General features: G+C 68.2%; 104 protein-coding genes (1 of these 104 running past the window's edge). 53 read left to right on the plus strand and 51 right to left on the minus strand.

What is annotated here, in order from left to right; genetic code table 11:
* Positions 1-110 precede the first annotated feature (110 nt).
* Genes ABT304_RS15830 through ABT304_RS15840 form a run of 3 tightly spaced genes read right to left on the minus strand, consistent with a single transcriptional unit; the run spans position 111 to position 3464 of the window.
* A complete protein-coding gene (locus ABT304_RS15830) occupies positions 111-536 on the minus strand; it encodes a DUF3054 domain-containing protein (protein ID WP_350716457.1) in 426 nt (141 codons plus the stop codon).
* Positions 537-558: 22 nt separating this feature from the next.
* Complete coding sequence (locus ABT304_RS15835; protein WP_350716459.1) at positions 559-1689, minus strand: N-acetylglucosamine-6-phosphate deacetylase; 1131 nt, start codon at positions 1687-1689, stop codon at positions 559-561.
* Entirely contained in the window at positions 1680-3464 is a 1785-nt protein-coding gene (locus tag ABT304_RS15840; RefSeq protein WP_350716460.1) for a dolichyl-phosphate-mannose--protein mannosyltransferase, read from the minus strand. Before ABT304_RS15840 ends, ABT304_RS15835 begins: the two co-directional genes overlap by 10 nt.
* Positions 3465-3497: 33 nt before the next feature.
* On the opposite strand from ABT304_RS15840, the gene rsmI reads away from it, so the two are divergent.
* Complete coding sequence (gene rsmI, locus ABT304_RS15845; protein ID WP_350716462.1) at positions 3498-4346, plus strand: 16S rRNA (cytidine(1402)-2'-O)-methyltransferase; 849 nt, start codon at positions 3498-3500, stop codon at positions 4344-4346.
* 13 nt (positions 4347-4359) lie between these two features.
* Entirely contained in the window at positions 4360-5181 is an 822-nt protein-coding gene (locus tag ABT304_RS15850) for a TatD family hydrolase (RefSeq protein WP_350716464.1), read from the plus strand.
* Between the two features lie 68 nt (positions 5182-5249).
* On the opposite strand, the gene ABT304_RS15855 is transcribed toward ABT304_RS15850, so the two are convergent.
* Positions 5250-7580, minus strand: coding sequence for an immune inhibitor A domain-containing protein (locus ABT304_RS15855; protein WP_350716466.1), 2331 nt, complete (start codon positions 7578-7580; stop codon positions 5250-5252).
* Positions 7581-8060: 480 nt separating this feature from the next.
* On the opposite strand from ABT304_RS15855, the gene ABT304_RS15860 reads away from it, so the two are divergent.
* The 3 genes from ABT304_RS15860 to ABT304_RS15870 are packed head-to-tail and all read left to right on the plus strand — an operon-like array spanning position 8061 to position 11024.
* A complete protein-coding gene (locus ABT304_RS15860; RefSeq protein ID WP_350716468.1) occupies positions 8061-9221 on the plus strand; it encodes a resuscitation-promoting factor in 1161 nt (386 codons plus the stop codon).
* A 34-nt stretch (positions 9222-9255) separates the two neighbouring features.
* Complete coding sequence (gene rsmA, locus ABT304_RS15865; protein ID WP_350716470.1) at positions 9256-10125, plus strand: 16S rRNA (adenine(1518)-N(6)/adenine(1519)-N(6))-dimethyltransferase RsmA; 870 nt, start codon at positions 9256-9258, stop codon at positions 10123-10125.
* Positions 10122-11024 carry a 4-(cytidine 5'-diphospho)-2-C-methyl-D-erythritol kinase gene (locus tag ABT304_RS15870; protein ID WP_350716471.1) on the plus strand — a complete coding sequence of 301 codons (903 nt, stop codon included), beginning with the start codon at positions 10122-10124 and terminating at the stop codon, positions 11022-11024. Before rsmA ends, ABT304_RS15870 begins: the two co-directional genes overlap by 4 nt.
* A gap of 99 nt (positions 11025-11123) precedes the next feature.
* On the opposite strand, the gene ABT304_RS15875 is transcribed toward ABT304_RS15870, so the two are convergent.
* Together ABT304_RS15875 and ABT304_RS15880 are read right to left on the minus strand one after the other, a co-directional pair.
* On the minus strand, positions 11124-11936 hold the full coding sequence (locus ABT304_RS15875) for an IclR family transcriptional regulator (protein WP_160025447.1): 813 nt from the start codon (positions 11934-11936) through the stop codon (positions 11124-11126).
* Positions 11937-12155: 219 nt separating this feature from the next.
* Entirely contained in the window at positions 12156-13421 is a 1266-nt protein-coding gene (locus ABT304_RS15880) for a TetR/AcrR family transcriptional regulator (protein ID WP_350716473.1), read from the minus strand.
* Positions 13422-13528: 107 nt separating this feature from the next.
* Between ABT304_RS15880 and ABT304_RS15885 the strand changes: the two genes are divergently transcribed.
* Positions 13529-15322: an ATP-binding cassette domain-containing protein gene (locus ABT304_RS15885; protein ID WP_350716475.1), complete on the plus strand. Its 1794-nt coding sequence runs from the start codon at positions 13529-13531 to the stop codon at positions 15320-15322.
* Positions 15323-15424: 102 nt separating this feature from the next.
* On the opposite strand, the gene ABT304_RS15890 is transcribed toward ABT304_RS15885, so the two are convergent.
* The gene (locus ABT304_RS15890) at positions 15425-15913 is read right to left on the minus strand and encodes a MarR family winged helix-turn-helix transcriptional regulator (RefSeq protein WP_141791697.1); all 489 of its coding nucleotides are present in this window, start codon (positions 15911-15913) and stop codon (positions 15425-15427) included.
* Between the two features lie 108 nt (positions 15914-16021).
* Between ABT304_RS15890 and ABT304_RS15895 the strand changes: the two genes are divergently transcribed.
* From ABT304_RS15895 to ABT304_RS15910, 4 genes are all read left to right on the plus strand, one after another.
* On the plus strand, positions 16022-16819 hold the full coding sequence (locus ABT304_RS15895; RefSeq protein WP_350716477.1) for a methyltransferase domain-containing protein: 798 nt from the start codon (positions 16022-16024) through the stop codon (positions 16817-16819).
* Complete coding sequence (locus tag ABT304_RS15900; protein ID WP_350716479.1) at positions 16816-17196, plus strand: VOC family protein; 381 nt, start codon at positions 16816-16818, stop codon at positions 17194-17196. Before ABT304_RS15895 ends, ABT304_RS15900 begins: the two co-directional genes overlap by 4 nt.
* Before the next feature lie 150 nt (positions 17197-17346).
* The gene (locus ABT304_RS15905) at positions 17347-17613 is read left to right on the plus strand and encodes a metal-sensitive transcriptional regulator (protein ID WP_008362591.1); all 267 of its coding nucleotides are present in this window, start codon (positions 17347-17349) and stop codon (positions 17611-17613) included.
* Positions 17614-17662: 49 nt separating this feature from the next.
* The gene (locus tag ABT304_RS15910; RefSeq protein WP_160025442.1) at positions 17663-18130 is read left to right on the plus strand and encodes a hotdog fold domain-containing protein; all 468 of its coding nucleotides are present in this window, start codon (positions 17663-17665) and stop codon (positions 18128-18130) included.
* A gap of 79 nt (positions 18131-18209) precedes the next feature.
* Here ABT304_RS15910 and ABT304_RS15915 read toward each other — a convergent pair whose 3' ends face one another.
* From ABT304_RS15915 to ABT304_RS15930, 4 genes are all read right to left on the minus strand, one after another.
* Complete coding sequence (locus ABT304_RS15915; RefSeq protein ID WP_350716481.1) at positions 18210-19124, minus strand: amino acid ABC transporter permease; 915 nt, start codon at positions 19122-19124, stop codon at positions 18210-18212.
* Positions 19124-19813 (minus strand): amino acid ABC transporter permease, encoded by a 690-nt coding sequence (locus ABT304_RS15920; RefSeq protein WP_160025440.1) that lies wholly within the window; start codon positions 19811-19813, stop codon positions 19124-19126. The genes ABT304_RS15915 and ABT304_RS15920 overlap by 1 nt, the downstream gene beginning before the upstream one ends.
* Before the next feature lie 73 nt (positions 19814-19886).
* Complete coding sequence (locus ABT304_RS15925; protein WP_350716483.1) at positions 19887-20705, minus strand: glutamate ABC transporter substrate-binding protein; 819 nt, start codon at positions 20703-20705, stop codon at positions 19887-19889.
* Between the two features lie 82 nt (positions 20706-20787).
* The gene (locus ABT304_RS15930) at positions 20788-21564 is read right to left on the minus strand and encodes an amino acid ABC transporter ATP-binding protein (RefSeq protein WP_160025438.1); all 777 of its coding nucleotides are present in this window, start codon (positions 21562-21564) and stop codon (positions 20788-20790) included.
* A gap of 157 nt (positions 21565-21721) precedes the next feature.
* Here ABT304_RS15930 and miaB point away from each other — a divergent pair, with 157 nt between their 5' ends.
* Positions 21722-23227 carry a tRNA (N6-isopentenyl adenosine(37)-C2)-methylthiotransferase MiaB gene (gene miaB / locus ABT304_RS15935; protein ID WP_160025437.1) on the plus strand — a complete coding sequence of 502 codons (1506 nt, stop codon included), beginning with the start codon at positions 21722-21724 and terminating at the stop codon, positions 23225-23227.
* 107 nt (positions 23228-23334) lie between these two features.
* Positions 23335-24267, plus strand: coding sequence for a zinc metalloprotease (locus ABT304_RS15940; protein WP_350716484.1), 933 nt, complete (start codon positions 23335-23337; stop codon positions 24265-24267).
* 100 nt (positions 24268-24367) lie between these two features.
* Here the strand turns inward: ABT304_RS15940 and ABT304_RS15945 are convergent, their stop codons facing one another.
* Positions 24368-24814 (minus strand): hypothetical protein, encoded by a 447-nt coding sequence (locus ABT304_RS15945; RefSeq protein WP_350716485.1) that lies wholly within the window; start codon positions 24812-24814, stop codon positions 24368-24370.
* 257 nt (positions 24815-25071) lie between these two features.
* Entirely contained in the window at positions 25072-25266 is a 195-nt protein-coding gene (locus ABT304_RS15950; RefSeq protein WP_350716487.1) for an antitoxin, read from the minus strand.
* A gap of 152 nt (positions 25267-25418) precedes the next feature.
* On the opposite strand from ABT304_RS15950, the gene miaA reads away from it, so the two are divergent.
* From miaA to ABT304_RS15995, 9 genes are all read left to right on the plus strand, one after another.
* On the plus strand, positions 25419-26318 hold the full coding sequence (gene miaA / locus ABT304_RS15955; protein ID WP_350716489.1) for a tRNA (adenosine(37)-N6)-dimethylallyltransferase MiaA: 900 nt from the start codon (positions 25419-25421) through the stop codon (positions 26316-26318).
* A complete protein-coding gene (locus ABT304_RS15960) occupies positions 26315-27238 on the plus strand; it encodes a helix-turn-helix domain-containing protein (protein WP_350716491.1) in 924 nt (307 codons plus the stop codon). Before miaA ends, ABT304_RS15960 begins: the two co-directional genes overlap by 4 nt.
* Before the next feature lie 52 nt (positions 27239-27290).
* The gene (locus tag ABT304_RS15965; RefSeq protein ID WP_350716492.1) at positions 27291-27920 is read left to right on the plus strand and encodes a pyridoxamine 5'-phosphate oxidase family protein; all 630 of its coding nucleotides are present in this window, start codon (positions 27291-27293) and stop codon (positions 27918-27920) included.
* The gene (dapF, locus tag ABT304_RS15970; RefSeq protein ID WP_350716494.1) at positions 27920-28771 is read left to right on the plus strand and encodes a diaminopimelate epimerase; all 852 of its coding nucleotides are present in this window, start codon (positions 27920-27922) and stop codon (positions 28769-28771) included. Before ABT304_RS15965 ends, dapF begins: the two co-directional genes overlap by 1 nt.
* A 60-nt stretch (positions 28772-28831) precedes the next feature.
* Positions 28832-29608: an SDR family NAD(P)-dependent oxidoreductase gene (locus tag ABT304_RS15975; RefSeq protein WP_091051594.1), complete on the plus strand. Its 777-nt coding sequence runs from the start codon at positions 28832-28834 to the stop codon at positions 29606-29608.
* A gap of 101 nt (positions 29609-29709) precedes the next feature.
* On the plus strand, positions 29710-31341 hold the full coding sequence (locus tag ABT304_RS15980; protein WP_350716496.1) for a VWA domain-containing protein: 1632 nt from the start codon (positions 29710-29712) through the stop codon (positions 31339-31341).
* A gap of 60 nt (positions 31342-31401) precedes the next feature.
* A complete protein-coding gene (gene hflX / locus ABT304_RS15985) occupies positions 31402-32886 on the plus strand; it encodes a GTPase HflX (RefSeq protein WP_350716498.1) in 1485 nt (494 codons plus the stop codon).
* 100 nt (positions 32887-32986) lie between these two features.
* Positions 32987-33739 carry an SGNH/GDSL hydrolase family protein gene (locus tag ABT304_RS15990; RefSeq protein ID WP_160025428.1) on the plus strand — a complete coding sequence of 251 codons (753 nt, stop codon included), beginning with the start codon at positions 32987-32989 and terminating at the stop codon, positions 33737-33739.
* A 10-nt stretch (positions 33740-33749) separates the two neighbouring features.
* Positions 33750-35744, plus strand: a complete 1995-nt coding sequence (locus ABT304_RS15995; RefSeq protein WP_350716500.1) for an ATP-dependent DNA helicase — start codon at positions 33750-33752, stop codon at positions 35742-35744.
* A 57-nt stretch (positions 35745-35801) separates the two neighbouring features.
* On the opposite strand, the gene ABT304_RS16000 is transcribed toward ABT304_RS15995, so the two are convergent.
* From ABT304_RS16000 to lexA, 3 genes are all read right to left on the minus strand, one after another.
* The gene (locus tag ABT304_RS16000; protein ID WP_350716502.1) at positions 35802-37358 is read right to left on the minus strand and encodes an MXAN_6640 family putative metalloprotease; all 1557 of its coding nucleotides are present in this window, start codon (positions 37356-37358) and stop codon (positions 35802-35804) included.
* A 74-nt stretch (positions 37359-37432) separates the two neighbouring features.
* On the minus strand, positions 37433-39103 hold the full coding sequence (locus ABT304_RS16005; RefSeq protein ID WP_350716504.1) for an alkaline phosphatase D family protein: 1671 nt from the start codon (positions 39101-39103) through the stop codon (positions 37433-37435).
* Positions 39104-39350: 247 nt separating this feature from the next.
* Positions 39351-40118, minus strand: coding sequence for a transcriptional repressor LexA (gene lexA, locus ABT304_RS16010; protein WP_160025424.1), 768 nt, complete (start codon positions 40116-40118; stop codon positions 39351-39353).
* A gap of 182 nt (positions 40119-40300) precedes the next feature.
* Here lexA and ABT304_RS16015 point away from each other — a divergent pair, with 182 nt between their 5' ends.
* Positions 40301-40678, plus strand: coding sequence for a LysM peptidoglycan-binding domain-containing protein (locus ABT304_RS16015; protein ID WP_160025423.1), 378 nt, complete (start codon positions 40301-40303; stop codon positions 40676-40678).
* Between the two features lie 113 nt (positions 40679-40791).
* On the opposite strand, the gene ABT304_RS16020 is transcribed toward ABT304_RS16015, so the two are convergent.
* Positions 40792-41688 carry a hypothetical protein gene (locus ABT304_RS16020; RefSeq protein ID WP_350716506.1) on the minus strand — a complete coding sequence of 299 codons (897 nt, stop codon included), beginning with the start codon at positions 41686-41688 and terminating at the stop codon, positions 40792-40794.
* Between the two features lie 398 nt (positions 41689-42086).
* On the opposite strand from ABT304_RS16020, the gene nrdR reads away from it, so the two are divergent.
* The 3 genes from nrdR (at position 42087) to ABT304_RS16035 (ending at position 46167) form a co-directional block, all read left to right on the plus strand.
* Entirely contained in the window at positions 42087-42587 is a 501-nt protein-coding gene (gene nrdR, locus ABT304_RS16025; protein ID WP_160025421.1) for a transcriptional regulator NrdR, read from the plus strand.
* 164 nt (positions 42588-42751) lie between these two features.
* A complete protein-coding gene (locus tag ABT304_RS16030; protein ID WP_350716508.1) occupies positions 42752-45679 on the plus strand; it encodes a vitamin B12-dependent ribonucleotide reductase in 2928 nt (975 codons plus the stop codon).
* A gap of 137 nt (positions 45680-45816) precedes the next feature.
* Positions 45817-46167: an HIT domain-containing protein gene (locus tag ABT304_RS16035; RefSeq protein WP_350716510.1), complete on the plus strand. Its 351-nt coding sequence runs from the start codon at positions 45817-45819 to the stop codon at positions 46165-46167.
* A 51-nt stretch (positions 46168-46218) separates the two neighbouring features.
* Here ABT304_RS16035 and ABT304_RS16040 read toward each other — a convergent pair whose 3' ends face one another.
* From ABT304_RS16040 to ABT304_RS16050, 3 genes are all read right to left on the minus strand, one after another.
* A complete protein-coding gene (locus ABT304_RS16040; RefSeq protein ID WP_350716512.1) occupies positions 46219-47217 on the minus strand; it encodes a hypothetical protein in 999 nt (332 codons plus the stop codon).
* An 88-nt stretch (positions 47218-47305) separates the two neighbouring features.
* Complete coding sequence (locus ABT304_RS16045; protein WP_350716513.1) at positions 47306-47476, minus strand: DUF8730 family Cys-rich protein; 171 nt, start codon at positions 47474-47476, stop codon at positions 47306-47308.
* A 35-nt stretch (positions 47477-47511) separates the two neighbouring features.
* The gene (locus tag ABT304_RS16050; protein ID WP_350716515.1) at positions 47512-47901 is read right to left on the minus strand and encodes a carboxymuconolactone decarboxylase family protein; all 390 of its coding nucleotides are present in this window, start codon (positions 47899-47901) and stop codon (positions 47512-47514) included.
* Positions 47902-48029: 128 nt separating this feature from the next.
* Between ABT304_RS16050 and ABT304_RS16055 the strand changes: the two genes are divergently transcribed.
* From ABT304_RS16055 to ABT304_RS16110, 12 genes are all read left to right on the plus strand, one after another.
* Positions 48030-48452 carry a DUF302 domain-containing protein gene (locus tag ABT304_RS16055; RefSeq protein ID WP_350716516.1) on the plus strand — a complete coding sequence of 141 codons (423 nt, stop codon included), beginning with the start codon at positions 48030-48032 and terminating at the stop codon, positions 48450-48452.
* Positions 48436-48696: a metal-sensitive transcriptional regulator gene (locus tag ABT304_RS16060; RefSeq protein WP_091051628.1), complete on the plus strand. Its 261-nt coding sequence runs from the start codon at positions 48436-48438 to the stop codon at positions 48694-48696. The genes ABT304_RS16055 and ABT304_RS16060 overlap by 17 nt, the downstream gene beginning before the upstream one ends.
* A 214-nt stretch (positions 48697-48910) precedes the next feature.
* Complete coding sequence (locus tag ABT304_RS16065; RefSeq protein ID WP_350716518.1) at positions 48911-49960, plus strand: hypothetical protein; 1050 nt, start codon at positions 48911-48913, stop codon at positions 49958-49960.
* Between the two features lie 73 nt (positions 49961-50033).
* A complete protein-coding gene (locus ABT304_RS16070) occupies positions 50034-52046 on the plus strand; it encodes an MDR family MFS transporter (protein WP_350716520.1) in 2013 nt (670 codons plus the stop codon).
* 52 nt (positions 52047-52098) lie between these two features.
* Entirely contained in the window at positions 52099-52401 is a 303-nt protein-coding gene (locus tag ABT304_RS16075) for a hypothetical protein (protein WP_350716522.1), read from the plus strand.
* Positions 52401-53603: a WXG100 family type VII secretion target gene (locus tag ABT304_RS16080; protein WP_350716524.1), complete on the plus strand. Its 1203-nt coding sequence runs from the start codon at positions 52401-52403 to the stop codon at positions 53601-53603. The genes ABT304_RS16075 and ABT304_RS16080 overlap by 1 nt, the downstream gene beginning before the upstream one ends.
* Positions 53604-53610: 7 nt before the next feature.
* Entirely contained in the window at positions 53611-53970 is a 360-nt protein-coding gene (locus tag ABT304_RS16085; RefSeq protein WP_350716526.1) for a hypothetical protein, read from the plus strand.
* A 2-nt stretch (positions 53971-53972) separates the two neighbouring features.
* Positions 53973-54395 carry a hypothetical protein gene (locus ABT304_RS16090; protein WP_350716528.1) on the plus strand — a complete coding sequence of 141 codons (423 nt, stop codon included), beginning with the start codon at positions 53973-53975 and terminating at the stop codon, positions 54393-54395.
* Positions 54392-54838, plus strand: a complete 447-nt coding sequence (locus ABT304_RS16095) for a hypothetical protein (protein WP_350716530.1) — start codon at positions 54392-54394, stop codon at positions 54836-54838. The genes ABT304_RS16090 and ABT304_RS16095 overlap by 4 nt, the downstream gene beginning before the upstream one ends.
* 112 nt (positions 54839-54950) lie before the next feature.
* Positions 54951-55322: a hypothetical protein gene (locus tag ABT304_RS16100; RefSeq protein WP_350716532.1), complete on the plus strand. Its 372-nt coding sequence runs from the start codon at positions 54951-54953 to the stop codon at positions 55320-55322.
* On the plus strand, positions 55322-57088 hold the full coding sequence (locus tag ABT304_RS16105) for a M91 family zinc metallopeptidase (RefSeq protein ID WP_350716534.1): 1767 nt from the start codon (positions 55322-55324) through the stop codon (positions 57086-57088). The genes ABT304_RS16100 and ABT304_RS16105 overlap by 1 nt, the downstream gene beginning before the upstream one ends.
* A 4-nt stretch (positions 57089-57092) precedes the next feature.
* Entirely contained in the window at positions 57093-57770 is a 678-nt protein-coding gene (locus ABT304_RS16110; protein WP_350716536.1) for a hypothetical protein, read from the plus strand.
* On the opposite strand, the gene ABT304_RS16115 is transcribed toward ABT304_RS16110, so the two are convergent.
* A complete protein-coding gene (locus ABT304_RS16115; RefSeq protein ID WP_350716538.1) occupies positions 57748-58194 on the minus strand; it encodes a TY-Chap domain-containing protein in 447 nt (148 codons plus the stop codon). The genes ABT304_RS16110 and ABT304_RS16115 overlap by 23 nt on opposite strands.
* A 124-nt stretch (positions 58195-58318) precedes the next feature.
* Here ABT304_RS16115 and ABT304_RS16120 point away from each other — a divergent pair, with 124 nt between their 5' ends.
* Positions 58319-59095: an NPP1 family protein gene (locus ABT304_RS16120; protein WP_350716540.1), complete on the plus strand. Its 777-nt coding sequence runs from the start codon at positions 58319-58321 to the stop codon at positions 59093-59095.
* A 26-nt stretch (positions 59096-59121) separates the two neighbouring features.
* On the opposite strand, the gene ABT304_RS16125 is transcribed toward ABT304_RS16120, so the two are convergent.
* From ABT304_RS16125 to ABT304_RS16150, 6 genes are all read right to left on the minus strand, one after another.
* Positions 59122-59877 carry an anti-sigma factor gene (locus tag ABT304_RS16125; RefSeq protein ID WP_350716542.1) on the minus strand — a complete coding sequence of 252 codons (756 nt, stop codon included), beginning with the start codon at positions 59875-59877 and terminating at the stop codon, positions 59122-59124.
* Entirely contained in the window at positions 59874-60473 is a 600-nt protein-coding gene (gene sigK, locus ABT304_RS16130) for an ECF RNA polymerase sigma factor SigK (protein WP_350716543.1), read from the minus strand. Before sigK ends, ABT304_RS16125 begins: the two co-directional genes overlap by 4 nt.
* A gap of 37 nt (positions 60474-60510) precedes the next feature.
* Positions 60511-61149: a fasciclin domain-containing protein gene (locus tag ABT304_RS16135; RefSeq protein ID WP_350716545.1), complete on the minus strand. Its 639-nt coding sequence runs from the start codon at positions 61147-61149 to the stop codon at positions 60511-60513.
* Between the two features lie 81 nt (positions 61150-61230).
* Entirely contained in the window at positions 61231-62769 is a 1539-nt protein-coding gene (locus ABT304_RS16140) for a molybdopterin-dependent oxidoreductase (RefSeq protein ID WP_350716546.1), read from the minus strand.
* Positions 62770-62821: 52 nt separating this feature from the next.
* Positions 62822-64579: a DUF429 domain-containing protein gene (locus ABT304_RS16145; protein ID WP_350716548.1), complete on the minus strand. Its 1758-nt coding sequence runs from the start codon at positions 64577-64579 to the stop codon at positions 62822-62824.
* Between the two features lie 48 nt (positions 64580-64627).
* Positions 64628-65323 (minus strand): class I SAM-dependent methyltransferase, encoded by a 696-nt coding sequence (locus tag ABT304_RS16150; protein WP_350716550.1) that lies wholly within the window; start codon positions 65321-65323, stop codon positions 64628-64630.
* A 104-nt stretch (positions 65324-65427) separates the two neighbouring features.
* On the opposite strand from ABT304_RS16150, the gene ABT304_RS16155 reads away from it, so the two are divergent.
* Entirely contained in the window at positions 65428-66297 is an 870-nt protein-coding gene (locus ABT304_RS16155) for an AraC family transcriptional regulator (protein WP_350716552.1), read from the plus strand.
* Between the two features lie 48 nt (positions 66298-66345).
* On the opposite strand, the gene ABT304_RS16160 is transcribed toward ABT304_RS16155, so the two are convergent.
* The 8 genes from ABT304_RS16160 to ABT304_RS16195 form a co-directional block, all read right to left on the minus strand.
* Positions 66346-67260, minus strand: a complete 915-nt coding sequence (locus ABT304_RS16160; protein ID WP_350716554.1) for a hypothetical protein — start codon at positions 67258-67260, stop codon at positions 66346-66348.
* Positions 67261-67432: 172 nt separating this feature from the next.
* The gene (locus tag ABT304_RS16165; RefSeq protein WP_350716556.1) at positions 67433-68821 is read right to left on the minus strand and encodes a hypothetical protein; all 1389 of its coding nucleotides are present in this window, start codon (positions 68819-68821) and stop codon (positions 67433-67435) included.
* A 268-nt stretch (positions 68822-69089) separates the two neighbouring features.
* Positions 69090-69509 (minus strand): agglutinin cell wall attachment protein, encoded by a 420-nt coding sequence (locus ABT304_RS16170; RefSeq protein ID WP_350716558.1) that lies wholly within the window; start codon positions 69507-69509, stop codon positions 69090-69092.
* 29 nt (positions 69510-69538) lie between these two features.
* Positions 69539-69982 carry a hypothetical protein gene (locus tag ABT304_RS16175; RefSeq protein WP_350716560.1) on the minus strand — a complete coding sequence of 148 codons (444 nt, stop codon included), beginning with the start codon at positions 69980-69982 and terminating at the stop codon, positions 69539-69541.
* Between the two features lie 457 nt (positions 69983-70439).
* Complete coding sequence (locus ABT304_RS16180) at positions 70440-70916, minus strand: hypothetical protein (RefSeq protein ID WP_091051687.1); 477 nt, start codon at positions 70914-70916, stop codon at positions 70440-70442.
* Complete coding sequence (locus tag ABT304_RS16185) at positions 70858-72747, minus strand: DNA/RNA non-specific endonuclease (RefSeq protein WP_350716562.1); 1890 nt, start codon at positions 72745-72747, stop codon at positions 70858-70860. The genes ABT304_RS16180 and ABT304_RS16185 overlap by 59 nt, the downstream gene beginning before the upstream one ends.
* A 569-nt stretch (positions 72748-73316) precedes the next feature.
* Positions 73317-73814, minus strand: a complete 498-nt coding sequence (locus ABT304_RS16190; RefSeq protein WP_350716563.1) for a TrmO family methyltransferase domain-containing protein — start codon at positions 73812-73814, stop codon at positions 73317-73319.
* A gap of 26 nt (positions 73815-73840) precedes the next feature.
* Positions 73841-75259, minus strand: a complete 1419-nt coding sequence (locus ABT304_RS16195; RefSeq protein WP_350716565.1) for a helix-turn-helix domain-containing protein — start codon at positions 75257-75259, stop codon at positions 73841-73843.
* Positions 75260-75505: 246 nt separating this feature from the next.
* Here ABT304_RS16195 and ABT304_RS16200 point away from each other — a divergent pair, with 246 nt between their 5' ends.
* Positions 75506-76228 carry a TetR/AcrR family transcriptional regulator gene (locus tag ABT304_RS16200; protein ID WP_350716567.1) on the plus strand — a complete coding sequence of 241 codons (723 nt, stop codon included), beginning with the start codon at positions 75506-75508 and terminating at the stop codon, positions 76226-76228.
* Positions 76229-76347: 119 nt separating this feature from the next.
* On the opposite strand, the gene ABT304_RS16205 is transcribed toward ABT304_RS16200, so the two are convergent.
* From ABT304_RS16205 to ABT304_RS16235, 7 genes are all read right to left on the minus strand, one after another.
* Positions 76348-78336, minus strand: coding sequence for an ATP-binding protein (locus ABT304_RS16205; RefSeq protein WP_350716569.1), 1989 nt, complete (start codon positions 78334-78336; stop codon positions 76348-76350).
* Positions 78329-81061 carry a Z1 domain-containing protein gene (locus tag ABT304_RS16210; protein ID WP_350716570.1) on the minus strand — a complete coding sequence of 911 codons (2733 nt, stop codon included), beginning with the start codon at positions 81059-81061 and terminating at the stop codon, positions 78329-78331. The genes ABT304_RS16205 and ABT304_RS16210 overlap by 8 nt, the downstream gene beginning before the upstream one ends.
* Before the next feature lie 337 nt (positions 81062-81398).
* On the minus strand, positions 81399-82382 hold the full coding sequence (locus ABT304_RS16215) for a PD-(D/E)XK motif protein (RefSeq protein WP_350716572.1): 984 nt from the start codon (positions 82380-82382) through the stop codon (positions 81399-81401).
* Positions 82383-82391: 9 nt separating this feature from the next.
* Positions 82392-83906, minus strand: coding sequence for an ATP-binding protein (locus tag ABT304_RS16220; RefSeq protein WP_350716573.1), 1515 nt, complete (start codon positions 83904-83906; stop codon positions 82392-82394).
* Entirely contained in the window at positions 83906-87328 is a 3423-nt protein-coding gene (locus tag ABT304_RS16225; RefSeq protein WP_350716575.1) for a DUF499 family protein, read from the minus strand. The genes ABT304_RS16220 and ABT304_RS16225 overlap by 1 nt, the downstream gene beginning before the upstream one ends.
* Positions 87328-90162 carry a DUF1156 domain-containing protein gene (locus ABT304_RS16230; RefSeq protein WP_350716577.1) on the minus strand — a complete coding sequence of 945 codons (2835 nt, stop codon included), beginning with the start codon at positions 90160-90162 and terminating at the stop codon, positions 87328-87330. The genes ABT304_RS16225 and ABT304_RS16230 overlap by 1 nt, the downstream gene beginning before the upstream one ends.
* Positions 90163-90433: 271 nt before the next feature.
* Complete coding sequence (locus tag ABT304_RS16235) at positions 90434-90907, minus strand: very short patch repair endonuclease (RefSeq protein WP_350716579.1); 474 nt, start codon at positions 90905-90907, stop codon at positions 90434-90436.
* Positions 90908-90927: 20 nt separating this feature from the next.
* On the opposite strand from ABT304_RS16235, the gene ABT304_RS16240 reads away from it, so the two are divergent.
* Entirely contained in the window at positions 90928-92118 is a 1191-nt protein-coding gene (locus ABT304_RS16240) for a DNA cytosine methyltransferase (protein ID WP_350716581.1), read from the plus strand.
* Between the two features lie 71 nt (positions 92119-92189).
* Here the strand turns inward: ABT304_RS16240 and ABT304_RS16245 are convergent, their stop codons facing one another.
* Positions 92190-92696, minus strand: a complete 507-nt coding sequence (locus ABT304_RS16245) for a hypothetical protein (protein ID WP_350716583.1) — start codon at positions 92694-92696, stop codon at positions 92190-92192.
* A 116-nt stretch (positions 92697-92812) separates the two neighbouring features.
* Here ABT304_RS16245 and ABT304_RS16250 point away from each other — a divergent pair, with 116 nt between their 5' ends.
* The 3 genes from ABT304_RS16250 (at position 92813) to ABT304_RS16260 (ending at position 96255) form a co-directional block, all read left to right on the plus strand.
* Entirely contained in the window at positions 92813-93835 is a 1023-nt protein-coding gene (locus tag ABT304_RS16250) for a LacI family DNA-binding transcriptional regulator (protein WP_350716585.1), read from the plus strand.
* A 254-nt stretch (positions 93836-94089) separates the two neighbouring features.
* Positions 94090-95625: an arabinosylfuranosidase ArfA gene (arfA, locus tag ABT304_RS16255; RefSeq protein ID WP_350716587.1), complete on the plus strand. Its 1536-nt coding sequence runs from the start codon at positions 94090-94092 to the stop codon at positions 95623-95625.
* 15 nt (positions 95626-95640) lie between these two features.
* Positions 95641-96255: a nucleoside/nucleotide kinase family protein gene (locus ABT304_RS16260; RefSeq protein ID WP_350716589.1), complete on the plus strand. Its 615-nt coding sequence runs from the start codon at positions 95641-95643 to the stop codon at positions 96253-96255.
* Between the two features lie 3 nt (positions 96256-96258).
* Here the strand turns inward: ABT304_RS16260 and ABT304_RS16265 are convergent, their stop codons facing one another.
* Both ABT304_RS16265 and ABT304_RS16270 read right to left on the minus strand, forming a co-directional pair.
* Complete coding sequence (locus tag ABT304_RS16265) at positions 96259-97044, minus strand: Fic family protein (protein ID WP_350716590.1); 786 nt, start codon at positions 97042-97044, stop codon at positions 96259-96261.
* The gene (locus ABT304_RS16270; RefSeq protein WP_350716591.1) at positions 97038-97787 is read right to left on the minus strand and encodes a helix-turn-helix domain-containing protein; all 750 of its coding nucleotides are present in this window, start codon (positions 97785-97787) and stop codon (positions 97038-97040) included. The genes ABT304_RS16265 and ABT304_RS16270 overlap by 7 nt, the downstream gene beginning before the upstream one ends.
* A gap of 75 nt (positions 97788-97862) precedes the next feature.
* Between ABT304_RS16270 and ABT304_RS16275 the strand changes: the two genes are divergently transcribed.
* A complete protein-coding gene (locus ABT304_RS16275) occupies positions 97863-98402 on the plus strand; it encodes a TOPRIM nucleotidyl transferase/hydrolase domain-containing protein (protein WP_350716592.1) in 540 nt (179 codons plus the stop codon).
* A 1-nt stretch (position 98403) separates the two neighbouring features.
* Here ABT304_RS16275 and ABT304_RS16280 read toward each other — a convergent pair whose 3' ends face one another.
* Positions 98404-100233 (minus strand): hypothetical protein, encoded by a 1830-nt coding sequence (locus tag ABT304_RS16280; protein ID WP_350716593.1) that lies wholly within the window; start codon positions 100231-100233, stop codon positions 98404-98406.
* Positions 100234-100573: 340 nt separating this feature from the next.
* Here ABT304_RS16280 and ABT304_RS16285 point away from each other — a divergent pair, with 340 nt between their 5' ends.
* Both ABT304_RS16285 and ABT304_RS16290 read left to right on the plus strand, forming a co-directional pair.
* Positions 100574-104617, plus strand: a complete 4044-nt coding sequence (locus tag ABT304_RS16285) for a carboxypeptidase regulatory-like domain-containing protein (RefSeq protein ID WP_350716594.1) — start codon at positions 100574-100576, stop codon at positions 104615-104617.
* 150 nt (positions 104618-104767) lie between these two features.
* A complete protein-coding gene (locus ABT304_RS16290; protein ID WP_350716596.1) occupies positions 104768-105925 on the plus strand; it encodes a hypothetical protein in 1158 nt (385 codons plus the stop codon).
* A gap of 102 nt (positions 105926-106027) precedes the next feature.
* Here the strand turns inward: ABT304_RS16290 and ABT304_RS16295 are convergent, their stop codons facing one another.
* Positions 106028-106603, minus strand: coding sequence for a mismatch-specific DNA-glycosylase (locus tag ABT304_RS16295; protein ID WP_350716598.1), 576 nt, complete (start codon positions 106601-106603; stop codon positions 106028-106030).
* 77 nt (positions 106604-106680) lie between these two features.
* Between ABT304_RS16295 and ABT304_RS16300 the strand changes: the two genes are divergently transcribed.
* The 5 genes from ABT304_RS16300 (at position 106681) to ABT304_RS16320 (ending at position 111304) form a co-directional block, all read left to right on the plus strand.
* A complete protein-coding gene (locus ABT304_RS16300; RefSeq protein WP_350716599.1) occupies positions 106681-107217 on the plus strand; it encodes a hypothetical protein in 537 nt (178 codons plus the stop codon).
* Between the two features lie 10 nt (positions 107218-107227).
* A complete protein-coding gene (locus ABT304_RS16305; protein WP_350716601.1) occupies positions 107228-108469 on the plus strand; it encodes a site-specific DNA-methyltransferase in 1242 nt (413 codons plus the stop codon).
* Between the two features lie 18 nt (positions 108470-108487).
* Complete coding sequence (locus ABT304_RS16310) at positions 108488-109300, plus strand: MBL fold metallo-hydrolase (RefSeq protein ID WP_350716603.1); 813 nt, start codon at positions 108488-108490, stop codon at positions 109298-109300.
* Positions 109301-109409: 109 nt separating this feature from the next.
* Positions 109410-110060 carry an HNH endonuclease family protein gene (locus ABT304_RS16315; protein ID WP_350716605.1) on the plus strand — a complete coding sequence of 217 codons (651 nt, stop codon included), beginning with the start codon at positions 109410-109412 and terminating at the stop codon, positions 110058-110060.
* 128 nt (positions 110061-110188) lie between these two features.
* The gene (locus ABT304_RS16320) at positions 110189-111304 is read left to right on the plus strand and encodes an FUSC family protein (RefSeq protein WP_350716607.1); all 1116 of its coding nucleotides are present in this window, start codon (positions 110189-110191) and stop codon (positions 111302-111304) included.
* A gap of 3 nt (positions 111305-111307) precedes the next feature.
* Here the strand turns inward: ABT304_RS16320 and ABT304_RS16325 are convergent, their stop codons facing one another.
* Positions 111308-112435, minus strand: a complete 1128-nt coding sequence (locus ABT304_RS16325; protein ID WP_350716609.1) for a glutamate--cysteine ligase — start codon at positions 112433-112435, stop codon at positions 111308-111310.
* Positions 112436-112517: 82 nt separating this feature from the next.
* On the opposite strand from ABT304_RS16325, the gene ABT304_RS16330 reads away from it, so the two are divergent.
* On the plus strand, positions 112518-113858 hold the full coding sequence (locus ABT304_RS16330) for a threonine/serine exporter family protein (RefSeq protein WP_350716611.1): 1341 nt from the start codon (positions 112518-112520) through the stop codon (positions 113856-113858).
* Here the strand turns inward: ABT304_RS16330 and ABT304_RS16335 are convergent.
* The 3 genes in view from ABT304_RS16335 to ABT304_RS16345 are tightly spaced (at most 17 nt apart) and all read right to left on the minus strand, a layout consistent with a single transcriptional unit that may run on beyond the window.
* Positions 113853-114377: a DUF402 domain-containing protein gene (locus tag ABT304_RS16335; RefSeq protein WP_350716613.1), complete on the minus strand. Its 525-nt coding sequence runs from the start codon at positions 114375-114377 to the stop codon at positions 113853-113855. The two genes, ABT304_RS16330 and ABT304_RS16335, sit on opposite strands and share 6 nt — an antisense overlap.
* Positions 114378-114394: 17 nt before the next feature.
* Positions 114395-115231, minus strand: a complete 837-nt coding sequence (locus ABT304_RS16340; protein WP_350716615.1) for an SDR family NAD(P)-dependent oxidoreductase — start codon at positions 115229-115231, stop codon at positions 114395-114397.
* Positions 115228-115343: the end of a flavin-containing monooxygenase gene (locus ABT304_RS16345; RefSeq protein WP_350716617.1), read on the minus strand. Its footprint extends 1399 nt past the window's final position; 116 of the gene's 1515 nt are visible here — the last part of the coding sequence; its start codon lies beyond the right edge, outside the window; its stop codon occupies positions 115228-115230. Before ABT304_RS16345 ends, ABT304_RS16340 begins: the two co-directional genes overlap by 4 nt.

Here is a 115343-nt window from a genome sequence, read left to right on the forward strand (position 1 = left end):
TTTTGCGGGGCCCCGTTGGCCCCCGGGCCCCCCCCCCCCCCCCGACGGGGCTGACGCCTCGGCCGACGGGGCTGACGCCTCGGCCGACGGGGCTGACGCTTCGGCAGAGGTCAGTCGGCGATGCGGCGGGAGCGGTAGTGGAGCTTGGCGCTGACGTAGCCGCGCCAGCCGACCAGGGTGAGGCCGAGGAAGAGGAGCGAGACGACCAGGAAGGCCGGCGCGAGGCCCTCGCCGGAGAGGCCGCGCAGCACCATCCCGATGACGTACGTCCCGAGCCAGGCGACCACGCCCGCAGGCCATGCGCGAGCGGCGGGCCAGCGGCGCCAGATCAGCACGGCCCAGGACACGGCGAGCCCGATCAGGAAGGGCCAGGCGATACGGAGCACGACGAGCGCCGGGCCGGAGTCGTGCGACTGGCGCCCGGCGAAGGCGAAGAGGAGCACGAAGAAGACGTCGACGGCGAAGGCCGCGACCGCCCACTTGGGCACGAGCCCGGCGATGAGTGGGGAGGAGTCGTCGGGCTTCGTGGAGGACATGGGGCCAGAATACGAGCCCGATCTACGAGACCAGCCAGGCCCCGCCGCGCATCACCCGGGTCGGCTGCAGCGACTCGTCGGTGAGCACGAGGTCGGCGCGCGCGCCGGGCCCGAGGCGGCCCGCGTCGAGGCCCACCACCGATGCCGGCCGTAGGCTCGCGGCCTTCATCAGCATGGCCAGGTCGATCCCGGCGGCCGCATGGCGGCGTACCTGGTCGATGAGCCGCGAGGTGCCTCCGGCGATCGACCCGTTGCCGGTCCCGTCGGCCACGCGGGCGACCCCAGAGCGTACCTCCACGGACAGCGGTCCGAGCTGGTAGTCGCCGTCGGCCATCCCGGCCGCGGCCATCGCGTCGGTGACGAGTACGACCGAGCCGGGCACCATCGACATCACGGCCCGGACCGTCTCGTCGTCGAGGTGTACGCCGTCAGCGATCAGCTCCACACACGCATCGCCCACACCCGCGGCTCCCAGAGCGCCGAGCACCGGCCCAGGCGAGCGGTGGTGCGCGGGCGGCATCCCGTTGAAGAGGTGGGTGACCAGGCTCCCGGGCCCGGACAGGAAGGCACGAGCCCGCGAAGCCGACGCCGCGGTGTGTCCCAGCGCCACCACGACCCCGGCCTCGGTGAGCACCGAGGCGACCTCGTCAGCCCCGGGAAGCTCCGCGGCCAGCGTCATCACCCGCAGGTGACCCCGTCCGGCCTCGACGAACTCCCGGGCGAGACCGGCATCCGGCGCGATCAGCAGCGCGGGATCGTGCGCCCCGCGGCAGGAGTGCTCCAGGAACGGTCCCTCCATGTGGATCCCGGCGATCAGCCCGGCCTCCGCGGCCGTGGCCAGCGCCGAGACGACCGACAGCAACCGGGAAGGCGCGTCGGTGACAGTCGAGGCGAGCATGGTGGTCGTGCCGGCCGCGTGGTGCACCGCGGCGGCCGTGGCGATCTCGTCCGGCGACGTGGAGTGGAAGGACGCACCGCCACCGCCGTGGTTGTGGATGTCCACCAGCCCCGGGAGCAGGATCCCCGACGACGACGGGTCGCCGGGGACGGCAGCCCGCACCTCCGAGACGAGCCCCGCGGACACGGTCACGACGACGTCGTCGTAGCCGCCCGGCCGCGGCACTCGGCCGCGCACCACATGCTCTAGATCCATCGCTTGAACCAGATCCTCGTCAGCCATTCCTGCCGGGTGAGCAGCTCATCGGTGTAGATCGGCCAGAACCAGGCGAAGTTGCAGATCACCAGCACGACGAAGATGCCGCCGGCGACGGCACCCCCGACGCGACGCCGGGTGGCCGGGGTCCCCCCGCCCACAAGAGAAGGCGGCCGGTCGAGCAGCTTGCCCAGACACAGGCACAGACCGAGCACCAGGAACGGCAGCGCGATGATCATGTAGAAGGAGAAGATCGGACGCCCGGCGTACTGCAGCCAGGGCAGCCACGTCGACAGCACCCCGACGACGGCGACCCCGAACCTCCAGTCCCGCGCGGCGACCCACATGAAGGCCGAGACGATCAGCGCGACGAACGCTCCCCACCACAGCACCGGGGTGCCCAGGAGCAGCACCTGCCGCAGGCACGTCCCCGCCTCCTGCGGGCCGTCGCCGTCGGGATCGGTCGAGGGCGAGGCGTCGCACATCTCGCCGCGCGACTTCGCGCCCGACAGGATCCCGGTGTCGGCGGCGACCCCGACCGGCCGGTTCAGGACGAGCCAGCCGATCGGATGGGACCCGTAGGTGTGCTCGGCGCACTCCAGGAAGTGGGTGTGGAAGGTGAAGACGTCGCGGTGGTAGTACCACAGCGACCGCAGCGACTGGCTGACCTCGCCGAGGCCGGACGCGTCCGGCTCCGTGGCGGTCGGCCAGCGCTTGTCGTTGAGGTTCTCGGGGACGTACGACTTGTTCTCGCAGTGGCCCTCGCCGGTGTAGCGCGTGTACTGCGTCGCCGAGAGCGACTCCTCGTAGACGTCCGCGTGGGTCATCCACGGGATCCACGTCATCACGTAGACCGCCAGCGCGACGCCCACCAGGTGTACGAACGCCGTCGGCCCGTCGGCCACACAGGCACGAAGCCAGGACAGACGTACGCCGAAGGAGCGCCGCATCCCCGCGGACCAGGCCACATAGAGGAGACCGAAGGCGGCCAGCGGGTAGAGCGCCTCCCACTTGGAGCCGATCGCCAGGCCCCACGCGACGCCCGAGCAGAGCAGCCACGGACGGAACAGCATCTGGCGGACAGGACCCCAGGCACCCGGCGCGGCGAGCTGCGTGGGCGCGAGCGCGGAGAACCGCCGCCGGCACCAGTCGCGGTCCATCACCATCAGGTGCACCGCGAGCAGCAGGAAGAAGGCGACGAAGAGATCGAGCAGGGCCAGGCGCGAGAGCACGAACGCGAGCCCGTCGAAGGTGACCAGGATGCCGCCGACGAGACCGAGCAGCATGGAGCCGGAGACGCGGCGTACGAACCGGATGGTCAGCAGCACCAGCAGCGAGCCGACCACGACCGAGGCGATCCGCCAGCCGAACGGGTCCATCCCGAAGAGCTTGATGCCGAGGGCGATGATCCACTTGCCCACGTCGGGGTGGACGATCATCGACGGCCCGTCGGCGAACTGCCCGTCGAGCTGTCCGGCCAGGATGTTCTCGTCGGCGCCCTCGATGAAGTTGCGCGCGTAGCCGAACTCGAGCAGCGCCCAGGCGTCCTTGGCGTAGTAGGTCTCGTCGAAGGCGAAGACCTTCGGGGTGCCCAGGTGCCACAGCCGCAGCAGGAACGCCAGCGCGGTGATCCCGAGCGTCGCCGCCCAGCCGGCCCGCGGTGAGCCGTTGATGCGGCGCCGGGCGCGTTCCCAGGCGGTCGGCAGGAAGTGACCTGAGGGGGTGCTGGCCAGGCCCTCCATGGGCTCCGGCTCCTCGGTCACCGTCGTCGTCACGAGGGAACCTTATAAGCCTGCGACAATATCGGTGTGGTAGATCCAAACGATGGCGTGCTCGTACTCGCAGCAACCCCGATCGGACGCGTCGAGGATGCCCCACCCCGCTTGGCCTCCGAGCTCGCCACCGCGGATGTCATCGCCGCTGAGGACACCCGCCGCCTGCGGCGGCTGACGACCGATCTCGGGGTCGAGATCAAGGGCCGCATCGTCTCCTACTTCGAGGGCAACGAGAGCTCACGTACGCCCACGCTGCTCGCCGACCTCCTGGACGGCAACCGCGTGCTGCTGGTGACCGACGCCGGGATGCCCTCGGTCTCCGACCCCGGTTATCGCCTGGTCGCCGCCGCGGTCGAGAAGGACGTACGCGTCACCGCGGTGCCCGGCCCCTCGGCCGTCCTCACCGCTCTGGCCGTCAGCGGCCTCCCCGTCGACCGGTTCTGCTTCGAGGGCTTCCTGCCCCGCAAGGCCGGCGAACGTGCCCGTCGCCTCGCGAGCCTGGCCAAGGAGGAGCGCACCATGGTCTTCTTCGAGGCCCCCCACCGCACCGAGGCCGCCCTGGCGGCGATGCGCGACGCCTTCGGCGACGGCCGCGCCGCCGCGGTCTGCCGCGAGCTGACGAAGACCCACGAAGAAGTACGCCGCGGGGGACTGGCCGAGCTCGTCGACTGGGCCGCCGAGGGAGTGCGCGGCGAGGTCACCATCGTCGTCACCGGCGCCGACCCGTCCGCCGAGATCGGCAGCGACCCCGACAGCCTCCGCGCCGCCGTGGCCGACCTGGAAGGTGAGGGCCACACGAAGAAGGAGGCCATCGCCGAGGTGGCCAGACTGGCCGGCGTACCGAAACGCGAGGTCTACGACCTCGTCCACAAGAGCGTGTAGAAGACTGGTGAGCATGAGTTTCGCCCCGGCACCCGAGCCACTGCCCGCACCGGTCGTCGACAACCACACCCATCTCGACATCGTCCGAGGGGACGAGAGTCTCCCGGTCGAGGAGGCGCTCGCGCAGGCGGCGGCGGTGGGCGTGACCAGGGTGGTCCAGATCGGCTGCGATCTGCCCGGTGCGCGCTGGGCGGTCGAGGCGGCCCAGACGTACGACAACATGGTCGCCGGGGTGGCGCTCCACCCCAACGACGCTCCTCGCCAGCCCGACCTCGAGGCTGCGCTGGACGAGATCGAGAAGCTCGCCGGGGTGCACGACAAGGTCCGCGTGGTGGGGGAGACCGGGATGGACTTCTTCCGCACCGACGAGGAGGGTCGCGAGACCCAGGCCTACTCGTTCCGGCGCCACATCGACATCGCCAAGCGGCTCGACAAGACCCTGATGATCCACGACCGCGACGCGCACGAGGCGGTGCTCGAGGTGATCGACAGCGTCGGCCCGCCCGAGCGCTGGGTGATGCACTGCTTCTCCGGTGATCCCGAGTTCGCCCGCCAGTGCCTCGACCGCGGTGCCTACCTCTCCTTCGCGGGCACGGTGACGTTCAAGAACGCGCAGTACCTCCGCGACGCCCTCGCGATCACTCCCCAGGACCGCATCCTGGTCGAGACCGACGCCCCGTTCCTGACGCCCCACCCGCACCGCGGCGCGATCAACTCCAGCTACATGATTCCGGCCACGATGCGGGTGATGGCCGACGTACGCGGCGACGACCTCGAGGCGCTCTGCCACGCCGTCAACACCAACACCGAGACAGCCTTCGGCGGCACCTGGTGATGGACCGGCACTGACACGAGAGGGGCCCGAGGCGATCGCCTCGGGCCCCTCTCGTTGCTGTGATCAGGTCAGGAGACGCTGAGCGTCATCGTGCCCCTGCGCTCGTCCGAGTAGAGCACCTTGATCTTGACGCCGCTGCCGGCCGTCTTGGTGGAGTGCGCCGGGTTGGACGGGTCCCAGTAGGCCGTCTCGGAGCTGTCGTAGAAGGTCGGCACGCTCTTGCGCCGCGGCACGTCGAGGACGTTGTTCGGCGCACCGGCGATCTCGTTCTCCAGGTGGAGCGCGTCGGTGCGGTCCACGTCGAAGGTCGAGTCGAAGCCCTGGATCCGGTTACGCGACAGGGTGCCGTTCGACCACTTCTGGACGCCGACAGTGGAGTCGACGACCAGCGCCTGGCCACCACCGGGGTGCTCCGAGGTGTTGTTGTCGCCGTAGGCGCCGTTCTGGTACCAGACCAGCAGACCGTCCTGGTAGGCGTAGTGGTCGACCTTGTCAGGCGCGGTGACTCCGTAGCCGAAGTTGTACGGACCCTCGGCCAGCGTCTTGTCGTAGCCCTTGTACTGACGGTTCTCGGCGATGTAGAAGCGCGGGTACGTCGAGGTGTAGGTGCCGTCGGTGATGCCCATGTACTCCTTGTTGGTCCAGCCGTCGAAGGACGAGAAGTCCGTCGTGTAGGCCGAGCCGACCGAGAGGTCGTCGATGGCGAAGCCGTAGTAGGCGACGCCGCCGTCGTTCGCGGTGCGGAAGCGGAGCTTCACGTTCTGGCCCGCGTACGCCGAGAGGTCGGCGGTCAGGTCGACGTACTCCTGCGGGTCGTGGTCGGCGCAGTTGCCGTCACAGGTGCTGTCGGAGGTGCCGTGGATGCCGTTGTTGTACTCGGCAGACGACAGGTTCGTCGCCAGCGGGGTCGACCAGGTCGTGCCGCCGTCGGTGGAGGCCTCCAGGAAGGTGAAGTCGTACTCCGCCTCGAGGTCGTACTTCACCTTGGCCGAGAGCGTGCCGCCCGCGGGGACGGTGATCTCCGGGCTGACCGCGGTGGCGGTGCGGTCGTCGCCCTTGCCGGAGTAGAGGAACGTCTTGCCGGACGTACCGGAGCCGACGTCGTGGGTGGTCTCGCCGTCGGGCAGGTTGACCACGAGCGCCTGCGGGGTCTTGGAGCCGGTGTCGTGGAAGCTCGGACCCAGGGTCAGCTTCTTGGACGTACCGGCCTCGACGGTGTCGTAGTTGAGCCAGCCGAGGAAGAGCTTCTCCGGGGCGCCCATGTGGTTGGGGGTGGTGCCGATGGTGCCGTCACCGTGACCGAGCCAGGAGCCCGAGCTCATCAGGGTCCAGAAGCCGGTGCCGTTCTCGCCGCCCGCGGTGTCGTAGAAGTCCGGCAGACCGAGGTCGTGGCCGAACTCGTGCGCGAAGACGCCCAGGCCGCCGTTCTCGGGCTCGGTGGTGTAGTCGCGGATCCAGATGTCGGTGTTACCGATCTTGACGCCGCCGGCCTTCGGGTGGTTGGCCGGGCCGTCGGAGCCGGACGCGTTCGCGGCCCAGCGGTGCGACCAGATGGTCCACGGTGCGCCACCGGCCTCCTCGCCGACGCCGGAGTGGATCGCCTGGAAGTGGTCGATGTAGCCGTCGGCCTCGTTGAAGTTGCCGTCGCCGTCGAGGTCGTAGCGGTCCCAGATGTCGTAGTCCTGGAGGTACGCAGTGATCTCGGCGTCGGTCTTGCCGGCCGCCTTCTGCGCGTCGTACCAGGCGTTGGCGCTGTCCTGGACGAAGTTCTTCATCGCGGTGGCGGTCTCGTCGCCCTTGTCGTTCTGGTAGTAGGACTCCGCGTGCGGAAGCGTCACCCAGTCGCTCACGTCGCCCTGGAGGTCGAAGCGGCCGCTCGACATCTCCTTGTAGACGTTGTGGAAGGACTCGGCGCCCTTCTCCTGGTTGAAGAACATGTCCATGTAGTGCTCGCGGGAGAAGTCCTCCTCCCAATAGGTGGAGTTGTCGTTCTCGGCGGGCGGCGCGATCTCGTTGTGGAGCGGGCCCGAGGTGTTGTCCGGGAAGGCCGGGTTGCCGCCCTCGCCGAACTCGACCAGGAAGCTCAGCAGCTGGGACTTCTCGGTGGGCTCGTGCTCCACCCAGCGGGCGTTCTTGCCCGAGCCCATCTTCACGACCTCGCTGCCGTTCTTCGTGACCGTCTGCTTCTCGCCCGTGGCGACGGCAGTGGCGGCGTTGGTCTTGAGCTCGCGGCGCTTGGTGTTGAGCGCATCGGGCTTGTCATCGACCTTCTGCTTCACCGCAGCGGCGGCGGGGGTCCCCGAGTCCTCGACGGCGCTAGCCGACGAGTGGGTCAGGGCCACCGGCGTCACGCCGGCGACCGCAACCGCGGCGAGAACGCTGGTAAGGCGTCTGTTCATCGTTCCTCCGGAGTCTGGTGACATCGCGCACATCTGCCTTACCCGAGAACCGACCGGCGCGACGGGCCATCACGACAGAGATGGCTTCGGAGTACAACACCAAGCAACGGAGTTACCTGTAAAGGATTTGTCGCCTATTGGCCAGAGGGGACGAAATTTCGTGGCGGGATTACGACATGCGCTCTGATCAACCCGCTTGACCAGCGATTTCGACGTGGTGAATCGCACACCTGTCATTTGCTACGACAGGTATTGACAGCACTCCCTGACACTCATTTGATGCCGAGATTGCATGCTTGTAATTGCCTGCGGATCGGGCAGGAGACTTGCATTTAACCGACCGCATTTGTTCCGCTGTCCGGCGAGATAGCCGGGATCGGGACAGATCCGGACGGTGTTGGGGGTGGGCCTCAGCGCGTAGATCACCAGATCTCGCAACACCGTTCGCCCGTGCCCGGGGACACCGAACATCGGAGCATCGTGCCCCCCAGCAGCACCAACTCGTGGTTCCGCAACATCGCTTCAACCCGCCGCCGTAAGGCCGTTCTGGTCGGCGGACTCGCCGCCGCAGTGGTCGCCGCAGGCGGCGCAGCGTACGGCGTCAAGACCGCCCAGACCGATGTCATCGTCTCGGTGGACGGCAAGGCCAAGGACGTCAGCGTCAACGCCGACACCGTTGGCGAGGTCCTCGAGGCCGAGGGCATCGAGATCGGCGACCGGGACGCGGTTGCTCCCTCGCTCGATACCGAGGTCGAGGACGGCAGCGCGATCAGCGTCCGCTACGCCCGTCAGCTGAGCCTCGAGGTCGACGGCAAGGCCCAGGACCACTGGGTCACCGCGACCACCGTCGGCGGCGCTCTCGCCGAGCTCGGCCGTGACTACGACCGGGCAGAGCTCTCGACCAGCCGCGGTGCCTACATCGGCCGCGACGGGATGTCGCTCGACGTCATCACGCCGAAGACCGTCAAGGTAGAGCTGGCGGGGAAGAAGACCAAGAAGGTCAGCGTGACCGCGCTGACCGTCGCCGATGCGTTGAAGGACCTCGGTGTCGACCTCGAGCGCCGGGACAAGGTCTCCCCGGCCTCCGACAAGGCAGTGAAGACCGGTCAGAAGATCGTCTTCACCGACTTCTCCGCCAAGACCCAGAAGGTCGCCCGCGAGAAGATCGAGGCGCCGGTCGAGGAGCGTGAGGACTCCTCGATGTACGAGGGTGAGACCGAGGTCGTCGACGAGGGCTCCGACGGGGTCCGTTCGGTGACCTACCGCATCGTCCTCAAGAACGGCGAGGCCGTCTCCAAGAAGGTCCTCGAGCAGAACGTCCTCGACAAGGCCGAGCCGCGCATCGTCAAGGTCGGCACCAAGGAGAAGGAAGCGCCTGCGGCCAACTTCGCCGGCGGCAACACCGTCTGGGACCAGCTCGCGCAGTGCGAGTCCGGCGGCAACTGGGCGATCAACACCGGCAACGGCTACTACGGCGGGCTGCAGTTCAACCTGCAGACCTGGCAGGCCTACGGCGGCTCCGGTCTCCCGAGCGAGAACAGCCGCGAGACCCAGATCGCGATCGCGACCAAGGTCCGTGACGCCAACGGTGGCTACGGCTCCTGGCCGCACTGCTCGCAGCAGCTCGGTCTGCCGCAGTAAGGCTGTTTCGGCCCCCGGGCCATAGTCTGTACCCATGACCGACCGCACCCCGCCGCGCCTGTTGGGCCCGGCGGAGGTGCGGTCGCTCGCATCCGAGCTCGATCTCCGCCCCACCAAGCAGCGCGGGCAGAACTTCGTGATCGATGCCAACACCGTGCGCCGGATCGTGCGCGAGTCCGGCGTCACCGCCGACGACGTCGTCGTCGAGGTCGGCCCCGGCCTCGGGTCGCTCACCCTCGCCATCCTCGAGACCGGCGCGAAGGTGACCGCGATCGAGATCGACGAGGTCCTGGCGCAGCGGCTGCCGAGAACCATCCAGGAGTACGCCCCCGACCAGGCCCACGCGTTCAGCCTGCTCCGCGCGGACGCTCTCCGAGTCGACTCCGTCCCCGGCCCGCCGCCCACGGCGCTGGTCGCGAACCTCCCCTACAACGTCTCGGTCCCGGTCCTGCTGCACCTGATGTCGCTGCTGCCATCGCTGCGCCACGGCCTGGTGATGGTGCAGGCCGAGGTCGCCGACCGGCTGGCGGCCAAGCCCGGCTCCAAGGTCTACGGCGTCCCCTCGGTGAAGGCCGCGTGGTACGCCGAGGTACGCCGCGCCGGCGCGATCGGTCGCAACGTCTTCTGGCCGGCGCCCAACGTCGACTCCGGCCTCGTCTACTGGCGTCACCGTGAGCCGCCGTCGACCGCCGTCTCGCGCGAAGAGGTCTTCGCGGTCATCGACGCCGCCTTCGCGCAGCGCCGCAAGGCGCTGCGCGGCGTACTCAAGCCACTGGCCGGCTCTGCCGAGGCCGCCGAGAAAGCGCTCATCGAGGCCGGGATCGACCCGCTGGCGCGCGGCGAGGCGCTGACCATCGCCGACTTCGTACGCATCACCGAATCGCTCCAAAGGGTTCCCTCATGACGATCACCGTCCGCGCCGCCGCGAAGTTCAACCTCCACCTCGGCGTCGGGCCGGTCCGTGAGGACGGGTTCCATCCGCTGGCGACCGTCTACCAGGCGATCGGGCTCTACGACGACGTCACCGTGAGCGAGGCCGACGAGTGGCAGGTGACGCTCACCGCGGAGGACCACATCGCGCTGGGGGAGATCCCGACCGGCGATGACAACATCGTCGTGCGGGCCGGCAAGGCTCTCGCCGCTCACCACGGCATCGACAGGGCCGCGAACGTCGCGATCCACAAGGGCATCCCGGTCGCCGGGGGCCTCGCCGGTGGCTCGGCCGACGCGGCCGCGACGCTTGTCGCCCTCGACCGGCTGTGGTCGCTGGAGACCTCCGACGAGGATCTGCTGAGTCTGGCGGGGCAGCTGGGCTCCGACGTACCGTTCGCGCTCATCGGCGCCACCGCCATCGGCGGCGGCCGCGGCGAGATCGTCGAGCCGGTCGCCGACAACGGTGCCTGGTGGTGGGTCGCGGTCGGCAACGAGCAGGGACTCTCGACGCCCGCGGTCTACCGCGCCTTCGACGAGCACGCCGGGACCGGGGTCGGCGACCCCCAGGTCCCCGAGAGCCTGCTCATGGCGCTGGAGAAGGGCGACCCGGAGCTCCTCGCCGAGGCGCTCGCCAACGACCTGCAGGCGCCGGCACTGGCGCTACGCCCCGACCTCGCCCAGACCTTCGCCGACGGCGCGGAGGCAGGTGCCCTGGCCGTACAGCTCTCCGGATCGGGCCCGACCGTCCTGATGCTCTGCCGCGACGCGGCCCACGCCCGCGAGGTCGCCGGAGCGATGCAGGCCAAGGCGTACGACCGCGTCTGGGCCGCCCCGGGCCCCGTCGCCGGTGCTCACGTCGTCACCTACTGACAGCCGAGGCGTCAGCTACGTCGGCCGAGATGGCAGCACCGTGCCCTCTCGGCCGACGTGCGTGACGTGTCGGCCGACGTACCTGACGCCTCGGCGGGGTCAGGCGGCGCTGGAGACGACCTCGTCGGAGATCGCCGCGGCGGCGCGGCGCAGATGGCGGGTGATGCTGGCGGCGTTGAAGCCGGCGGCGCTGCCGGAGACGGAGACGGCGGCGATCGCGCGGCCCTCGATCATGATCGGGACCGCGGCGCAGACGATGCCGAGCTGGGCCTCCTCGCGGTCGAAGGCGATGCGCTCGCTGTTGGCGCGGCGGAGCTCGGCGAGGAACTTCGCCGGGTCGCCGTGGGAGTGGCGGGTGCGCCTCACCAGGCCAGACTCGAGCACCGGCGCGATGTGGTTGCGGTCGCTGAACGACAGGATCGCCTTGCCGAGCGCGGAGCAGGCGGCGGGCGCTCGCCCGCCGACGTACGTGTCCGGCTGGATGCCACCGCGACCGGTGATCTTCTCCAGGATGACGATGTCGGTGCCCTCGAGGATGGCGAGGTGCACGGTCTTTCCGGTCGCCACGTAGAGCTCGGCCAGGTGTGGCATCGCGGTCTCCCGGATGCCCTGCGGGCGGCAGATCTGCACCGCGTTGCCGAGCTCGAAGAGCCGCCGGCCGAGGACGTAGTGGCGGCCGGTGCGCTCGACGTACCCGCTCTGCTCGAGGTGGCGCAGAAGGCGGAAGGCGGTCGACTTGGGAAGGCCCGCGGTGCGAGCGATCTCGCTGACACCGAGCTTCGGGCCGGCTCCGAGAAATGCCTCCAGGATCTGGAGGGCCTTCGTCGCAGACGGGGTCGCCGAGGAGGTCGTCCTCGGGGCACCTTCATGGTCGTGCTGACTAGCCAGGGTGGGGATAGCAGTGACGCTCATGGGGGGATCTCCTTAACTGAGACGGAGGCACCACGAAGGGGGGATCTGGGGCCTCCAACTCTCTGTGACAGCAGTCACTGTAACGATCGTTCCGGAGGTTGTGGAGCAAATGTTGGATAAATCTCATTCCTGACCTGCGGAAATAGATGACACGGCATACAGTTCGATGCGTTTCCGCCCGTTAGCGCCGTAAACCGTCTGTGGACGTACGGTAGTAGGTCAGTGACTGATCTGTGTATGAAACGGCGTAGCCGTCACCAGTCGCGCCAGCAGGTCCGAGGTCGTGGCCGGTGGCATGTCGGCGCTGTCGAGCGCCTCGGCAAAGAGAAGTCCGTCTGCGATCACCAGCACCAGCGCGGCCATCTCGTCGGCGTGCACCGGCCCGTCGTCACCGAGAGCCCCGCGGAACCAGCCGGCGAAGTCGTCGCGCGACTGGCGGCGTACGGCAAGGAACCGGTCGCGGCCGGGAAGTGGCTCGGCCCGCTTCGGCAGCACCAGCATCAGGCCGATCCGCAGGAACGGGGGCAGTCGGCGCAGGCTGGCCACCAGGGGCCTCAGCATCAGGGGGAGCTCGGCGGCGCAGTCGCAGTCAGCGCTGGGCGGCTGCCAGGAGGACTGGGTGCTGATCCAGGCGCGGTAGGAGTCGTCCACCGCTGCCGAGAACAGGTCGTCCTTGTTCGCGAAGTGCCAGTAGACCGATGAGGCCGGCAGCTCCGCCGCAGCGCAGATCCGGCTGATCGAGGCGCCCTCGTAGCCGCTCTCCGCGGCGACCTCGAGCGCTGCCGCGACCAGCTTCTCCCGGCTGCTGCTCCTGCCCTGGTACGTCACCGGCGGCAGCTCCACGGGCTCGGGGACGGCCGCGGGGTCCTGCTTGCGGAGGTGGTCCGCGACCTCGGCCAGCCCGTCGGCGAGCCGCTGCCGGAGCGGGTCGAGCTCGGCGTACTCGTCGGTCTGGGCGTGGATGAAGAGGCCGTCGTGGGCGGCGAGCGTCAGCCGCGCGAGGGTCTCGATGTGCGGGTCCGGAAGGTCGACCGCCTCGTCCCACCACCGCTCGAACTCGGCGAGCGTCTGGGTGCGGATCTGGAGGAAGCGCTCGCGCGGACCGTCGCCGACGGTCGGTCCGGACTCGAGCGCCAGCATCAGGCCCATCCGCCACCAGTCGGCCTTGGCACCGTGGGTGTCCGACGTCGTACGCCGCAGGTTGGCCAGCAGCCCCTCGCGCAGGTCGTCGCCGGTCGGTGTCGGCTCCCACCGCGGGGCGATGTCGTTCCATCGGGTGTAGCCGTGCTCGAGCGCCTCGGCGAGGAGCTGGTCCTTGCTGGAGAAGTGCCAGTAGAGGGAGGACGGCGGGAGGCCGGTCGCGCGACGGACCAGCGCCATCGTCGTGCCGACATAGCCACGCTCGGCGGCCAGCCGGAGCGCTGCTTCGAGGATCATCTGACGCGAGCCGTGCGTCTGCTCGCGGAGCGTCGTCTTCTCGGCCATTGCACTGAGTCTAAGCAGGTCAGGGGCTCTTCGTCCGCCCGGTGTGCCACTGGGTGGCCGCCGCGATGCTGGCTGCCTCACCGCCCTCGGGGACAATGGGAGACGATATGGCGAACCTCCTCAACCTCGAGCACGTCTCCAAGGCGTACGGCATCCGGCCCCTCCTCGACGACGTCTCCCTCGGCATCAACGCCGGCGACCGCGTCGGCATCGTCGGCCGCAACGGCGACGGGAAGACGACGCTCCTGCAGGTGATGACCGGCCTGGAGGAGCCGGACTCCGGTCGCGTCTCGCGCCAGCGTGGCCTGCTGGTCGGGTTCCTGCACCAGGGTGACCAGCTCATCGACACCCACACCGTGCGCGAGGCGGTGCTCGGCGGGCGGTCCGACCACGAGTGGGCCGGCGTCCCCGTGCTCCGTGAGATCGTCGAACAGCTCCTGGCCGGGATCGACCTCGACCGTTCCGTCATGGGTCTCTCCGGTGGCGAGCGCCGCCGCTGTGCCCTGGCCGAGCTGCTCCTGGGCGACCACGACCTGATCGTGCTCGACGAGCCCACCAACCACCTCGACGTCGAGGCCGTGGCCTGGCTCGCTTCGCACCTGGCCGCGCGCGCGTCCGCGCTCGTCGTGGTCACCCACGACCGCTGGTTCCTCGACGCGGTGTGCCAGTTCACCTGGGAGGTCCACGACGGCCAGGTCGACGCCTACGAAGGTGGCTATGCCGCCTTCGTCCTCGCCAAGGCGGAAAGGTCCCGTCAGGCCGCCGCCACCGAAGTACGCCGCCAGAACCTGGTCCGCAAGGAGCTGGCCTGGCTGCGCCGCGGCGCCCCGGCGCGTACGTCGAAGCCGAAGTTCCGCATCGACGCCGCCAACCAGCTCATCGAGGACGTACCTCCGCCGCGCGACCGCTTCGAGCTGCAGAAGTTCGCCACCCAGCGGCTCGGCAAGGACGTCATCGACGTCGAGGACGTCGACCTCTTCCGCGGCGAGCGGCAGCTGCTGTCGCACGCCACCTGGCGCATCGGCCCGGGGGACCGGATCGGCATCGTCGGCGTCAACGGAGCCGGCAAGACCTCGGTGCTGTCGCTGCTCGACGGCACCCTCCCGCCTGCGGTGGGGAAGGTACGCCACGGCCGCACCATCGCTCTCCAGCACCTGACCCAGCAGCTCGACGACCTCGACCCGGAGGCGCGGGTCCTCCCGACCGTCGAGTCGATCAAGCGCGTCACCAAGACGACCGACGGCCAGGAGCTCTCGGCGACCTCGATGCTGGAGCGCTTCGGCTTCACCGGCGACAAGCTGGTCACCCGCATCGGCGACCTCTCCGGCGGCGAGCGCCGCCGCTTCCAGCTGCTGCGGCTGCTGCTCACCGAGCCCAACGTGCTGCTGCTCGACGAGCCGACCAACGACCTCGACATCGAGACGCTCAACGTCCTCGAGGACTTCCTCGACGCCTGGCCCGGCACGCTGATCGTCGTCTCCCACGACCGCTACTTCCTCGAGCGCGTCACCGACTCCATCTGGGCCCTTCTCGGCGACGGCCAGATCTCCATGCTCCCGCGTGGCGTCGACGAGTACCTCGAGCGTCGCCTCCCCATCCCCGCCGAGGCGTCTGCCCCGCAGGCCGAGGCGTCACGCGCGTCGGCCGAGACGGCAGCGGCTGGCCCGTCGAAGGCCAAGCCCGGCTCCGCCGACGAACGAGCGGCGAAGAAGGTCATCGCCAGGATCGACAAGCAGCTCGAGCGGATCGGCGAGCAGCAGCAGAAGCTCGAGCTCGCGATGGCCGAGTCGGTCAACGACTACACCCGGCTCGCCGAGCTCAGCGCCGAGCTCGATCAGCTCGCCGCGGAGAAGGACGACCTCGAGCTGGAGTGGCTAGAAGCCGCCGAGGTCCTGGAGTAGCGGCTTGCGGCTGCTGTAACACGTCGTTCGTAGCACTACTCGCCCTATGGGAACGACCGGATAGTGCTACGAACAGCGTGTTACACGCCGTATGCGCCGAAGTCAGGACGAGAAGGGGACCAGCAGCCGGCGCAGCAGATCGGTGAGCTGGCTCTGCTGGTCGTCGGAGAGGCCGTCGAGGAACTCCCGCTCGGCTGCGAGGAGCGCCTCGAAGGCGCTGTCGACGGTCGCCTTGCCGTCGGGGGTGAGCCGGACGAGGACACCCCGCCGGTCGGCCGGATCCGGCAGCCGCTCGACCAAGCCACGCGAGGCGAGCCGGTCGACGCGGTTGGTCATGGTCCCGCTGGTCACCAGGGTCTCGCGCAGCAGGCGGCCGGGGGAGAGCTCGTAGGGATCGCCCGCCCGGCGCAGCGCGGCGAGTACGTCGAACTCCCACGACTCGATCCCGGAGCCGGAGAACGCGTCGCGCCGAGCGAGGTCGAGGTGACGCGAGAGGCGGGAGAGACGCGAGAAGATCTCGACGGGACCCAGGTCCAGGTCGGGCCGCTCGTGTGCCCAGGCCTCGCTCAGGTCGTCGACTTCGTCGCGCATGGCGAGAGCGTAGCCCAAGTTCGCCTCATCGAGAATCTTGACATCGAGACAAGTCGGCGAGACGATCTGAATATCTTGACATCAAGAGAAATCGAGAGGACGTACGCCATGACCGCATGGGATCCCGAGCGCTACCTGACCTACTCCGACGAGCGAGGTCGGCCGTTCGTCGATCTCCTTCGCCGGGTCGACGCGGGTCGTCCGAAGACCGTGGTCGACCTCGGCTGCGGCCCCGGCAACCTGACCGCCCTGGCGGCGGGTCGCTGGTCGGAGGCCAGGGTCGTCGGCCTCGACTCCAGTGCGTCGATGATCGACAAGGCGCGCGCGACCATCGACGGCGTCGACTTCGCGGTGGCGGATCTCCGCGACTGGGCCGAGTCGGTGGTGCCGGGCTCCGTCGACGTACTCCTCTCCAACGCCACCCTCCAGTGGGTGCCCGGTCATCTGGAGCTGCTCCCCGCGCTCGCCGGTGCGGTCAGTGAGGGTGGCTGGTTCGCCTTCCAGGTCCCGGGCAACTTCGACGAGCCCAGCCATCGGCTGCGCGAGGAGCTCGCCGCCGAGGAGCCGTACGCCGAGCACACTCGTCATCTCGAGGCGCCCTGGTCGCACGACCCGGCCGACTACTTCGACGTGCTGGTGGGACAGGGCTTCGAGGTGGATGCCTGGGAGACGACCTACCTCCACGTGCTGACGGGGGAGGACCCGGTCTTCACGTGGATCGCGGGGACGAGCCTCCGTCCTACGGCCGCCGCGCTGGAGAAGGCCGGTCTCTTCGAGCTGTTCGCCGAAGAGCTCAAGAACCGTCTGGCACAGGCCTATCCCGTACGAAACGATTCGGTAGGAAACAGTTTCGTCCTGCTTCCGTTCCGCCGCGTCTTCGTGGTCGCCCGGAAACTGGGGGCATGATGCGCATCCATCACGTGCAGGTCGGCATGCCCGCCGGCCGCGAGGACGAGGCCCGGACCTTCTATGCCGACGGCCTCGGGCTGACCGAGGTGCCGAAGCCGGCCGAGCTGGCCAAGCGCGGTGGCGCCTGGTTCCGCTCGTCGGGCGGCGCGGAGATCCACCTCGGTGTCGAGGATCCGCACCGACCGCAGGCCAAGGCTCATCCGGCCCTGGCGGTCGAGACCGAGGCGGACCTGGAGGCGATGGGGGCGAGGTTGGTGAGCCTGGGCTTCGATGTCGACTGGAGCCAGCGCCACAACGCCGAGGGCTTCCAGCGCTTCCATGTCCGCGATCCGTTCGGCAACCGCGTCGAGATCGTGTGGCAGACGGGCGTCTAGCACGAACTTCTGTCCCATGTAGGCGAAAACCGGAATCATCCAAAAAAGAACCGTAACGCCCACTGGTCTGGACCGTTGTCCCCCGGGGGATACAACAACGAGCCAGGAATGATGCCAGAAACGATGGAAGGCAAGACTTTGACTGACGACGTGACCGTCCCCCAGCCTCGGGACGCGGAGACGACGAGCGTGGTCAATCGAGTCCGCCGGGCTCAGGGCCAGCTCGGTGGCGTGCTCCGCATGATCGAAGACGGCCGCGAGCTCGCCGATGTGGTCGGCCAGCTCAAGGCAGTGACCCGCGCCCTCGACAAGGCGGCTTTCGCGCTGCTCTCCAACGAGCTGCGCCGCGCGCACGCCGACGGAGATCGCCCGGAGCAGATCGAGGAGCTCGAGAAGGTCTTCCTCTCCCTCTCCTGATCTCGGGCCAGGAGAGGGGAGGAGGTTACCGTCGGGTAACCTGGCTGCCATGAGCCAGCTCTACGACCTCTGGAAGTCCTTCAACCGTGTCCCGGTTGTCGGCAAGCGAGCATTCTCGGTTGCGTTCGCGAAGAAGGCGCCCTACTTCGGGTCCATCCACCCGCTGGTCAACCAGCTGCGACCCAACTACGCCGAGGTCATCGTCCCCAACCGCAGGGGCAACCACAACCACATCGGCACCGTTCACGCCATCGCGCTGTGCAACGGTCTCGAGATGGCCATGGGTGCCCTTGCGGAGGTCACCATCCCGCGCGACAAGCGCTGGATCCCCAAGGGGATGACCGTCTCCTACACCGCCAAGGCCTCCACCGACATCACCTGCATCGCGGAGACCGACCAGGAGCAGTGGGACACCGCCGACGGTGACCTCGCGGTGCGCGTCAAGGGCATCCGTGAGGACGGCACCGTCGCCATCGAGGGCACGATCAACCTCTGGGTGACCCCGAAGAAGAAGTAAGAGCAGTCAGCTCGCGAAGCGAGCACGCAACGGCCCGCTGCCCCGAGGAGGGGCAGCGGGCCGTTGGTCGTCCGGAGTCTCAGGCGCCGGGCCCGGCGCCACCGACGTTGGCAGCGTTCGCCTTCTGAACGAGTTCGGCCTCGGCGGCGACTGGGTCGACAGCGCCGGCGTGACCGACCGGTGCCGCGGTGCGTGCCACACGCCGGGTACGTGCTTCGGCGTAGTTCGCCGCGAGGCCGAGGATCGTGTTGATTGCGATGTAGATCAGCGCCACGACGATCGCCGCAGGGATCAGGTTGTTGTAGTTGCCCTCGATCTTGTTGATCTGGTTGAGCAGTTCGTCGTAGGCGAGGATGTAGCCGAGCGCGGTGTCCTTGAGCAGGACCACGAGCTGGGCGATGATCGCCGGCAACATCGAGCGCACGGCCTGAGGCAGCAGGATCGCACGCATCACCTGCCCGGGCGAGAGCCCGATCGCGACGCCGGCCTCCGACTGCCCCTTCGGCAGAGCGCTGACACCCGCACGGATCACCTCGGCCAGCACGGAGCCGTTGTAGAGCATGAGTCCGAGGACGACCGCCCAGAAGACGCTGGTCTCGAGCCCGAGCGGCTGCTGCATGAAGTAGATGAACATCATCAGCAGCAGCATCGGGATCGCACGGAAGAACTCCACGATCACACCGCTGGGGACGCTGATGATCCGGCTCTGCGAGAGGCGGCCGACTGCGAGGACGAACCCGAATGTGAGCGCGAGCACCGCACCGACGGCGAAAGCGCTCAGCGTGCCGATGAGACCAGGGATGAGGAAGTTCTCCCAGACCGGCGCCTCGAGGAATGGCTTCCACTTCTCGGCGTCCCACTGTCCGGTTTCGTCGAACTTGGAGTAGACGAACCAGGCCGCCCAGGCCAGGACCACGAGGGCGATGGCCGAGTAGACCCAGTTGAGTGCCTTGCCGCGGGGTCCGGGGGCGTCGTACAGAACTGAGGCGCTCATTATCGGATCACCGCGAATCGCTTGGCGGCCCAGCCGGCGATGAAGCCGATGGGCAGGGTCAGGATCATGAAGCCCACCGCGAAGATGATGAAGATCAGCAGGATCTGGTCGGAGTTGCGCTCCATCAGCGACTTCATCTGCCCTGACGCCTCGTTGACCATGGTGGCGGTGGTGACACCGATGGTGACGGCGACCGTCGTGTTCTTGGTCATCGCGATCAGTACGCTGGCGAGCGGGTTGATCACCGACCTCAACGCTTGGGGAAGGACGATCAGGCGAAGGTTCTGGGTGAAGGTCAGTCCGATCGCGCGCGCCGCCTCGGCCTGTCCGAGCGGCACCGTGTTGATGCCCGAGCGCAGCACCTCACACACGAAGGTCGAGGTGTAGACGCTGAGCGCGAGAACCGCCAGCCAGAAGTTGTTGCGGTAGATCAGCTCCTCGTTGAAGTTGAGGCCGAGTTGATAGCTCAGTCCGAAGAGCGTGAAGAACATGACCAGGGTCAGTGGCGTGTTGCGGAACGTGTAGACGACGGCCGAGCCGATCCAGCGCAGCACGGGAACCGGTGAAACCCGGAACGTCGCGAGCACCACGCCGAGCAGCAGCGAGAAGATGCCGCTGAAGAAGGCGAGTCTCAAGGTCAGCCCGAACGAGGTCAGGATGGCTGACCCGCTCTCGGAGATGAGGTCCATTGGTCCTTCCAAATTTCTTGCGCTGGACGCGGCGACGGGGCAGGGGAGCAGACTCCCCTGCCCCGCGGGTGCCTCAGTAGCGGTCGACGGCCGGCGGCTCCGGCAGCTCGTAGCCGGACTCACCGAGGTTGTCGTTGAACGCCTCTTCCCACGAACCGTCCTCGAAGGACTTCTCGATCAGGTCGTTGATCTTGTCGCGGTCCTTGCTGCCCTTGGGCAGACCCACGCCGTAGTTCTCCTCGGAGAACGGCGCACCGACGATCTTGAACTTGCCCGGGTCCTGCTGGGCGTAGCCCGCCAGGATGATGTCGTCGGTGGTCATCGCGTCGAGCTGGCCGCCCTCGATCGCGGTGACGCACTTGCTGTAGGTGTCGAACTCCTGCAGCTGGACGCCCTTGGCGTACTCGTCCTTGACCTTCTGGGCCGAGGTCGAGCCGGTCACCGAGCAGAGCTTCTTGCCGTCGAGCGTGTCGGGGCCGGTGATGTCGGTGTTGTCGGCGGCGACCAGGAGGTCCTGGCCGGCGATGTAGTACGGGCCGGCGAAGTCGACCTCGGCCTTGCGCTCGTCGGTGATCGAGTACGTCGCCAGGATCATGTCGACGGTGCCGTCCTTGAGGAACGTCTCGCGGTTGGCGGAGACGGCCTCGACCCACTCGATCTGGTCGTCGTCGTAACCGAGACCCTCGGCGATGTACTCCGCCATGTCGACGTCGAAGCCGGAGTAGTCACCGTCGGCCTCCTTGAAGCCGAGGCCCGGCTGGTCGAACTTGATGCCGATCTTGATCTTGTCGCCGCCGGCGTCGGAGCCGGTGTCGTCGCTACCACCACAGGCAGCGAGCGAGCCCGTGAGCGCGAGAGCGCCCAGGGTCGCGGCGATCTTCGTGAACTTCATCGTTTCCACCTTCTGGAATTCTGGAATTGAGGGTTGGTGCGGTGCAGGGTTCGCGAGCTCGGGGCTCACCCGAGACGTACGTTCAGTGCTTGAGGATCTTGCCGAGGAAGTCCTTGGCGCGCTCGGACTGCGGGTTGTCGAAGAACTCGGCCGGGGTGTTGGACTCGACGATCTGGCCGTCGGCCATGAAGACGACCCGGTCGGCGGCGACGCGGGCGAAGCCCATCTCGTGGGTGACCACGATCATCGTCATGCCCTCCTTGGCGAGGCTGACCATGACGTCGAGCACCTCCTTGACCATCTCCGGGTCGAGCGCGGAGGTGGGCTCGTCGAAGAGCATCACCTGCGGCTTCATCGCCAGCGCCCGGGCGATGGCGACGCGCTGCTGCTGGCCACCGGAGAGCTGCGCAGGGTACTTGCTCGCCTGGACGCCCACGCCGACGCGGTCGAGCAGCTTCTTGGCCTCGGCCTCAGCCTCCGCCTTCTTCAGCTTGCGCACCTTCATCGGGCCCAGCGTGACGTTCTGCAGGATCGTCTTGTGCGCGAAGAGGTTGAAGCTCTGGAAGACCATCCCGACCTCGGCGCGCAGCTTGGCCAGGCCCTTGCCCTCCGCGGGCAGCTCCTTGCCGTCGAGCTTGATCGTGCCCGAGTCGATCGTCTCCAGGCGGTTGATCGCGCGGCAGAGAGTCGACTTCCCCGAGCCCGACGGCCCGATCACCACGACGACCTCGCCACGCTTGATCTCCAGGTTGATGTCCTGGAGAACGTGCAGGTCGCCGTAGTGCTTGTCGACATGGTCAAGAACCACCAAAGCGTCTCCCGAAGGTGCGCCGGCGGGTTCGGTGTCAAGCACGGTCATGCCGCAGACCTAACCACATCCTGCATTGCACATCTATGACTTGGCCCCCGGGATCGGTTACAACCAGATAACCAACAAGACTGGGTACGCCCGTTGGGTCGCCCATCCGCGCTGGATTCCTCGACGCGGCCCCTGCGGTCGTACGCTTGAAGGCGCTATGACTACGTCGATCGCCTCTGGCTCCGCTTCGGCGGTGCGCACCTACGAAGTCCGCACCTATGGGTGCCAGATGAACGTCCACGACTCCGAGCGCCTCTCCGGGCTGCTGGAGGATGCCGGCTATCTGAAGGCGACCGAGGGCACGCAGGCCGACGTGGTCGTCTTCAACACCTGCGCGGTCCGGGAGAACGCCGACAACAAGCTCTACGGCAATCTCTCCCACCTGGCCCCGATCAAGCAGGCCAACCCCGACCTCCAGATCGCCGTCGGCGGGTGCCTCGCGCAGAAGGACCGTGCGACGATCACCGAGAAGGCGCCGTACGTCGACGTGGTGTTCGGGACGCACAACATCGGCTCGCTCCCGGTGCTGCTCGAGCGGGCCCGGGTGCAGGAGGAGGCCCAGGTCGAGATCCTGGAGTCCCTCGAGGTCTTCCCGTCCACGCTGCCGACGAAGCGCGAGTCGGCGTATGCCGCCTGGGTGTCGGTGAGCGTTGGCTGCAACAACACCTGCACGTTCTGCATCGTCCCGAGCCTGCGCGGCAAGGAGAAGGACCGGCGGCCGGGCGAGATCCTCGCCGAGATCGAGGCGCTGGTCGCCGAAGGTGTCACCGAGGTGACCCTGCTGGGCCAGAACGTCAACGCCTACGGCGTCGAGTTCGGCGACCGGCAGGCCTTCTCGAAGCTGCTGCGCGCCTGCGGCGAGATCGAGGGACTGGAGCGGGTCCGGTTCACCAGCCCGCACCCGGCCGAGTTCACCGACGACGTCATCGAGGCGATGGCCGAGACGCCCAACGTGATGCCGTCGCTGCACATGCCGCTGCAGTCGGGCTCCGACCGCGTGCTCAAGGCGATGCGCCGCTCCTACCGGTCGACCAAGTTCCTCGGCATCATCGAGCGCGTCCGGGCGGCGATCCCGCACGCGGCGATCACCACCGACATCATCGTCGGCTTCCCGGGGGAGACCGAGGAGGACTTCCAGGCCACCCTCGACGTGGTCCGTGAGTCGCGCTTCGCCTCCGCCTTCACGTTCCAGTACTCCAAGCGTCCCGGCACCCCCGCCGCGGATCTCCCCGACCAGATCTCGCCGGAGGTCGTGAAGGACCGCTACGGCCGGCTCGTCGACCTCGTCAACGAGATCGCCTACGAGGAGAACAAGAAGAACGTCGGACGTACGCTCGAGCTGATGGTCGCCGAGGGCGAGGGTCGCAAGGACGCCGAGACCCACCGGCTCTCCGGTCGCGCTCCCGACAACCGACTCGTCCACTTCAACGCTGCCGGGGCCGAGGGCGTACGTCCTGGCGACATGGTGAAGGTCGAGATCACCTACGCGGCTCCGCACCACCTGGTCGCCGACAACCCCGTGCTCGAGGTACGCCGCACCCGTTCCGGCGACGCCTGGGAGGCGCGTCAGGGCCGCCCCGAGCCCGAAGCCGCGTCGGTCGGGCTGGGGATGCCGTCGGTCGGCGTACCCGCTCCGCTGCCGGCTGCGCCGGCGTGCGGCTGATCGTTCGGTCGGTTGTTACCTCAACAGCAAATTCTACGTAAGACCGTTCCCCCTGAGGGTATTCCTGCTCTAGCCTGAGGCAACTTGTCTCAGGAAGGGATACCCCCATGTCGATTCCCAAGCTGGTCAACAGAGCAGCGGCGATGGGCGCACTCGGTGTTCTCGTGGCCTCGGGCCTGGCCGCCGCGGCCCCCGCGGGCGCCATGCAGGCGTCCGCAGGAGGAGATGCCTGCTTCGACCCGCACGAGGTCGGCGCCGCCCGCGTCGCCGAAGGGGCCAAGCAGGTCCGCGACACGAACCATCTGACCGCGAAGCAGGCCGAGGCCAAAGAGAAGGCCCTCTCCAGCGCGCTGGCCGCGCAGGGGAAGAAGGGCGGCACCGCCAACCTCGCCGCGACGACCATCCCGACCTACATCCACGTCATCCAGGAGGACGCCACCACCGGCGTCGTTCCGCAGGCGAACATCGACGCCCAGATCGACGTGCTCAACGCGGCGTACGCCGGCACGCCGTTCTCCTTCGACGTGGTCGGCCAGGAGACCACGATCAACCCGGCCTGGTACCCGATCATCTCGGGCTCGGCCGGCGAGCGGGACATGAAGACGGCCCTGCGCCAGGGCGGCGACAACGCGCTCAACGTCTACATCGGCGAGATCGACGACGGCCTGCTCGGCTGGGCGACCTTCCCGACCAAGAACATCGGGTCGCAGGACGGCGTGGTCATCCTCGGCGAGTCGCTGCCGGGCGGCTCGGCGGCGCCGTACGACGAGGGCGACACGGCCACGCACGAGGTCGGCCACTGGCTGCACCTCTACCACACCTTCCAGGGTGGCTGCCGTGGCAAGGGTGACCAGGTCGCCGACACCCCGGCCGAGGCCGCGCCGGCCTTCGGCTGCCCGGAGGGCTCCGACACCTGCACGGCTCCGGGTCTCGACCCGATCCACAACTTCATGGACTACACCGAGGACGCGTGCATGGACGAGTTCACGCCGGGTCAGGTGCAGCGCATGATCGACGGATGGGTGGCGTACCGCGCCTGATCGTTGCTCACCGATCTCTCCATGAGATCTAGGTGAGATGCACCGAGCGCCGGGTCCCTTGCGGGCCCGGCGCTCGTTGCGTGTGATCAGCAGAGCTGGATCAGAACTGCGACTGGCTCTGCTCGCCGCCGAAGCCGCCCTCGTTCGAGCCCTCGTCGGAGCCGTACGACGAGCCCTCGGACTGCTCCTGGCCGCCGCCGAAGCCGCCCTCGCTCTGGCCACCCTCGGAGCCGTAGGAGGAGCCCTCGTTGGACTCCTGGCCGCCGAAGCCACCCTCGGACTGCTCGCCGCCACCGTAGGAGCTGCCCTGGTCGGACTGCTCGCCGTAGGAGGAACCGCCCTCGTTCGAGCCGTAGGAGGAGCCCTCGGACTGCTCCTGGCCGCCGCCGAAGCCGTCCTCGCTCTGGCCACCCTCCTGGCCGCCGAAGTCACCCTCGTTGGACGACTCGGAGCCGTAGGAGGAGCCCTCGCTGGACTCCTGGCCGCCGAAGCCGCCCTCCTGGCCGTAGTTCTGCTGCTCGTCGCTGTTGCCGTAGTTCTCAGACATATTGGTCCACACTTCCGAGTAGTTGTGATTGGACCGGAATCGAACGTGCACCGCACGCTCGCCCCCCGGCTGCCTCATTCGTGAGACGAGAATGAGACGGTCTCGACCGTTCCATGTGACGGCACAAGTCGCAACAGGTTCGTAACAGTGTTTTGAAAATCGACACGTAAAAAGTCAGTTGGGTGTAACGGGACAGAAACGCGAAGCGGGGAGCAACCCGGTCTGGGTCGCTCCCCGCCTCGAGGCGTGTGAATGGCTCAGTTGCCGCCGTCCAGCTTCTCTGCTTCGTTCTTCGCTGTCTCGACGCCCTGGTCGATCTGGTCGCTGAACTTGCCACCGGTCTTCTCGTCGGCGAACTCGCTGGCCTTGTCCAAGCCCTCGCCGACCTTGTCGGCGCCGATCTTGTCGATGCCCTGCTGGGCGAGGTCCTTTGCCTTGTCCAAGAAGCTCATGCTTCCCCCTCTTGATCGGTGGCTCCCCGTATGAGCCAACTTGCGGCCAGACTAACTGCATGGAGTACGACAGCAACAGGGGGACACGCGGCCCTGATGGGTCATCCGGGCTACGCGACTTGGGATCTATTGCCCTATCCGGCGCCCCGATCGTGGCCGTCGTCGGAGCTACCGCCGCAGGGAAGACGTCGCTCTCCCTCGACCTCGCCGAGACCCTCGACGGCGAGATCATCAACACCGACGCGATGCAGGTCTACCGCGGTATGGACATCGGGACGGCGAAGCTGCCGGTCGCGGAGCGGCGCGGGATCCCGCACCATCTGCTCGACCTCCTCGACATCGCCGAACCGGCCTCCGTCGCCGACTTCCAGGCGCTGGCGCGCGAGGAGATCGCGACGCTTCGCAAGGCTGGGAAGACACCCGTGCTGGTCGGCGGCAGCGCCCTCTACACGCGAGCGATCCTGGACCGGTTCGAGTTCCCCGGGACCTCGAACGAGGTGCGTGAGCGTCTGGAGAAGGAGCTCGAAACCGCAGGTGAGAAGGCACTTCACGACCGTCTGCGAGCCTTGGACCCGGTCGCGGCCGAGCGGATCGAGATCGACAACGGCCGCCGTGTCGTACGCGCGCTGGAGGTCATCGAGCTGACCGGCGAGCCGTTCAGCGCACGACTGCCCGAGCAGGTCTACCACGACCCGGCCTCCGTCCAGATCGGCGTCGACATCTCCCGGGAAGCCCTGGACGTACGCATCCGGCAGCGGGTCTCGGAGATGTTCGAGTCCGGCTTCGTCGACGAGGTCGCGCGGCTACTGGAGGCGGGTCTGGGGCGGTCGAGGACCGCGTCGAAGGCCATCGGCTACAAGGAGGTCGCCGCCTATCTCGCGGGGGAGACGACGCTGGAGGAGGCCATGGAGAGAACGGCCATCAAGACCAGGCAGTTCGCACGCCGGCAGGACGCCTGGTTCCGCAAGGATCCGCGGGTCGTGTGGGTCGCGTACGACGATCCGTCCCGCCTGGAGAAGGCCGTCGCGGCGGTGCGGGCGGTGGCGTCGTGAGTGAGCGGGACCGGCTGAGGGAGCTGCTGGACGCGGTGCTCGACGGGGCCGACGCCGGAGAGCCGCGCACGCTGGCGCAGATGGCCGGCGAGGCGTACACCTCGCCCTATCACTTCAACCGGCTGCTCTCCCGGGGTGCGGGCGAGCCGCCGGTGGCGATGCGGCGGCGGGTGATGCTGGAGCGCGCCGCGTGGCAGCTGCAGCACGGTGGCACGGTGACCGATGCCGCCTGGGCCGCCGGCTACGAGTCGGTGGAGGGCTTCTCGCGGGCCTATGCGAAGGCCTTCGGGCACCCGCCGAGCACCGCGGCGGTCAGCCACTGGCTGCCGGCGCCGAACGGGATCCACTTCCATCCGCCGGAGTCGTTGTGGGTCGACTCCCAGGAGCGGGTGCTCTCTCCGCTCACCGAGCAGCTCGTCATGCACGACCTCGACGACACCAGAGCATTGCTCGACCTCGCCAAGGGCCTGCCCGCGGAGGTGCTCACCCAGGTGCGGCTGGCCGGCCACGCGGTGCTGGAGTGGGACGGCCCGGAGGAGTCGCTCGCGCAGGTCCTGGAGGCGACGGTGTGGGCCAAGGAGTGCTGGGTGGCCTCGATCGAGGGCCTCGCGATGCCGGTCCGGAGCCGCACGGACTCGGTCGTCGCGCTGGTCGAGCGGCACGAGGCCGTGGCCGCGCGGTGGTTGGCGGTCGTACGCGACATCGAGCGGCGCGGGGCCTGGGAGGACCGGCTCATCGACGCCCTGTGCGAGCCGCCGGAGAGCTTCCAGATCGGGTCGGTGGTCGCCCACGTCCTGACGTACGCAGCCCATCGCCGTCTGCTGGTCCGGATGATGCTCCGGATGGCCGGTGTCGAGGTCGACCGGGGCGACCCGATCGAGTGGCTGCGGGCTCGCCGGGGCGAGGTGCCGACGGTCTGAGCGACGGGCGAAATGATTCGGCCGCCCGCGCCCCGCCTCGTACGCTGAGGCCGTGACCCCTACCTGGACTGAGATCAGCACGCTCGAGGAGCTCGTCGACCTGGTCGGCGTGCCGAACGAGCGGGCGGTGACCAAGGGGCGTCCGGCGCTCCTCGACATCGACAGGCAGTGGCTCGCCGCGACGCCGTTCTGCGTGCTCGCGACCTCGGATGCCGACGGCAACTGCGACGCCTCGCCGAAGGGCGACCCGGCCGGGTCGCTGGTGCACGTCATCGACGACACGACGATCGCGATCGCGGAGCGTCCGGGCAACAAGCGGGTCGACGGCTACCGCAACGTCCTCGCCAACCCGCACGTCGGGCTCAACTTCCTGATCCCGGGCCGCGGCGACACGCTGCGGATCAACGGCCGTGCCCGGCTGGTCTCGGACGCACCGTTCTTCGACGAGATGGTCGTCAAGGGCAAGCGGCCGATCCTCGCCCTGGTCGTCGACATCGACGACATCTTCTTCCACTGCGCGAAGGCGTTCCTGCGCTCGGGCCTGTGGGACCCGGAGACCTGGGACCCCGACCACCTCCCCAAGCGTGCGGTCATCGCCAAGCAGGTCGAGAACGACCCGCGTACGCTGGCGGAGATGGAGGACTACTACCGCACCGACACCTACTCGAAGCACCTTTACTGATGACCTACACGTTCCTCAAGGGCCACGGCACGGAGAACGACTTCGTGCTGCTGCCGGACGTCGACGGGTCGGTGCATGGTGCGCTCTCCGACGAGGAGATGGCCGACCGGGTCCGGGCGCTGTGCGACCGCAGGGCCGGCATCGGCGGCGACGGGATCCTGCGGGTGATCCGGACGGCCGCCTACACCGGTGAGGACCGTCCGGTCAGCGACGCCGAGTGGTTCATGGACTACCGCAACGCCGACGGCACCCGAGCCGAGATGTGCGGCAACGGCACCCGGGTCTTCGCGGAGTATCTGCGCTCCGTCGGGCTCGCCGGCGACGAGGTCACCTTCGCGACCCGCGCCGGCGACAAAATCCTCCGCGCGTCCGGAGACGTCTGGACCGCCGACCTGGGCTCGCCGAAGCTGCTCGGGTCGACCCAGGTCACCGTCGCCCACCACTTCTGGTCGGCCTGCAACGTCGACATGGGAAACCCGCACGCTGCCGCCGAGGTCGAGTCGATCGACCCCCACGGCCCCGTCGGTGACCTCTACGACTCCCCGATCTTCGACGAGGCGGTCTATCCGCACGGGGTGAACGTGGAGTTCTTCGCACGCGTCGCCGAGCGTCACGTCGCCATGCGGGTCTTCGAGCGCGGCGCGGGCGAGACCCGCTCGTGCGGCACCGGAGCCTGCGCGGTGATGGTCGCGGCGGCTGAGGCCGACGGTCTCGCGATCGCGCGCGATGCTGATGTGACGTACCGGGTCGATGTCCCCGGCGGCACGCTCCACGTCACCTGGACGACCGACGACCGGGTGCTGCTCACCGGGCCGGCGGTTCTGATCGCCGAGGGCACCACCGCGCTCTGACTGCGAGACGGTTAACGGGTATTCACCATCGCGAGGGTTCTCACGTCTATGGTGCTGCCCATGGAGTTGACTGATAGCACAGCGATCGTGACCGGTGCGGCCAGCGGGATCGGGGCGGCGACCGCCCGGGCGCTGGCGGCCAAGGGTGCGACGGTGATCGTCGCGGACATGCAGAAGGACAAGGGCGAGGCCCTTGCGGAGGAGATCAAGGGCCTGTTCGTGCCCGTCGATGTCACCGACACCGACCAGATCACCAACGCCGTGGAGCGGGCCGTGGAGATCGCGCCGCTGAAGGCGGTGGTCAACTCGGCCGGGATCGGGTGGGCGCAGCGCACCATCGGCCGCGACGGCCAGATCGGGTCGGCGCACGACCTGGACGCGTACAAGAAGGTCATCGCGATCAACCTGATCGGCACCTTCGACATGTGCCGCCAGGCCGCGACCTACATCAGCCGCAACGAGCCCGACGCCAACGGGCAGCGTGGCGCGATCGTCAACCTGGCCAGCGTGGCGGCCTTCGACGGCCAGATCGGGCAGGTGTCCTACTCCTCGTCCAAGGGCGGCGTCGTCGGCCTCACCCTCCCGCTCGCGCGCGACCTCGCCGCGGTCGGCATCCGCGTCAACACCGTCGCTCCGGGGCTGATCGACACCCCGATCTACGGCGAGGGCCCGGAGTCGGAGGCGTTCAAGGCCAAGCTCGGCGAGAGCGTGCTGTTCCCGCACCGGCTCGGTGAGCCGGCAGAGCTGGCCAGCATGGTCGTGGAGTGTCTGACCAACGACTACATGAACGGCGAGACGATCCGCGTCGACGGTGGCATCCGGATGCCACCGAAGTAACTGGACGCAAGAAGTACCCCGACGGCTGGCGCACCGCTAATGTGTGCGCCAGCCGCGGACCGTTTCAGACCGCTCCGCGGATGTCGGAGCAAGGAGTTCGCATGTCCGATAAGGCGGACACCAGTACGTCGAAGGCGCTCGCGATCATCGGGCCCGACGAGCCCTCGGGGTCGGCCGGACCGGGCGAGCCCCCGCGCGAGTCACGCCTGACGCGGGAGACGATCGGGGTGATCGCCGGTGCGGCCGGTGTACTGGCCGTGTGCCTGATCGCGACCGCGCTGGTCGCCAACGGCAACGCGGACTCGACCGACGACCGGACCTGTCTCGGCCCGGACATGACGGTCGCGGTGGCTCCCGAGGCGGCGACCGTCGTAGGCAACATCCTCGAGGACGCCGGCTGCGGCCAGATCGAGGTGGAGGCTACCAAGGCCGACCAGGTCCTCCAGCCGCTCGCCCTCGACGGCGATCTTCCCGATGTGTGGATCCCTGACTCCTCGGTCTGGCTGGACCGGATCGACCCGGCCGTCGAGCCGGTGACGCTGCGGGCCTCGATGGCCTCCTCGCCGGTGGTGCTCGTCTCCGGCGACGGGCTCACCCGCACCTCCTACGCCGAGGCCTTCGCCGAGGACGACCTGCTGATGGGCGACCCCCAGCGGATGATGAGCGCGCTCGGCACGGCCGTCGCGAGCCGGGGGAAGCCCCAGAGCGAGGCCAAGCTGGAGCCGTACGCAGAGCGGCTCGCCTCCGGCGTCGAGGGCGCCGGGCCGACCGACTCGGCACGCCTGGCCGAGCTGCAGACGGTCATGAGCGGAGTGACCGCGACCAGCGAACAGCAGTGGTCGACGTACGCGCCGTCGCTGAAGGCCAGTGCCCCGAAGGAGGGCACGGTGGTCCTCGACTACCCGGTCCTGATCACCGCCGACGCCTCGCGCCGCAACTCGATCGCCGCCTCGATCACCAGCTTCGCCAGGGTGCTCGACAGCGGTGCCGCCGACACCGCGCTGACCCAGGCCGGGTTCCGCACCACCGGAGCCGGCAAGCCGGCGCCCAACGTGGGCGCCTACACCCGCGTCGACTCGGCCGCGGTGGCGGAGACAGCCGCGGAGTGGAACGCGAGGCTTCGGCCGACCCGGGCGATCGCGGTCATGGACGTCTCCGGCTCGATGGCCTGGCCGGCCGCTCCCGACAGTGCCACCACCCGCCTCCAGCTCACCCAGGAGGCGGCCTCGGAGGCCGTCGGTCTCCTTCCCGGCAGCGCCGCGCTCGGGCTCTGGGCCTTTTCCGAGAAGACCGAGGGCACGCTGGGCGCGGACCACAAGGTGCTCGTCCCCACCCGTCAGCTGGCCTCGAAGGACCAGCGCGCTCAGCTGACCGAGGAGATCGCCGCTCTCACCGAGCGCACCGGTGGCGGCACCTCCCTGCACGACACCGCCCTGGCGGCCTACCAGGCCGCGGTCGCCTCCTATGACCCGCTGGCCTCCAACGACGTGCTCCTGTTCACCGACGGCACCAACGACGACCCCGACTCGATGGACGTGGCAGAGCTCGTACGCCAGCTCGAGGCTGCCTCCGACCCACGGCGACCGGTCCGCGTCCTGGGGATCGGTATCACCGCCGATGCCGACCTCGGCACGCTGCAGGCGATCGCCGATGCGACCGGCGGGGCGGCGTACGTCGCCGAGCGGCCGGAGGACGTCGGAACCGTTCTGCGAGAGGCCCTGGAGCAGCGCTGAGGCGCGCTCTTGGATAAGCATTGTCCCCCGGGTGGTGCGGCGCCGTACCCTTGTTGGTATATGACGAACAACGCACACGATTTTTCACTCGCTGACGAGCTCGAGGCCACCGAGGACTGGGACGCGCTCGACGACGGCTTCGAGTCCGGCTACGCCGACGAGGATCCCGAGGACATCGACCCCACCGTCGGTGCGATGGAGCTCGCCGAGCGGCACGCGCTCAAGCGCGTCGCCAGCCTGCGCACCGAGCTCGAGGACATCACCGAGGTCGAATACCGCCAGCTTCGCCTGGAGCGAGTGGTGCTCGTGGGCGTGTGGGCCGGCGGCACCCAGACCGACGCGGAGAACTCCCTGGCCGAGCTCGCGCTCCTCGCCGAGACGGCCGGCTCGGAGGTGCTCGAGGCGATCTACCAGCGCCGCCAGGCGCCGGACCCCGCGACGTACATCGGACGCGGCAAGGTCGAGGCGCTCAAGGAGATCGTCGCCGCGACCGGCGCCGACACCGTGATCGCCGACGGCGAGCTGGCGCCGAGCCAGCTCAGGAACCTCGAGGACCGCACCGGGGTCAAGGTCGTCGACCGGACCGCGCTCATCCTCGACATCTTCGCCCAGCACGCCAAGTCGCGCGAGGGCCAGGCACAGGTGGAGCTCGCCCAGCTCAACTACATGAAGCAGCGGCTGCGTGGTTGGGGTGGCAACCTGTCCCGCCAGGCCGGTGGCCGTGTCGCCGGTGGTGCCGGTATCGGTGGCCGTGGTCCCGGTGAGACCAAGATCGAGACCGACCGCCGCCGGATCAACACCAAGATCGCCAAGCTCAACCGTGAGCTGAAGGCGATGAAGGGCACCCGCGACACCAAGCGTGCCGACCGCAAGCGCCACCACATCCCAGCGGTCGCGATCGCCGGCTACACCAACGCCGGCAAGTCGTCGCTGCTCAACCGGCTCACCGGTGCCGGGGTGCTCGTCGAAGACGCGCTCTTCGCGACCCTGGACCCGACCACCCGCCGCACCACCACCGAGGACGGCCGGGTCTACACGATGTCCGACACCGTCGGGTTCGTGCGCCACCTGCCCCACCAGCTCGTCGAGGCCTTCCGCTCGACGCTGGAGGAGGTCGCCGACGCCGACCTGGTCGTGCACGTCGTCGACGGTTCTCACCCTGATCCCGAGGGTCAGCTGGCCGCGGTGCGTGAGGTCTTCGCCGAGATCGGTGCCAGCGAGGTACCGGAGCTGGTGGTGATCAACAAGGCCGACATCTCCGACCCGCTGGTGATCGCCAGGCTGCTGCGCGCCGAGCCACACTCCGTCGCGGTCTCGGCCAAGACCGGCGAGGGCATCGACGCGGCCATCAAGGCCGTCGAGACCGACCTGCCGCGACCGGGCGTCGAGTTCTCCGCGCTGGTTCCCTACGAGCGGGGCGACCTGGTCAACCGGATCCACCAGCACGGCGAGATCGACCACCTCGAGCACACTGCCGAAGGCACCGTCGTCAAGGGCCGTGCCAACGCGGACCTGGCCGGCGAGCTGGCTGCGTACTCTGCGTGATCTCGGGCGCTGATCTTCGACGCTGATCCGGCGTTGCGACATTGGCGATGACAGGCTGGTCCCTCACACTTGGGACGATCAGTCGTCGGAGAGGTCAGGGATGCGGACAGAGGTACGCCACGCGGCGCGCGCCACGATCGTGAGCGCGCTGGCTGGTGCTGTCCTGGTGGCCACGCTGGCGGGCTGCGGCAGCCAGGACGAGGGCGCACTCCCGGGGCAGAAGGCGAGCCACGAGTCCGAGGTGACCCAGGACCTGTGCACTCGGCTGGCCGCCGAGTCGGTGACCCGCGCCTCTGTGGTGACCGGAGCCGGCGAGAAGGTCGTGGTGATCGGTGACTCCTGGGCCTCGGGCTTCGGGCTGGACGACCCCGGCCTGTCCTGGCCGCGCTATCTCGACGGCGAGGTGCGGGTCTCCGGCTTCGGCGGCACCGGCTACTCGCACGAGCTGATGGAGCGGTGCGGCCCGATCTCGTTCCCCGAGCGGGTCCCCGACGCGGTGGCGCAGGGAGCCGACCTGGTCGTGCTCGAGGGCGGCATCAACGACTCCAAGAGCGATCTCGACGACGTCGAGAAGGGCTTCCGGGCCACTCTGGACGAGCTGAAGGGCCACGAGGTGATCGTGCTCAGCGCGCCCAAGGTGAACTCCCGCGCCAAGGCCATCCGGGGCGTCAACAAGATGATGCGGCGGGTCTCGGCGGAGTACGGGGTGACGTACATCAATGTCTTCGACCTCGAGCTGCCGATGCTCGAGGACAACACCCACCTGACCGTGGCGGGCCACATGCAGTTCGGGGAGATCGTCGCCCGCCGGATCGCGGAGAGCCGATCGGAGACTGTCCCCGCCCACGGCTAAGGTTGCCCAAGTGACCGTCACCGAAACCGCATCCCCGACGCCCGTACGTGAAGCCCTGGCGGATGCGGTCGCGACCCTCGGCGGGGCCACCCGCGAGGGTCAGGTGCTGATGGCCGACGCGGTCGCGCAGGCCCTGGCCGACGAGGAGCACCTGCTGGTCGAGGCCGGCACCGGCACCGGGAAGTCGCTGGCCTACCTGGTCCCGTCGCTGCTCCACGACAGCCGGGTCGTGGTCGCTACCGCGACCCTGGCGCTGCAGCACCAGCTCGTCGAGCGCGACCTGCCGCGCCTGGTCAAGGCGATCGGCTCGCGCCCCGGCGTCGACGCGTCCTACGCCGTCCTCAAGGGCCGCTCCAACTACGCCTGCCTCCACCGGGTGCGCGAGGGCGCCCCCGACGACCAGGGCACCCTGGTCGACGTCCCGCTGGGCCCGATGGCCGAGAAGGTCCTCGAGCTGCGCAGCTGGGCCGAGAAGGAGGCGGAGAAGGGCGGCAGCGGCGAGCGCGACTCCGCGCCCCGCCACACCGACCGCGAGTGGCGCCAGGTCTCCGTCAACCACCGCGACTGCCTCGGCGCCGCCAAGTGCCCCTTCGGCGAGGAGTGCTTCGCCGAGGTCGCCCGCGACAAGGCCCAGAAGAGCCACCTGATCGTCACCAACCACTCCCTGCTCGCGATCGACGCGATCGAGGGCGTGCCGATGATCCCGGAGTACGACGCCGTAGTGATCGACGAGGCCCACGAGCTCGTCGCCCGGGTGACCCAGGCGGCGACCGACGAGCTGACCGCGGCCGAGGTGGAGCGGGCCGCCCGGCGGGCCCAGAAGCACATCGAGGGCTCCGAGGCCGACGACCTCGCCGACGCCTCCGACGCGTTGCGGGCGGCGATCAACGAGACCTCGCCCGGCCGGCTGATCACGCTGCCCGAGGTCGTCTCGGACGCGCTCGTGCTGGTGCGCGACGCCGCTCGGTCCGCGCTCTCCGCGCTCCCGAAGCCGAAGGACTCCGAAGGCGCCGACCCCGGCTTCCAGCAGGCCAAGGGCGGCCTCCAGGAGGTCTTCACCACCGCCGAGCGGATGGCCGCCGCCTCCGAGCACGACGTGATCTGGCTCAACGAGGGCGGAGACCGGATCCCGCCGCGCCTCTGCGTCGCGCCGCTGCAGGTCTGGGCGCAGATGCGCGAGAAGCTGCTCACCGAGAAGACCGTCGTCTTCGCCTCGGCGACCCTCAAGCTCGGCGGCGACTTCGGCCCTGTGGCCGGATCTCTCGGGCTCAAGGCGGAGGAGCGCACGGAGGTGGGCGCCGGGGCGCAGCGTACCGATGACGTGCTGCCGTGGATCGGGCTCGACGTCGGCAGCCCGTTCGACTACGGCAAGCAGGGGATCCTCTACGTCGCCCGCCACCTGCCTCCTCCCGGACGCGACGGGATGGGCGCCAAGACCCTGGACGAGATCGTCGACCTGGTCGACGCCGCCGACGGGCGTACGCTCGGGCTCTTCTCCTCCCGGCGTGCCGCCGAGGCCGCCGCCGAGGTCGTGCGCCAGAAGCTGCCTCACCTGACCACGCTGGCCCAGGGCGACGCGCAGCTGCCCGAGCTCGCCGCGCAGTTCGTCGCCGACCCGCACACGGTGCTCTTCGGCACGCTGTCGCTGTGGCAGGGCCTCGACGTACCCGGCGACACCTGCCAGCTCGTGATCATCGACCGGATCCCGTTCCCGCGGCCCGACGACCCGCTGATGTCAGCCCGGCAGCAGGCGGCGGACAAGGCCGGCGGCAACGGGTTCATGCAGGTCGCCGCCACCCATGCCGCGCTGCTGCTCGCCCAGGGCGCCGGCCGGCTGATCCGCACCACCACCGACCGTGGCGTGGTCGCCGTCCTGGACGCCCGCCTGGCCACCGCGCGCTACGGCGGATTCCTCAAGGCCAGCCTGCCGCCGATGTGGGCGACGACCGACCCGGACGTCGTACGGAAGGCCCTCAAGCGCCTGTCGGAGATGGCCTCGTCCTGACCTGAAATCACGCCGAGTCGGCTCGTTCTAACGAGCCGACTCGGCGTGATGTGAGGGTCAGCGGTACGTCTTCGCCCACCAGCGGTGGGTGGCCTTGTCGGGGGTCGCGATGCCGTGGCACGAGAACGCGGTGCCCTGGCCGCAGTTGAAGTTGCTGCTCGCGTTGGCGAAGGTGACCTCGACCTTGCGGATCCGCTTCGAGGAGAAGCCCTCGATGGTCTTGGTGGCGATGCCCTTGCTGTTGGGCTTGAGGTAGTAGACGCCGCGGGTGCCGTCGGTGCGGAAGATGCTCACCACGGCGCCGTTGGCGTTGGGCCGGGCCACGTCGACCTTGACCCGCAGCTTCCAGCCCTTGCCGACGTTCTTCGGGACGAGGCGCTGGGAGGCGTAGGTGAGGTGCTTGAGGGTGAACTGGCCGTCGACGGTCTGGCGCTTGGCGGGCAGCGCAGTGCGGCCGTCGTAGACCGGCGGGTAGTAGAACCGGCCTTCGCTGTAGGTCTTCGACGGGGCCAGGTTGGCGGCGGCGAAGCGGATGTACTGCTGCTTCAGCGTGGTGCCACGAGCGGCGAGCGCCTGCCGGATGGCGGTGGTCGAGTAGGTCGACGGCGCTCGGTTCCAGATCGAGAGGACGACCTCCGGCAGGGTCCCGCGCTCCTTGGCGAAGCGCTCGGACAGGTAGCGGAAGAAGATCCAGTTGCCGTAGATGCCGAGGTTGGAGGCGTAGGAGTTGTCCAGCGGCTTGCGCTGGTCCTCGAGCTGGCCGTAGCCCAGGTACTGCCGGTTGTCGTTGATGCTGTCGTAGACCTCGTCCTCGACCCAGGTCGCGGTCGACTCCATCATCCAGCGGTCCTCGCCGGCGTCGTAGGCGAACTGGACCGCGTGGAAGTACTCGTGGGCGGCGGTCACCCGGAGGTTCTCGGTGGGTGTGTTGACCGTGCCGTACTCGCTGGTGGCGTAGTCGTTGTCCATGACGCAGTAGGCCGTCGCGGCCGTCTTGGAGACCTTGGTCTCCGGCGCGCAGTATCCGTAGTAGCCCTCGTCGTAGAGGTTCTCCAGGTAGATGTCGACCTTGCCCGGGGTGACCGACTTGTCGGCCGCGGGCTTGCGGTAGCCCGCCTGCACGTAGAGGTTGTGGACCTTCGTGACCACGTCACGGACCTGGTTCGCGTACGTCGACGAGGCGCGGTCGCCGCCCTTGCCCGGCGTGTAGTGGACGCAGACCGCGTCGCTGCAGGTCTGGGTGGCGGTGCGCGGGCGGGCGAGCAGTTCACGCGCGGCCGCCTTGTTGGAGCCGTCCAGGGCGTCCTTGGCGTTCCACAGGTCGGTCAGCGCGATGGTCGCGTCGGGCCGGCCGGCGACGTGCCGCCCGGGCACGACCTGGCGGGCGCCGCGTACTGACTGGTTGCGCTTGACCTTCTTGGCCGCGGCGAGCGCCTCCCGGGCCGCCTTCTCCGTCACCGGCTGCTCGGCGCTGGTGTCACCGCCGGTCCTCACCGAGGTCGCCGGCGTCGAACCGGTTGCGGGCATGGTGGCGACGAATGTCGCGACGACCATGCCTGCGATCAGGACGAGGGATCGTTGTTTGCGGTTGATCCGGCGGGCAATGTTTCGCATGAGGTACCAGACGTTCGGGAAGGCAGACCTGGGCAGTCTAAGCGCAGAGCGCCGCTGTGTCCGGCGGACACGGCCTAGACGGGCTCCGTGACGTGATGGAGCCTGTTGCTTCCGGTGGCGGTGGCGTACGACCTGGTCCAGGTGGCGGTGGTGTTGGAGTCCTTGCGCTCGCCGATGACGTACCAGTCCATCTGCGCCCGGTTGCGGGTCACGTCGAGGACGGAGAAGCCGTGGTCGTCGAAGTTGAGGTAGCGGACGTGGCGGTTGGCGGTCCTGATGATGTTCTCGACCGTGAGGCTGACCGTACGGCGCGGCGCACCGAGGATGTCCTTGAGGTTGTTCGAGGTCACCGAGGTGGCCACGAACTCGACCCCGGCGGTCTTGCCGAGCGGGTAGACGGCGGAGTCGTACGGCAGGTCGCAGGCCCACGCCGAGTGGATGTCGCCGGTGACGAAGACGGTGTCGGTGATCGCGTTGTTGCGGATGTGCTCGAAGAGCTCGGTGCGGTCGGCGGTGTAGCCGTCCCACTGGTCCACGTTGTAGGCGATGCCGTTGTCGGGCAGCAGGCCGGTGACGTCGTTGACCGGGCTGATGAGGCTCTTGGGGAGCGCGCCGAAGGTGACCGGCGCGATCATCACCGGGTTGCCGACGATCTTCCACCGGGCATCGGTGAGCAGGCCGTCCTTGAGCCAGGCGAGTTGCTCGTCACCGGTGATCGTGCGGTCGGGGTCGTCGACGCCGGCGAGGTCGGTGCGGGCGACCTGCTGGGAGCGGTAGGAGCGCAGGTCGAGCATGCTCAGCTCGAGCAGGTTGCCGAAACGCAGCCGCCGGTGGATGCGGTCGTGGAGGTGGCCGTCGGTCTCCACCGTGGCTGTGCCGTCGACGCGCAGCGGCATCCACTCGTCATAGGCCTGGTTGGCGTTGGTCTTGCGGTCGATCCAGTCGTACTCGCCGGGCTCGTTGTTCTCAGCACCCAGCAGCCAGGCGTCGTTGGCCGACTCGTGGTCGTCCCAGGTGACGATCCAGGGCAGCCGGGCGTGGGCGGCGGCGAGGTCGACGTCGCGCTTGTACTGCGCGTGCCGGATCCGGTAGTCGGCCAGCGTGTGTATCTCGTGGGCCGGCTCGTGCGGCCGGACGTCCTCGTTGGCCATGCCGTAGCCGTACTCGCCGGGCGCGTACTCGTAGAGGTAGTCGCCCAGGTGGAGGATCGCGTGCAGGTCGTCGCGGGCGGCCAGGTGGCGGTAGGACGCGAACCAGCCGGCCTGCAGGTTGGAGCAGGAGACCACCCCGAAACGTACGTTCTCCGGGGTTGCGTCCGCGGCCGGAGCGGTGCGGGTGCGGCCGACCCGGCTGGTCTGGCCGTTGTAGGTGAAGCGGTAGAAGTACCAGCTCTCCGGGGCCAGGCCGGAGACGTCGAGCTTCACGGTGTGGTCGCGGTCGGGGCCCGTCTGCTGGGATCCCTTCGCGGTGACGCGGCCGAAGTCGGCGGTGGGTGACACCTCCCAGCGGACCAGGACCTCCTCGCCCCGCCCTGACCCCGGAGTCGCGTCCGCGGTCGGCGTGACCCGGGTCCAGATGACCACGCGGTCCGGGAGCGGGTCACCGGAGGCGACACCGTGCTGGAAGTGGTTGAGCGTGCCACCCGCGGCCTCGGCGGGCTCGGGAAGCGCGATGGCTCCGGCTCCTGCGGCGGTCGCCAGCCCGGCGGCGATGAGGGTACGGCGGTCGATCTGCGTCTGGGTCACGCTGTATGGAACGACGCAGCCGCCGGCCCTGTCATGGGCCGGCGGCTGGATTTCACGCAGTGTTCTCGGGGAGGGCATGTCTGGGAAAGACACGGCGGCCGCGAGCGGCGTTTCGGGCCGATCTGGCAAGGCGGCGCTGCGAAGGCATCCTGGAGGCTGTCGAGCGGCGCCAACGCAGCCAGATCGGATGCGAAACGTCGCGTAGCGGGCGTGGATTTGCCAGACATGCCCTCCGGTTCCGGGAGGCTCAGAGGCTTCGCAGAACCGCCGTCACCTTGCCGAGGATGGTCGCGTGGGTGCCGTCGATCGGCTCGTACGCCGCGTTGTGCGGCAGCAGCCAGACCTTGCCGTCCTTGCGGGAGAGCGTCTTGACCGTGGCCTCGCCGTCGATCAGCGCGGCCACGATCTCGCCGTTCTCGGCGGTCGGCTGCTGGCGCACGACCACGAAGTCGCCGTCGCAGATCGCCGCGTCGACCATCGAGTCACCGGAGACCGAGAGCAGGAAGAGGTCGCCGTTGCCGACCAGCTGCTTGGGCAGTGGGAAGACGTCCTCGATGCTCTGCTGGCTCGAGGTCTCCTCGGCCAGGATCGGGCCACCGGCCGCGATCCGCCCGACCAGGGGGACCATGGCGGCGTCGGGGTTGGGGTTGATGTCGGCCTCGGCGGTGATCGTCGACTCGGGCTCCTCGCCGGACATGGCCTTGCGGTGGGCCATCACCTCCGGGAGGAAGACCTCGAGAGCGCGCGGTCGCTTCGGGTCCTTGCGGATCAGACCACGCTGCTCGAGCGCACGGAGCTGGTGGGCGACGCTGCTGGTGCTGGTCAGCCCGACCGCGGCCCCGATCTCGCGCATGCTGGGCGGGTAGCCGCGCTGCTCGATGCTGTCGCGCAGGTGAGCGAGGATGCGCTGCTGACGCGGCGTGAGCCCGGTCGCGTCCGGCGGCCCGTCGGGCAGCTCGCGGACGCGGCTCTTCTTCGAACCGCCTGATCCGGTGCCTGTCTTCTGCGTGGTCATGTCATCACATTAGTCCCTCTGGCACCACGACATCAAACATTTGTTCGACCTCGCGGGCGGCGCGTGTCGGCGTTCGAAAATTCTTGGGGCCGCTACTTGCGTTGTTCGAACACGTGATCTACCTTCGAACATGTGCTCGATCGAACACGTGATCGAGAGACTTGTGATCAGGAGGCCGTGAGATGAGTGCAACAGTCTATGTGCTGCCCGTAGCCGAGCCGCCGCGTCCGGCGCCGGAGGTGCGTCGCTCGACCGTGCGGCTCACGCGTCGCGGCCGAGTCGTCGTGTTCGCATTCGCGCTCGTGGTGCTCTTCGGGATCGCGCTGATCGGGGCGCGGGTGGCGTTCGCGGTGGAGAACGGTGCCGACAAAAGCCCCTCCACCTCCGCCCACACGATGGTCGTCGGCGATGGCGACACGCTCTGGGACATCTCCTCGAAGGCCGTCGCCGGCACCGACTCCTCGATTCGGGAGATGGAGCAGAGGATCAAGGAGCTCAACGGTCTCGAGTCCTCGATGCTCGTGTCCGGACAGACGCTGATCGTTCCGACCGCGCCGTAAGCGGCGCCGCATAGATGTCCGGCTGCTCCTTCGACCCCGGCAGCCGGCTACCGGGGAAAAGTGAGAGTGCTGCAGACGATGGGAAGCGTCTGCAGCACTCTCGCTGTGTCGGGTCAGTGGCGCCCGCGGTAGGGGCTGTCCGGCTCGGCCGGCGGCCACTGCTTGTTGCGTGTGCTGTGTCGCGGCGGCCACTCGTCGTCCGGCTCGGCCGTCGGCTCCTGGGGCTGGCGCTGGGTGGGCATCGCCTGGGTCGCGGCGGGGTCCTGGGTCAGTCGAGCCCTCGAGCCGGTCTGGCCGTAGCTGGTCGGGGTCTGGTAGGCGCCCGACTGATACTGCGGGGAGCCGGTCTGCTGGGTGGGGTAGCTGTCTGTGCCGTATCCCTGCGAGCCGTACCCCGGAGTGCTCTGCGGCGTCGACGTCGGTGTCGGCGGGCTGGAGTAGTAGGGCTGCGGGGTGGGCGGTGGGCTGGTCGGCGGCTGGTAGGACGATGCGCCGTAGGCGGCCCGGCTGCCGGTGTTGCCGTACACCTGGTCGCTGCTGGGGTAGCCGTAGGGCGACTGGGAGCCGGTGTCGGTGTAGGCCGAGCGGTTGCTGGTGTCGCCGTAGGGCGGCTGGCTCCCGGTGTCGGAGCTGTGCCGGCCGTACGAACCGGTGTCGTCGTAGCCGTAGGAGCCGGTGCCGTAGTAGTCCTGCTCCGGGTAGGCCTGCTCAGGGTAGGCCTGGTCGGAGTAGGCCGGGGCCGAGTAGTCCTGCTCCTCGACGTAGGCGTTGGAGTGGCTTCCGGTGTAGTCGTCGGCGGGTGGCGTGGTGGGGGAGCCGGAGAAGGCCCGCCAGGCCTTCCCGGCGAAGGTGAAGGTCAGGAAGAGGCAGGCGACTGCAACGACCGCCGCGATGGCGAGCTTCGCCCAAGCGCCGGAATCGCCTCCCCGTGCGTCGGCCCCGAAACCGACGGCGACCCACACGAGCACTCCCCAGATGACGAGGAAAGCCAGTGTCGCGATCGCAGGCAAGATGAAAGGTGGCCGGGGACTGCTTCTGGGGCGCGTGCCTCTCCGCGACCCGACGCGATTTCCTCCGGGGATGTTTGTCACGGGGGTCATTCTTACTCATCCAGCCCAGTCCGTCGCCCCTGAACCGGAATCTTTCGGTGTTTGACCGCCGACACGCCGGACACGCGGGTAAACACCGCGCTCGCTTGCATCGTCGTGGGGGCGGGCGTACGGTTACCACTACATCTAGTAGTTACACCGCTGTAGTTATCCACATCTAGTTCACATGAACAGGCGGATGGCCCACAGCGATGGGGGTGTTGTTCCACAGGGACTCACGCTCATATCCACAGGTTCCACAGGCTCGGGCCGCCAATGAGACGGCCTGGATCCACAGGTCTCACGAGAGGGGCTCGACCGTGCACTGTCCGTTCTGCCGACACAGCGACACCAAGGTGCTCGACTCCCGCGTGGCCGAGGACGGTGGCCAGATCAGGCGCCGCCGGGTCTGCCAGGAATGTGGGAAGCGGTTCACGACCGTCGAGCAGATGCAGCTGATGGTGGCCAAGCGCTCCGGCGCAGCGGAGCCGTTCAGCCGCGACAAGGCGGTGCACGGCGTACGCAAGGCATGCAAGGGCCGGCCGGTCACCGAGGACCAGCTCGCCTGCCTCGGCCAGGAGGTCGAGCAGGCACTGCGCAGCCAGGGGCTGGCCGAGGTTCCCAGCAACGAGGTGGGGCTGGCGATCCTCGCGCCGCTGCGGGAGCTCGACGAGGTGGCGTACCTGCGCTTCGCGAGCGTCTACCGGGCCTTCGGCTCGGTGGAGGACTTCGAGCGTGAGATCCAGATGCTGCGTACGGAACGGGAAGTCCAGGACTTCGAGGCAGAACATCCGGTCGAGGCCCCGGTGGGCTCCGACTAGGTCCCACGGGACACATGGACCGGCCCGGGCAGGCCGTGGGGAAGCGACCTGCTCGGGCCAATCAACGGCACAGCCAGCGGAAACAGATAGAACAGAGCAAGGACTCCACCATCAGCACCGACCAGCAGTACGGCACAGCGATCGATGACAACAGGGGGAACGAAATGACAGACACGGCAGCAGAGGCACAGGCATCGGCGAAGGCAGGCGCCGGGCTGAAGATCGAGCGGATCTTCAGCACCGAGGGCGTCCATCCCTACGACGAGATCACCTGGGAGCGGCGCGACGTCGTCCAGAAGAACTGGAAGACCGGCGAGACCGTCTTCGAGCAGACCGGAGTGGAGTTCCCCGACTTCTGGTCGATCAACGCCTCGACGATCGTGACGACCAAGTACTTCCGCGGCGCGCTCGGCACCGAGAAGCGTGAGCAGAGCCTGAAGCAGCTGATCGACCGGGTCGTGAACACCTACGTCGCCTCCGGCAAGGAGAACGGCTACTTCGCCTCCGACGACGACGCCGACCTCTTCGGTCGCGAGCTCACCTGGCTGCTGGTCAACCAGCACTTCGCCTTCAACTCGCCGGTCTGGTTCAACGTCGGCACCGAGTCCCCCCAGCAGGTCTCGGCCTGCTTCATCCTCTCGGTCGACGACTCCATGGACTCGATCCTGAACTGGTACAAGGAGGAGGGCCTGATCTTCAAGGGCGGCTCCGGTGCCGGTCTCAACCTCTCCCGCATCCGTTCCTCCAAGGAGCTGCTGAAGTCCTCCGGCGGCACCGCGTCGGGCCCGGTCTCCTTCATGCGCGGCGCCGACGCGTCCGCGGGCACCATCAAGTCCGGTGGCGCCACCCGCCGCGCGGCGAAGATGGTCGTGCTCGACGTCGACCACCCCGACATCGAGGAGTTCGTCGAGACCAAGGCGCGCGAGGAGGACAAGATCCGCGCGCTGCGCGACGCCGGCTTCGACATGGACCTGGGCGGCAAGGACATCTCGTCGGTGCAGTACCAGAACGCCAACAACTCCGTGCGCGTCTCCGACGAGTTCATGCGCGCCGTCGAGGAGGGCAAGAAGTTCGGCCTCCGGGCGCGTACGACCGGTGAGGTCATCGAGGAGATCGACGCCCGCGAGCTGTTCCGCAAGATCTCGATCGCCGCGTGGGAGTGTGCCGACCCGGGTCTGCAGTACGACGACACGATCAACGACTGGCACACCAACCCGGAGACTGGCCGGATCACCGGCTCCAACCCGTGCTCGGAGTACATGTCGCTGGACAACTCCTCCTGCAACCTGGCGTCGCTGAACCTGCTGAAGTTCCTCAAGGACGACGACACCTTCGACGCCGTGCGCTTCCAGCAGGCCTGCGAGGTCGTCTTCACCGCGATGGACATCTCCATCTGCTTCGCCGACTTCCCGACCGAGGCGATCGGCGAGACCACCCGCGACTACCGCCAGCTCGGCATCGGCTACGCCAACCTCGGCGCGCTGCTGATGGCGATGGGTCTGGGCTACGACAGCGAGGGTGGCCGCACGATGGCCGCCGCCATCACCTCGCTGATGACCGGTGCCGGCTACAAGCGCTCGGCCGAGCTGGCCGGTGTCGTCGGGCCGTACGCCGGTTACGCCCGCAACGCCGAGGCCCACCAGCGGGTCATGCGCAAGCACCAGGCCGCCAACGACGCGGTCCGCTCGATCAACCCGGTCGACCGCAACATCATCGACGCGGCGACCCGCGTGTGGAACGACGTCGTCGAGCTCGGCAAGGTCAACGGCTTCCGCAACGCCCAGGCCTCGCTGCTCGCGCCGACCGGCACCATCGGCTTCATGATGGACTGCGACACCACCGGCATCGAGCCCGACTTCTCTCTGGTCAAGTTCAAGAAGCTCGTCGGCGGCGGCTCGATGCAGATCGTCAACCAGGTGATCCCGCGCGCGCTGAAGAAGATGGGCTACCAGCCCGAGCAGATCGAGGCGATCGTCGCCTACATCGCCGAGCACGGCCACGTCATCGACGCCCCCGGCCTGCGCCAGGAGCACTACGAGGTCTTCGACACCGCGATGGGCAAGCGTGCCCTGCAGCCGATGGGCCACGTACGCATGATGGCGGCGACCCAGCCGTTCCTCTCCGGCGCGATCTCCAAGACCGTCAACCTGCCCGAGACCGCCACGGTCGAGGAGATCGAGCAGGTCTACATGGAGTCGTGGAAGCTGGGTCTGAAGGCCACCGCGATCTACCGCGACAACTGCAAGGTCGGCCAGCCCCTGGCCGACGGCAAGTCGGAGGGCGCCAAGAAGGACCAGGGTCTCTCCACCGCCGCCGCTGCGGAGGCCGCGGCCGCCGAGGTCGAGCCCGAGGTCGTCGAGAAGATCATCGAGAAGATCGTCTACGCGCCGACCCGCAAGCGCCTGCCGAAGTCCCGCGTCTCGCGCACCACCTCCTTCACGGTCGGTGGCGCCGAGGGCTACATGACCTCCGGTGCCCACGCCGACGGCGAGCTCGGTGAGGTCTTCCTCAAGCTCGGCAAGCAGGGCTCGACCCTGGCCGGTGTCATGGACGCCTTCTCCATCGCGGTCTCCGTCGGCCTCCAGTACGGCGTGCCCCTGGAGACCTACGTCTCCAAGTTCACCAACCTGAAGTTCGAGCCCGCCGGCCTGACCGACGACCCGGACGTACGCATGGCGCAGTCGCTCATGGACTACGTCTTCCGCCGCCTGGCGCTGGACTACATGTCCTTCGAGGACCGCTCGGCTCTCGGCATCTACTCCGCCGACGAGCGTCAGCGCTACCTCGAGACCGGCTCCTACGAGCAGCTCGGCAACGGCACCACCGCCGCCGAGCTGGTCCAGAAGCCGGCTCCGGAGCGCAAGGCTGCTCCTGTCGCCGAGCCGGTCGAGGCCGAGGTCGAGGAGGAGACCGAGGCCGAGGTCGTCGAGGAGGCGCCGAAGGCCACCGCCCACACCACCGCCGAGCTGCTCGAGTCGATCAGCGGCATGGCCATCGACAGCCCGCTCTGCTTCACCTGCGGCACCAAGATGCGCCCCGCCGGCTCCTGCTACGTCTGCGAGGGCTGCGGCTCGACCTCTGGTTGCAGCTGAGCCTGAAGGCTGAATGAGTCCGGTCCCGCACCCGAGGAAGGGTGCGGGACCGGGTTCGTTTTACGGGTGGGCGTGAACGACGAGCACGACAGCACGTGCCATGTCGCCGAATACGCTCGTCGGCCTATGGTCTCTGGATGACAAGCGGTGTCTCGTACGACGGGAACGACTTCTACTGTGACGTCGCCATTCCCCACCCCGACCGTCTCGACGTGGTGCACAACAGCGCCAGGGTGCTGGCGTTCCACCACACACGGCCGTTCTGGGCGGTCCACGTCGTGGTGGTGCCCAAACGGCACATCGGGTCGCTCACGACTGTGAGCGACGAGGATGAGATCGATGTACGTGAGCTGCTCGGTGTCGTCCAAACAGTGGCCAGAGACGTCGAGGTCGAGCATGGCGCCGCGGCCGTGCTCACCAATCTAGGTGCCTACCAGGACTCCAAACACCTGCATGTGCACGTCCATAGCGGCGGGCGCCGAGATTGACCCGGCGACGTGGGAGTCCCGGTGTCACTGGGTGACATCGGGACTCCCACGTCACCCCCAGTTCTCCAGGGTGCAATCGTCTCCGCACCTCGTCGGGGCGTCCGCCCAGCCGCGCTGGTGCAGTAGTTGCGCGACTCTGGCGGCCGTTCGGCATTGAGTCTCGAACACTTGGTGCCAGCGAAGGCGGGCGGTGAGCCTGCCGCCCAGCGCCAGGTCGTCGAGGTCGCGGTCGGCGTCGCGGCCCTGAGCTCTCCAGGACTCGTGGTTGAGGCGGCCATCGAGCTCCACGACGAGGCCGTACGCCTCGTATTCGACGTCGCGAAACTCGTTGCCTGTCGGAGTCAGTCGCTTGCTCTGGCGGGTGCCGGTGGGGATCCCGTGGGCGCGTTCGACGCGGGTGAGGTAGCCGTGCTCGAGGACCGAGCAGGTGCCCGCCTCCACGTCGGCGAGCAGACCGGTGATGAAGCCGCGACGGGGGAGACGTGGGTGGCGCTTCAGGGCTGTGCGTACGGCATCGGTAGTCACTCCACGGCAGCCGATGATGTCGGTGAGCAGGCCGATGACCTCGATCTCGGAGGTTGCCTCGCGAGCTCGGAGGAGGGCGTTGTCCTCGAGCTTGAGACGCGGTGGGCGCTGGCCGGCGAACGTCTGGCGGGCCAGCCCGACGACGCGGTGGACTACGACGCCCGGGGGTGCCACGAGGCGGCGGCTGTGGTCGATGGCAACGTGGATGGGGCCGTCGGCGTCGTCCGTGCGGAGAGGCTCGAGGACGGTGGGTCCGCACAGGGCGGCCGGCTCGGCGTAGAGCACCGCTGCCCAGGCGCGCTGGCGCCAGGTGAGGGGGCCGGTGTGGGTCACGTAGACGCCGCGATGGACCAGCTGCATCTCGCGGCGTCTGATCGCGCGACGGATGTCGTTCGCGGTGTATCCGCCGAAGGCGAGCTGAGCGCGGTTTGCCACGCCGTCCTGAAGCTCCAGCTCACGCTCGGCCCAGGCTCGCCGCGCAGCCAACTCGCGGGCGGAGAGCTCAAGGTCTGCAAGAGCCGTCACCTCTGCCCCCTTCCGGCCGCGATGAGCGTTGCTCGGAACGATAGGTGCAGGCACCGACAGTTTCGTGTGCTCTGGCGGTACCGAGGGATCAGTGGCCGAGGATGCGGCTCAGCCAGGTGCCGTTGGGGTCCTTGGGGTCCGCGGAGTGGCCGGGGCACCACTGGCCGGCGGGTACGGAGGCCTTGACGGTGGCGACATGGCGGCCGCAGCCGGCCCAGGTGGTCTTCTTGCACTTCTTGCAGCGGACGGGGCGACACATGGTTCGGTTCCTGCTTCTGTGGTTCTGGTCGGGGCTCAGGCGGGAGGTTCGCCGGCGTCGAGGGCGTCGACGAACTCGCAGAACGCGTCGAAGGCTCGCGCGCCGTGGATGGTTGCGGGGCCGCCGTGCATGAGGAAGGTGACGCCGATGGCCTCGGCTGCCTCCTGGGGGCTCGCGCCGGCGCGAGCGGCGGCCTGGCCGTGCGAGGCGATGCAGCCGTCGCAGCCCTCGACGACGCCGATCGCGAAGGCGATCAGCTCCTTGGTCTTGCGATCGAGCGCGCCATCGGCGAAGGCCGCCTTGGAGAGCCCGCCCCAGCCCTTGTAGACGTCGGGGATGGCGCGGCGTAGCTCCTGGTGGAGCGGCCCCAGGTCACGCAGGACGCTCTTGCCGTGAGGTGAGCTGTGGTCGGTCGGGGTGGTCATGATGGCTCCTTTCGGCGTGGTCGAGGGACTTTCTCTCCTCGGCGGCATAACCCCCCGGGGGGTTATGTTGACGACGGTAGCATAACCCCCCGGGGGGTTATACAATCACTGAAGACGAAGGAGAACCGATGACCAGCTTCACCCTGAGCGCCACCATCCCCGCGTCGTACGCGGAGACCTTGGCGCGCGTGCGAGATCTCCTCGGCGACGCCGGATTCGGCGTCCTCACCGAGATCGACCTGGCCGCCACCCTGCACGCCAAGCTCGGTGTCGACATCCCGCAGCAGGTGATTCTCGGAGCCTGCAGGCCCCGGCTCGCACATCGTGCGCTCGAGGCCGACCCGCGGATCGCGACGATGCTGCCGTGCAACGTCGTGGTGGCGGCCGAGGGGGAGGAGACCCGGGTGGAGATCTTCGATCCGGCTGCGATGACCTCGTTCAGCTCGGACGCCGGCGTCGCCGAGGTCGCGGCGGACGCGCGTCGGCGCCTCACCGTCATGTTGGAAGCACTCACCGAAGAGAAGAAGGACGACGATGCAGCTCGAGCCTGACGAGATCAAGGCCATCATCACCCGACTCAAGAAGGCCAACGGACACCTTGCGTCCGTGATCCGGATGCTCGAGGAGGGCTCGGAGTGTGAAGACGCCCTGACTCAGCTCGCGGCGGTCAACAAGGCGGTCAGCCGAGGCGGTTACGCGCTGGTCGCCACCGGGCTGGAGAAGTGCCTCGCCGAGGGCGGGCGCGACAGTGTCGACACCAAGAAGATGGAGAAGCTCTTCCTCGCTCTTGCCTGATCGGCGGGCCGATCACCGTCCACAGGCGAGCTCCGGGACAGGGTTATCCACAGGCCGGTGATAGGCGCTGGCGGGGCCTCAGGATCCGAGGTCTGCTGGGGTCATGCCCAAACGAAAGAAGCGTGAGAAGTCACCTCGTCCACCGAACAGGCCCGGGGATCCGCGGCGGCGGTCGTTCGCGGAGAAGGTCATCGACAGTCCCTATTGGCCGGCGATGTTCGCGGTGAACGACGCCGAGGCCCGCGGGGATGTGAAGTCGGCCTTGGAGATCATCCACACGACCAGCGATCAGCTCGACAAGGAGCAGTTCTGGCATCCGTCGCGTCTCGAGCGGCTTGAACAGCTGCGGCTGCTCGCGGCGCTCATGCCGAGGTGGGCGCATTCGCGATGGATCGTCGCACAGGCGATGCAGAGCACCAACGCGCGCAACCAGTGGCGGATGTCGAAGGCGATCCGGGTCGCGCTGGACGTCCGTGGCGGCCCCGACCCCGGACGTGACCGGGAGGACGACCGGATCCAGATCTTGGATCGCGACTGGGTCTACCGGCAGACCTTCCTCTACGAGCTCGGCGGACTCGAGGCGTTCTTGCGCCACAACGCGTCCGGCGACCTGATCGCCGGTGCCGACCGGATCTGGGAATGGGTGCGGGCACCGATGCGCGCCCTACGGCTGCTGGGACGCGAGCCGCGACACCTGGTCTGGGAGGATCCGAGGACCGGAGAGCAGCTGTCCACGATCAACATCGGTGCCGGACTGCTCGTCGACGACGAGGAGTGCGTGATCGGCCGGATCGTGCCGATCGACGACGGCCTGATGTTCGAGACCGCGCCGCTGCGGGTGCCTGAGGAGGTGGCGTACGCCGTCGCGGATGAGCCGGAGCGGTGGATCGACGCGCTGCGTGACAGGACCGGCAGGGCGGGTCGCGAGCCGGGGGAGATCTGGACCCACCGCGGGCTGCGTGACTACGGCTTGCTCACCGACATTCCGTACGGACTGGTCAACCTCGCCATGGACGCGGGCCTGCACGCGTTCAGGAGTCCCGATGACGAGGCGCTGGAGGAGCTCGACGAGCTGTTCAACCACCCGGCCGACTATCCCGCCTGCCTGGCCGCGTGGCTGGTGCGACCGGAGACGATCACGGCACTCGCTGCGGGCGTGCCGCTGGAGGGTCTGTCCGCGCTCGGCGGGTTCGCAGAGTTCGTCCACGAGCCGGCCGCGAGCCTGATCCGCGACCTGGCCGACCATCACGAGGAGGCTGCCTGACACTCCGCGAGGCCTCCCGCTCCGACCTGGAGTTTGGCTTAGTTTGATTCCAGTCGAGACCGTGGGGGTCGCAATGGCAGCACCGCAGGCGACGTCGGACGCCGAGCCTCAGCTGAGCCGGCGCCGGATCAATCTCATCTTCGGGACCGTGCTGCTCGGCATGCTGCTCGCGGCGCTCGACCAGACGATCGTGTCGACCGCGCTGCCGACGATCGTGGCGGACGTCGGAGGGGCCGGCCACATGTCCTGGGTGGTGTCGTCTTACCTCCTGGCCGAGACGGTGGCGACCGTGCTCGCCGGCAAGTTCGGCGACCTCTTCGGTCGCAAGCTGATGCTGCAGGTCTCCGCCGGGCTCTTCATCCTCGCCTCGGCCGCGTGCGGGTTCGCGACCGACATGGCCTGGCTGATCGGCGCGAGAGCCGTGCAGGGCATCGGCGCCGGTGGCCTGATGGTGACCGCGACGGCGCTGATCGGCGACATCATCCCGTTGCGCGACCGCGGGAAGTATCAGGGCGCCCTCGGCGCGGTCTTCGGTGCCACCACCGTCCTCGGGCCGCTCCTCGGCGGTCTCTTCACCGACCATCTCTCCTGGCGCTGGGCGTTCTACATCAACCTGCCGCTCGGCATCGCCGTGATCGCGATCGCCAGCCTGACCCTGCCGCAGATCGCCCGCGGCAAGCGGCCCTCGATCGACTACCTCGGCATCCTCTTCGTCGGCCTCGGCGCCTCGATGCTGACGCTGGCCGTCAGCTGGGGTGGGACCGAGTACCCGTGGGGATCGGCGACCGTCATCGGTCTGTTCATCGGCTCGGCCGTCGCCTTCGCGATCTTCGTCTGGGTCGAGTCGCGGGCGGTCTCGCCGATCCTGCCGTTGCGGCTGTTCCGGGACCGAGTGTTCACGGTCAGCGTCGTGCTCTCGTTCATCGTCGGCTTCGCGATGCTCGGCGCGATGACCTACCTGCCGACGTACATGCAGTACGTCCACGGCGTCTCCGCGACGTCGTCCGGGATCCGCACCCTGCCGATGGTCATCGGTCTGCTGGTGACATCGACAGTGGCGGGTTCGATCGTGGGCCGAACGGGTCGCTACAAGATCTTCCCGGTCGCCGGTGCGCTGATCATGTCGCTGGGCCTCTATCTGCTCTCGACCATGGACGCCGACACCAGCACGCTGATGATGTCGCTGTACCTGCTGATCATGGGCATGGGGGTCGGCCTGAGCATGCAGATCCTGACGATCATCGTGCAGAACACCGCGGCCTACGAGGACCTAGGCGTGGCGACCTCGGGCGTGACGTTCTTCCGGACGATGGGCAGCTCGTTCGGCGCCTCGATCATGGGCACCGTCTACGCCAACCAGCTCGCCGACCGGCTCCCTGCCGCCCTCGCCACGGCCGGAGTCTCCCCGAACGAGGTCGCGACACCCGCCCTGCTGCACACGCTGCCCGACGCCCAGAGCGCGCCGATCATCGGTGCCTACGCGGATACGTTGCAGGTCGTCTTCCTCGCCGCGGTCCCTGTCGCCGGGCTCGCGTTCCTGGTCGCGCTCTTCCTCAAGGAGGTGCCCCTTCGCGGCACCTCGAGGGCAGCTGCGACCGATACAGGCGACGGCTTCGCGATGCCCAACTCCTCCGACAGCGCGATGCGCCTCGATGCCGCCGTCGCCCAGCTCGTCCGACGCCAGCCGCCGGAGACCTTCACCATGCTCCGAGAGTCCGCGGTCGACCTCGATGCCGCGACCGCTTGGTGCGTACGCCAGATCGGGATCCGCGAATGGGTCGGCGGTGAGACCTCGTTGGTCGCGATCGGCCACCGCCTCGGGATGCCGGGCGCGGTGCTGGCGCCGGCGTTCGCCACCGCCGCGGCGGAGGGCTACCTCTACGGCGACGAGACGGCGTACGCCCTGACAGAGGCGGGCAAGGAGGAGCTCGCCAAGCTGGTCGCTGCGTTCAAGCAGTGGCTGTCCGCCGAGCTCTCCGACTGGGGTGCCGACGACGCCAAGCTCGACGAGGCGCTCGCCGTGCTCTCCCGCAGGATCGTCGAGGGTGAGCAGGACGTGCGCAGCCCGGCCGAGGCGGCCCCTTAGGGCTTTTGCTCTCGTCATGTTTGAAATCGGCGAAAGCGGGTAGGACGAAGGCATGAGTGACGACGACATGCACGTCAATCCCGACGATCTCAGGTCCATCAAGAGCACGCTCGACACCGCCGGCGGCGACCTCTTCAAGCAGGCCAAGCCGCTGCAGAAGACACCTGACGTCGGCGAGTCGTCCTCGGAGGTCGCGACCGCGCTGGCGTCGCTGGCGGCGGCCGTCGGCGGGATGGCGGAAGGCCTCGGGTCACTCAGCGACGGCGTACAGAATGCGCTCGACCACGCGACCACGACCGATGACGCGTCCGGCGACGCGGGCCGGCGTCATGAGCAGAGGGTGAAGGGCAACTGATGCCTGAGGCGATGGACACGAAGGTCTACGGCGACGCGTCGGCGGCGCAGACCGCGGCGGACGCGTGTACGACCGCCAAGGACGCGGTCGGTGACGCGCTCGACGATCTCGGCAAGGCGATCAAGACCGCCGGTTCCTGGAAGGGCCAGGCGGGCGCCGCGTTCGAGTCCAAGGCGGAGAAGCGCAAGAGCGACCTGCGCCAGCTCGAGTCGCGCATCGAGGCCATGGGCAAGGGTCTCTCGACCTTCTCGGGCGACCTCAAGGCGGTCGAGACCAAGATGTCGACGATCCGCACCGAAGCCAGCGGCGCTGGGCTCACGGTCAGCGGCACCATGATCTCGCCGCCGACAGACCCGGGCGAGGACGCCTCCGAGGGCGACGTCAACGCCCACAACACCAAGGTCGAGAAGTGGAACGACCTGGTCAGCCGGGTCGAGACGGCTCGCAAGGACGAGGACAACGCCCACGAGGACCTCGGCAAGGCGATCTCGAAGTCGACCGGCGACGGCTGGATCGAGGACCGGCTCGAGGACCTGGGCCTGCTGCCGAAGGATTTCTCCGACGGCATGCAGATCGGTGCGTACGCCCTGGGGCTGGCCGGTCTGGGAGCCGGTGCCGGGGTCGACTGGATGGTGAAGAGCCGTTACGGCACGTTCCAGCCGCGGGTGAACGGCAGGTTCGCCAGTCCGTCGAGCCTGACGAAGCTGGAGCGCGCCGCGAAGGTGCTCAGCGACAAGAACTGGCACGCGAAGGCCAACAAGGCAGCCGTACGCGGCAAGTGGCTGACCGCGGGCAAGTGGGCGACCCGGGCCGGCTGGGTGGTCACGGCCGGCACCTCGGCGTGGGAGCAGTGGCAGAAGGACGCCGACGACCCGTCGCTGTCGACGACGGAGCGGGTGAGCCGTACGGTGAGCACCTCCGCGATCACCACCGCGGGCGCCGCGGGTGGAGCCTGGGCGGGCGCTCAGGCCGGTGCCGCGATCGGCAGCATCTTCCCCGGCCCGGGCACGGTCATCGGCGGTGTCGTCGGTGGCGTGATCGGTGGTGCCATCGGCTCCGGGCTGGCCGGCAAGGCCGCCGACTTCGTTGTCGACGAGGCCGGCGAGCTCGGTGAGGCCGTGGTCGACGGGGTCAGCGACTTCGCGGAGGGCGCCGGCGAGGTAGCCTCCGATGTCGGCGACGCCATCACCTTCTGGGACTAGGACCGCAATGATCTGGGCCGCACTCATCCTCGTCGCCGGCGTCATCGGCGCCGGGGTCAGCATCTGGCAGCATCTCGGGCTCTCCGCTCGTGCCCGTTCCTGGGCGACCGCGTGGAACCGGGGCGGTGTGGGCGAGGACGTCGTACTCATCCATCTGCCCTGCATCTCCGCGCTGGCCATCACCGGCTCGACGGCGTTCGGGCTCCTGCCGGAGCAGACCGCGGCATGGACGGTCATCGGCGGGCTCTTCCTGCTCACCTGCCTCGTCTATCCGCTGCTGGTCATCGTTCCCACCCCGTCGTTCATCAAGCCGAAGTGGTATCGCGAGTCGCGCCCGAAGAAGAAGCGCGCCGCAGGAAAGAAGTGACCATGCCCGATCAGACGACGATGACGCTCCCGGAAGGCTGGGAGAGCGTCGAGCCACCTGAGGGCGTACGTTTCCTGGCGCTCGCGCCCGCGAGCGGGACATTCCGCGCCAACCTCACGGTGACCGCCCAGACCAACGGCGACCTGGGGTTCCGCGACTGGCAGGTCGGCTCCGAGATGGCGTTCACCGAGATGATGCCGGGATACACGCCGATCGACCTCGAGCGCCTCACGATCGCCGGGCAGGAGGCGGGGCGGCGGCTGGCGATGTACGACGGGCCGGGCGGCTCCGCGCTGACCATGGAGCAGTGGTTCGTGGCGATCGACGGAGTCGGTCACACCCTGACCGCCACCGTGCCGACCAGCGACTATGCGACCTGGGCCGCCCAGATCGACGCCGCCGCCGCGACCTGGAGCCCGGCATGAGCGCGGCCGCGACGGAGGTCGTCTGGGTCCTCGCCGGCCCGGGCGGACGCCTCGAGCACCGCGCCGCCGTCGACTCCACGGGCATCCACCTCGAGCTCGGCGTCGACGGCACCCGTACGCAGCCCCTCGACCTTCCGCGAGGTCACCTGGTCCCGAGCCTGGTGCGCACACTGAAGATCCGCCCGGTCAAGGGTGCGGCCGGGTCCATGCGACCGTTCCCGACTGCCCGGATGGCCGAGCTCTTGAGCGAGGACCAGGACGCTCGCGACGTGGTCCTGGACGAGCTCGGTGCCCGCACCGCCTGGTCGATCACGGTCGGCTCGTGGACGCTCGCCGGGATCAACGGTCCCGACGGCCTCCATCTCGCGCTGAAGGACCGGCTCACCCCGCTGACCAACACCGCGTTCTACCGGCTGCTGTGCCAGCAGCTCGGCGCCTACTGACGCCGACCACGTGAGCCCCAGTAGGTAAAATCTCCGGCAGATCGGTTTAGCGGCGGCCGGATCGGGGAAGGACCTACACGGGACCACTTCTGGCTGAAACGGGGGACACCGCATGACCATCAGCATTCCCGAGTCGCTCACCACCCTCGCCGACGACCTGCGTACGGCAGCGGACACCGCACGAGACGGATTCACCGACAACGTGGCGGAGCTCGACATCCCGGGCACCGCCGCCGGCAACTCCTCCGGCGGGCCCGGCCTGATCACCGCCCACGTGAACGTCAGCGACGCCGCGAGCACCGCTGTCGGTCGGCTGGCCGGCGTGCTCGAGCAGGACATGGACGACATCTACGCCTGCGCGTTCCTGTTCGCGACCACGGACGAGGACGCGGCCGAGCAGATGCGCTCCGAGGTCCCTCGCATCGGCGGCATCTTCCCCTACAACCCGACCGTGGACTGGTCCGTCTACGACGGTGGCCGCTGATGAGCGGCCTGTGGGATCTGGAGGAGGACGCCGGCCAGCTGGACCGTGCGTCGAGCCGTTGGGCGTCGCTCGGCACCGCCCTCACCACCTCCAGTGACGCGGTCGACGCGGGTTCCCGCCGAGTCCGGGCAGCGGACTGGGAGGGGAAGACCGCCGACTCCTACGACCAGCACCGCAAGAAGATCATGACCGATCTCGACACCGCGGCAAGTCTTGCCGACAAGGTCGCGAGCGTGCTGGCCCGCTCCGCGGGGTCCGTACGCATCGCCCAAGGTCGTCTCGACCAGTCCTGGGCGACGGTGGTCGGCGTGCCCCATTCCAGGGGAGTCGGTGGCGAGGTGATCTTCAGGCCGTCGACGCCGGAGGAGTCCCAGCAGGTCGAGGACGCGATCAGCGCGGCCAACGAGATCCGCAAGGGCCTCGACTCCGAGCTCGCCACCGATCGCGACGCGCTCGACGCGGCGACCACCCGTTGGCAGGAGATCGCGCGGGTGTGGCAGGCCGTTGCGGAGGGCACCGACGATGGGTTCGAGCTGCCCGCGGGGGCGCAGGGGACCGGCATCATCACCTCCGGCGACCAGACCGTGATCAGCACGGGCGACGGCGACGACGAGGTGACCGTCTTCATCGACCCCAACACCGGCGAGCAGATCGTCGTCGTGAAGAACAGCAGCGGCGAGACCGTCTACCGCGTGCCTGCCGGCCAGGAGCTGATCGTGCGCGGAGGTGGCGGCAACGACCGCATCGGCGTGCCGAAGGGGGTCGGCCTGGATGTCACCCTGATCGGTGGCGAGGGGAACGACGCCGTGCACGGCGGCGACGGCGACGACCGTGTCTACGGTCTCGACGGGCACGACTACGTCGACGCCGGCGCCGGCTCCGACCGGGTCAGCGGCGGAGCGGACCGCGACTACATCGACGGCCAGACCGGCGACGACCGGCTCTACGGCGGAGAGGGCAACGACTCGGTCTACGGCCTCGACGGCAACGATGTCGTCGCAGGTGAGAACGGCAACGACTTCCTCGAAGGCGGTGCCGGCAACGACCGGATCCTCGGCGGCTCCGGGAACGACACCCTCTCCGGCGGCTCCGGCGACGACCGGATCACCGGCGGTGGCGACGACGACGTGGCGTACGCCGGAACGGGCTCGGACACGATCGCCGGCGGGTCTGGCGATGACACCGCCTACGCCGAGAGTGGCGACACCGGCACCGGCACCGAGAAGACGGTGAAGGTCGAGATCGACGAGATCCCCGAGTTCATCAAGATCGAGGGAAGCCCGGAGTTCCAGGCCAGGGTCCGGGCCGATCTGGAGCTGCTGGCGGCCTCGCCGCGCGGGCAGCAGATGCTGGCCGACTTCCAGAGGACGTACGACGACTCCGGGTTCCTGGGCTTCAACAAGCAGGGCCTGACGATCGCGGAGTACGACGACAACAGCAACAGCACCGCCGAGCCCAGCGGCGAGCGGATCAACTACTCACCCCGCATCGACTGGATCGAGGAGGGGCCGCCGGTGGTGGTGCTGTTCCACGAGATGGCCCACGCGTACGACTTCCGCCACGACCAGTTCGACCGCACGGAGTACTCCGGCAACGACACGGCCAACCACGGCGTCGAGCAGGGCGAGCGGGTGGCTGTCGGTCTGCCGATCGACCACGACAACGACCCCAGCACCCCGGAGCGAATCGACCCGGACCACTCCTACGATCTGACGGAGAACGGACTACGTGAGGAGATGGGTGCGCCGAACAGGCCGCACTACTGAGCCGATGAGGAAACTCCAGATGTGCTCGATGATCGCCGCACTCGTCGCCGCGCTGAGCGGGTGCGGGTCGGCCGTGCCCGACTTCGAGGACGGCGGCGAACCGCCGGACCCGAGTCCGTCGGCGACCGCTCCCGACGTCGACTTCTCGGCCGACATCGCGGTCACCACGGACTCGGTCACGGTGACCTACACAGTCACCAACAACGAGTCGACGGACGTCTTCGTCACCGACCGTACGCTGGTGCCGTCGGGGGCGGGGACGAAGCTGTCGACCGCTCCCTACGTCACGGCCGAGAACGGTGATGACGGTCCGGTCCTCGTGCTGTCCCACCGGGCGTTCCCATGGCCGCCGGGCATCAACCTGGCCGTCGCGCCCACCGGCGGTGGTCAGCTGCTCGCTCCGGGCAAGACGGTGACGGTCGAGACCGCCGTCGACCTCCCGGCGACCCGCAATCAGCCGTTCGGTGACGACCTGGGCCACGGAAAGATCACCCTGCCCGAGGACCCGGTCGCCGTACGCTTCTGCCTCGGCGTCATCGCCTCGCCGATCCCGCCCGCGCTGCAGTCGAAGGACGCGGGAGAGGGGGCGCTCACCTTCGCGCACGGCAACGCCGCGCACGAGGCACAGCACCTGTTCTGCAGCCGGACCGAGCCGCTGGCTACCGATCCCGCTCGAGGGTGAGGGTGGCGAGGTCGGCGCCGAGGATGCCGAAGGCGTCGACGAGGAGCCTGGCGACGAGCGCTGCCTCGGCCCGGGGAACGGTGCGCCAGTAGTGCGGCACCCTCGGCGCAGGGGCGATCGGGTCGGTCTCGTCGGGGGTGAGCCAGCCGGCCGCGCGAAGCGCCTCGTGCTGCTCGGCGGAGGACTCCCAGGTGCCGCCGATGTGCTGCGTACCCGCGAACTCCGCGTAGAGGACCGAGTCCACGCACAGCACCTGGCCCCAGCGAGACGGCGGCGCGGACCGTGAGGCCTTCGACCTGAGCCGGGCGAAGATGCCTGTCGGTTCCGGCGCCGGCGGCGCGGGCTCGGCGATGATCACGAACTCCTGCTGCCCGAGGCCGGCGAGCTCGGCGGTGATCCGTTCCTGCCATTGCGTTGCGTCCACCGGTCCATCCAACCAGGGTCGGCGAGCAGCGTTACCGGCGCGTTCACACGCCAGGGGTTGTCACGCGATCGTGGCACTGGTTGCATCTGAGCACCCCCTTTCCCCACGATCAAGGGACCCCCACATGACTCTCGGGAAACGACTCACGCGCAGGCTCGCCCTCGCGCTCCCGCTCGCCGCACTCCTCTCCCTCGTCCCGGCGGCTGCCTGGGCCGCCCCGCCGCCGGCGCTGCCGGCTTCGGCCCCGGAGGGCGACCGCACCTGGCAGCCGGCCCTCGACTTCGATACCGACGGCTGTTACAGCACCCCGGCGATCGGCCCGGACGGCACGCTCAACGGCGGTCTGGCGATGGGCGGCACGGTCAACGGCCAGTGCCGCGACCTCTCCGACCTGCAGAACACCAACGTCTACTCCCGCTCGAAGTGCAACAACGGCTGGTGTGCGTACCTCTACGGCTACTACTTCGAGAAGGACCAGGTCTCCTGGGGTCCCGGCTCGGCCGGCCACCGGCACGACTGGGAGCACATCATCGTGTGGGTGCAGGACGGTCACGCGCGGTTCATGTCCGTCTCCCAGCACTCCGGCTATCAGATCAAGCCCGAGGCGGAGCTGCAGTTCGAGGGCGGTACGCACCCCAAGGCGGTCTATCACAAGGACGGCGGCAGCACCCACTGCTTCCGCTTCCCCAAGACCGGCGGCGGAGACGAGCCGCCCGAGAACCACGAGGGCGTCTGGCAGGTCAAGGGCCTGGTCGGCTGGGACAACTACCCCGCCGGCATCCGTGACCGCCTCGTCGCGGCCGACTTCGGCGCCGCCACCTTCAAGCTCACCGACGCGCGCTTCGGCAACGCCTTGGCGAACGGGAAGCCGGCCGGGGTCTCCCTCGACCCCTACGCCTGAGCCGGCCGGCTTCCACTTCTCGCAGGTCAGGTGGCCTGCGAGAAGTCGAAGAGCGCGATCGGGGCCGAGGTGGGTTCGTCGGAGCCTCCCTCGGGCTCGACGGTGATCCCGGCCGCGCTCGCGTCCGCGGCGTCGCCCTTCAGGACGAAGGTCTGGTCGCTGCCGGCAGGCATCAGCCCGGCGGGGACCATCACGTCGTCGTGCTGGAGCCAGAGCTCGTAGACCTTGCCGTTCGGCGCGGCCGGCATGCCGGAGGTGACCAGCACCGCCCTGTTCTCCGAGACCGAACGGACCACCCGGGCACGGGCTTCGCCCGGAAGGTCAACGGCCACGGTGGTCGCGTCCTTCGCGCTCAGCACCCGTTCCGCGGTCGACATGGTCTGGCTGGAGTCCTCGCGGATCAGCTCGACCGCGGCGACCGTCCCGCTGCCGACGACGGCCAGCACCGCGGCCGCGGCGGCGAACGTACGCCACCCGAACCGGCGACGGCCGGACGACTCGTCCGCGGGCTCAGGAGCCTCGACGGCCCTGTGCTTCGGTGTGGTCTCGGGCGGAAGCGGCCGGATCTCCTTGATACCGGCGAGCAGACGGTCGCGAAGCTCAGGCGGAGGTGCGGTGTCGGTCAGGCTGCCGAGCATCCAGGCGCTGTCGCGCAGGCTGGCCACCTCGTCGCGGCAGTCCGCGCAGGCGGCGAGATGCTCCTCGAAGCGGATGCGCTCGAGGTCGTCGAGGGCGTCCACCGCGTATGCGCCGGAGAGGGCGTGAATGTCTTGCGCGTTCATCGGCTCACTCCCATCGCGTCGCGCAACCGGATCAGTCCGTCCCGGATACGGGTCTTTGCAGTGCCTATCGGCAAGTCCAGCATGGCGGCGACCTCAGTGTGGGTGTAGCCGCCGAAGTACGCCAGTTGTAGCGCCTCCCGTTGGACTGCCGTCAGGGTTTCGAGGGCGGCGTGGACGCGGCGAGCCTCCAAGGAGGTCTCCACGGTTTCGGCCGTCGTGTCATGTGGTGGGGTCTGTGTGGTCCCGTGGTAGGCCGTGTCGTTGCGGCCGGCGGACTCCGCGGATCGGACCCGGTCGACCGCACGACGATGGGCCAGCGTCAGCAGCCACGAATGGGCGCTGCCCAGGCTCTCGTCGTACCGGCTGGCGGTGCGCCACACCTGGAGGTACGCCTCCTGGGTGACCTCTTCCGCCTGAGCCGGGTCTCGGACCACCCGCAGCACCAGTCCGTGCACGCGGGCGGAGGTCGCGTCGTAGAGGGCGGCGAAGGCGGTCTCGTCGCCTCGGGCGACGCGACGGAGGAGCTCGGCAAGCCCCGGGGACCCGGCTCCCTCCGGCGACGAGTCGCCGGAGGGAACTGAGCTGAGCGGTCTCATGTGTCGATCCTCGCGGATATCCGGTCCGATGTCCCGATCAGGGCATCAGGACGGTGTCGACGACGTACACCGTGGCGTTGGCGGTCGGGATGTTGCCGCACAGCACCTTGGCGTTCTCCTTGCCCACGGTGAACTCCTCGCCCTCGCCCTCGACGGTGATCATGTCGCCGGCCAGGGTCTCGTGCTCACCAGCGACCTCGTCGGGGCTGAGCTGGCCGGCCACCACGTGGTGGGTGAGGACCTTGGTCAGCGTGGCCTTGTCGGCCAGTACGGCGTCCAGGTCGGCCTTCGGGATCTTCTTGAAGGCGTCGTCGGTCGGCGCGAAGACGGTCAGCGCGTCGGCGCTGTTGAGGGTGTCCACCAGCTCGGCCTCGCCGACCGCGGTCACGAGCGTCTTGAGCAGCGGGTTGGCGCTCGCGGCGGAGGCGACCGGCGCGGTCGACATGCCGTTGAACGAGCCGGCACCGTCGGCGGGGATCAGCTTGCAGCCTTCGCCGAAGGTCTGAGCACCGGCCTCCTCGGTCTCGGGCGCGGCCTCGGTGGTCTCAGAGGTCTTGGAGCCGCCTTCGCTGCCGGAAGCGGTGTCCTCGGAGCCACATGCCGAGAGACCCAGACCCAGCAGGAGAGCCATGGAGGCGGCGACGCTGCCGGTGCGGGTGATGGTGTTGAGCTTCATGAGAGGGCCTTTCGAGGGTTGGTCTCTTGCTGACATGAGGGCTTCGGCACGGCGGCCGAATCGGATTTCGCCAACTTCTTCTCAGGTGACGGTGACGACGATTTCCTGGATCCCGCTGGACCCGTCGGGGAACGGGGTGGCCCGTTCCGAGCTCTGCACGTTGCCGTCGCGATCGGTGACCCGGACGGCCAGCTGGTGGCTCCCAGGCTCGGCGTCCCACGGCATGAACCACTGGCGCCAGTAGTCGATCCCGGCGTCCGGACCGAGCTCGGCCGGCTGCCAGCGGCCGCCGTCGATGCGTACGTCGACCGTGTCGACGCCGGAGTGCTGGGCCCAGGCGACGCCACCGATCACGGTGCGGCCGCCCTCGATGTTGCTCAGCGGCCGGGGCGTGTCGATCCGGCTGGAGAGCTTGATCGGCGCATCGATGGCCCAGTCGCGGTCGGTCCAGTAGGCCGTCGCCTCGTCATAGCGGGTCAGGGTGAGCTTGGTGACCCACTTGGTGGCGCCGACGTACCCGTAGAGGCCGGGCACCACCAGCCTGGCCGGGAAGCCGTGGGTGCGGGGGAGGACCTCGCCGTTCATGCCGAGGGCGACCATCGCGTTGCGGCCGTCCATCGCGGCCTCGAGCGGGGTGCTGATCGTGAAGCCCTCGACGTCGGTCGAGAGGATCTGGTCGGCGTTCTTCCCGACTCCGGCCTCCTCGAGCAGCTCCTTGAGAGGTACGCCGGTCCAGCGCGCTGCGCCGACGAGCTTGCCGCCCACTTCGTTGGAGACGCAGGTCAGGGTGATGTCGTACTCGACGTTCTCCCGCGCGCGCAGGTCGTCGTAGCTGAAGGTCAGCTCGCGGTCGACGTCACCGTCGATGGTCAGCGACCAGCTGTTCTGGTCGACGATCGGGACGGCCAGCTTGGTGTCGACGCGGTAGAAGTCGCGGTTGCGGGTGATGAACCGGGAGATCCCCTGGTGGGTCTCCTCCAGCCCTGCCGGGAGCGCCGGCAGCGGCTTGCGGACCCGCGGCAGCATGATGTCGGCGAGCGCCGTACGGCCGCGGACGATCATCTGCCCGCCGGTCGCGGCCGCGGCGGAGAGCAGGGCGAGAGCCCCGAACCCGATCAGGACGCTGCGGCGGGTGGCCGCGCCTTCGTCCGGGGTGTCCTGCCGGTGGCTCGGGGTGCGCTCGGCGGTCAGGGCGCGGGTCAGCAGCACCAGCAGGCCCGGTCCGAGGACGAGCGCCACCAGCGTCGGCACGAGGTTGGCGATCTCGAAGAGCGGCTGGCGGACCACGGCGGCTCCGGCGAGCAGGACCAGGCCCGCCATCAGGCCGACGCCGAGCCACAGACGTCTGCGGGCGATCACGCCGATCACGGCGGCGAACGCGATCGTGACCAGCAGCACGCTGCCGATCAGGATCGGCTTGTCCGCGCTGCCGAGCTCGCGCACCGCCCATTCCTTGACGGGGGTGGGTGTCGCGTCGATGACCGCGGTGCTGACCGCGAGTGCGGGGGAGGAGGCCGGCGTGAGCAGCGCGGCCGTGAGGTGCGCGACGGACATTCCGACCGCTCCGGCGAGCACACCGGCGGCGGCATGGGCGAGGGTATGACGATCCAGGTGTCTCATGGCGGGGATTCGTGCCCGATCCCCGACCGGATTTGATGCCCGCGGAGACGAGTCAGTCCGTGTCGCGCATCTTGGCGAGCCTGGCCCGCAGGCCCTGCTCCCGGTGCGCGTTGGCACGCAGCTCGACGTAGGCGTCGCCGTAGACCCAGAGCAGGGCGTCATCGAGCCGCCGCACCGCGCCCGGCGGATAGCGGTAGTCCATCCGCGCCATGAGGGTCTCCTCGTCGACCGAGCGCAATGCGTCGCCGAGCTCGCTCAGGGAGGTGATGCCGAGCTCGAGGATGACCCCGGAGATCCACCCGTAGTGGTCGGTCCGTGACCAGCCGGCGTCGGCGTACTGCCCGGCCAGGAAGGCCGCCAGCTCGCGGGGGCTGATCCGCGGGTCGTCGTCGGGAGTCTCCGTGCTGGCGGCGGTCCCGCCCTCCCGCAGCCGGTCCCTGATCGTGGAGAACTCGCGGTCGGCGAGCTCGAGCAGGCCGGCCGCGAGCGTGAAGCGTCGGTCGAAGTCGGGTCTGTGCTCGCTGGGGATGGTGCCCTTGTAGCGGATGTCGTGCTCGAACTCGGCCCAGGCGTGCTGCAGCACGGTGCGGATCTGGATCTGCGCCTGGCGGCCTCGCAACAGCTCGTACGCCGCCTGGCCCTCGCGCGCGGGGTCGAGGCTGACCAGCAGGTGGCGGCTGGCGTACCCGAACCGGCCCTCGCTCGCGGTCTCCTCGCCCATGTCGCGGTCGTCGTGGACCACCACCTGGTCGTCGAGGAGGTCGGCGACGGCCTGGACGTCGCTGTGGACGTAGGTGATCACCCGCAGCCCGATCTGGTCGGTGATCTGGCGGAGCGGGTCGGTGAAGACCTGCCGTCCGTCGACGGTACGAGCCGCCTTGGCGGCGAACGACGCGACCGACTTCGCGCGCGAGGTCACGGTCAGGTAGTTGATGCCGGCGTCGTCGAGGATCGAGGTCACCAGCTGTACGTACTGGTCGGCCGCTTCCTGCAGGATCGGCTGGATCGCGGCGTACTCACGGACCGCGGTCGCGGTGTCGTGGATCCTCGATCCGGCTCGCCCGCGGGGCGTCGGGCGGAGGTCGTCGGGCAGCGTTGGGGTGACGATGTAGCCGGTGGCGAAGTCTCCGTAGGTGGTGGTGCGGTCCGGTGCGCGGGTCGCGAAGAGGCCGATGTAGGCGGCCAGCACCGCGTCGACCTGGTCCTCGACGGCGCGCAGCTCGCTCTTGCGTACGGCACTCTCGGCGGCGGTTCGCAGGGCGTGCCAGGACGGGTTGTCGAGCAGCAGCGGCGGATCGGCGCTGGCGAGACCCTCGAGCAGACCGAGCAACGTGATCAGCTCGGCGCGCAGCTGGTCGATGTCACGCCCCGACTTGTGCTTGTACTTCAGTGTCCGGCCCAGGCGGAAGAGGGCCACCGTCGCGGGGTGGGGGTAGACCTCGATCGCCCGGCGCCGCCGGCCGGACCGGGGGTTCATGTCGAGCCCGAGCCGAGACGCGATCCGGGCACCTCGAGGCTGCTCGCTGAACTCCGGCTTGCTGGTGTTGGAGGGGTGCGCGCCGGCGTCGAAGCGCGCGAAGTCCTTGTTGAGCGCCGCCTCGGCCGGACGGTTCCCGGTGGGGTTGGTGACGATCAGGGGAGCATCGAACGCGACCAGACAGTCGTCACCGACGTACGGCTCCATGGCCGCGACGATCTCGTCGTCGGTCTTGGCGGCACTGACGTGCACGAGGCGGCCATCCTCGTCCAGGACGGCCACGCCGGTGGGCCTGCGCACGCCCCAGGCGAGGTCGACTCCGAGGAAGTACATGGGGCAAGACTGCCCGTCCGTGAGGCGCGGGTCTAACCCCCGGGGTCGTCAGCGAGTCGCCTGGACGATCGTGATCGGCCCGAACCGGTGCTCGATGTGGTCGATCTCGCGGGCGTCGGTGAACCCCGCGCCGCTCAGCAGCGTGACGATCCCGCCGTCGAGGTTCCGCTCGGTGTGGACGTTCATCCCGCGGTGCCGGTGGCCCTCGTGGCCGTGTCCCTTTCCGTGGCCACCGTGTCCGTGGTCGGGGGCGCCGAAGTCGACGATGGTCACCCGCCCGCCGGGCCGGAGCGCCCGGTGGGCCTCCCGTGCGAACCCCTCGCGCCCGGCGTCGTCGACGTGGTGCAGCGCGAGCGAGGAGACGACGTGGTCGACGCTGCCGTCCTCGGGCAGCAAACGGTCGGCGTACCCCTGCACCAGCGAGAGACGTACGCCTCTCCGACCCGCCTTCCGGGCGGCGATCCGGAGCGCGCCGGCGTCGGGGTCGTGCCCGGTGACGACGGCCCCGGGGACGGCCCGGAGCACCGCGAAGGAGAGGTTGGCGGTGCCGCAGCCGACGTCGAGGACGCTCTGGCCCGGCTCGATGCGGGCGAGCTCGACCGTCCGCTCGTGGAGCGCGCGGACGCGGGCGAACCGGGTGAAGAGGTCGTAGAGGGGGAGGAGCCAGGTGCGGCCCATGCCGGGCAGGAAGTCGCGGCCCCGATCGCTCTCGGCGCGGCCGTCGATGATCTGTATGGTGGTCATACATCCACGATGGGACATCTTGCGGATCAGCGGTGGGAGGGAAGTCGGTCACCATGGGACGTTCTTCGGATTCGACTTGTGTCGACGCGCGCCGGGTGCGCACGGTGCGCGCCGACGGAACCCCTGTCTACCGCTGGGACCAGCGCCCCGGCGTACCTCCGGTGAGGGTCGTCCCTCTCGACCCCGACTGCGAGGGAGAGCACCTTCCGCCCGACAACCGGCACGCCCACGACTTCTGGGTGCTGGCCTACGTCGAGCGCGGCGGCGGCGCCGTCGGTCTCGACGGGAAGCAGGTGGAGCTGCGCGACGGCGAGGTCCACGCGGTGGCTCCCGGCGAGGTCGTCGCCGCCGAGTCGCTCGCCGAGCTCACCCACGCCCGAGCCTGGTCGGTGGCGTTCACCCCCGACGCCATCCCGTCGCTGGCCTCCATCTCCCCGCTCACCTGGGCCCACCACCCGCTGCTCGCGTTGTTCGCCGCCGACGGTCGCCGTGGCGTGGTCCCCGAGGTCGAGCGCCCGCGCTGGCAGGCCTGGCTCACCGAGCTCGACGATGAGCTACGCCACCCCGAACGCCTCGGCTCCCACGACACCGTTACCGCGATCCTCACGCGGCTCCTCGTCGCGTCCGCGCGTCTCGCTCCCAGTGCTCCTATCGCCCCGGACCCGCTGGTCAGTCGGGTCTTCGACGAGATCGAGAGGACGTACGCCACCAAGGTCTCCGCCGGCGACCTGGCCCGATCGTTGGGCTACACCCCCGGCCACCTCACCACCGTCGTCCGCCAGCGCACCGGCCGCACCCTCCTCGACTGGCTCACCGAGCGCCGCCTCACCGAAGCCCGCCGCCTCCTCCGCGAAACGGACCTCCCCCTCTCGGTCATCTCCACCCGCACCGGCCTCACCGACCCCGGCTATCTCGTACGCCGCTTCAAGGCCCGCTACGGCACCACCCCCGACCGCTGGCGTCGCGAGGTTTAGGGCCCCGTAGCCGAACCTGTCGAGACCACCCACGGGAATCGGGTGCAGCTACTCAGTCAGCGTGGTGCTTGTTGTGAAGGCAACCTGCTTCTCCCATACGAGGTCGATCCGGTGGGCATCTCGGCCGACAACGCAAGGAAATGACGCTTCGATCCGAAGCGAGTGCTCTGTAGTTTCGTCAACGAGAAACACGTTCCGCTGAAGGGACGCCGGGCCACCCTTGGCCGTGGCGTCCTTGAGCATCGCCCTGACAAGCGGTTCGCCGTCTACGGTGACGTGTGCCTCTCCCGGACGGATCTCGTCACACTCTTGCATCTTCCCGCCGACCTGTACCGATGCCTTTGCCAACCGCAGAGTCGACTCAACGATCCCCCAGGTCGAGCCACTGCGTTCCTCGAACGCCCAGCCCTCACCGACGACGTATGGATACTCGACGGCCTTGAAGGTGCAGCCGGAGCCAGCGAACTGCTTGACGTCGAAAGTGACCTTTGGAGATCCAGCCGCCGCCATCCAGCCATCGTCGCAGCGCGCGATCGGAGCAGTCGCTGGATATCCGTAGAGCACCTCGGCCTCGCCCGCGTCCCGCTCGCCGTCGGCCCACACCACCTGCCGGACACCGTCGAAGGTGACCGCTGCCCCAAGCTTGGCGCCTGGCTCGGCCTGCACCCGGATGTAGGACTCGAGGACGGAGGTGTCGTCGCTGATCGGATAGCTCCGGTCATCGACAAGGAGCTCGACCGACGCGTCTGGATATTCAGAGAAGGTCGGGCCGATCAAGCTGTCGAGGTTGGTGCCGTCTGCCCTGACGTCTGCCACCGGCACGAAGCGCTCGTCTTCTGCTGCCTCGAGTGCTTCCCCATCAGATGTTTCGTCTGCAGGGATCGTTGTGACCGGATCGCCGACCACGAGTGTGAAGCCACCGGATGGAAGTTGAAACTGCAGCTCCGAACCGTCAACTGCCACCGGTCGGGCGTACGTTGCCGGATCGGGGTCTGTCGTAGTGCTTCCACAGCCCACCAACGCGGCGGCTAAGGCACAGGTCGCCACGGAGTACCGCCATCCGCGGGCGGGAACACGGGAAAAGGCCACCGAGCCGTCACTTTCAGTCATCGTCGATCGGATGCGAAACGTCTGGTCAGGTGACGAAGTTGGTGTCACTGTCGTTGATTCGGTCCGCTTCCCGGCGTGCATCTGCAGAGATCTCCTGATCTTGCAGCCCGATCGTACGGGCGGCGTCATTGAGTGCATCGGCGGCGACGCCAAGCTCGTGGACCATCCTGGTCAACATATCGATGGTCGTGTCCTGGACGGCCTCGAACTGGGGCCAGGATCCGTCTGGCGCCATCCCCACACCGCTAGGACGCTCCGAAAAGACTCGTGAGGTGACGACCAAGTCACTGCGGGCGCTGCGAAGGTCGCCACAGATCGTCGGGATCCAGAGCTGAGTGACTCTCGCGATGATCCCGGCGTCGACGATGACATTCTGCTGGCGATCCAGGACGGCATTCTGCCTGGCCTCGGGCGCGGACAGGTCGAGGGACGATCGGTTTGCCTCGATCTCGTCCAGCACTGCCGTCAAGAAATCACCCAGATGCTGCTCTTGTTCCAAGATCGCCTCGCTGAGGTCCCGCAGTGCAGCCTCGATCCTGGTCATCACCGCGTCCGGGGTTCCCGCGCCGAGTGCGACTTCCTTCTTGCCGCCAGACGCCCCAGCGACTGCGCCAAGGAACCCAGCACCCGCTGAAAGCAGGCCAGCAACCGCTGCGACGGACGCGCCGCCCGTAGGAATCGCGGCGACAAGGCCGGCAATCGCGCCGCCGACGGCAAGGATGGTGAGCCCGACGCTTCCGCTTCCGCCGCCAGGTGCTGATGCCTTCATGGCCGTGACGGCGTCCCTCTGGATCGTCTCGACATCCTTGGCCGCGGCCTCCCAGATCGCGCCCTGGCCCTGACAGGACAGACCGAGGCACGCGATGACAGCGCCAAGTCCTTGGATGGCAGACGGCAGCGGAGCGAGATAGCGCTCCTGGAACGCTTCGGCATACATCCCACTCAGTTGGCCGACCCGGTTGTTCAGGTTGAGCAAGTCCGCGGCGAGACGCTGGTTGGCAAGACCGATGACGGGGCCAGACTCGACGGTTGTGTTGGTCGGTGGCGCGGTGCCCGTCCGGAGCTCGCCTTCGCCATGCTCCAGCCAAGCGACCTCGCCGGCGTTGAACCCGGGCTGGGGCAGCGCGGCCCATTTCGAGAAGGCTGCCTCGATCTTTCCGGGCCACTTGGCGTAGATCTGCTCGACCTGTTTGATCGCGGCTTCGATCTCGGCATCTGCGACGCTGGTTGCGTTTCGGATCTCGTACGCACCGGTTGACGGGGTCAGGATCGCATGCGCGCCGCCGGAGAAGATCCGCATGAGTCCGTCGCCGGCGTACGTGTTCCATCCGTTGTGTTGGAGATCAGCCTCGACGGCAGCTTCGACGATCGCGGTGAGGACGTCACCGCCCCCACTTCCTGTGGTGTCACGCATGTAGATCCTCTAGTCCCGAGTGCTAGGCCATGTCATCCTGCAGTAGCGATCGTGCGCATGACAAGGGCAATCAAGGGCACGGGCACACTTGGGTCAGCGACAGCGATGCCAACCTCGCTGCGGGCGCTGACCGTCCATAGAACCTGGCCACCTCGTACGCCCCTTCAAGGGCTGCTACGGCCCCCGGGGACCGCTGGCGATGGGAGGCGTGAGCGCCGCGATCCAGTGGATGTGCCGGTGTAGAAGGCTGACCCGGGTCATCCAGCCCTTACTTGGCACGTGCGCGGGCCTCGGCCAGCTTCGCCTTGAGCCAGTCGGGAATGGCGTCGTCACGCCGCGGGAACTTGTCGAGATCGAGCCCGTAGAGACCTGGATCGATGTCGCGCCGCCACGCTGGCTCGTCGTCGTAGTTGAAATTGACATCCGCCATGCGCTGTCCGTCCTGGTTGGTCACGGTCCACTCCAACGACAGCCAGGTGCCTGCTCCCGGTCGATACATCACCTGGCGTAGCTCCTTGAACAGCTTGGAAGCCTGTCGTGGTCCCAGAGTTCCGGTCATGGAGCCGTCAGGGCGGGTGACCTGCATGGTTTCCTCTGCGAACATCGACAGAGCGCGACGATTGAGAACGAGCTTCGTCCAGTCTCCCGCGATGCTTTCCGACAGAGTCGCGGAGATCTCCTCGATCAACTCGCCCCGCCTGCCTTGCGCCGATTCCCTCACTCTGGGGGCTCCGCATTCCAGGCGGCGTCGATTTCTTCAGGTGTCATCCCCGAACGCAGGTAGGCGGCGACGGAGGCGTCTTTGTTGAAAAGTACGACTCGGCCCGCCGTTGCCTCGGGAGCCAGGGTCCTAGCCCAAGCCGCGAACTCGAGCTGCTGGTTGTGGTTGCCGTCGGTGGACAACATGCCATCGCCGAGGTCGAAGATCTGGAAGCGCCCGCCGCCGTCGGTGATGCGTAGCGTCAGCTCGTCATCGAGGTCTATGACCTCGACGTTCGGCCACTGACGGCGAGCGGCTGCCACGAGCGTGTCGCGTGAGGTCGGGAGCACGCCATCGGGTGAGTAGACGATTGCGCCGTCAGTCATCGTCGAGAGTCTCCCTTCTTCTTCTGGCCGGATATCTATAGTCAGGTCTATCTTCACCGCCCACACGGCGGGCACGGGTGCAGAAAGCGCAACAATGGTCGAGGCGTCTGTGGAGACCCTCAGGTCATCACTCCGGCATTACCGATCGAGGTCGGTATTGGATGGAGGACCGTCCTCAGGAGTCACAGTCGCATTCGCCCGCGGCGGGCAGTTGGAGGAAGCAACGCGGACAGTGCCTAACCAATGTCGGTTCCGCCTTGACCACGCCACACTTGCTACACGGCGGCACTCGTCGCATCTCGTCGGGTGTTGCTTCGCGAACAAACGAGACCTTGTCGTTCGGGTCGGCGGAAAGCCGCGCCGCTATCTCTTGGTCGGAGTAGGTGTGCTTGTCCACCTTCTCGAAGAAGTGGGTGCAGTTGTAGAGATGCCGCCTACAGTTCTTGGGAAGTGAACCGTTCCGGTTCTCCGGAACCCATCGCTGCTCGGGGTTCGTCACGATTGTCGATTGGCGTCCGTCGGACACGCGGCATCACGCCGATGCTGTGCGGGCGGCCTCGTCGAGGCGCTTACCGAGCCACTCGGGGACATTCTCGGCGTCTCGCGGAAAGTCGCGAACGTCGATGGCGTAGTTGAACGCGCGGACCGGCATGCTCCATCGTGGCTCGTCGTCGTAGTTGAACGTCGCGCGTGCGTCGGCGTGGCCGTCGCCTAGGTCGGTGATGGTCCATTGGGCTGACATCCAGGTACCGGCGCCGGGGGTGTACATGACCTTGCGGAGTTCGTTGAGGAGGTCATCGACCTCGAAGGGGACCCCCTCGGACTCGTCGATGGTGCCGTCGGGTCGTTCGACGATGAGTTCGTGCTCGGACAACATGGAGAGGGCGCTGCGGTTGAAGGTCAGGCTGCGCCAGGGACCGGTGACCTCGGTCGGGATGAGCGCGGAGATCTCACTGATCAGCTCCCCCTGGCGAGTCAGGTTCGGGCCCTGCGGGTTCGGGGCGGACATTGGTGAACGTCCTCTCTCTGCGCTTGCCGTTCACGGTCATGACGGCATGGATCTTTGACGGGACCTTCTGGTCCCCTTCGTACCTCGGAACGAGCTTGAGGGCAATGTCGTAGGCAGGGTTCCCGTCTTCGGCGTGGGTGCCCACCCAATCGCGGAGCTGCTTCTCCATATCGTAGAAGTTGTCGCTCACCTTCGTGGGTCCTGCAGCGACCGACTCGTTGAGTTCTGCGAGCATCGCGATGATGTTGATTCGGTCGGGGCCGCCTCCGCTCGCCTTTTGAAGCAGGTGGCCTCCCTGGTAGCCAGGGCCGCCGGAGCGACCGACGACGCCCTGGACATGCTCCGATCGGGTGGCGTCCCGGAGTGCAAAGTGGGGGTCGTTGGCTTCGACTGTTCGCGCTTGTGGGTCGGTGCGAAACACGTGGATGTTGCTCACGACGAAGGTCGCCGAGGGAACTGGCGAGTTGAGATCTGGATTGAGACTGCCCTTCTCTCCGTACTCAGTGTCGATGTGAGTCAGTTTGCCGTCATCGTCGGTGAAGAAGGTCCCCCGGCCGGTGACGTCGTAGGCGGTGTTGGGTTCGAGAGTCAGCCCTCGTGGCGGGAACTTCGTTCGAGGTCCGAGTGGTCCCACCGCGACACGGCTGACTACCTCGGGCGCTGGCCATCGTTCTTGGATGCGGATCGCTGACATCGACCCAGGAACAGGAATCATCGCCGCTGCCGGAACGATCCCTGGCGCGGAGGCGGATGGGCTAGCGGGGCCGAGCGCAGGGGGCTTCGTGATGGCGACTTGGTGGTTAACCTCTCGAGGTCGGGCCACTTCGGGCGGTTGGCGCGTAGGCCCGGCGAGGGCAGGAGGTGTTTGGGGTGCCGGTTCGGAGTGGGGTACGACTTGGCGACGCCAACCGGTGGCCATCCCCCAAGCGAACCCGGCAGCACCCCATACGTGACCGACTCCGTAGGCAGCGGGGCGTGTGAAGCGCCAGGCGATGTAGGTGAGGACGGCACAGACGGCGAGCTTGAGGGTGTAGTGCACCTGGGCACTGGTCAGGACTGCGCTGAAGAACCGGAGCAGGCACAGGGCAACAACGAAGTAGATCGGCCCCATGACCAGCGGGCCGATCACGCGATGCAGCCAGCCCACGGCAAGGTCGCGGGTGCGGTCGAACATGAACAGGATCCCGGCCGCGGGTGCGAACGGGACGATGAGGCGGATGAGCACGAACGCGAGCAGGATCGCCAATCCAGCGATCAGCAAGTAGCCGCAGGTCACGATCACCGCGACCAGGTTGACGATGCCTGCGGTGGCGCGCTGACCCCAGTGCTCACCTTTGAAGTATTCGTAGGCGACCGAGTCTTCACGGTCGATCTGCTCGGCGATCGCCTTGAACGCGTCCTGCTTCTCTTCGACGATCGCTTTGCCCTCACCTTCGGGGTCGGACCGGTAGGTCTCGTATTCGTCGAAGGTGAAGTGGGTCGCCCGGAACAGATCTGGTCCGTGCTCGCGGGCAGTGGCGGAGTCGGCATCGCCCAGGGCGCCGGTGAGCCAGGTGCGGTATTGGGTGGACCGTACGAGCTCGTCCATCTGGCCGTTGATCGCGGCCACCGCCGGATCCTCGCCAGGAGCCGGGTGGTCCTCGAACCCGGTCGCTATCAGCGTGACCGTGTTGCGTACACCGTCATCGACCAGGCGGACCGACTCGGCGGGGTAGGAGATCAGCAGAGTCGTCGCAACCAGCACGACACCAGCCCATGCGACGGCGGTTGCGGATCCAGCGACATGTCCGGTGCGTGCGCGCCAGATCGCGGTCGCGGCGACGAGAAGCACGGCGATGGTGATCCATGGGCGCCAGACACCTTCGGTGACTGCACGGGTGGCGTCGACGACCGGGTTGTCGAGGGCCTGGACCGGAGAGTCCGGGTCGACGACGGCGTCGAGCAGCGCGTGGGTCCAGTTCGGGATCGTGCCGGAGACCTGGAGCAGGATGTTTCCGATCGCCGTCCCTGCGCCTGCTACGAACTGGCCGGTGCAACCGTTGTCGTAGGTCCATAGCTGCGGGGTCGTGCCGTAGGTCGACTCCAGGGTCACGCCGTCGTCGTCGAAAGGATCATCGTTCTTCGGGCTCTCGCCGAGTTGGACGATCCACGACCCCGCGCCGTGCGGGGAGGCAGGGATGGGCGCGTCGTCGTTGTTGCACGCGAGATCGGCTGCGTCAGCCGGCGAACCGGCCATGACCGATCCGACGACGAAGGTCAGGGCGAGCAGCGCCACGAGCAGATGCAATCGCCTGCCCTGACAGCGTGTTCGAAGAGGTGCCCGACCACCCAACTCCATGTCCCCCGATGCTCCCGAAACCGGACAGCAGTTTCGCCCACGGTGCCGAGGGCTGCCACCGTTTACCGTCTTGCTGGCTGAGCCTCGGTCGATGGGGCGAAGTAGTCGCCGAGCATCTCGGTGACCCAGGCCGGCTGGTGGGTCTCGCCTCGCGTGCCGAACTCGGCGAACCATGGCTTTACGTCTAGGACGGGGGTGCCGTCGACGGCGTCGAGGTCTTCGACGTGGAGGTCGAGGCCGTCGACCTTGAGGAGCTTGCAGCGGGAGATACCGAGCCAGTTGCGGCGGCGCATGTTGCGGTGGCCGATGTTGCCGACCTCGGGCCAGGCCGGGTTGTCACGGGCGCGGCGTAGGCCGAGGTTGAGGTCGGCCTGGTCGGTGAGGTGGAAGAAGAAGGCGACCTCGAGGTGAGAGAACTCCTCCAATCCCTTGGTCGCCTCGACCGGGTACAGGTCGGGGTCGAGGCGGAGGATCGCCTGGGTGCCACCCCAGTAGTCGTCGGTGGGTTCGGTGCGGCCGCCGACGACCTGGGCGATCGGTGTCATGGGGATGGCTTCCACGGATGCTCCTTGGCTGCGGGGTTGGGTCAGGCTGTTGCGAGGTAGGCGGCCGCGCGCTGGTCGAGATCGGCGAACTCGCTGGTGGCACGGACCGGCTGGAGAACCTGACGCACGGTGGCGGCCATGTCACGGACGCGGCCGGACCGTACGCCGCTGGTTGCGTCCAGCGCCGTGGACCATGTCGCGCCGGCACGGTCGAGGTGGCCGCGGGCGGCCTGGATCTCGCCGAGGTAGCCCAGGGTGACCGCGTGGGTCCGCACGAACTCCTTCCCACGCAGCTCGACGCTGCGGGTCAGGGCGGACTCGGCGCCGTTGAGGTCGCCGCTGGCGTAGAGCGTGCGGCCGGTCTCGTGGGCGAGTGATGCCTGGGAGAAGAAGAACACCCTGCCGGGTTCTTCGTCGCCACTGTTCGCTGCGGCGAGATCCTTCTCCGCGCGCAACAGGGCTGCCGCGGAGGCACCACCGAGTCCGGCGGTGGCGAGCGCGCGAGCATGGACGACGCCGATCAGAGCACGTTCGCGCGGACATGCCGCGCGGTACCGGTCGCCGTCCACGGATGCCTCGGCGAGTGCGAGGGCGTCGTTGGGTTTGTCGAGCTCGATCGCCTGGTGCGCGAGCGCGCGAAGGGCATGACCGGCGAGTGCTGGGTCGTCAGCTTCGTCAGCAAGTTTGACCGAGGTGGTGAGTAAACGGCGGGCCTGGCCGTGGCGGGCGTCGTCGAAGGCCATCCATCTTGCGACGCAGGCGACCTCGGAGGCAGCCGCGATCATCGCGGATCTGACTGACTCATTGGGGAAGACCCCGGTGACCATTCGCTGCACGTCGTTCGTGAGGTACGCCGTGGCCTGAGCGAGCGCGCTCCCGCCGCCATGTTTCTGGTCGGCTCGAGCGAACCCGGCCGCGGTCGAGTAGACCCGTGCGACATCGGTGGCGCCGTAGCGTCGTCCCGCTGTCGGCGGCGAACCCCACGACACCACGGTTGCCGCGGCCGCGCCGAGTGCCTCACGTCGAGTCAGGTCCACAGCGCCATTGTCTCGGGCCGGCCGAGCGGCCTGAATCGTTGGGGTCCGCAGTTGCCGTAGCAGATCCTGCTGAGCCGGTGGCAGGTTCTCGTGATCGACGTCATCGAGAAGGTCGAGGACCGTGCAGCCGTGCCCGAAGGCGCGCGCCAGACGCGCGAGGTCCTCCAGCGAGGGACGCGAACCCCCGTGGGGCCAGTTCTCCCACCGCGAGAGCCGGGAGTCATCGATCGGAGCATCCGGGTTGACCGTCCGGTACTGCTGGACGGCCTTCCACTGCGTCCACCCGAGGGCTGCCCGCCAGGCTCGCCGCGGGCGGTCACCGAAGGCTTGCTGCATCTGCGAAGCGATCTGGGCCACCGAGCGATCCTCGGAGGCCAAGCGCATGCGCAGCTGCTCGCGCGCTGCCCTCTCGCTCCGTGCCACGTCGAATACCTTGCCCGATCGTCTCTTGCGGCTTTCTCTGTCGCGATCGTATCCGCGGTTCAGATATGCAGCCACCGATGCACGACGGCGGCGCAGAAACTTGCATCCAGATACAAGATCTCCACCCACAAACACCCAAATACGCAGGTCACATGCCTGTTAGGCCGCGATCCAGAAAGTTGCCGTTCCGCGCGGGAGCCTGCCCGGCTCCTTCCAGCACGCTGGTCGGGTCAAGCCGCGGCATCCATGCCGCGCCAGATCACGGAGATCGAGATGCCAGCGACCATGACTCGCACGGGTAGGCCCGGAGGGCCGGGACGTCCTCGCCACACCGGCCAGATCGCAACAGGATCGGCACGCGAGGACATCCTCGACCACGCCGCGCGCCTGTTCACGAGCTGCGGTTATGCCGGCACCTCCACCCGAGACATCGCGGAGGCGGTCGGAATCCGACAGTCTTCGCTCTACTACCACTTCACAGACAAAGGCGAGATCCTCAGCGAACTGCTCGAGCAGACCATCCGCCCCACGGTCGACAAGGTCGAGGAGATCGAACAGCTCGCCGCCGAGCACGACTGGGCGACCGTTCTGTACGTCCTCATCCTTCTCGACATTCACACCCTCGCCGTCGCTCCGCACAACGCAGGCATGCTCCCAAGGCTGCCCGACGTGACCAGGCAGCCCCTCTTCGAGCGCTCCAAGGCTGTACGTCGCGAGCTCATCGACGCCTACGACCGGTTTGCCTCACACCTGGTTGGCGACGACTACTGCCACCACGACCTTCACTTAGGCAACGTGCTGCTCCAACTCGTCGAAGTCGTCATCAGCATCCGCCGCACCGGCGACACACTCACCGACACCAAACGCCACGCCATCGCAGCCTCTGCCCTCCGAATCTGCGACGTACCCGAAGAACAGATCTGGACCGCCGCCCTCACCGCAGAACGCTTGGTCGGCCAGTTCCCCTAGTTTCGCGGCCGGGCCGCTCCAATCGTGGCGGGTCGGGCCGGGCCAATGATGCGGCCCGCGACACCTGGGTTACTGACGACCCGAGGAGATCACGTTGTCCTGACACGCTGGAGGACCGACTACTCGTCGTTGAGAGGGGCTCCTGGTATTCCGCTCGCCCGCGCCTCACGACCTCGATGCGAGCCATGGGTAAGTACGTGCCGGGTTCGAATGACTTCCTCGGCCCTTCGGCCAGCGCTGTCTGCGGCAAGATCACCATCGAGGATTGATCTGTACTCCTCGTAGTACCGTTTCGCGCGCTCGTGGACTTCGGACCAGGTCATCAGGTGGAAGTCCGGTCGGCTCTTGTATGACTCGAGTGCCGCGCTTCGGACCGCATAGTTCTCAGCGGTGATGAACGCACCTTGAATGTCTTCGACGCCATGCGACAGCTTGTTCAGGTAGCGGTCCAACTGCTGAAGATCTTCAAGGGTTGCGGCGTGACCACTCCGCTTGATCTCGACCACGATCGTCCGGCCCTCTCCGGTCAGTGCGAGGAAGTCGTAGCGAGTCGCATCGTCCGGAAACGCCTCGACGTGCCACTCCCGAAGTTGGGTCGAGATCCGCTTCTCCTCCGCCAGAACCTGCCACTCGGGGTGGATCAACCACGGGAAGTTCGCGAGCAGATCATGGACGTTTTCGTCGCCGATGCGATGGGCGGTCTCTGGGGCGTCGTTCACGAGCAGAGTAAAGAACTTGTCGACGATCTCCAGGCGTCCTTGCACGATCTCCCGGATCGCTCGGCTCTCCAGCACCTTCCATGCGGTGATGTAGTCGAGGGCGCGCTCCAACTCTTCGGGATCCTCCGCGACCTCCTCGATGGTCTCGATGTAGTCGTGGAACTGTCGGTATTCGAACGCACGGATGATGGTGTCGGACAGTCTAAGGGTCCGATCTTGGTCGACCACCGACGTGCCGAGTGATCGAACCATGCTCATCGCCTTCTCGCGAGACGGGGCGTCAAGCTTTTCGAGCCGTCGACCAAGGTCGGGGTCCTCGAGGACGCCAGCCTCGGCGATCCTGCTGCGACCTTCCGTCCGCCGACGTAGCAGCTCTCGCGTCGTCTTCTGCCCCCACTCGTAGAGCTCGGCAAGTGCGGTGTCATCCCAGTCGATCTCCTGGCGGTCGGTGGAGATCCGGTCGGACTCGTCATCGCTGCCGGAATCTAGGAAGTCGGCCTCGATGACCCCGGTCAGGTACTTCGTACCGTGTTGTCCGCTTGCCTTGCTCTCCACGTGAAAGAAGAACGGTGGGGCTTGAGCGGTCTTGCCGTTGACGAGAACCGTGAAGCCTTGGAGCTCGCTGGGAAGGACGGACGGGGAGAACCCGGCCCACCACTTGAACTTGTCGCCATTACCGAGGGTCACTTCGGCGAACTCGTCTGCGGCATTCGGTTCGCGCAGCTCGAACTCCCCTAGGTCGGGCTCGCGCAGTGGCTCGCCATTGATGCTGATCTCCATCTCGCCTTTGACTCGCCGGCTGAACCGGCGGGCGATCGCGTTGTGGAGGCCTTCAATGTCAGGGGGAGTCGTGTGCTTGAGATCGCTGATCGTGATGCGAGTGCCGGACTCGCTCTGTCCTGTCTCTTGGATCCAGCCGGGCACCTCCAACGTGGGGGCATCGCCCGGTTCGGCCTTGAGCTCGTTGCTCTTGAGGTCGACTCCGGTGAGGACGCCGTCCGTCCAACTCTCGACTCGCAGATGGCGACCAAAGCCGAAGCCTGCCAGCTTCCCCACGCCCTTACGGCCCATGACCGGCCTTCCGGCAGGAGCCTCCTGGCCCTCGGCACGCCTGTTGCGACCGATGACGAGGTACTGCTTCTCGAGCGCTTCCTCAGTCATACCGCTGCCGTCGTCGGAGATTAGGACTTGGCTCGTCTGACGGTCATAGCCGGCGCGTTCAGGGAGTTCGATCCGGACGTGGGTTGCGCCTGCGTCCCATGAGTTCGCCACCAGTTCGGCAATGGCGACGTCGCGCCGCTTGTACATCTGGGTTCCGAGGTGCTCCAGGGTCCGCCCCAGCACCTGGATAGGGAACTGGCGCTCTCGCCGCTCCGCAGCATCAGCCATTGTGATCCACCTCCACGATCGCGTCCTCCGGCATGTCGGGGCGACGCACGGTGAACGCGATCCGCCCCCCGGGCGCGGAGTTGAATGGGAGCGCGAATGAGAACAGTGTCGCGATGTTCTTCGGGTCCGTCGGGTCGGGCAGGAGTTTCGGGTCGGTGACGCCGTTCGCGTCGTGCAACCTCGGAGAGGAGCTGTCCCCGGCGAAGGTGAGCAGGAAGGCGCCCCGTGTGGAAACCTTGAGATCCTTCACGTGCTTGTAGTCAGGCTGGTTGAGCGCCGCGGCGATCGCGCCGTCGGTGTCCACTGTGGCCGAGTCGATCGCGCTTGAGACCGCGAGCAGCGCATCACGTTGACGAGTCGAGGACCCGGAGAACTGCCACGGCCGGTCTTCACGCCGGAAGCGTCGCATGATCCGGAGCTGCCGCCCGCCGACTGTCCGGATCGGTAGCGTGTCTAGCTCCGGCACGATGACAGCCCAGTCCTTGAGCGTGCCCTCGGCAACTGCCTTGCGCATGAACGCGAGGTACGGATCGAGCTTGAAGTTGATCGCCCAAGTGAACTGGGTGATGACGTCGATGAGCGCTTCGGCGTCGACTACGCCGTATCGGGCGTTCCACGGCCGCGGGCTGCCGGCCTTGTTGATGTAGAAGAACTGCCCGAGAGTGTCGGCGGCGTCGAGGAAGGGCTGGACGGCCTCGAAGTGGGCTTTGTTCTTCTCGTCCTTGTGCTCGCCCTGCTGGTTGAAGTCGACGATCTTGCCGCCTTCACCCTGCTCGGTGAGCTCGGCGTTGTACATCTTGTTTGCGCCGGTCGGCTTAAGGTAGGGCAGGCTCTGGTAGACGAGCGGCGGCACGTCCATCGGGCGCACGAGTGGCCGCCCGTCGTTGTCGAAGCCCTGAAAGCGGCGCAGTTCCTCGCGGAAGTCCTCCTCGTCGCGGACGATCGCCTCGAACGACTTGTACAGGTCGATGACGGTCTTCCGCGGTCCGGGGACGTTGCGGCCGATGTAGAGCCGGACGAGATCGCCGTAGTGGGGGCGGTAGCCGAACCAGCGGCCCATCTGCATGAGCGTGTCGGCCGCGGCGGTGCGGCGGGTGTAGTACGAGACGGTCAGGCCCTCGACCGTGAAGCCGCGGGAGAGTTTGGTGCCCCCTACGAGGATCTTCCACACGTCGCCCGCTTGGAAGTTGATGTCGTCCTGCAGGTAGTCCTTCTCTGCGACACCGTTGACGATAACGACAGGGTTGACCCCTGCCTGGATCTTGTCGACCGCGTGCCCGATGAACGGGATCAACTCAGTGAACTTCGAGACCACCGGCTCCTGCAGAGCCCGAGCCTCGGTGACAGGCCGGAAGTCGTCGTTCCACCGGTCCTGCAGCCGCTTGAGTCCCATCGGGAGGTCGTAGCCGGCCGACTTCCAGATACGGCGCACGTCGGCGGCGACGACTGCATGCTCGGCGGTGCTCACGGACTCGTGGACGAGCATCGTGTGGTGGCGGAAGAGCTTCGGCTTGCCGAGCGCAGAGGCGCGATGCAGTTTGATCGCCCCGCCTAGGACGTACGCGTCAAGGGCAGAAAGCAGTTCGGCGTCGCGATTCTCGTGATCGTCGGGACCGGCGACGAGCGAGCGCACGTGCGCCAATTCGTTGGAGTTAGCGACCGAACGAGGCTCGTCGTCGTCCGGATCCCGGTCGAGGTCGTGGAAGGCGGCGCCACCCATGTAGCCAGGAGGCGGCTGGAGCGAGACGATGAAGTCCTTGGGGAAGATGTCTTCCGCGTCCTCAGGGTCGACGAAAACATTCGCGAACGGCGTGGCGGTGTAGCCGACGTACTGTGCGCGCTTTAGCTCACCCAGGAGTTGAGCGATGAGACGGTTGATCGTCGTGCGCTTCTTCTCCTCGGCGGAATCCTTCTTCGGCCGGGTTGTGTTGATCGACGCTTGGTCGGCCTCGTCGTCAATGATGAGGGCGGGGATCTCACCGAGGTCGGTCTTAGTGGACTGGAGGTCCTTGACGAGCTTCTGCAGCACCTTGTCGTTCTTCTTGACCACAGCGATTCGGATGTCGGGCCGGTAGAGGTTGACAGGGTTGTAGAGCGGCCGTGCTGGGTCGACGAGATGGTCGGTCTGTCGGAAGTCGAGGTAGCCGAGGCCGGCCTTGAGCAGTTTGTAGTCGTCCTTCGCACCGGTAAGCCGGCGGATCCCGGGGACCCCGAGCTCCTTTGGGTCTTTTCCGTAGGAGACGAACTTCCCCTCAACCCAGTCGACGTCGTGGGTGCCGATGTAGTCGACAGAGGCAGTGAGCTCGGGGTTGTCGCGGGGTACGCCACCAAGGATGTTCTCTTCCCCGACGAGTTCCATGTCGAGACGCCGTTGGGTCTGTCCGCGCAGCAACTCGATGGTGCCGGTGAGGACGATGACGAGCTTGTAGCCGGCGTCGATGGCCTTGGCGACGACGCCGGTGAAGTTGGCCGTCTTGCCTGACTGCACGTGCCCGACGACCAGACCCTTCGACTGGTACGGGTCGTCCCGGGCCGGGTTTGCCAGCCGTTTGACAACCTCGTCCGTGGTCCGGCTTAACTCGTTGATCGCGTCGGCATCCCAGCCCTTCGACTCCAGTACGCCCCGGTAGCCGTCCCAATAGAACGAGCGCACCTGCGCGGTTTCGTACCAGGGATCCCAGTCGGCGGGCTTACCGGAGATTACGACGGCGCCGGCGAGGTTCACGTGGAAGGCGCTGTTGATCCGCTCCTGGGCCTCAGCGGAGAACTTGAGCGCAGTGAGGATCGCGGCGCGGCGCTCCTGAGAGTACGCCGTGGTGTCCGCCGCCCACGCGGGAGACGGCGCCCCGTCCCACTTGGAGAGCTGGATGTGGAACTCGTATCGAGCCGGGGCGTTCACGTCGGGAGAGGTGAGCGCGTCGACGAGGTCGGTCTCGGTGTAGTCCTCGGAGACTCCCGCCTCCCCGAGCTCGAAGACGACACGGCGGAGCATCGCCTTGGGCTCGCTCTTGCTCATGCCGCGTGTGACGCCGACGATCGCGTCGGCGTAGTGGTCGGGCATGTCAGGCCTCCTGCTTGGGTGCTGGGGTGATGAAGTCGGTAAGCGGGTCGCCGGGGTCTCCCGGGGTACGGGAGGAGACGTCGACCCGATAGGTCACGTCGCTGATCAGGTCGCTATGCGGCACGACCGCGTGCAGCCGGCCGGGTGTGACCGCGGGGAAGTCGTCGTCGATGAGGTACGCCGCGGGCCTTGTACGGAGCGTGTAGGCGGTGGGATACATAGCGACGTCTCCGTCATCCCAACCCTCGGCGGTCATGTGGGCGAGGAACCGGTCACGCGTCGAGGTGAGCTGGTCGCGGATCTCCTGGACGACACCGGGGAGTGTGACCCCATTGGGGTCGCCGCCGGCGCGCGTAATCTGGATCGAGACAAGCCACAATGACCTTCCTGGGCTTGACTGGAGCTGTCCGGCGCCGTGGATCACATGGGTGCGGGATTCACTCAGGGTGGTCTTTACTTCGGCGTCGAACGCGGGAAAGGCGAAGTCGCGCTCCTCGGCGAGCGGTCCCAGCCACCACTCGATGACCGTGTGTTCGTCGTGGATGTCCAGGAGGGCCCTGAACAACATCAGCTCACCGACGAGGCCGATCTGTTTCTCCTTCGAGATCCTCGGCTTGGCGGCGAGTAGAGACTTCATGTTCGTCATCGCCGCAGAGGCCGCCGCAGCGAACGTCGCGCCGCCACGCATCGCCTGAAGGACAGAAAGAGCCAATCCGTACGCCTCGGTGTACATGCCGCGGGCGTCGAAGGTCAGCCGCGCATACTCGACCCCGTTACGCATCTCGGTACCTGTAGTGACCCGCCGCAGAGTGGAGGTGTCGAGGACCATGCCATTGCGAGGGGTGAGCACCGAGATCCGCTGGCCTGGGCCATCGATGACGAACAGCACCTCGGGAGATTCGCTCACGAAGTGCAGCGAGATGGTGCCGCTGCCGAAGTACTTCGCCAGGGTGTCCGGGTTCAGTTCCGGTAATGACTCGCTCATGTTCGACAGTCACTTCCCAACTGCAGATTGTGCCTGGATCGCTGCGAGCAGGACGCCTTGCCATGCCGCGTCCTCCCGCTTCTTCCGTGCGCCGCTGCCGGTGCCGAGGAAGTGGTCTTCCAGCAGGAGCAGAAGCAGGCTCTTGACGAGGGGAGCGTCGTTGCGGTCGAGGCTGCGGCGACCGACGATCGCCAGCCGATATCGTGCGTTGAGGACAAGCCGACGAGGATTGGTGTCGAGGTCGATGTCGTAGACGTAGTCTTCGGGCAGCAGGCCCCACCGGATGTCGATCGGCGATGGGTCGTTGGGCTGCGTATGCTCAGCGAACGCGTCTCTCACGGCTGCGGTGAGGCCATCGCCGGGCTTCGGTGCCTCGATCGGTGAGGCCACCCGCTGGCGGGCCACCTTCGCGGCATTTCGCGCGACATCCCGAAAAGACGCCAGCGTCGTGCCGTCGGATGCCCGAGCCCGGAGGAACGCGCCGCGCAGTTCGTCGTCGAAGGTGATGCCGATCTTCTCCGGCGTAATCGCAACGTGGCGTTCCATCCCGACGCTCAAGTCGAACGCCACCCGCGCGAAGGCGAAGTCGACGTGCGGTGTGGCCAGCCCGTTCCAGCCGCCCGCTTGTAGGAGTCGGTCGTTGCGGTAGATGTACAGCCCCTGCGTCTCCGTCTCGGACCGGCCGCCCTGCACGAATCCCGGTCCTTTGTCATGGCGCGGCCAGATGTGCAGCCGCGCTGCCCCTGTGGTTTCCCCGACGGACACAGGGAGGTCCTTCGGGTATCCGACCTGCCCCGCGCCTCGATAGGCGAACGGATCGATCGCCGTGACCGTCCGCGGGGCGCCCGGCCATTCGAACTGCACGTCGAACATGTCGATGGTCAGGGTCAGATCTCCACGCTCGAGGATCCGATGCAACACCAGGCCGAGGTGGTTGACCAGGTCCTGCATGGTCTCGTTGGTCCAGGTGCGCTGCTCGTCGTCGCTGGAGGAGGTCAGGAACGTCTGCACGTCCTGCCACTCGACGATCGTCCCGGTATCCATCGCGAAGTCCACCTTCGCAGAGGCCAGACGTTCCGCGGCGTCTCCAGCGGCAAACTCCTCGACAAGCGGCCCGGTGTCGATCGTCTCCCGACGCAGACGTCGACCGACGGGAGGCGAACCGTACTTCTTGGACCACACGAACAGTGTGTTCGCCTGACTGAGGGAGGCAGCCTTCAGCCCGATCCCGAAGTGGCCGAGGTCCCGGCCGTCGTAGTCGCGCTTCTTGGCGTACGTCATCGCGTGATCGATGCCGACCGAGTCCATGCCGGAGGCGTCGTCTATGACCTGGAGCCCGACCGGGCGGGCTCCGTCGACGAGGAACCTGACCAGCACGTTCGATGCGCCCGCGTCGATGCTGTTGTCGACGAGGTCGGCGACGGCTGTGTCCAGGGTGTGGTGACGGCCGATCGCCGAGGTGATCGACGGGTCAGGCTGGACGACTCGCGATCCGACCGGTTGAGGTCCCGAGGCTGATCCCATTACAGGTCCTTGAAACTGCTGTCGGTCACACCCAGATCGCTGGCGTTCTGTTTCACGGCACGCACGGTGTTCTCGTCGAAACCGTCGCCCTTCTGCGCGTCCACGGTCAGCGTGATATCGAGCACGTCAGGCCCGGCATTGCGCAGCACTTCCAGGATCTCCTGGGCGATCAACTGCAGGTCGCCGGGCATATCACCGGTCGGATCGATGCCGTGTCGGAGCGAGAATGTCGCGTTTGCCACCACCTTGCGCGGCGGGGGAGTGGGGCAGGCAGCCGGGCTCGCGTGCGAACCTGGCAGCGTCGAAGGCGTGGCCGTCGGGCCCACATCGGTGACCGGCTTGGCCTTGGCCTCGTCCTCACGCTGGCGTTGGCCGGCGGCGAGATCCGGGCGCACGATCAGCGTCTTGTCATCGAAGGGACCGAACTCAGTGTCCTCCAACGGCACCGCCAGCCCGAGGAAGTCACCGGTGCCCGAGTCGAACCCGGTCGCCAGCGCGAACCCTGTGTCGATGAACCCGGTGTCGAGCAGCGACTCCTCAAGAGCCCGGACCAGGACCGACTTGTCCCGCAGTCGGTGCAAGTAGGGGTAGCGACAGAAGTACGTCCACAGCTCGGTGAAGCTGATGAAGCCGCGGGTCCACCTCGCCCGCAGGAACTCCTCGACGTCGAGCCGAACGACCCGGTTTGCGATGTAGGAATGCGCCGCGTCGACCGAGGCCAACTTGGCCCCGATCCGCTTCAGCAGGTTTTTCTCCTGCCCGTCGGCACGCACCTGCCCGACCACGAATGGTGCCTGTGGGTCGTCCTGGACCGCGTGCAGGCCCCAGATCCAGGTGTGCGCGAGCCGGTCGTCGACAGTACGGTTCGCCGTCTCCAACATCGAACGCGCCTGCGCGGCGGCCGACTGCGTCAGGTCCAGACGGTCGGTCTCGTTGAAGATCGAGCTCCAGGCCAGGTAGGAGCGCACCGCGGACTCCAGCGTGCCCCACTGCTTCTCGTCGGCGGCCACTGCCACGATGGTGTTCACGTTCGACCTCGGCGCGCTCCCGCGCTGCCTCAGCAGGTCATGGACCCACTTCGACGCCGTGGACTCCTTGTCCTTGCCGTTGTGGGCATACTTCGGTGGCACCACCACCAGCCGCAGGTGCTCGGCCTCCTCCACGTCCGAGGACGATTCCGGATGCAGGACATCGGCGATCACCTCGGTCGATCCCTTGAACGCCCGCCGAAGGCGCGTCGACACCTCATTGTGCACGGCATCGATCGAGAGCTGGAAGGCCCGCTCGGCGGCGAGCCGGTTGAGCGAGGGCTGGGTGTCATACCAGAATCGTCCGTCCTCGGCGTAGTAGTGCGAGGACTTCTCCTGCAGTCCGTCGAGCGCCGACCCGATGTTGCCCAGCACGTCACCCGGCATGGCGATGCCCAGGGTCAGGCTCTTGCGGTCCTTGCCCTTGAGCGCCGCATCGAGCGATGGCGTGGCGTCCAGGAAGATCGTCCGAGCCGTACGCAGCGCCAGTGACCGGTCTCCGAGTGCCGGCCGCTCATCGTCGACCGTGCGGGCGACGGCGTTTTCCCCGTCGATCTCGGACTGGATGATCGCGTCCCACTGGTTGCCCACGTATTGCACGATCTCGGCGCGGATCGGCTGGGCATCCAGCGGGACCGAGCCCGGCATGATCAGCGGCGATGGGTCCTCGCGCTCGTAGAGCTGGTGGATCACCAGGCTCATCAGCCGCAGCACACCACGGGTGCGCTGGAACTTCTCCAGCGTCGACCAGTCCGAGTAGAGCCGGTCGAGCAATTCGGGATGGATCGGATACGCCGCCTTGATCCGCGACTCGTATTCCGACTCTCCGACGCCGGTCGGGAACTCCTTGGGGTGATGCCGGTAATAGTCGCTGAACCGTCGTGCGGCCGTCGCGATGGTGGCAATGGCCTGCGCGTCCGGCTCGACGAACAGCCGCCGACGCACGATCTCGTAGGACTCGTCCCGGGTCGCCGGACTCCACTGGTAGGCAACACGACGAATGACGTTGTCCAAGCGGTGTAGCGCGTCGCGGCCGCGCTGACCGCCGACCTCCAGGTCGCTTGCCTTGGTCGCCTCGTCGTCGGCGCCGTCGTCGGACTTCTTGTCCTTGCGTTCACTGGCGGGCACTGAGACCAGCAGCAGCGTCCCGGGCACGCTCTCAGCTGCGAGCGTCAGCGACTGGGCGAAGGTGAATTGGGTCTCGAAGAGGCCGCCGGCGACCTCCCGGGCTCGGGGGTCGTTCTTGTCGTAGCTGTCGGGGAGCTGACGGGCGTATGCCACCCACTCGTCGATCAGGATGACGGAGGGACCGAACGTGGCGAACAGGTCGCGCAACGAGCTCCCGGGATTGGTGCCGGTGCCGTCGGCTTCGGCGACGATCGCATATCCCTCGGCGCCTCCGAGCTGCCAGGCAAGCTCCCCCCACAGAGTGCGCACGACCGTGCCGTCGGGCTTCTTGGATGGCTTCGCTGGCGGGATCTCGTTGCCCACCAGGGCCGCCTTGCGCACCGGTCTGCTGAGGACGTCGACGTCGGAACCGGCGAGTAGATCCTGGACGTCCTGCGGGAAATCGTGCAGCGGGCGCCCTGAGAACAGGTGCCACACAGCCAGCATGGAGTGGGTCTTGCCACCGCCGAACGTGGTCTGCAGGTTGATCACCGGGTTGGCCGACTCCGACCCGGACACGCGCTCCACGGAGCGACGCAGCAACTGCTTGAGTCCATCGGTGAGATAGGTACGCCGGAAGAACTCGACCGGGTCCTGATACTCCTTGGCGGCGTTACCACCCACCGCGACCGAGAAGAGATCGGCAGCGAACTCCGCATTGCTGTATCGCCCGGCGGCCACGTCCGGGTGTGGCTTCAACACGTCCCGCCACGCCGGCAGTTTGGCATCCGGGGTGCCCGGAAGCGCGATCGCCTCCAGCACCGCCTTCCGGGTCTGCTTCTCGAAGTTCCCACGCAGGATGTCCAGTCGCGAGGTCCGCACTGCGTCCGCTTCGCGTGCAGCCCCGATCGCGCGCATCACCCGCTCGATCGTGTCCAGGGCCCGGACCGCATCGTCGGGGGAGAAGGACCTGAAGTGGGCCAGGTTGTTGCGCACGCTGCGCAACTCGCCCACGAAACCCTGTTCACCTCGCGAGAGATGGTCGTTGAAGAGGTAGCCGAGCGAGGAGATCGGCTCGGTGATGATCCGGAACTGATCCTGCGGATCGGTGCGCGAGTAGGACTTGCCGTGAATGCCCTTCTCGGCGTCCTTCGCCGCGAGCAGCACGGTCCAGTCATTGCCCGCTGGCACATGTCTGGCAGTCACTTGCTCGATGTACGGGTCGAGCACCGAGGCCAGCGACTCCAATGCTGCACGGACGATCTCGATGTTGCTCGTCTTCGCCATCAGCTCTCACCCTCGAAGTCGATCTCGGTCTGCACCTCGGTCGGGGCCGGCGCCTTCGCAGCGGCCGCAGCCAGGTCCGTCCACGAGCCACCGATCAGGTTGAACAGTCGCGCGTCGTCGGTGCGTGACGTCTTGGTCATTTCGTACAGGCGGTACGCGAGCCGCTGGACCGCCTCGACGTCGACCTCGGAGCGTGCGGAAGCCGCGGCCATCAGTTTCGCGGCCGGCTCCAGCCCGCCGTCCTCGGCGGAGAGCACCCGGCCGAGGTGGCACATCACCTCCCATACCGAGACCCGGTCGTCGGCGATCGGGTCCCAGTTCGCAGGCAGATCGGCCGGCGCAATGAGCTGCACTATGCCTTCGCCCTGCGTTAGTACGCCGGCATCATCCAGGCCGCGCACTGAAGTGTTGTACGCACGAGCGAGCAGATCGCCATCACCGAACGGTCCCGTGCCCCAGCCGTACTGCTCGTACCACTTCAGGCAGAATCGCGTGTCGGCGTCGAGGTCCCCCTCGCCCTCGGCCAGCACCTCGTCGAGTGCCTGGTTGATCAGCCGGAGCGCCGCCTTCACGCTCATGTCCTCGCCGTCGTTCTCCACGACGCGTGTGTAGTTCGAGAACACCGCCATCCCGGGACCGATGGTTGCCTGAGTGAGGTCCACCGGTGCCACGGCACCCTGCCGAAGATTCTCCAGAGCGTCCGGAAGGTCCCGACGGAGCGCTGCGAGGAATCCCCGCCTCGTCGTCTGCCCAGCCGTCTCGTGGCGAGGGCGAAGAACCAGCACGATCGACGACGCCAGGGCGTTGGTCCCGACCGAGATCATTCGGCCACCTCGCTCCGAGCGCACGGGCCACGTCGCAGTAATTGCCCAGCCCTCACGGATCATGCCCTCCAAAATGGTTGCCCAGCCCGTGCTAGTGACGCCCTCCGCCTCGAGCTCGGACTGCTTGAACGCGTAGAAGACGGTGACTGGGAAGTCGTTCGACGCGCCCTTTCGCGCCTGGGCGAAGACATGCTCGAATCCCGTCTCGAAGAACTTCTCAGCGCCATCGCGACCACCGTGGCGGTAAGGATTCGCTACCAACTCCTCGGCCTTAGGCACGAGCATCGACGCGAACAGACTCTGATGGACTTCTTTCAGCGAACGGCGTAGCCACACGTAGAAGAAGTCGGAGAGGTCGGAGTATCCGATGTTGTCGTAGTACGGCGGGTCGGTGGCGACCACGACAGTTGAGTAGTCACGCGCCGCGGCATCCAACTGCGATACGTTGCCAGTGGATGTAGCGGGGAGCTTCTCGATCGCCTCAGCCTGAGTCTCGGTGGCGATCGACAGGTCACCGGCAGCCCGCGCGAATGGCGAGACCTCAACGAAGTCCCAGGCCATCGGGATGGCCTGACGAGCGAAGAGGTTCCGTGCCTGATCGCGCCCATTGGACCATGTGACCAGGGCGTTGTTGAGATCGGTCGTACGGCTGACTCCCATGCCGAGATAGGTGGCGACTGCGTCGGCGTACGCCTCGGCGCCGGTGCCGCCGTCGGAGAGACGCGCGCCCGGCGGGAGACCACCGTCGACGGAGTCCTTCAGTACCTTCTCCCGCGCCTCGCCCACGAGGTCGCCGAACGTCGTCAGCGCCACCAGCTGCCGGTTGGTGAACAGGTCCGAGAACTTCGATAGGCCGTACTGCGGCGGCGAGAACCAGCGCGGGTTTTCAGCGACCTTGCCGCTAGGAGTGGAGTTTGGTGCCGCGACGTCGGCCGCGGCGACATGCTCTTCGGCGGCCGGGACGTACATGCGTCGCCGCTGCCCTGCAGCGACGGTTGCGAGCAGTCGCGTCCCGTACCCGGAAGCGAGCGCACTCTTCCGAATCTCGCGGAGCGGACTGAACGAGCCGCAGGCGACACACGTCGCGCCACGTGCTGCGGCCATCGTTCCGTCGTTGTCCTTCGTCGGCGCATTCTTCGGATCGTGTCCTATGGTGAACTCGACCCGTCGACCGCCGGGAGCATCGGGGTTGTCGACGACGGTCGGGACTACGTACGCCTCCTTGCCCTTCTTCTTGCCGAGCCACCAGGAGCGGACGAGGGGCATCTCGATGCCGCAGGCGGGGTTGGGGCAGGTGACGGTGCGGGCCCAGATCCATGCGATCGTGGTGGCCTTGGTCTTCTTCTTGGTCTTCTCGTCGACGACAGTCGCGTCGGGGTAGAGATCGCCGATGCGCTCTTTGGCCTGCTCGCGCATCCAGGCGCCGTAGCGACGCACGTCCTCGGCCAGGCCGGTGGCACGGGGCCAGTCACCGAGCTTGGAGTCGGCGGCGCCAGGAAAGACCGGCGGGCGGCCTGCGAACCTCGGCGGGATCTCGATGAGCGCCTTGTTGATGAGAACGGCGACGGGGTTGAGGTCCGAGGCGTGCGCCTCCAGGCCGAGGCGCTGGGCCTCCAGCGGGATGGTGCCCCCGCCGGCGAAGGGGTCGAGGATCGCAGGTGGCTTGCCGCCGGTGGACTTGAGGATCTCCTCGTGCGCCTCCCGCAGCAGGGTCTCGTTGTTGATGTTCTCCCACTTGACCAGCCGCCGGATGATCCCGTGCAGCCGCTCCCGCTCGACCTTCTGTTCCTCTTCGGTCAGGTTTGGGTTCGACGACGGGTCGTCGACCAGCTGCGCGAAGAGCACGGCTCGAGCCGCTGCTAGGGGACGGCGTGCCCACCACAGGTGCAGCGTTGACGGGTGGCCATGCCGGATGGACTTCTCCCGGGCGGACTCTGCGTTGATGTCCTCCAGCGGGATTGACACCTCGATCAGCTTCTTGCGGACCGGGGCGTCAGGGGTGGTCGTCATTCGTGAAAACTCTCCAGTGGCTTGAATGGCACGATCCTAGTTGTCGTCACCGACACTCGCCCGCTGTTGAAGTAAGACGGTCGGTGGTGGTCGACCGAGATCGATGCAACGAGCGCGCGTCCGCTCGGAGGTCGGTCGGCGTGGCAATGGCGTGACTCGTCGGTGTGCCTGCCGAGATGATGCCCGCCGGAAGTCGACGGGCACATGCGTGTTGGTGAGCGTCATACCGCAAATTGGGGTCCGTCGGGATGTGGCCCCGTATCGCAGGGTGTCAGTGGTCTCGACCCGCCGACGAGACATCGGTCGTGGCCGGCCGGACGATGTCCACGATCCGCTCGGCCGCGGAGGTCATGTCCTCATGCTCCCAGACCCGCACGACCATCCAACCGAGTGAGGCGAGGTGCATGTCGGTCTCGCGGTCCCTTTCGATGTTGCGGGCAAGCTTGCCCGCCCACCACTCGCCGTTATTGGCGGGCATTGTCCCGTGCTCTGGGCAGCTGTGCCAGAAGCACCCATCGACCATTACGGCGACCTTCGCTCGAGTGAAGAGCAGGTCGGCGCGGCGCCGCGGCATCCCGGGGATCGGAGCATCTACGCGATAGCGCAACCCGCGTCGGTGCAGGTCTCGGCGCAAGACCAGCTCGGGCTCTGTGTCGCGAGTTCGCTGCCGCGACATCCGTTGAGCGGTTGCAGCATCGGTCACGATTTCGGTACTCGCCGGCGTGGATGTGGTTTCACCTACCATGGCCGGCTAGTCTTCGTATCGTGTCGACTCCCGTGCAGATGTTCGAATCGGCGGCGACGCCGGCCGCCCCCAAGGACAGCGGTGCGAGGATCGCGACCCTGGACCTTTTCGCGGGCGCGGGCGGGCTGTCGGAGGGGCTGAACACGGCTCCGGGTGCGCGGTTCGACCCTGTGCGGGCGGTCGAGATGGAGTCGGCTGCTGCTGCCACGTACACACTCAATCACGGTGGCGGTTGCGACGACGGCAACGTCAAGGGTGGACCGGCTTACGTAGGCACGATCCAGGACTGGTTGTCCGAGGACGGCTCCGTTCCACAGGTCGACCTGGTCGTCGGAGGGCCGCCCTGCCAAGGTTTCTCCACGCTCAACCGTGCTGGGGTCGGCGCCGAACGTAATGAGTTGTGGAAGCTCTATGCCGAGACGGTCGAGCGAGCTACGCCGAAGTACTTCGTTCTGGAGAACGTGCCTGCTTTCTTGAAGTCGACTCAGTGGGAGGTGTTCCAGGACGCGCTCAACGGTGGCAGTCTCAAGGACTACGACATTGACGTCGACGTCCTCAACGCAGCCGACTACGGAGCTTTCCAGGCTCGCAAGCGAGTGATCGTCATCGGCCACCATAAGGACCTGCCCTCCCCGGGGCTGCCGGGGAAGACTCATCAGGGCGCCCATCGCTCGCTGGCCGAGGCGCTCCAGTACGTGCCCCGAGAGGTCGACCGTCTAAACCTTCCGGAAGGTGTTGTACACGTCGGGTCAAAGGAAATGCCGGGCGTCTTCACGACCCGTCAGCTCCACTTCGGCCGCTTCTACACCCAACTTTCGCTCGATCGTTTCAAGGCGATCTCCCACAACGGCGGGAGCCGCTCGGAACTTCCGGATGAGTTGAAGGCCCCCTGTTGGCGTAAGCATCCCAAGGGGAGCGGCGACGTTATGGGTCGCCTGACCTGGGAGAAGCCCTCGGTGACGATTCGCACCGAGTTCTTCAAGCCTGAGAAGGGTCGTTACATCCACCCGGAGGAGGACCGCGTCATCACCCACTACGAGGCGGCTCTCATCCAGGGTTTCCCGAATGACTACCGCTGGGTCGGTACCCGCGAGGAGATCGCACGCCAGATCGGCAACGCTGTCCCGATCCCTCTGGGCGCGGCCATCGGCCGCTTGCTCATTGACGCATTCGATGGCCGCGGCAGGGATTCCATTACGTCTAAGTCGTGAGAAGCGGGCGCTGCAAGGCGTGCGGGCCACGGCATCACGATCGGACTCGGCCAAGTGTCACGGCAGCAGTGTCACAGCGAACCTCCGTCGACACCGCGCTTCTTCGAGGCAAGTGCGGCGACGTACGTCGTCCAGCTCATCTCGCGCATTGCGTGCTGGGAGACGGATGAGAGGGCGACCTTACGGATCTCAGGTCCGGAGAGGACGCCGTGGAGGTCAACCCAGTTCCTCTCGAAATGGGCGGTGTAATGCACGACCTCGGCCAGATCGACGACCGGCTTGTCGAAGTCGGTCAGGCACTTCTGGCATCGCCAGTCGGGCGTCTTGGTCTTGCGGTAGGTGATGTTTGGCCGGAGGCAGTTTGAGCACAGGCGTCGCTCGGCGGTGCCGTCTTTGCGGTCGATCTTCTCGATGACGGAGTGACCCACGAGTGTCCTTTTGTCCCAGACAACGACGCGATCGCCAGACGCGATGTTGGAGTGGTTGGGGACTCGGCTGTTCCACGAGTAGTACTTCGACACATCGTCGGCGTAACCATGGTTGCCGCCGTACATGCGGTCCTCGGGTTCGGCGGCCATCAGCAGCCAGGATCGTTGCTCAGTCACGGCGGTTGAGCTTACGTTCTCGTGTCATGCCCCGAGGCGAATTGTGAATGCTCAGAAGCGGCCCGGCGCGGGTCATCTACGCTGACCCCATGACCAGGGGGCCGCGCCGGGCGACGGTGAAGGATGTCGCGGCGCTGGCGGGGGTCTCGCCGAAGACGGTCTCGAACGTGATGAACGGGACGGTGTTCGTACGTCCCGACACCCGCGAGAAGGTGCTGGCGGCGGTGGAGGAGCTGGACTTCGTACCGAACCTGAGTGCCAGGAGTCTGCGGAACGGGCGGACCGGGGTGATCGCGCTGGCGCTGCCGGACCTGTCGACGGCCTTCTCGGCCGAGATGGTGCACTGGGTGGTGCAGGTGGCGCACGCGCGGGGGATGGCGGTCCAGATCGAGGAGACGGGCGCCGAGCCGAAGCGGGAGCACGATCTCGTCTCGCGGGCCCGTGAGCACCTCGTCGACGGGCTGATCCTCAATCCGATCCGGCTCCAGGACAGCGTCCTCGTCCACGACGATCAGCTGCCGCCGGTGGTGCTGATCGGGGAGGTCGAGCAGCACAAGGTCGACCGGGTGCTGATCGACAGCCGGCAGGCGGCGTGCGAGGTGGCGGCTCACCTGCTGGACCAGGGGGCGCGGAGGATCGCCGTCCTGGGTGGGGCGAGGGGTGCCGATGACGCCCCGGCTACGAGCGTCCAGCGGCTCGAGGGTTACCTCCGGGCGCTCGATGAGCACGGCGTCGCGTACGACCCTTCGCTGGAGGTGGACATCGCGGACTGGTCGATGGTGGGTGGGGCAGCGGCGGCGGAGGAGCTGCTGGCCCGCGGCGTCGAGTTCGACGCGGTCATGGCGTTCACCGACTCGATCGCGTTCGGCGCGGTGCACGTGCTCCAGGAGCATGGGCTCGACGTGCCGGGCGACGTCCTGGTGAGCGGGTTCGACGATGTCGAGCACGCGCGCTTCATGAATCCGACGCTGACCACGGTCGCCCTGGATCGGCGTGCGTACGCCGAGGCGGCGGTCGATCTGCTGCTGACCCGGATCGGCGACCGTACGTCCCCACCGCGCGCCGTCGCGATCCCGCACGAGCTGGTCGTGCGGGCGAGCACTATGCGGTAGCTAGTGGGCGGTCCGGCGGCCGCGTGCGATCCACGCGCCGACGAGGATGCCCAGCAGGTAGCCGATACCCGCGCCGATGAGCAGCGTCGTGCTCATCGGGAGAGTGGCATTCGGGACGTCATGCTTCCCATTGGCACTCGTGATCGAGACCTGGTCGGCCGGCGTCGGGAGGGATCCACCGAATAGGGGAGGAAGAGATCCTTGCCCACACCATTACAACGATGTAATAGTGCGCATGCAACGCTAGGAGATCTATGACCCACGCACGTATCACCATCGACCGTGACTTCACCATCGCCGACGTACCCCGTCGTCTCTTCGGCTCGTTCGTCGAGCACATGGGGAGGTGTGTCTACACCGGCATCTACGAACCCGGCCACCCGACGGCCGACGACCGCGGCTACCGCAAGGACGTGCTCGAGCTCGTCCGCGAGCTGGGCCCGACGGTCGTACGCTACCCCGGCGGCAACTTCGTCTCGGGCTATCGCTGGGAGGACGGCATCGGCCCGATCGGGGATCGGCCCCGCCGCCTCGACGGCGCCTGGCACACGATCGAGACCAACGAGTTCGGGCTCCACGAGTTCGTCGACTGGGCCCGTGAGGCCGAGGTCGAGGTGATGGAGGCGATCAACCTCGGTACGCGTGGGGTCGAGGAGGCGCGGGCGCTGGTCGAGTACGCGAACCATCCCGGTGGGACGTACTGGTCCGATCTTCGCCGGAAGAACGGAGCCGAGGAGCCCTTCGACATCAAGCTGTGGTGTCTCGGCAACGAGCTCGACGGGCCGTGGCAGATCGGCCACAAGACGGCGCACGAGTACGGCCGGCTGGCGCAGGAGACGGCCAAGGCGATGAAGCTCGTCGACGACTCGATCGAGCTGGTCGCGGTGGGTTCGTCCAACCGCTACATGGAGACGTTCGGCTCGTGGGAGCACACCGTGCTGACCCACGCGTACGACGAGATCGACTACATCTCGATGCACGAGTACTACCAGGAGCGCTCTGGGGACGCCGCCTCGTTCCTTGCCGAGGCGGTCGGGATGGACGCGTTCATCGACGGCGTCGTCGCCACGATCGATGCCGTCAAGGCGGCAGGCAAGCACACCAAGCAGGTCGACATCTCCTTCGACGAGTGGAACGTCTGGTACATGGAGGGTCTCGACTCCGAGGACCAGCCCGACCAGGTGAAGAAGGAGTGGCGCGAGCACCCGCGGCTGATCGAGGACACCTACTCCGTCACCGATGCCGTGGTCGTCGGGACCCTGCTCAACAGCCTGCTGCGCCACGGTGACCGCGTACGCATCGCCAACCAGGCCCAGCTGGTCAACGTGATCGCACCGATCCGATCGGAGGAGGGCGGGCCGGCCTGGCGGCAGACGATCTTCTGGCCGTTCGCCCGGATGGCTTCCCTCGCCCGCGGGCAGATCCTGCGGCTCGCTGTCTCCGCCGACCAGATCCCGACCGAGAAGTTCGGCGACGTCGACGTCATCGACGCTGCCGCGACCTGGTCGGAGCCGGACGGTCGAGTCGCGCTCTTCGTCGCCAACCGTGGGCTCGAGGAGGCTTCCGAGGTGACCGTCGATCTGCGCGGCCTCGGGGTTTCGCGGGTGGCGAGTGCCGAGGTCCTCACCATTCCCGAGGGAGGCGACCGGCACACGTCCAACGTGGAAGCCGCACCTGATCGGGTGGGGCTCGTGCCGCTTCGCGACGTCGGTGTCCAGGACGGGAGCGTGCGGCTGAACCTTCCGCCGTTGTCCTGGGCGGTCGTCGAGCTCGAGGTGTCGGTGTCGTGAGGCCCGAGGTTGACCTTGACCGTCAGTGAAAGCGAGCTCCTCCGGCTGGCGGAGAAGATCAGGGACAAGGCCGGCGCCAGGTTCGTGCTCGGCATCGTCGGTCCGCCGGGGGCGGGGAAGTCGACGCTGGCGGAGCGGCTGCGGGACGTGCTCAACGAGTCCGGGCGGGTTGCGGTGGTGGCGCCGATGGACGGGTTCCACCGGAGCAACGCCGAGCTCGACGCGATGGGGGCGCGGGCGCGGAAGGGCGAGCCGGACACCTTCGATGCCGAGGCATATGTGGCGGCGTTGCGGCAGGTGCGGGGTCGCGGACGAGTCGAGTGGCCGACGTTCAGCCGCGTCACGGACGAGCCGGTGCCCGGCGGGGTGGTGATCGACGGCGAGCCGATCGTGATCACCGAGGGCAACTACCTCCTGCTGGAGGATGGGCCGTGGAAGGACGTACGCGGTCTGCTGGACGAGGCATGGTTCGTCGACGTCCCGGATGACATCCTCGTGCCCCGGCTGCTCGAGCGCTTTCTCGCCGGCGGGAGGTCGCGGGCGGAGGCGGAGGCCAAGATCGCCGAGAGCGATCTGCGCAACGCCGCGCTGGTGCGGGCGACGCGGGATCGTGCCGATCTGGTGCTCTGAGCCTCAGTCCGCCGACGCGGCGCAGTCGACGAGGAAGGCCATCAGCTCGGTGGCGTCGTCGGTGGTGACGAGGGTGTCGAGGGCGTGGTCGAGCTCGAGGCGTCGGGCGCCGGGGATGCTGATGGCGTCGAAGCCGTTCGAGATCAGGATGCCGGTCATCATCAGCAGGGCTGTGCGTTCGTTGCCGCCGGCGTAGAACCGGGTCCGTGCGGCGGAGCAGAAGTAGATCAGTGCCCGGAGCCGGGGGTCGTCGGTCTCGGCGAGGCGCTCCTGCAGCGTGGCGAAGCGGGCTCGAAGCAGCTCGCTGCCGTTGCGACGGAGCGTGCCCTCGCCACGGAACCTTCCGGCGTCAGGCGTCTCGTGGAGGGCGACGATGCGGTTGAGGCGGTCGGACGTCGATTTGTCGATATGGAACCTGCCGTAGCCGATCAGGTCGCGGAGCGCGCCGTACGCCTCGTTCAGCGCCAGCACCTGCAGCTCGTCCGCGGCCCGGTGGCCACCGACGGTGATGCCGTCGAGGAGGGAGCGGACCTCGGGAAGGGTGAAGCTGTTGCCCTCGAGCGTCGCGGCGTTCCAGACCAGCTCGGGCAGACTCGCGCGGAACCGGCGCCAGGCGCGGTCGGTGTCGCTCGGGAGGATGCGGGCGGTGTCGACCTCGGTCCACCAGATGCCGGTGTCGCGCAGCTGGGCGTCGCGGTCCGCGACCTCCCGGTAGGTGTCGTCCGTGGTCGCCTTGCGGGCGGCGTACGTCTCGGGGTCCGGTGCCCAGCGGGGCTGCTTGGTCACCATGTCCGGATCTCCTCGCGGGCGCGGGCCGCGGCGTCGCCGCCGACCGAGATGGCGTCGATCGCGATCTGGATCGGGGCCGCGTAGACGACCCGGTCGCGCTCGAACGTGCCGAGGAACAGGTCGGGTTCGGCAGCGGCGATGACCACGGTGGAACGGTGCGGGGCGGACGCCGGCCGGAGCGTTCCACCGGTGAGAAGAGTCCGGATCGCGCTCGGATCCTCGCACCACAGGACCGAGATCCGGGGGACGGTCCCGTCGAAGGACGGGAGGTCCAGGCCGGCCGCGCCGGAGAGCGCCCAGCGCTGGCCGGAGGCCTCGCCGGCGGAGGCGAGCCGGCCGATGGTGGCCTCCCCGCCGAGCCGTACGGCATCCGGTCGGTGGAGGACGCCCGAGGCGCGCGCGGCCTCCTCGATGATCTGGACCGGGTCGCCGTCGGCCCAGGTGTCGAGCCGGGTGGCCCACTGCTCGATGTCGGCGTCCACGTCCGCTGGGTAGTTCTCGTCGAGGATGGCTCGCGCCGCCGCGGCGGCCGCTGCGGATGCCAGGGGTGTGGTGCTCATCGTCAGGTCGAGCCCGCAGGCGGCGGTGATGTTGTGGAGCGTCGCGACCGACGGGCTGACCTGGTCGTTGAGGATCCGATGGACCGTCGACGCGGCCACGCCTGCGCGCGCAGCCACCTGGCGGGCGTTGAGGCCCGAGTGCTCGATGCACTCGGCGACCAGGCGACCGACGTCCGATTCCATATATGCAACTCTAGGTCGAGTTGTTGCGTATATGGAACAGGCGCGGCGGCGTACCTTTCTTCTAATGTGTGCGCCATGACGCGACCGATCACGCTGCTCGTCGAGGGGGAGTCGGACAAGGCTCTGGTGGAGGCGCTGGCTCCGCGCTACGGAGTGGAGCTGACCGAGCTCGGGATCGAGGTCGTCTCGATGAACGGCGCCGGGAACGCGGGCCGCTACATCCGGGAGACGACGGCGGCGGGGCACCGGGTCGGCGGACTCTACGACGAGGCCGAGGAGCACTTCGTCACCAACGCGCTCGGCCGGCAGGTCGGCGAGGACCTCTCCGGGCAGGGGTTCTTCGCGTGCCGGCGCGACCTCGAGGACGAGATGATCCGGGCGATCGGCGCCGCGCGGATCGTCGAGATCCTCGAGGCCAACGGTGAGGGCGGCAAGTTCCGTACGCTGCAGAACCAGCCCGAGCACCGCGGCGAGGAGGTCGCCGACCAGCTGCATCGCTTCTTCGGCACCGCGTCGGGACGCAAGATCCGCTACGGCACCATCCTCGGCGAGGCCGTCGAGATCGAGTCGATCCCGGACCCGCTCATCGGGCTGCTGACTTGGTGCTGGGGCTGAGCTAGGGCTCCATGTCGTCGTGGACGACGACGCGGGAGAGCTCGATGGTGCCGTCGGGGCACTTCCAGAAGTGCAGGCGCCGGGCGCTGGGCGTGTGGATCTGCATCGAGACCCGGTAGCAGACCGCGCCGTCGGGGCGGGACTGTGGGGCGGCGTTGCCCCCGGCAGAGGTACGCAGCTGGTGCAGCTCGCGGCCGGTCGACTGCTCCGCCAGGCCGGTGAGCACCTCCATGACCACGTCGGCGATCTTGTCGACGGCGATGCCCTCGAGCGCGTCGACGCTGTCGAGGAACCGCTCGCCGATCGCGTAGTCCGGCAGCGGCCGGGTCGGCTGTTCGCCGACGGGGATCCGGCGGGCCCAGGCGGCCTCGACCAGGTGACGGAAGCCCCGCTCGCGGTCGGCGAAGACGGGCAGGGCGACATCGGGTGGGGCGCTGCGCTGCTTGGCGCGGCGCAGCTGGGAGCGCATCCGGGCCAGCTCGGCGTCGCGGGTCTCGACCTGGCGGGCCGCGCGGGCGAGATCCTTGGCGAACTGCACGCGCTCGTTGCGCAGCCCGGAGACCTGGTCGCGGAGCTCGGCCAGCTCGGCCTCGAGGTGAGCCTTCTCGGCCTTGATCGCGGTGACCTGCAGCGACATCGACTGCACGGCGGCCTTCTTCGCCGGCGCGGGCTCCTTCTCGGGCACCGGCGAGGGTTCGGGCGACGGCGCCGGCCGGACCGCGCGGACCGGCTCGCCCTTGCGCCGTGGCATCATCGCGGGACTCGGGATCGCCGGCTTGGCCGGAGCCACAGGAACGGGCTCAGCAACCGGCTCGACCACCGGAGCGACCGCGGCAGGTGCGGGCTCCGCACGTGCAGGCTCGGGATCGACATGCTCGACGGACGCAGGCGGCGGAGCATCCGGGTCGAGCCAGGGCGGGCCGCCGGCGTACAGGGCCAGGGCCTCGCGGGCCGTGTCGTGCTCGCGGACCTCGCGCAGCGACAGCCGCCACTTGGGCCCGGTGGCGATGACCCGCGCGAGCACGACCTCCCCGGGGGTGAGGAGCGCCGAGAGGTCGTCGTCGGGGTCGCCGGTCACATCCGAGCGGAAGAGCTCGACGGTGACGTCGGGATGCAGGCGCAGGTCGGCCGAGCCGGCCAGCACGGAACGGACCTCGGCGGGGACGACGTCCCCGGCGGCGTACGTCTTCAATGCCTCTTCGGCGGTGGGGCGGCTCTCCCGGATGTCGAGCCAGCGTGACTTCTTCTCCAGGACGCCGTCGACGTGCATCCCGGGGGCGAGTACGCGCTCGATCGGCACCCCTGCCTGGGCGAGTTGGGGCGGGACCGAGGCCATGTCGCCCCCGTCGAGGGCGACCAGTGCGCGCTCGCTCATGATCGAGCGCACCGTGCCGGCGCGGCGCTCGCGGGTGGAGGCGGTGCGGGCGCTGTCGAAGAGTCCGGCCGCCGCGGCCATGTCGAGAGCGTCGTCGATGAGCTGCCCGGTGAGCTTGGGGCCCTCGGACTTGCTCCACGCGAACCGCAGCGGGGCCTGCTTCAGATCGATGTTCCACCCCAGGCCGACCGGGTAGACCCGTCCGGCGCCGCCGTAGACCTGCGTGCCCGGCGTCATCTTGTTGGAGAAGGCCCAGGTGTGTCCGCCGGTCGTGACCAGGTAGAGGTCGGCGAGGTCGCCGATCTCGGCCGCGATCCGCTCCACGTCCGCGTAGGGCTCGGTGTGTCCTGACGCGACCGTCACCACCACGGTCGGCTTCGTGCGGGAGTCGCCGTTGAGCAACGCCGCCAGCGCCTCGGCCTCGGACGTGTTCGTCACGCGTTTGATCGCAGACATGCCCCTCCTTTTACAAAAACGTACAGCGAACGGAAAGCGGACCGACGTCAACGACCCGGCCTTTGCGGGAGCATTCGGCAGAGCATTCGTCGGAGCCGATACCGGGGGCGGGTGTCAATGACGCACCCGTGTCATATTTGACTCGCCAACTTGTCTAGAGCCGTGACGCTTTTACGACATTGGCAGGTATCTGCCGCGCTCCGGCGCCCGGAATGACTGCGGCTGTAACAAATCGAGAGAACGCTTTCCCGTGGCAATAATCGATCCGTCCGCATTACCCGGGAATGTGCACGATCTCTGCTCGCGGGTTTTGCCGACGGTTTCCGCAAGGAGACCCACCTTGAGATATTCACGCCTCGGCCGATCGGCCGTAGCAGCCACAGGCATACTCGCCGCCACGGCTGCGATGCTTGCCACTCCCGCATTCGCCGGCACCCCTACAGCCGACGACAAGGCCCCTGCGGCCAAGCTCACGTCCACCCTCGAGTCGAAGTTCGAGAAGTCGGAGTCGACCGACTTCTGGCTCCGGTTCTCCGACAAGGCCAACCTCGGCCCGGCCTCCTCCATCGACGACTGGACCGAGCGTGGCCAGTACGTCGTCGACGCGCTCGAGAGGACGGCGAAGGCATCTCAGGCCGGCGCCGTCGCCGAGCTCGACGCCGCCAAGGTCAGCTACAAGACGTACGCGATCTCGAACGCGATCCTGGTGAAGGACGGCTCCGAGGACCTGGCGCTGAAGCTCGCCGCCGACCCGGAGATCAAGACCGTCCACGAGCGGGCCAAGCTCTCGCTCGTGGAGCCGGTCAAGGAGGAGACGGCCACCAAGGCGCCGCAGGGCATCGAGTGGGGCATCGACTTCATCAACGCCCCCGAGGCGTGGGAGCAGGGCGCGACCGGCGCCGGCATCGTGGTCTCCAGTGTCGACTCCGGCACCGACTACACCCACCCGGCCCTGGTGAACCAGTACCGCGGCAACAACGGTGACGGCACCTTCACCCACGACTACAACTGGTACGACGCCTACGGCGACTGCTCCAGCGGTCCCTGCGACCTCGACGGCCACGGCACCCACACGATGGGCACGATGGTCGGCGACGACGGCGCCGGCAACCAGATCGGTGTCGCACCCGACGCCGAGTGGATCGAGACCAACGGCTGCTGCGGCACCGACGCCGGGCTGCTCGAGTCGGGCTGGTGGCTGCTGGAGCCGACCGACGCAGACGGAGAGAACCCGGACGTCGCCAAGCGCCCGCACGTCATCAACAACTCCTGGGGCTGGAACGGCGTCGGCTACATCGACTCCTTCTTCGACGACGTGAACGCCGCCTGGAACGCAGCCGGCCAGTTCTCCTCGTGGGCCTCCGGCAACCCGGGCTCGATGTGCCAGGGGACGTCGTCCCCGGGCGCGAACGTGCTCACCTACTCGGTGGGCGCGGTCGACTCCTCCGGCACCGTCGCCTCCTTCTCGGGCCGTGGCTCGGGCCAGAACGGCCTGGTCAAGCCCAACATCGCGGCGCCGGGCGTGAACGTACGCTCCTCCCTCCCGGGCGGCTCGTACGGCAGCTACAACGGCACCTCGATGGCCGCCCCGCACCTCGCGGGAGCCGTCGCGGCGCTGTGGAGCTACAACCCCACCCTGATCGGCAACGTCGAGGAGACCCGCCGCCTGCTCAACGAGGCGGCGACCGACGTCGACGACACCACCTGCGGTGGCACCGCCGAGAACAACAACGTGTACGGCGAGGGCTACCTCGACCTGGCACGTCTGATCGCCCTGGCCCCGGCCGAGGGCGGCACGGTCGCCGGCACCGTCACCAGCGGCGGCGAGCCGATCGAGGGCGCGACCGTCGAGCTCGACGGCGAGGCGCTCGACCGCACCCTCACCACCGACGCCGAGGGTCACTTCTCAGCCGGTGTCTTCGTCGGTGACTACGACCTGACCACCTCCGCCTTCGGGTTCGTCACCGAGACGGGATCCGCGACGGTCACCCAGGACGCCACCACGACCGTCGACTTCGACCTCGCCGAGGCTCCGAAGCACACGGTCAGCGGCACGGTCACCAACGCCAGCACCAACGCTCCGATCGCCGGGGCCGAGATCCAGCTCTCGCCGGGCAACCTGTCCGCGACCTCGGGTGCCGACGGGACCTACTCGATCGCGGGCGTCCCGGAGGGGACGTACACGATCTTCACCGAGGGGTCCGGCTGTGCCGAGGCCACGAGCTCCGAGATCGAGGTCACGGGCGCCAAGACCCACAACGTCAAGGTGGTCTTCTCCTACGACGACTACGGCTACTTCTGCTCGGAGGGCTCGAGCGGCGTACGCTCCGGCACCACCGCGCTCGGGCTGGAAGGTGACGACGCGGCCGCCTCGGTCGACCTGCCGTTCAGCTTCCCGCTCTACGGAGGCAGCTACGCCAAGGCGTACGTCGCATCGAACGGTCACGTGAACTTCCTCGCGTCCAGCACGGCCTACGGCAACGGGGCGATCCCGTCCACGGCCGTGCCGAACGCGGCGATCTACCCGTTCTGGGACGACCTCGACGCCCGAGGTGCGGCCGACGTGTTCACCGCAGCGACGACGGTCGACGGCGTGGACGCGTTCGTCATCGAGTGGCGTGACGTCTACCCGCTGAACAGCTCGGCGGACCTGCTCGACTTCTCGGTCACCCTCTTCGAGGACGGCCGGGTCGAGCTGGGCTACGGGGACCTGCCCAGCGGGGACCGGGCCCTGGGCGGCTCGGCCACGATCGGCATCGAGAACGCCACCGGGACGATCGGCACCCAGTTCTCGCTCAACACCGCCTCGCTGAGCGACAACAAGTCGGTCACCTTCGACCTGGCCCCGATGGGCACGGTCTCCGGTGTCGTCAAGGACTACAACACCAAGGAGGGCATCGACGGCGCCGAGGTCACCCTGACCCCGACCGCCGGCGGGTCCGTCAAGACGGTCGAGACCGGCGCCGACGGCTCCTACAGCGTCGACCTGGTGACCGGTGCGTACGGCGTGAGCTTCACCGCGCCCGACTACGACCCGATCAGCCGCAACCTCACCGTCGCCGAGGACGCCACGCTCACCTCCAACGCCCAGCTCAAGGCCGGCCGGCTCGCCGTCACCCAGACGGCGCTCAACGCCAGCCTCGCGATGGGTGGCTCGGTCTCCCGCAACCTGAAGATCTCCAACACCGGGTCCGCGCCCGTCGAGGTCGATCTGGGTGCCACCGGTGAGGAGATCGTCATCCAGGGCGACAAGACCGCCTCGGCCGGGGTCACCAAGAGCGTCACCACGAAGGCCACGACGGTCGAGACCAAGCCGGGTGCCGGGTCGAAGGCGTCGGGCCTGACCTCGTCGAAGTCGGGGACCAAGCTCGGTTCGTCGGGTCAGCCGTCGGTGACCGCTCTGGCGCCGACCCCCGCGGGTGAGACGACCCTGTCCCACTCGAGCTCGCACGAGGTCGTGATGTCCAGCTCGGTCGCGTGCCCCTCGGGGACCACGACCATCCTGCGCACCTACTCACCCGGTGACTTCGGGGTCTCCGGCGGCTTTACGCCCACCAGCGTGAGCTTCGCGGTCCAGGAGTCGGCGAACGGGAGCACGCCGGTGACGGCGACGCTCTACACGTTGCCTGAGGGCGCGGCGTTCACCTTCGCCAACCTGACCCCGATCGGGTCCGGTACGACGACGGTGACCGGTGACTTCGGGGCGACCTACACGGTGCCGATCGCGGCCTCGGCGGAGATCGCGCCGGATGACATCCTGGTCGTCTCCGTCGCCGGTGGTGCGGTCTACTTCGGTGGCAACGCCGCCGCCGAGACCTCGCCGACCTACCTGGCCTCCGACGCCTGCGGTACGCCGGAGCCGACCGACGCCGCGGAGCTCGGGTTCCCCGACTCCAACATCATCCTCGATGTGACCGGTGAGACCGGTGGCGGCGGTGGCGTCGCGTGGCTGGACGTCCAGCCGCCGTCGTTCACCCTGGCACCGGGCAAGTCGGTCACCGCGATCGCCACGTTCGCCGCCACGGTCGACCAGCCGGGCACCTACACGGCCGACGTGGTCATCGGGAACAACACGCCCTACACCGTGGCGCCGGTCCCGGCGACCATGATCGTGAAGGCGCCCGCGGGCTGGGGCAAGATCACGGGCACGGTGACGGGCTCGGGTGAGGCGCTCGAGGGTGCGGTGGTGGCCCTCGACGGCGTGTCGTACGACGTGACGCTTCGGACCGATGCGGACGGCACCTACGGGTACTGGATGCAGAAGTCCAACGCGCCGCTCCAGGTGGTCGTCGCGGCCGACGGGTTCGTCCCGGCGACCAAGAAGGCGCAGATCGTGGCTGGTCAGACGACTGTCTACGACTTCGACCTGAAGCCGCTCGACTAGCACTCGACCGGCCTGACAGCGAGGCCCCGGGCACCATCCGGTGTCCGGGGCCTTCGCGTGTTTGTTCGGAACGGCTCTGGCGCGACTCGAATGTCGGTGCTGCGGTGTACGATCGCGGCGCCTGCGAGAACAACCCCCTAACCAGCCCCTATGCCTCATTCCTCCATGCCGGCCGTCGCCGAGATCCTGCGCCTGCGGGCTCCGTTGAGCCTGCAGGTCCTGCGCGCCGCTTTGAAGGGCAAGCGAGTGCTGCTGACCGAGGAGGAGCTGCTCGCCGTGCTGAGCTCGGGCGGCTTCGTCGAGGGGCCGCCGGGGCAGTGGAGCCTGGCTCCGGCCTCGACCGCGGCGCCCGCGCCGGCTCGGTTCAACCAGGCCTCACTGGCTTCGCGTGCGGGGGTCGAGGGTGACGTACTCCTGAAGGTGCTGGAAGCGCTCGTGACCGACCATCCCGAGGTCAACTGGGGTGCGCTGCGGGACCGGCTCGAGTCGGGCGCCGATGTGGCGGTCTCCGACCGCACGCTCGGGCTGCTCGAGGAGGGCGTACGCCGCTTCGAGGTCGCCCGGCTGAAGGCCGAGAAGCAGCAGGCCGAGGAGCGTGCCCGGGAGGCGGAGCGGCGCCGCGAGCTGCAGCAGCTGGCCGAGAGCGAGGTCGCGATGCTGCGCGCCGAGCTCGACGACGAGCGCCGGCGCGCCCACGACGCGGCCCTCGAGCGGGACCGGCTGCGGCAGGAGGCCGAGAAGCTGGTGGCGCTGAAGGAGCAGGAGACAGCCTCGTGGGTCGCCACCGCCGCGGGCGGGTGGATGCTCGACCTCGGTGCGCCCGAGACGTTCGGCGAGGAGAAGCTCCGTCAGGCGCTCGGCCAGCTCGAGTCGGCCCTGGTCGTGCTCAACGTGAGCATCGGTTCGCGCGAGCTCGAGGCGGTCGTGGTGCATCCGGGTGGGGTCGCGGTCATCGAGCAGCACGACATCCCCTCGACCGCCGGCATGGTCGAGGTGCCGGCCGCGGGCGCGGCGTCCGTCGACGGCCGCCCGCTGGAGGTCGCCGATCCGCGGGCCGATGTGCTCGCCGCCGTACGTCTTCTCCAGAAGACCGCTTCCCTCGACCTCGCCTACCTGCCCGTGCTCGCCTTCCAGGGGCCTGCCGAGGCCGAGGGCGAGGACGTGCTCGTGTGTCTCACCGCCGAGGTCGACCTCGCCGTCGACGACATGCTCCACTCCCAGTCGTCGCGGGTCTCGGCCGACGACGCGGTGGCTCTGCTGGCGAAGCTCGGGGTTCCGGAGCTTCCTCAGCCACCCTCCGGTTTCTGACTCTCTGCCGAGACGTCAGTTACGTCGGCCGAGTTGGCACATGTGGGCGCACTCGAACGACCTACGTGACGCTTCGCGCGACGGGGGTGACGTCTCGGCAGGTCAGAGGAGGCCGGCGGCGCGGGCTGCTTCGGCGTAGGCGGCGGCCAGGGTGGGGACGGTCTCGTGGGCGTTGAGGCCGGAGGGGTTCGGTACGACCCAGAGCTCGGCGCCGGCCAGCGGCTCCGGCTGGAGGCCCTGCTTGGCCTTGGGGCGGTTGAACGCGGTCCGGTAGGCGGTGATCCCGGCGATCGCGACGACCGCAGGTTTCCTCCGTGCGACCAGGGAGAACAGCTCGGCTCCGCCCTCCTTGAGCTCGGCGTTGCTGAGCTCGGACGCCTTCGCCGTGGCGCGGCGGACGATGTTGGTGAAGCCGATGCCGCGGGCTCGGAAGTAGTCGCGGTCCTCCGGCGTCATCCCGGCCGAGGCGTCGATCGGGCGGGTGGTGATCCCGGCCCGGAAGATCGCCGGATAGAACCGGTTGAGCGGGTGCGCGAAGTGGGTCTGGGTCGCTGCCGTCCACAGGCCGGGGTTGATGCCGACGAAGAGGAGGCGCAGCGGCTGGTCGTCTGCCGGAAGGAGGTCGGGTACCGAGGCGCCGTAGTAGGTCTGGAGCTCGGCCTGGGTGAAGCGGGCCACGGCGTGATCCTTCCATCTCCGTAACGACGTGCCGGTCGGGGGTGCAACAGCCGGGTGCCGTGGGGAGTATGTGAAATATGCACCCCACGCGTCTTCTCCCACTCGCACTCGCTGCGACGGCGCTCCTGGTCTCCGCCTGCGGCACCGCCGAGGAAGCGACCGACCCGGGCTCGAGCCCGTCGGCATCGTCGTCCGGAACCCCGATGCCAAAACCGAAGCCGCAGCCCGAGCCGTCCCGCCCGCCGAGCTCGGAGAAGCCCGTACGCGGCCTGGTCTCCGCCGGCGGCGCGGCCGAGGGCGACCTGGAGAAGACCGCGACGGCCCTCCCGGACGAGGCTGCGATCAAGGCGTACGCAGCCACGCTGGGCACCTCGCTGCAGGCGTCCTTCACCACCGAGGCGACCACGCTGCTCGCGCACGTCCCGGCGGGTCAGCGGCTCTATGCCCAGACGGTCTACGACGGCTGCGAGGCGCCGGACCCGGCGACGATCACGGCCGGGACGACCGGCGGCGACGTGGTCCTGAGCGTCACCCCGCCGAAGAGCACCAAGATCCAGTGCCTGGTGGCCGAGCGATCGGTCGCGTTGCTGAGCACCGACCTGCCCGTCGGCTAACGTTCCCCGCGTGGGGGAGCCGTGGAACACCTTCGTCGAGGGCGACAACCTCGATGTTCTTCGGGCGCTCTCGGTCGCGGGGGAGAAGTTCGACCTGATCTACATCGACCCGCCCTACAACACCGGCAGCCTCCTCGCCTACCACGACGACCGGCGCGGCGAGGACGGCCGTCGGGCCGGTCGCCACGAGGCCTGGGTCGCGATGATGAGGCCCCGGCTGCAGGCGGCGCGCACCGTGATGTCGGAGCGCGCGGCGATCTACGTCTCCATCGACGACAACGAGGCCGCCCACCTCAAGGTGCTGATGGACGAGGTCTTCGAGGAGCGCAACCAGCTCGCGCAGATCGTGGTCAACCTCAACCCCAAGGGCCGCCAGCTCGGCAACGGGTTCGCGACGTCCCACGAGTATCTGCTGGTCTACGCCAAGGACGCCCGGACCTGTGCGCTGGAGTCGAGCATCCCCGAGGCCGTCAACGAGCAGGACTTCCCGCTGGTCACCGACGACGGGCGCCATTACCGCCGGCTGCCGCTGCGCAACACCAACAAGAAGTTCAACCCGGCGACCGCCAAGACGCTCCACTTCCCGGTGTGGGGCGACCCGGAGACCGGTCGGGTCGGGATCGAGCCGTTCGAGGGCGGGCAGGAGATCTGGCCGGTCTTCGGTGACGGCCGTCCGGCGGTCTGGCGGTGGAGCGCCCCGCTGATCGCGGCCCGTCCCGACGACCTGATGTGCCGTCGCGTACGCGGGAAGCTGGGGGAGCGGGTCGACGTCTACCAGCGCGACTGGCTCTCCCGAGACGCCTCGGGCGAAGCCCGCCGCAAGAAGCTCACCACGATCTGGATGGCCGAGGAGATCGGCTCGACCGACACCGCCGTCGCGGAGCTGAAGTCGCTGGTGGGGCCGCTGTTCGAGTCGCCGAAGCCGACCGGCCTGATCCGGCGGATCCTGGCGACGATGCCGGCCGATGCCCGGGTCCTCGACTTCTTCGCCGGCTCCGGGACCACCGGCCACGCGGTCGCGCTGGCCAACGTCGAGGACGGGGCGCGGCGTACGTGCTGGTCCGTCCAGATCGCCGAGACCACCCGGCCCGGCTCGAACGCCGCCAAGGCCGAGATGGCGTACGTCTCCGACGTCACCCGCGCGCGCCTGCGGGCCGTGGTCGCGGCCCACGGGAACGGCGGCGCGAAGGGGTTGGTCGAACGCGACATGGGTGAGCTTCTCGAAACATCTGGCGTGACGCGGGGCGCGTAGGAGGGCAGGATCGCGGCCATGGCTCTCAGCGTCCCCCGCCTCCGGATCGGCTCGACCGAGATCATCGCCCTCGCCGACGGCGAGGGCCCGTTCTTCTCCCCGCGCGCCGATGCCTTCCCCGAGGCCACGGCCGATCAATGGGCCGAGGTCGACCGCTACGATCCGGGCGCGGTCGACGCCGAGGGCCGCTGGTGGCTCCAGTTCCGCGCCTATGCGATCCGCGGCGACAGGGGCCTCACCGTCGTGGACGCCGGGATCGGTCCGGCGGACAGCCCGGCTGCCTCGTGGGCGCCCGTGCCCGGTGTGCTTCCTCGGTCGCTCGACGCCGCGGGCATCGACCCGGCGGAGGTCGACACGATCGTGCTCACCCATCTGCACACCGACCACGTCGGCTGGGCGGTCGTGACCGAGGCCGGCAGCCGCCGCCCCTATTTCCCGAACGCTGAATACCTGCTCCAGCAGGCCGAGTACGACGCCCTCGACGCGCTCAACCCCCGGCTTCGCGAGACCCTCACCGACCCGCTCGCGGCGGCCGGCCGGCTCCGGCTCCTCGACGGCGACACACCCCTGCGAGCCGGGCGTACGGTCGCCACCCCCGGTCACACGCCCGGGCATCAGAGCGTGCTGGTTGCCGAGGGGCGCGAGCTGGTGCTCGTCACCGGAGACCTCCTGGTGCACGCGCTGCAGCTGCTCCATCCCGAGCTCGCCTACTCGAACGAGATCGACCCTGAGGCGGCCAGGCGCTCGAGGGAGCGCATGCTCAGCCGCGAAACCGCCACCACGCTTCACCTGGCGACGCCGCATCTGACGGAGCCGTTCATCTCCGCGTGATCGCGCCACTGGGTGAACTTCTCGAAACATCTGGTAACCGAGTTACACGGGGCGCGTAAAACGCGGCATCGTCTGGGGGCGACCGAACACCTCACCTCGGGAGACCCCCATGAAACTCCGTGGCCTGTTCATCCTCGCCTGCGGCGCCCTCGTGCCGCTCACCATTCCGGCGGCAGCACACGCCGAGACCTACTCCCAGCCGCTCTCGACCGCCATCGGCGACCTTCCGGTCGCGGCCGAGAACCGCACCGGCTACAGCCGTGACCTCTTCCAGCACTGGATCGACGCCGACGGCGACGGCTGCAACACCCGCAACGAGGTGCTGATTGCGGAGGCCGAGGAGGCCCCCACGGTCGGCTCCAGCTGCTCGCTCTCGGGCGGCCGCTGGTACTCCTACTACGACGGACTCTCCTGGACCCTCACCAGCGACATCGACATCGACCACATGGTCCCGCTCGCCGAGGCCTGGGACTCCGGCGCCCGCACCTGGACCTCGACCGAGCGCAAGAACTACGCCAACGACCTCGGCTACTACGGCTCCCTCGTCGGCGTCACCGACAACGAGAACCAGGAGAAGTCCGACGCCGACCCGGCCGAGTGGATGCCCGACCTGCAGAAGTGCCGCTACCTGAAGGAGTACGTCTCGGTGAAGATCCGCTGGCGCCTCTCCGTCGACAGCACCGAGAAGTCCGCCCTCACCAACCTCACCTCCGCCAACGGCTGCGGCAGCCAGGCCGTCTCGGTGACCCTCGCCCGCTGACCCCGCGCCGAGTCCGCAGAAGTGGCGGCCGAATCCGTAGAAGTGGCGGCCGAGATCCCGATCTCATTCGCCAGTACGACCGATTCGGCCGCCACAACTGAGGACTCGGCTGCCTTAGGATCTGCGGCATGGCGTTCTCTGCTCCGCGAGTCACCCGTGAGCAGGTGAATTCCGACGTACGCCGCCGGCTGGCACGGCTGAAGTCGAAGCGGTGGCACGTGCTGCAGGCCGCCGGGGCAGCCGGGGTGGCCTGGTTCATCGCGGCCACCCTGCTCGGCCACGCCCAACCCGTCTTCGCGCCGATCGCGGCGGTGGTCAGCCTCGGCACCTCCTACGGCCAGCGGCTGAGGCGGGTGACCGAGGTGACCATCGGGGTCGCGCTCGGGGTGTTCCTCGGCGACGTCGTGGTGCAGGTCATCGGCGAGGGTGCCTGGCAGATGACCCTGGTGGTCGGGATGGCCATGGCGGTGGGGATCTTCATCTCCTCGGGCCAGGTCTTCCGCAACCAGGCCGCGGTGCAGTCCATCTTCGTGATGGGGCTGCTGCCGACGCCCGGCGCGGCGTTCACGCGCTGGACCGACGCGCTCATCGGCGGTGCGGTCGCGCTGGTCGCGGCCTCGATCGTGCCCGCCGCGCCGCTGCGGCGGCCCGGCGAGCAGGCGGCCGTGGTCGCCAAGAAGATCGCCTCGCTGCTGCGCGCCGCCGGCCAGGTGATGCTCGACGCCGACGCGGTCCACGGGCTCAAGGTCCTCGCCGACGCGCGCGCCACCGACCCGCTGATCCGCGAGCTGCAGGACGCCTCCGACGAGGGCATGTCGGTGCTGGCCGTCTCGCCGTTCCGGTTCCGACATCGCAGCCACGTACATCGCATGGCCGAGCTCGTCGAGCCGCTCGACCGCGCACTGCGCAGCACCCGGGTGCTGGTGCGGCGGGCGGCGGTGTCCGCCTACCGCGGGGACGTGGTGCCGGAGAGCTACTACCAGCTGGCCTTCGGGCTCGCCGACGCCGTCGACGTCGTCGAGGCCGAGCTCGCCGCGGGCCTCGGCCCGGACGGACTGAGCGGGGAGGCCAGGTCGGTGCTGCTCGCCGTCGGCGAGCACTCGGCCGAGGTGGAGCGTACGGAATCGCTCAACGCCGAGGTCATCCTCGTCCAGATCAGGTCGATCATCGTCGACCTGCTCGGGGTCACCGGGATGGGGCAGTTCGAGGCGACCGACGCGCTGCCGCCGCTGCCGCCTCGCTGAGCCTCAGAGCGACCCGCGCAGGTCGCGTACGACCGAGTCGACGACCGCGACCAGGTCGCCCTCTGTGGAGGCCGCGATGGCACGTTGTCGCTGGTAGGAGGCACCCTTGTGGATGATGTCATGCACCCCGGCGAGCTCCTTCTCGCAACCCAGGCGCGCGGCCACCGGCTCCAGACGCACCAGCAGGTCCGCGAGGTCGTCGGTGACCAGCCGCTCCTCGGAGGCGTCGTTGAGGATCACGATCGCGTCCAGGCCGTAGCGCGCGGCGCGCCACTTGTTCTCCTGGACGTGCCACGGCGGCATCGTGGTCACCGGCTTGCCGGCAGCCACCCGGGAGTCCAGGTCGACGCAGAGACAGTGCGCCAGCGCGGCGATCGCGGCCAGCTCCTGGATCGTGGAGACCCCGTCGCAGATCCGGTTCTCGATGGTGCCGATCCGGGGCGAGGGTCGGATGTCCCAGCGGATCTCGCTGATGTCCTCGATCACGCCGGTGACCGTCTGGTCCGAGACGTACGCCTCGAACTCCTGCCACGTCGAGAACTGGAACGGCAGCCCGGCGGTCGGCAGCTGCTGGAACATCAGCGCCCGGTTGGAGGCGTAGCCGGTGTCCATGCCCGCCCAGATCGGTGACGAGGCCGACAGCGCCTGGAAATGCGGGTAGTAGGTCAGCAGCCCGTTGAGGACCGGGAGCAGCCGGTCCCGCTCCGGCATCCCGACGTGCACGTGGACGCCCCAGATCAGCATCTGCCGGCCCCACCACTGGGTGCGGTTGATCAGCTCCTGGTAGCGATGCCCCGCGGACAGCTCCTGCCTGGTCCAGGACGCGAACGGGTGGGTCCCGGCGCCGAAGAGATCCACGCCGAGATCGTCACCGGCATGTACGACACCGGTGGTCGTCTCGCGGATCTGTTCCATGGCCTCCTCGACCGTTTCGCAGACCCCGGTGACGATCTCGACGGTGTTGCGCAGCAGCTCCTTGTGGATCCGCCCGGGGTGGGGCACCCGTGCCTTGGCGCGGGCGAAGATGTGGTCGGCGACGTTGACCAGATCCCGGGTCTCGCGGTCGACGAGCGCGAGCTCCCACTCGACGCCGAGCGTCGGCCGGGGGGAGGGATGGAAGTCGATCCGCATGTAACGAGCGTTCCTTGCACGAGCCCGTTTGTCGAGCATCGTGAATGCCTGTCGTTCACCGGCCCGGTGGCACCCTGTGACGGTGGACGCGCGTGAGGTGAACCTGACTCTGGACTTCTGCCTCCGCGTCGGTGAGCTGCTGATCTCGACCGGCGCCGGGGCCGCTGACGTGACCGCGACGATGAGGTCGCTCGCCCAACATCTGGGGCTTCGCGAGGCCGAGGTCGACGTCACCTACACCAGTCTCTCGATGAGCTATCAGGCCGATCCCGAGGCGATCCCGATCCACACCACCCGCCAGGTCAAGAACCGCACCATCGACTACGACCACCTGACCGCCGTCGATCACCTGGTCCGCCAGGTCGTACGCGACGAGGTCGACCTCCAGGGTGCCCGGATCGCGCTCGGCCGGATCATCTCCGGCGGCCACCGCAGGCCACGCTGGGCGGTGACGCTCGGCATGGCGATCATGGCGGCCGCGTTCACCGTCTACGTCGGCGGTGAGCTCCGCGTCGTCATCCTCGCCTTCATCTCCGGTGCCGCGATCGACCAGTTGCAGCACTTCCTCCACCGCCGCTGGCGGCTGCCGCTCTTCTACCTGCAGGTCGCCGGCGCGGGCCTGGCCACGCTGCTCGCGGTCATCGCCGCGGCGCTGCCGCTGGATCTCGACGTCTCGACCTCGATCGCCGCCAACATCACCGTGATGCTGGCCGGGATCAGCTTCATGGGTGCCCTCCAGGACGCCCTGACCGGATTCCACGTCACCGCCAGCGCCCGGATCATGGAGGCCCTCGTCTCCACGGCCGGCATCATCGCCGGGGTCACCGGCGGTCTGGTCTTCGCGGGCGCGGTCGGCGTGCCGATCGACGGCGCGGTCTCGGGCGGCACCACGTCGCTGCAGTCGATCACGCTCGCCACCGCGGGTGGTGCTGTCGGCGCAGCGGCCTTCGCCTACGCGGCGTACGCGCCCAAGCGGACGCTGCTCCCGATCGCCGTCATCGCCGGCGTCGCCGTGATCCTGTCGATCGTCGTACCCGGCGACGTCGGGCGTACCTGGCGGGTGGCGGTGGCGGCCCTCTTCATCGGTCTGGTCGCCTACTCCGTCGCCACCCGGCTGAAGGTGCCGCCGCTGGTCGTCGTGGTCTCGTCGGTGGTGCCGTTCCTGCCCGGCTACTCGATCTACCGCGGTCTCACGATGCTCGCCCAGGAGACGCCCGCGACCACCTCGGTCGGCCTGGTCGCCCTCTTCACCGCAGCCTCGGTGGCGCTCGCGCTCGCCTCCGGCGTCTACCTGGGCGAATACATCGCCCAGCCGCTCAGTCGCCGGTCGTGGCGGATCGAGACGCGCCTGTCCGGACCGCGCCTGGTCGGTCCGCTGCGGAAGGACCGGGCCCCGGTGCCTGTCGCGGACGTCGACTCATAGCCCGCTCAGCACCTCGAACCAGCGCTCGGGCGTCGTGTCGTACGGCGCCTGGCTCTCCTTGACCGCGAGGAAGACGCGCTCGGCGGAGTCCTCGGTCATCGAGATGATCTCGGGCGGATAGCCGTACTCGAGCTGGTGGTGCTCGAACTCGTCCTCGTCGTCGATGTAGACCGAGCCGTCGAACTTCTTGACCACGTCGAGGTCCAGGTCGATGCAGGTGACCGTCGAGTCCTGCCACACCGGCGGAGTGCACATGTCGACATATATCTGCGAGCTCACCCGGCTGTTGGGCCGGTTGAAGGCGGGGAAGTGGGCCGCGTCGTGGTGGGGGACCAGGCTGACCGACTCCCAGTCGGCGACCCAGCCATGGCCGGGGCGGGCGAACTCGGTGCCGACCGGGTGGCCGATCCACTCGCCGTGCTCGTCCTCGCCGAGGTAGAGGCCCGTGAAGGACCAATGAGGCCGGCCACCCCACTTCGTGAACTCGACACGAACAGGGTGACCGGCCTCGAAGCGCATGGCGCTCAGTCTAGGGATCAGCCGTTCTTCTTCGGCATCACATACTTGGCACCCATCGCGATGAGGTCCTGGTAGCGCGAGCCGGTGAACTTGCCGAAGTTGTGGATCACGTGGGCGTCGAGGCCGACCAGCACGCGGGCCTGCTTCTTCTCGATGCCCTTGACGATGATCTCCGCGGCGCGCGCCGGCTCCATCTTGGCGAGCTTCTCGTCGAAGAACTTCGCGGTCGCGGCCTGGTCGTCCTTGGCCGAGACGCGGGCGCTGCGGGCGACCGCGGTCTTGATGCCACCGGGGTGGACCGAGGTGACGCCGACGTTGTGACCGTCGATCAGCATCTCCTCGCGCAGCGCCTCGGTGAAGCCGCGCACGGCGTACTTCGCCGCGTTGTAGAAGGCCTGGTCGGGCATCGAGACCAGCCCGAACAGCGAGGAGATGTTCACGATGTGCGCGTCGCCGGACTCGATCAGCGCCGGCAGGAAGAACTTCGTGCCGTGCACGACGCCCCACCAGTCGATGCCCATGATCCAGTCGATGTCCTCCCAGTCGAGGTCGTTGACCCGACCCGACAGCGCGACGCCGGCGTTGTTGATCACCACGTTGACCTGGCCGAAGTGGGCGATGACGCCCTCGGCGTACGTCTTGAAGGCCTCGCGGTCGGCGACGTCGAGCCTGTCCTCCTTGATCTCGCGGGCTCCGGCCTGCTTGGCGAGCTCGACGGTCTCGGCCAGACCGGCCTCGTTGACGTCGGAGAGCGCCAGCCGGGCGCCGCGGCCGGCGAGGTTGACCGCGAGGGCGCGGCCGATCCCGGAGCCGGCTCCGGTGAGTACGACTACCTTGTCGTCAAAGGACTTCATGCGGGGACACTCTCCTTGGTCGTGGTGGCTGCGGTGACGGCGTACTTGTCGACGTCGAACTTGCTGGTCAGGTGACGGAACAGGAAGGTGAAGCTAGGCCACAGGGTGGTGT

The organism is Nocardioides sp. NPDC000445 (assembly GCF_040300245.1).
Classification (GTDB): Bacteria; Actinomycetota; Actinomycetes; order Propionibacteriales; family Nocardioidaceae; genus Nocardioides.

Coding starts and splice junctions, on each gene's coding strand:
- ABT304_RS16085 (WP_350716526.1), top strand. CDS start 53,611: ATGATCTGGGCCGCACTCATCCTCGTCGCCGGCGTCATCGGCGCCGGG.
- ABT304_RS16340 (WP_350716615.1), bottom strand. CDS start 115,231: ATGAAGTCCTTTGACGACAAGGTAGTCGTACTCACCGGAGCCGGCTCC.
- ABT304_RS16335 (WP_350716613.1), bottom strand. CDS start 114,377: ATGCGCTTCGAGGCCGGTCACCCTGTTCGTGTCGAGTTCACGAAGTGG.
- ABT304_RS16125 (WP_350716542.1), bottom strand. CDS start 59,877: ATGAACGCGCAAGACATTCACGCCCTCTCCGGCGCATACGCGGTGGAC.
- ABT304_RS16120 (WP_350716540.1), top strand. CDS start 58,319: ATGACTCTCGGGAAACGACTCACGCGCAGGCTCGCCCTCGCGCTCCCG.
- ABT304_RS15895 (WP_350716477.1), top strand. CDS start 16,022: ATGACCGCATGGGATCCCGAGCGCTACCTGACCTACTCCGACGAGCGA.
- ABT304_RS16105 (WP_350716534.1), top strand. CDS start 55,322: ATGAGCGGCCTGTGGGATCTGGAGGAGGACGCCGGCCAGCTGGACCGT.
- ABT304_RS16235 (WP_350716579.1), bottom strand. CDS start 90,907: ATGGTAGGTGAAACCACATCCACGCCGGCGAGTACCGAAATCGTGACC.
- ABT304_RS16150 (WP_350716550.1), bottom strand. CDS start 65,323: ATGACCACCATACAGATCATCGACGGCCGCGCCGAGAGCGATCGGGGC.
- ABT304_RS16205 (WP_350716569.1), bottom strand. CDS start 78,336: ATGGCTGATGCTGCGGAGCGGCGAGAGCGCCAGTTCCCTATCCAGGTG.
- ABT304_RS15980 (WP_350716496.1), top strand. CDS start 29,710: ATGTCCGATAAGGCGGACACCAGTACGTCGAAGGCGCTCGCGATCATC.
- hflX (WP_350716498.1), top strand. CDS start 31,402: ATGACGAACAACGCACACGATTTTTCACTCGCTGACGAGCTCGAGGCC.
- ABT304_RS16310 (WP_350716603.1), top strand. CDS start 108,488: ATGGCTCTCAGCGTCCCCCGCCTCCGGATCGGCTCGACCGAGATCATC.
- ABT304_RS16230 (WP_350716577.1), bottom strand. CDS start 90,162: ATGACGACCACCCCTGACGCCCCGGTCCGCAAGAAGCTGATCGAGGTG.
- ABT304_RS16060 (WP_091051628.1), top strand. CDS start 48,436: ATGCAGCTCGAGCCTGACGAGATCAAGGCCATCATCACCCGACTCAAG.
- ABT304_RS16250 (WP_350716585.1), top strand. CDS start 92,813: ATGACCAGGGGGCCGCGCCGGGCGACGGTGAAGGATGTCGCGGCGCTG.
- ABT304_RS15885 (WP_350716475.1), top strand. CDS start 13,529: ATGGCGAACCTCCTCAACCTCGAGCACGTCTCCAAGGCGTACGGCATC.
- ABT304_RS16225 (WP_350716575.1), bottom strand. CDS start 87,328: ATGGCGAAGACGAGCAACATCGAGATCGTCCGTGCAGCATTGGAGTCG.
- ABT304_RS16050 (WP_350716515.1), bottom strand. CDS start 47,901: ATGACCACCCCGACCGACCACAGCTCACCTCACGGCAAGAGCGTCCTG.
- ABT304_RS16055 (WP_350716516.1), top strand. CDS start 48,030: ATGACCAGCTTCACCCTGAGCGCCACCATCCCCGCGTCGTACGCGGAG.
- ABT304_RS15915 (WP_350716481.1), bottom strand. CDS start 19,124: ATGAGCGCCTCAGTTCTGTACGACGCCCCCGGACCCCGCGGCAAGGCA.
- ABT304_RS15945 (WP_350716485.1), bottom strand. CDS start 24,814: ATGTCTGAGAACTACGGCAACAGCGACGAGCAGCAGAACTACGGCCAG.
- ABT304_RS16100 (WP_350716532.1), top strand. CDS start 54,951: ATGACCATCAGCATTCCCGAGTCGCTCACCACCCTCGCCGACGACCTG.
- ABT304_RS16245 (WP_350716583.1), bottom strand. CDS start 92,696: ATGGCCGCCGAACCCGAGGACCGCATGTACGGCGGCAACCATGGTTAC.
- ABT304_RS15855 (WP_350716466.1), bottom strand. CDS start 7,580: ATGAACAGACGCCTTACCAGCGTTCTCGCCGCGGTTGCGGTCGCCGGC.
- ABT304_RS15925 (WP_350716483.1), bottom strand. CDS start 20,705: ATGAAGTTCACGAAGATCGCCGCGACCCTGGGCGCTCTCGCGCTCACG.
- ABT304_RS16220 (WP_350716573.1), bottom strand. CDS start 83,906: ATGGGATCAGCCTCGGGACCTCAACCGGTCGGATCGCGAGTCGTCCAG.
- ABT304_RS15930 (WP_160025438.1), bottom strand. CDS start 21,564: ATGACCGTGCTTGACACCGAACCCGCCGGCGCACCTTCGGGAGACGCT.
- ABT304_RS16165 (WP_350716556.1), bottom strand. CDS start 68,821: ATGCGTGACACCACAGGAAGTGGGGGCGGTGACGTCCTCACCGCGATC.
- rsmA (WP_350716470.1), top strand. CDS start 9,256: ATGACCGACCGCACCCCGCCGCGCCTGTTGGGCCCGGCGGAGGTGCGG.
- ABT304_RS16265 (WP_350716590.1), bottom strand. CDS start 97,044: ATGGTGACCAAGCAGCCCCGCTGGGCACCGGACCCCGAGACGTACGCC.
- miaB (WP_160025437.1), top strand. CDS start 21,722: ATGACTACGTCGATCGCCTCTGGCTCCGCTTCGGCGGTGCGCACCTAC.
- ABT304_RS15910 (WP_160025442.1), top strand. CDS start 17,663: ATGAGCCAGCTCTACGACCTCTGGAAGTCCTTCAACCGTGTCCCGGTT.
- ABT304_RS15940 (WP_350716484.1), top strand. CDS start 23,335: ATGTCGATTCCCAAGCTGGTCAACAGAGCAGCGGCGATGGGCGCACTC.
- ABT304_RS16015 (WP_160025423.1), top strand. CDS start 40,301: ATGAGTGCAACAGTCTATGTGCTGCCCGTAGCCGAGCCGCCGCGTCCG.
- ABT304_RS16270 (WP_350716591.1), bottom strand. CDS start 97,787: ATGGAATCGGACGTCGGTCGCCTGGTCGCCGAGTGCATCGAGCACTCG.
- ABT304_RS16275 (WP_350716592.1), top strand. CDS start 97,863: ATGACGCGACCGATCACGCTGCTCGTCGAGGGGGAGTCGGACAAGGCT.
- ABT304_RS16110 (WP_350716536.1), top strand. CDS start 57,093: ATGAGGAAACTCCAGATGTGCTCGATGATCGCCGCACTCGTCGCCGCG.
- ABT304_RS16070 (WP_350716520.1), top strand. CDS start 50,034: ATGGCAGCACCGCAGGCGACGTCGGACGCCGAGCCTCAGCTGAGCCGG.
- ABT304_RS16200 (WP_350716567.1), top strand. CDS start 75,506: ATGCCGCGCCAGATCACGGAGATCGAGATGCCAGCGACCATGACTCGC.
- ABT304_RS15830 (WP_350716457.1), bottom strand. CDS start 536: ATGTCCTCCACGAAGCCCGACGACTCCTCCCCACTCATCGCCGGGCTC.
- ABT304_RS16075 (WP_350716522.1), top strand. CDS start 52,099: ATGAGTGACGACGACATGCACGTCAATCCCGACGATCTCAGGTCCATC.
- ABT304_RS15880 (WP_350716473.1), bottom strand. CDS start 13,421: ATGGCCGAGAAGACGACGCTCCGCGAGCAGACGCACGGCTCGCGTCAG.
- ABT304_RS16290 (WP_350716596.1), top strand. CDS start 104,768: ATGCCTCATTCCTCCATGCCGGCCGTCGCCGAGATCCTGCGCCTGCGG.
- ABT304_RS16095 (WP_350716530.1), top strand. CDS start 54,392: ATGAGCGCGGCCGCGACGGAGGTCGTCTGGGTCCTCGCCGGCCCGGGC.
- ABT304_RS16080 (WP_350716524.1), top strand. CDS start 52,401: ATGCCTGAGGCGATGGACACGAAGGTCTACGGCGACGCGTCGGCGGCG.
- lexA (WP_160025424.1), bottom strand. CDS start 40,118: ATGACCACGCAGAAGACAGGCACCGGATCAGGCGGTTCGAAGAAGAGC.
- ABT304_RS16320 (WP_350716607.1), top strand. CDS start 110,189: ATGGCGTTCTCTGCTCCGCGAGTCACCCGTGAGCAGGTGAATTCCGAC.
- ABT304_RS16065 (WP_350716518.1), top strand. CDS start 48,911: ATGTTCGCGGTGAACGACGCCGAGGCCCGCGGGGATGTGAAGTCGGCC.
- sigK (WP_350716543.1), bottom strand. CDS start 60,473: ATGAGACCGCTCAGCTCAGTTCCCTCCGGCGACTCGTCGCCGGAGGGA.
- ABT304_RS15950 (WP_350716487.1), bottom strand. CDS start 25,266: ATGAGCTTCTTGGACAAGGCAAAGGACCTCGCCCAGCAGGGCATCGAC.
- ABT304_RS15875 (WP_160025447.1), bottom strand. CDS start 11,936: ATGAGCGTCACTGCTATCCCCACCCTGGCTAGTCAGCACGACCATGAA.
- ABT304_RS16045 (WP_350716513.1), bottom strand. CDS start 47,476: ATGTGTCGCCCCGTCCGCTGCAAGAAGTGCAAGAAGACCACCTGGGCC.
- ABT304_RS15900 (WP_350716479.1), top strand. CDS start 16,816: ATGATGCGCATCCATCACGTGCAGGTCGGCATGCCCGCCGGCCGCGAG.
- ABT304_RS15835 (WP_350716459.1), bottom strand. CDS start 1,689: ATGGATCTAGAGCATGTGGTGCGCGGCCGAGTGCCGCGGCCGGGCGGC.
- dapF (WP_350716494.1), top strand. CDS start 27,920: ATGACCTACACGTTCCTCAAGGGCCACGGCACGGAGAACGACTTCGTG.
- ABT304_RS16315 (WP_350716605.1), top strand. CDS start 109,410: ATGAAACTCCGTGGCCTGTTCATCCTCGCCTGCGGCGCCCTCGTGCCG.
- ABT304_RS15870 (WP_350716471.1), top strand. CDS start 10,122: ATGACGATCACCGTCCGCGCCGCCGCGAAGTTCAACCTCCACCTCGGC.
- ABT304_RS15850 (WP_350716464.1), top strand. CDS start 4,360: ATGAGTTTCGCCCCGGCACCCGAGCCACTGCCCGCACCGGTCGTCGAC.
- ABT304_RS16140 (WP_350716546.1), bottom strand. CDS start 62,769: ATGAGACACCTGGATCGTCATACCCTCGCCCATGCCGCCGCCGGTGTG.
- ABT304_RS16180 (WP_091051687.1), bottom strand. CDS start 70,916: ATGTCCGCCCCGAACCCGCAGGGCCCGAACCTGACTCGCCAGGGGGAG.
- ABT304_RS15990 (WP_160025428.1), top strand. CDS start 32,987: ATGCGGACAGAGGTACGCCACGCGGCGCGCGCCACGATCGTGAGCGCG.
- ABT304_RS16000 (WP_350716502.1), bottom strand. CDS start 37,358: ATGCGAAACATTGCCCGCCGGATCAACCGCAAACAACGATCCCTCGTC.
- arfA (WP_350716587.1), top strand. CDS start 94,090: ATGACCCACGCACGTATCACCATCGACCGTGACTTCACCATCGCCGAC.
- ABT304_RS16280 (WP_350716593.1), bottom strand. CDS start 100,233: ATGTCTGCGATCAAACGCGTGACGAACACGTCCGAGGCCGAGGCGCTG.
- ABT304_RS16090 (WP_350716528.1), top strand. CDS start 53,973: ATGCCCGATCAGACGACGATGACGCTCCCGGAAGGCTGGGAGAGCGTC.
- ABT304_RS16215 (WP_350716572.1), bottom strand. CDS start 82,382: ATGAGCGAGTCATTACCGGAACTGAACCCGGACACCCTGGCGAAGTAC.
- ABT304_RS15890 (WP_141791697.1), bottom strand. CDS start 15,913: ATGCGCGACGAAGTCGACGACCTGAGCGAGGCCTGGGCACACGAGCGG.
- ABT304_RS16135 (WP_350716545.1), bottom strand. CDS start 61,149: ATGAAGCTCAACACCATCACCCGCACCGGCAGCGTCGCCGCCTCCATG.
- ABT304_RS15920 (WP_160025440.1), bottom strand. CDS start 19,813: ATGGACCTCATCTCCGAGAGCGGGTCAGCCATCCTGACCTCGTTCGGG.
- ABT304_RS16035 (WP_350716510.1), top strand. CDS start 45,817: ATGACAAGCGGTGTCTCGTACGACGGGAACGACTTCTACTGTGACGTC.
- ABT304_RS15975 (WP_091051594.1), top strand. CDS start 28,832: ATGGAGTTGACTGATAGCACAGCGATCGTGACCGGTGCGGCCAGCGGG.
- ABT304_RS16145 (WP_350716548.1), bottom strand. CDS start 64,579: ATGTACTTCCTCGGAGTCGACCTCGCCTGGGGCGTGCGCAGGCCCACC.
- ABT304_RS16300 (WP_350716599.1), top strand. CDS start 106,681: ATGCACCCCACGCGTCTTCTCCCACTCGCACTCGCTGCGACGGCGCTC.
- ABT304_RS16030 (WP_350716508.1), top strand. CDS start 42,752: ATGACAGACACGGCAGCAGAGGCACAGGCATCGGCGAAGGCAGGCGCC.
- ABT304_RS16325 (WP_350716609.1), bottom strand. CDS start 112,435: ATGCGGATCGACTTCCATCCCTCCCCCCGGCCGACGCTCGGCGTCGAG.